Source organism: Microcella sp. (genome assembly GCF_046296455.1).
GTDB lineage: Bacteria > Actinomycetota > Actinomycetes > Actinomycetales > Microbacteriaceae > Microcella.
Genome location: NZ_JBKBLF010000003.1, coordinates 1 through 109820, shown reverse-complemented (window position 1 = coordinate 109820; position 109820 = coordinate 1). Strand labels below are relative to the sequence as shown.

Sequence of the window (109820 nt, the reverse complement as noted above, 5' to 3'; positions counted from 1 at the left end):
TCCATCATCCGGTCGGCCAGGATGTACCAGCCTGTGACGAAATCGAGGAACCCCGATTGCGGGTACCCGTTGGCTACAGCCTTCAGCTCTGCTTTCTGGCCTCTATCCATGGTCCGCGAACCCAGGAAGGGCGGGTTGCCGAAGATGAAGTTGAGCTCGTGAGCGTCGATGACGCTTGACCAGTCGGTGGTCAGCGCATTCGCGTTCACAATATGAGCACCCTCGGTGAGCGGCAGCCGGGAGTAGTCGTGGCCAATCCTTTGGGCCGCTTCGGTGTTCATCTGGTGGTCCGTGAGCCACATTGCCGTACGTGCAATCTGTGCCGGGAACTCGTCGATCTCGATGCCGTAGAACTGCTCGACCCGTACTCGGAAATCGGTCGCGAGGAACACCATCGTTGAGTGGTTCGCTTTTGCCTCCAGGACCTTCATCTCGAGGCGTCGCAGCTCGCGGTAGGCGACGATCAGAAAGTTTCCGGATCCGCACGCCGGGTCCAGGAAGTTGAGTGCCGCGATCTTGTCGTGGAACGCGGCCAGCCGGGCAGCGCTTTGCTGTGATCGGCGAGCTTGCTCGAACTCGGCGTAGAGGTCATCCAGAAACAGCGGCTTGATGACCCGGAGGATGTTCTCCTCGCTCGTGTAGTGCGCACCAAGGTCGTGTCGTGCGTCGCCATCCATCACCCCTTGGAACATGGCGCCGAAAATTGCGGGGGAGACCTTGCGCCAGTCCGGCTGGGAGGCGAGCAGAAGCGCAAAACGCATGTTTGCGTCGAAGTCGGGCGCTGCGGTCACCTCCGCGAAGAGTCCGCCATTCACGTACGGGAAGCGCGCCAAGTCTTCGTCGATGTTCTTTGACCGTTGGGCTTGCGGCGTGTTCAGCACTTCGAACAGCTTCGATAACCGCGGGCCCACGTCTGTGCCGTCCTCAGAGGTCCTATTGCGCACGTAGTCGCGGAACTGCTTCGGCTCGAAGATGCCGGCGTCTTCAGAGAAGAGACAGAACACCAGCCGCACGAGGAACAACTCGAGCTTGTGACCGACGTAGCCGGCAGTCTCGAGTGCGTTGTGAAGTTCAGCCATTCGCTCCGCGGCCTGCCTGTTGACCGGCGATGCTTCCTCGGCCTTGGTGCTCTGTTGCTCAATGAGTGGGCCAAAGAGCCTTACATGCTTAGGGAGATCCTCCAGCGTGAATTCCGTGACGGCTCGGGTGTCGAGGTCGACGTGCTGGAACGATGCGAAATCGGACAACACGACAGCCTGCGGGAGGTCGTGGTCGTCGAGCCCGTCGAGGTACTCGAACGCCTGGGTTCGCGCGACGTTCAAGTCGCGGCCGGCCGACTTCTGCTCGGCCAGCAGGCGGCCCGGGAGGAACATGTCGATGAAGCCTCGACGTCCACCGTCGAGCTTGACGGCGTATTCAAAGTAGCCGCCGGCGCGGCGCCTGTTGATGCCGAAGACTTCGAGGAAAGCCGCCCAGAAAGACTGGCTTTCGCCCTTCTCATACGTTTCGCCGGCCCAATCGTCAGCGAAGGCCGCAGCGCGCGCCTGAATCTCGTTCCATGCCAATCTCGCCACAGGCTCACTTTATGGCGGTGAGACGCCATTCCTTGCCTTGAGCGCAAGGATCTCGTATTTGAGTCAGGGCAGGACGGCCACGTCAGCCCACGACTCTGGATATTGTCACTAGTGGTTCACGGTCGGCCGCCTGAGTTGACTTGGACGTCATGAACATCAGATGCGCGCAGTCGGTTAATTGGGCGACGGACGGTCGTTGAGTTCGCGCGGCGACCTGGGGCGGACGCTCCGTCGGAAATGCGCACGATTGGCTTTGCTTCAGGCATAGGCATGCTGGCGAAAGTGGGGTGATCTGGGTGTGCCGCAACCCAGTCCACTGACGCGTCAAGTACCAAGGAGTTGTGCTCTGCCGCTGCCGCCGAGGCTTCTTCCCCGCACATGCGCACAGAGCTAGCATCCCAACACTGCCCTGTAGGCCCGAAGGCCAGGACCGTGGTCGGCGAAACCGCAAGCAGGATCTCGTCAGCCGTCGCAAACCCCACACCCCGATTGCTTTGCAGCTGGATGATGTCCCGTGGATCGATACCCGGGCCGCTTACGTTGGGTAGACCCTCCGGATCAATGGACGGAAGCGGCAGATCGGCCGACATGACGACAGGCTCATCTCCGATGAACAGCAGCGGCTGGTCAAGGTAAACGACTACAAGTGGCCTCGGGGCCAAGTACTCATGAGCCTGTTGAGAGAGCGGTCCGAACATGCGCAAGTGATCATTTGGGTGGGGGACGATGTCGAGAGTTTCGATGTCGTCAGGCGTGAGCCGCCCTTGATTCACCAGCTTCATGCCGTAGTCGTTGACGATCTCCATAGTCCGCCGAACCCTCATTCCACGGACGTACTGCATGCTCACGAAGGTGTCGATCACGAACCGTTCTTGAGCAGTGAAAGGTCTTTGCTTCACGAACGCACGAGCCTCAATCCGTTCGCGGAGGATGGTCGCCATGGCGCCTTCCACCTCACTCAAAATCGCTTCAAGTCGCCCGTCCAGTACTTCGTTGGTCGTCACGGCAGTGTAAAAATCGCGAACTGCGAGGTCCCCGATGTTCCGAACGGAACTGACGCCCGTCGATCGATTTCGAACGCGGATGCGGCCCTTCGCATTAGCGAACCTTGCCAAAAGGACTTTCGGGACAATGTGGTGGCGATCACCGACTGCAGCACCCGGTTGCAAGCTACTCATCCAGCGGTGGGCGGCCTGTTCAGCGGCGGCTGGCGAGGAGGACAGATCCCAGAGGTTGTGCACCCTTCATTTTTGCGTGTCGTGCCGACATCGCCGTTGGGGTACCCATCTTCACGCGCTCTACGTAGTTCGTACGCTTCGGCACTTCGCGATAAGCGAGTGCTCAACCGGATTCGGTGGTGACGCTCCCGTTGGGTGATCGGCCTGGCACACGAGTAGCGCCTCAAGTGCGAGGACGGTGCGATCGTCACTCGTAGATCGCTAGCCTTCTCGATGCCGATCCGGGCGTGGGTCGCGGTCACGCTCGCCACACGCGACTTGGTGGCCTTGGCCTCGATCAGGATGGCCAGTTCGGGTCAACCAATGCAGGCTACTGAAGGAATTCAGTGTCCGTGAGTAAGACTTTGCCGCCGATGATCGAGTAGCTGATCTGTTGGGTGGAAGAACGGTCCAAGTCGTCACTCCTACCAAGATTCGCGATGATGTTTGCATTGTCCGGCTCGATAGCGCCACTACTGAAGAAGTTGTCCACGACCTTTTCCTTCACGTTGACAACTGCTCCGTTTCCGTTCGAGGTAATCACTTCGACACCCGTGAACGAAAAGATGGTCCGAACAGTCACCTCCTTCATCCGAAGGTTCTGCAAGTCCGCTGACGCCAAAGTGTTGAGTTGGATAGCCCGAAGACCTTCCAAACGAACCGCGGTGTATCCGGACTCTAGGTGGACGCCGTACTTGTCAACGAAGTAGGCCTCGAAGTCGAGACCCTGGTTGGTCACAGAGTTCAGCTCGCCGACCGTCGCGCCTGCGTTGACCTGAAGGTTGTAGTTCTCGTAGGTGCGTCGCACGACCTCTTCCCAGTTGATCGAGCCGTCGCCATTTGAGACGGACTCCACCGAGATCTCAGTGAGAGCCTTCAACTCGCTCGGCTCTAGCTCGCGCATCTCCTCCAGGGTTACGGGAAGGTTCAGTGCGTCAAGCAGGTCGGGTTCGGTGATCGTCGGCGATGCGGCTGGGCTGTCCGTCGCTGCAACTGTAGTTGGCGCGCTGGTGGAGCATCCCGCGAGGGCAACAACGCATAGCACGCCCAGCAGAGCACTGTTGCGGACCGCAGCCTCGAGGCGCAATCGAATGGTCAGTGAGTGGTTCATCGTTCTCCATCCGTGACGCACGAGCTTCGACAGGGTTAACCACTGGACTCTCCCTGCTCAGCGAGAACTTGAATCAAAATATCAAGCGTTTGGTCACCGCAGCGTGACGATCCGGGCACCAGGACTACAAGAGAGAACCATCGCGCAGGCCGCGGTCTCTCGTCCTCTGCTCGCCCGCGAAGCTGAGGTAAGTGGAGCAATGCAAAAGCTGACATGAGGGCGAATGTCGGGTCTGCCGATGACCCGCTGACATTCGACCCGGGTTCTCTGTCTCGCGCTGCCCCAGGGTGCCGGCTCGTCATCGATAGCGCACTCTTGATCATTCGCCAGCGAAGGGCTCACCCCGCAGTACGTGAGACCGCGCAACGTGACAACGCGAAGGGACCCCATGAATCCCGCAGACTGGTGATGGCACCACCGTGGGGTCGCAGTCGCGGGCTGCGGAAGTGAACTCAGATTGCACGTGGATTGCACGAGTCCAACGAGAACTACAAGGGCCTGACCAAACTCGCGTTTGATCAGGCCCTTTCGCGCGCCCGAAGGGACTCGAACCCCTAACCTTCTGATCCGTAGTCAGATGCTCTATCCATTGAGCTACGGGCGCATGCCGCGCTGAGCGCGAACCGAACAAGCCTAGCAGTCGAGGACTGCGGCTCGTTCCGCGGAGACGGCGGGATTTGAACCCGCGGTCCCCTTGCGGGGACTCCACCTTAGCAGGGTGGTGCACTAGGCCGAACTATGCGACGTCTCCTAGCAGAGCGGTTCCACTATACCGGCCGCTCCCGGTGCCCGAGCACCCGCTAGTTCGAGACTGAGCAGGTGTAGTCGGCCGCCGACTGACCCTGCACGCCCGACAGCACGTCGGCGGGCTTCTCGGGCTCGACCGGCTCGAGCGTCGGTTCAACCTCGGGCTCGATCTTGCCGTTCTTGGGCGGAACGGTCTCGGTCGGCGTCGGAGTGGGTGTCGGCTCGCCGCTCGGGGCGTTGGGGTTCGTGGTCGACCCGATGCCCGTGTTGCCAGCCTCGAGACGGAACCGCTCGTCGGCGCGGATGCGGGCGAAGAGCGCGTCGGCCGCCGACTGAATCGGCTGCACCTTGCCCGCGTAGACGCCCGTGCCGCCCGTGCGGCCCGGGAACTGCACGAAGACGATGTTCTCGGTGGGGATGTTGCGCAGTGCCTGCGCCATCGACACCATCGTGTCGAGGCTCGCGAGGCTGCGCGTGAGCTTCATCGACGACGTGGCCACCTGGGCGAGACCGTAGAGCTTCGTGAAGTCGGTCAGCACGCCCTCGTTCTGCACCTTGCGCACGAGCGACGACATGTAGACCTGCTGCGAGCTGATGCGGCCGAGGTCGCTGCCGTCGCCGACGCCGTAGCGCGTGCGCAGGAATGCGAGGGCCTGCCCACCCGACAGAGTGTGCGTGCCCGCGCTCGTCAGGTTGAGCCCCGTGTAGCGGTCGCGGATCGGTGCGTCGATGCAGACGTCGACACCGCCGACCGCCGTGGCCATCTGCGCCACGCCGTTGAACGAGATCGTGCCGGCGTAGGGCACGTCGAGCCCCGTGAGCGCCTCGATCGTGAGCACGACGCAGTTGAGCCCGCCGTACGAGTAGGCGACGTTGAGGGGCTGGGCCGACATCGCGAATGAGGCGCCATCGCCGTCGGGGTCGGGGCACGAGGGAATGGGCACGACGAGGTCGCGGGGGAAGCTGACCGCAACGGCCGACTTCTGGTCTTCGGCGACGTGCACGAGGATGTTCACGTCGTTGAGGGTCGCGCCGCCGCGATCGTCGCGATCGGCCTGACCCTCGGCGTTGTCGACGCCGACGATGAGCACGTTGAAGCCGCCCTCCCACTCGCCGACGGTGGGGATGATGCGCTCTTCTTCACCCTCGAGCACCTCGAGCTCGACGACGTCGATGTTCGCGTTGATCTGAGCCACCGTGATGGCCGCGACCGACACGGTGCTGACGAGCACCACGGCGGTCGACGCGGCGACAACCGCCAGGAGCGTCTTCCAGGCGCGCGAACGGCCGAGCCGTCCGTGGCGCACGGGAGCCGTCGGCAGCGATCGGATGCCGCGATCGCGCACGGGTTCGCTCATGATGTTCCCCTCGGGAGCACGGTGGGCCTGACTCGAGCGGAGGGCGTGGGATTCGAACCCACGAGACATTGCTGCCCACCAGTTTTCAAGACTGGCTCCATCGGCCGCTCGGACAGCCCTCCTTGGATATCAGTCTTCCATGCTAACCGACGCACCCTCAGAAGCACCGTTCCGGACGCCTATGCATCTCCTCCGCATCCGTACCACGACGGGCGGCACGCAGCGTCACACGGTTGCGAGCGCCTGCGCGAGACCGTCCTCGGTGTCGCGCGCGGTGACCTCTGACGCCGCCGCGACGACCTCCGCCGGCGCCTGCCCCATCGCGATGCCGCGACCGCCGTGCGCGACCGCCCAGCCCAGCATCTCGATGTCGTTGCGGCCGTCGCCCACGGTCACGACGTGCTCGCCCGCGATGCCCAGGGCATCCCGAACCCGCTCGAGGGCCGTCGACTTGTTGACGCCGTCGGGCGCGATGTCGAGCCAAGCCGTCCAGCCCACGTTGTAGCTCACCTGGTGCAGGCCCATGAGCTCGACGGCGGCGAGGAACTCCTCCATCGCGTGGCCGGGCGAGATGACGACGACGCGCGTCGCGGGCTCGCGGCACAGCTGCTCGAACGGCACCTCGTGGCTCACCGCGCCGAGCGCCCCGTCAGGAAACCAGCCGGTGTAGCGGTAGACGCCCGTCTCGTCTTCGACGGCGTAGTTCGCGTGGGTCAGATGCGGCCGGATGCTCGTGAGCACCGCCGTCGGATCGAACGTCTCGACGTGGTGGCGCCGGTAGCCTGTGGGGGCATCCGGGTCGCGCTTGAGCAGGATCGCGCCGTTCGAGGCCACGACGTAGGCAGGGGTGATGTCGAGCCGGTCGAGCACGGGCAGGGTCATGGCGACCGAGCGGCCCGTTGCGAGCATGACCTCGTGGCCCGCGTCGCGCAGGCGGTGCACCTGCTCGAGCGCGGCGTCGGGCAGCGTGCCGTCTTCGTGCAGCACCGTGCCGTCGATGTCGAGCGCGATGAGCTTGCGGTCGGTCACGAGGCCACCTCGAGCACCTCGAGGCCGCGCAGGTACGGGCGCAGCGGTTCGGGCACGACGACCGAGCCGTCGGCGCGCTGGTGCGTTTCGAGCAGCGCCACGAGCCAGCGGGTCGTCGCGAGGGTGCCGTTGAGCGTCGCGACCGGGCTCGTCTTGCCGCCCTCGCCGCGGAACCGCGTCTCGAGGCGGCGAGCCTGGAACGTCGTGCAGTTGCTCGTGCTCGTGAGCTCGCGGTACGCGCCCTGCGTCGGCACCCAGGCCTCGACGTCGTACTTGCGCGCGGCGCTCGAGCCGAGATCGCCGGCCGCGGTGTCGATGACGCGATAGGCGAGACCGAGTGAGCGCAGCATCCCCTCTTGCAGAGCCAAGAGCCGCTCGTGCTCGGCTTCGGCGTCGGCCGGGTCGATGTAGCTGAACATCTCGAGCTTCTGAAACTGGTGAACGCGGATGATGCCGCGAGTGTCTTTGCCGTAGCTGCCGGCCTCGCGCCGGTAGCACGTCGACCAGCCGGCGTAGCGCAGCGGGCCGGCACTCACGTCGACAATCTCATCGGCGTGGTAGCCGGCGAGCGCGACCTCGCTCGTGCCCGTCAGGTAGAGCTCGTCGTCGGGCAGGTAGTAGATCTCGTCGGCGTGCGCTCCGAGAAAGCCCGTGCCGCTCATGACCTCGGGCTTGACTAGCGTCGGCGTGATGAGCGGGGTGAACCCCGCGTCGAGCGCGGTGTCGAGCGCGTAGTTCATGAGCGCGAGCTCGAGCCGTGCACCGACGCCCTTGAGAAAGTAGAAGCGCGAGCCCGAGACCTTCACGCCCCGCTCCATGTCGATCGCGTCGAGCACCTCGCCGAGCGCGAGGTGGTCGCGCGGCTCGAAGTCGAACGAGGGCTTCTCGCCCACCTCGCGCAGCGTGACGAAGTCGGTCTCGCCACCCGACGGCACGCCCTCGATGATGACGTTCGGGATGCTCCCCGCGACCTGCACGAACCGCGCCTCGGCCTCGCCGGCCACGGCCTGAGCCGCCTTGACGTCGGCGGCGAGCTGCTGGGCCTGCGCCACGAGCGCGGCCTTCTCGTCTTTCGGAGCCGCCGCCACCAGCTTGCCGAAGGCGTTCTGCTCGGCGCGCAGCGCCTCGAACGCGGTGATGGCGTCGCGCCGCGCGCGATCAGCGGCGATGGCCTCGTCGACGAGGTCGACACTCGCCCCGCGCGCCTGCTGCGAGCGTCGGACGAGGTCGGAGTTGTCGCGCAGCAGCTGGGGGTCGATCACGCCTCTAGTCTGGCACGCGCGGGTTAACGGCAACCCCCCACCCGTGCATGGAGTGATGCTCTACTCTGACCGCATGAGCACCCCCGGCGCCGCGGCTGACCGCCCTCGCGTTGCCGTGATTGTGAACCCGGTCAAGGTCGATCTCGAGGCCCTGCAGGCGGCCATCGCGGCGGCCGAGCAGCAGGCCGGCTGGGCGCCCTCGCTGTGGCTCGAGACGAGCGTCGACGATCCGGGGCAGGGCCGCGCGCGCGAGGCGATCGCCGCCCGCGTGACCGCGGTGCTCACGGCCGGAGGCGACGGCACGGTGCGGGCTGTCGCCGAGGGGATGCTCGATTCGGGCATCCCGATGGTGCTGATCCCCTCCGGCACCGGCAACCTGCTCGCCCGCAACCTGAACCTGCCGCTCGGGCGGCTCGCCGACGCGCTCGACATCGCGGTCTCGGGCGTCGACCACGCGATCGACGTCGGCGTCGCCGAGCTGACGCGCGACGACGGCAGCGTCGAGCGCCACGCATTCGTCGTGATGGTCGGCATCGGCCTTGACGCCAAGATGATCGCCGCGACCAACCCCGAGCTCAAGAAGCGCGTCGGCTGGCTCGCCTACGTCGAGGCGACCGCACGCATCGTGCGCGACGTCGACGCGGTTCGCCTGCGGTACACGCTCGACGGCTCACCCGAGCGCTCGACGACGATCCACACGCTGCTCATCGGCAACTGCGGCGCCCTGCCCGGCGGCGTGCTCATCTTGCCCGACGCGCAGATCGACGACGGGCTGCTCGACGTCGTGGCGATGCGGCCCAAGAACCTGTGGGGCTGGATGCGCGTGAGCTACGCCGTGGTCTGGGAGAACGGCGTGCTGCAGAAGAGCAAGGTGGGCAAGCGCATCCTCGCCGCCGACAAGCGTGTGCGCGCCCTGCGCTACTTCCAGGGCCGCCGCATGACGCTCGCCTTCGAGCGCCCCGAAGAGTTCGAGATCGACGGCGAGGAGATGGGTCTGGTCACCCGGCTCGCGGTGCGGGTCGCCCCCGCCTCGCTCATCGTGCGGGTGCCGCGCGACTAGTCGTCACCCAGCGTGTGCATGAATTCGGAGCGTTCGACGTAGATCGAAGTGAGAGGCAAGCGCCTCTGATCACGAAGAGAACAGGACCCATCATGACCACTCAGCCTCGCAACCGCCGCCGTGGCATCATCGCGGCCGGCATCACGACGGGCGTTGTCGCGCTCACGCTCGGCGGCATCGGTGTCGGCATGGCCCAGGCCGGTGTCGAACTGCCGTTCGGTCCCGCCATCGGCTCGGGCGGAACGTTCGACCTCAACGGCAACCCGGTTCCCGAGTCAGAACTGCAAACCGAACTGGGTGAGCTCGAGTATTCGGGCGAGGTCTCGGTTGACAACATTCCGGCGGGCGAGTCGGTGCTCGAAGGCTCGTTCGACGAGTAACACCTCACCGCCGTCGCCATCGCCATCGCCATCATGAGAACGCACGATCGCTCACGCTCGGAGTTCGAGCGGTTCTTTGCGACTCACAAGGATGCCTGCTTTCGCGCCCTCTGCGCCACCGTCTCCCCCCTCGACGAAGCCGACGACCTCACGTCAGAAGGTTTTGCTCGAGCGTGGGAGCGGTGGCCTGAGGTGCGCCACCACCCGTCTCCAGCGGCGTGGGTTGTACGCACCGCGCTCAACCTTCACCGCGACCGCTGGCGTCGCGAGGGCAATCCACGACGCCACCTATTTCTCGTGCCCGTCGAACACCACGACCGCGAGTCACTCGTCGACCCGGCACTGCTCGCCGCCCTTCGGGCGTTACCCGAGCAACAACGTGCCGTCATCGTTCACCGCGTGCTGCTCGACCTGTCGACCGAACAAACAGCGATCGAACTGGGCATCGCCGCGGGAACCGTCGGCACCCACCTCAAGCGCGCGCTCAGTGCGCTGCGCACTCACCTTGACGACCAGTCCACCGCCACGGAGGCCGCATCATGACCGATCCCGACGACCTGACCGACGACGACGTCGCTCGGTTGAGCAGTGCCCTTCGCGCGCAATTGCAGCCCTTGCAGCACACGCGGCCCACTCCGGCGACGGATGCTGTGGCCGACGATCTTGCGCGGCGCCGCATCCGTCGCCTGCGCGCCGGGACAATCGCGGTCATCGCTGCCGTGTCGGCGGGTGCCCTCGCGGTGTCACTCACGGTGGGAACGCCGGGCGACGCGGCCTGGGCGGCCGACCCGGCACCCGTGACCGACGAGCTTGTTGACGACGTGTCGAGTGCGTGCGCGGCCGCGCTGAGCCCGGGATCACTCGAGCAGTCAGGCTCGGCCACCGCGACAGACACCCCCACCGTTGAGAGCATCGGCACGGCACCTGAGCCGACCGACGACATGCTCGCGCCGCCGACCGAGCTTCCTGACCTCGTGGCGATCGACGTGCGGGGTGACGGCGGTTTCGCCGTGTTCTCCACCGGCGACATCGGCGCACTGTCGACCTCGGTGTTCTGCGTCGTGTCGCTCGATGGCGAAACGTCGGTGACATCGCTCTCGAGTGAGGTCGGGCCGGCAACGCCGGGCTCGGCGGGCGTGAGCTTCGCATCGGGAACGACGATCGCTGGCCAGCCGGGCTCGTCAACCGTGACCGGTTCTCTCGTCGACGGAGCACGCTCGGTCGAGGTCGTCATCGACGGTTTGCCGACCGCACGGGCATCGATCGTCGACTCGCGGTATGCGATCTGGTGGCCGAGCACGACCAGCGCGCTCGTGCGTCAGCTCGACGCTGCCGGTCAGGTGCTCGCCGAAACCCCCGTGGGCTGACGCGCCTAGCGCGTGTCGGGCTCGCCGCACAGAATCGCGCGCAACCAGTCGCGCGCGTCGGTGAAGACCTCGTCGCCGTACTGCGAGACCACCTCGATCTGGCGCGCATCCGCCCGGGGGTACGAGCCGAGGAAGATGACGTTGGGGCTGAAACGCCGCAGGCCGAGCAGGGCGTCGGCGACGCGCTCGTCGTGCACGTGGCCGTCGAGGTCGATGACGAAGCGGTAGCGGCCGAGCGCGTCGCCGATGGGCCGCGACTCGATGAGGCTCATGTTGACGCCGCGCGTGGCGAACTGCTCGAGCATTTCGAGCAGGCGGCCGGGGGCGTCGTCGGGCAGCTCGGCGATGATGCTCGTCTTGTCGGCGCCCGTGCGCGCGGGCAGCTCGCGGCTGCGGCTCACGAGCACGAAGCGGGTCACCGCGTTCGCGTTGTCGCCGATGAGGTCGCCGAGCACGACCAGGTCGTGGTGCTCGGTGATGCCGGGCGGGGCGACGGCGGCCTGCGCGGGCGAGCCCGGCTCGAGCAACGAGGTCGCCGCGGCGACGTTCGAGGCGGCGGGGATGTGCCCGTGGGTCGGCAGCGTGCGCTCGAGCCAGCCGCGGCACTGGGCGTAGGCCACGGGATGCGCAGCCACGACCCGCACGTCATCGAGCGCCACCCCCGGCCGGGCCACGAGCACGAAGTTGACGGCGACCAGGTACTCGCCCACGATGCGCAGGCCCGGGATCGTCGCGAGCGCATCCTGGGTCGCACTGACCCCGCCCTCGACCGAGTTCTCGACCGCGATCATGGCGCCCACGCTTCGGCCGGTCACGACATCGTCGAGGGCCTCGCCGACGTTGCTGACGCTGCGCCACTCGGCGCCCGCGGCCTCGGGCACCTGACCGAGTGCCTGCCAGGTGAAGGTGCCGGCCGGGCCCAGGTAGCTGTACACCGGGGTCGGGGCGGGCTGGGTCGTCATGCTGGGCAGTCTATTGCCGAGCATCCACGCACCCCCTCGAGGGCCGCCGGTGGTTGGATGGGCGCATGAGTCGCGCCGCCACCCCCGCCCTGCCCGCCGACCTCGTCGACCTGAGCGCGCTGCTCGCGGCCTACGCCGACCGGGTGCCCGATCTCGACGATCCGGCGCAGCGCGTCGTCTTCGGCACGAGCGGCCACCGCGGCTCGAGCCTCGACGGCGCCTTCACCGACACGCACATCGCCGCCATCACGCAGGCGATCGTCGAGTACCGCGCGACGCAGGGCACGACCGGGCCCGTCTTCGTCGGCGCCGACACGCACGCGCTGAGCGCACCCGCGATGCAGACGGCCCTCGAGGTGCTCGCCGCGAACGGCGTCACGGCGCTCATCGACGCCCACGACGACTACGTGCCGACCCCCGCCCTGAGCCACGCGATCATCCGGTACAACCGCGATGCCGCCGCGAAGGCCGACGGCATCGTCATCACCCCGAGCCACAACCCGCCGCGCGACGGCGGCTTCAAGTACAACCCGCCGCACGGCGGCCCGGCCGACAGCGACGCCACGGGGTGGATCGCCGACCGCGCCAACGCGCTCATCGCCGAGGGCAACCGCGGCGTGAGGCGGCAGGCCACGCTGCTCACCGAGCCCTACGACTACCGACTGCACTATGTCGCCGACCTCGGCAGCATCCTCGACCTCGAGGCCGTGCGCGGCAGCGGCCTGCGCATCGGCGCCGACCCGCTCGGCGGCGCGAGCGTCAACTACTGGGCGCTTATCGCCGAGCACTACGGCCTCGACCTGACGGTCGTCAACCCGAGCGTCGACCCGCAGTGGGGCTTCATGACGCTCGACTGGGACGAGAAGATCCGCATGGATCCCTCGAGCCCGAGCGCAATGGCGAGCGTGGTCGCGCGCCGGCACGACTTCGACCTGCTGACGGGCAACGACGCCGACGCCGACCGCCACGGCATCGTCACGCCCGACGGCGGGCTCATGAACCCCAACCACTACCTCGCGGTCGCGATCAAGTATCTCTACACGCACCGCCCCGACTGGCGCCCCGATGCCGCCATCGGCAAGACGCTCGTGTCGTCGACCATGATCGACCACGTCGCGGCGAGCCTCGGCCGGCGGCTCTGGGAGGTTCCGGTCGGCTTCAAGTGGTTCGTGCCGGGCCTCATCGACGGCTCGGTCGCGTTCGGCGGCGAAGAGAGCGCGGGGGCGAGCTTCGTGCGCCGCGACGGCAGCGCGTGGACGACCGACAAAGACGGCGTGCTGCTCGCCCTGCTCGCCGCCGAGATCACGGCCGTCTCCGGGTCGACGCCGTCTCAGCTCTACACCGGCCTCACCGAGCGCTTCGGCGCGCCCGTCTACGAGCGGGTGGATGCTCCGGCCAGCCCCGCGCAGAAGGCGGCGCTCAGCAGGCTCGACGGCGCGGCTATCACGGCCACTGAGCTCGCGGGCGACCCCATCACCGCGCGGCTCAGCACCGCGCCCGGCAACGGCGCGGGCATCGGCGGCGTCAAGGTCGTCACCGAGCGCGCCTGGTTCGCCGCGCGGCCGAGCGGCACGGAGGACGTGTACAAGATCTACGCCGAGTCGTTCGCGGGCGAGGATCACCTGCGCCTCGTGCAGCAGGAGGCGAAGGCGATCGTGGATGGTGCGCTTGCCTGATACGACCAACACCGCCGCCGCCGACCGCGCTGCGCTGTTCGCGCGCTGGGACGCGATCACGCCCGAGCAGCTGCATGCCGCCGGCAGCATGAAGTGGAGCCTGTTCCCCGGCACGATCGGCGCCTGGGTCGCCGAGAGCGATCTCGGCACCGCGCCGGCGATCACGCGCGCCCTGCACGAGGCCGTCGATGCGGGCCAGCTCGGGTACCTGCCCCGCCCGGTCGCGGCCGAGATGGGGCGCGCGACGGCCGAATGGATGCGCGACCGGTTCGCGTGGTCGATCGACGCCGCGCGCATCCACGCCCTGCCCGACGTCATCACGGGACTCGTGGTCGCGATGGAGCACTACTCGCGACCGGGCTCGGCGGTCATCGTGCCGACACCGGCATACATGCCGTTCCTCACCGTGCCGGGCATGCACGGGCGCGCGGCGATCGAGGTGCCCATGGCGACGAACGGGGGCCGCGCCGTGCTCGACCTCGAGGCGATCGAGCGCGAGCTCGCCGCGGGTGCCGGGCTCGTCGTGCTGTGCAACCCGCTCAACCCGGGCGGGCGCGTGTTCGAGCGCGCAGAGCTGCAGGCACTCTCCGAGGTCGTCGAACGGCACGGCGCGCGGGTGTTCGCCGACGAGGTGCACGCGCCGATCGTGTTCGGCGCCGCGCAGCATGTTGCGTATGCGAGCGTCAGCCCCGCGGCATCCATGCACAGCATCACCGTCACGAGCGCCTCGAAGGCCTGGAACCTGCCTGGGCTCAAGGCCGCGCAGCTGATCCTGACCAACGACGCCGACGCCGAGCTGTGGGCGGGGCTCGGCCCCTTCGCGAGCCACGGCGCGAGCACGCTCGGCGTCATCGCCAACACGGTCGCCTACCGCGAGGGTCGCGAGTGGCTCGACGCCACGGTCGCGTACTATGACGCGAACCGACGGCTGCTGGCCGACCTGCTCGCCGAGCGACTTCCCGAGGTCGGCTACACGCCGCCCGAGGGCAGCTACATCGCGTGGCTCGACGTCTCGCCCCTCGGCCTGGGCGACGACGCGGCCGACACGCTGCGGCGCAGAGCGAAACTGTCGGTCACCGACGGCCGTGCGTGCGGCGCCGTGGGGGCGGGCCACATCCGGCTCATCCTCGCCACGCCGCGCCCGATCCTCGAGCAGATCGTCGACCGGCTGGCCGCCGCGGCGCACGGCTGATCGCGGCCGCGCACGTCACGGCGATCAGCGGGCGGCGCCGAACCTCTCGGTCGCGAACGACCTGAAGGCCTCGAGCGACTTCTCGGTCTCGCGCGGGAAGCTTCGGCCGAAGAGCAGCCCGACGACGCGCATGAACCCCGTGAAACGGAAGACGTTGCGCTGCTCGATGATCGTCGCGCCCGCTTTCGTCGGGGTGAATCGGTTCTCGCAGAGATTGTGCACGCCCGGCACCTCGTAGACGACGTTCCACTGCTCGGGCAGGGCGCCGTGCTCGACCGTCTCGGTCATCACCATGGTGCCCCGACGCCCGCGACGAAACGTGAGGCGCGAACGCGCGCCGGTCGTCGGCGGTTGCCCCTCGAGCACCTCCACCGAGAGCAACGGTGGTTGCCACTCGTGCCAGGTGGATGCGTCGGCGAAGAGTGCCGCGACTTCGTCACGACCGCCGATGACCCGGATGCTGCGTGTGTACTCCATGCGCGAACGCTAGACCTCTGCCACGACGACGGGCAAGAGCTCGACGGTCAACCGCCGTAGTCGGGGGCGGCCGGAAGGCCGAAGAACTCTTCGAGCGTCGGGATGCCCGTCTCGTGCAGCTCGGCCGCGAGCTCGAGCCCCACGTACCGGTAGTGCCACGGCTCGTAGTCGTAGCCCGTGACGGGTGTGCCCCCCTGCGGATAGCGCAGGTGGAACCCGAACCGCCACGCGTTCTCGGCCAACCATCGGCCGTGCGCCGTGTCGCCGAAACAGGGGTCGAACGCGCACGACGCCGGGATCGATCCGATGTCGATCGAGAGCCCCGTCTGGTGCTCGCTGTGACCGGGTTGTGCGCTGCGACGGTTGGCGTAGTCCTGCCCGCGGCTCGCGACGATGTCGTTGTAGACCCGCACCTGCGTCGAGTAGCTGCGATATGTGCTGAGCGATTGCAGCCGCAGCCCGGCTTCTGCCTCAGCCGCGGCGAAGAGCTTCTCCGCGGCGGCCGCAGCGGCAGCTCGCAAGAAGGGCTCGTTCGTGTACGGCACGTCGACGCGCACGAGGTCGGCGGGCGCGTACGTCTCGGGCTGCAGCGGCCGCCGCTTGTTGGCCACAACCCACACTGAGTCGGCCGCATCGATCGAGCGCTTCGCCCGGTCGAAGGTCGGGGTCGGCGTCGGCGTGGGGGTGGGCGTGGGCGTCGCCGTGGGACTCGGCGGGGGCGTCGATGCCCCCACCGGCGGTACCGGCTCTCGCGGCACGGAGCAGCCGCTCAGCAGCGCCAGTGCGAGCCCTGCGGCCAAGGCCGCCGCGCCCCGGCGGCGGGCGAGGGCACGAGTGGTTGACGACACGCATCGAGCCTAGTCCGAGGCGTGCTCACGCCTGGAGCGAGCCTCGGTCGAGCATCCATCACACGACCATGCCGCACAAGACCAGCCTTCTGACCAGCCATTTCATGCCGATCTGGAACAGGCGTTGACATTGCAGACGCGACCTGCGTAGTGTTCCACGCATCGTGAGAGCGCTCTCACGCTCACGGCATGAGAGCGCTCTCACCTCCACCCACGCACACAAAGGAGTGACCGTGAAACTTTCACGACGCAGCACTGCGGCCGGCGCCATCGCCGGTGCCGCCGCATTCGCCCTCATCGCCTCGGGCTGCGCCAGCTCGACCGACCCCGGTGCCGAGGGTGGTGACATCACCCTCACGGTCGCCACGTTCAACGACTTCGGCTACACCGACGAGATGTTCGCGCAGTACGAGGCCGAGAACCCCGGCGTCACGATCGTGCACAACCGCGCCGCCACCTCGAACGACGCGCGCGACAACTTCTTCACCAAGCTCGGCGCGGGCAGCGGCCTCGCCGACATCGAGGCCGTCGAGGTCGACTGGTTCGCCGAGATGATGCAGTACAGCGACAAGCTCGCCGACCTGAGCGACCCCGAGCTCGCCGACCGCTGGGTCGACTGGAAGACCGCTGCGGCGACGGATGCGAACGGCCGCCTGGTCGCGTACGGCACCGACATCGGCCCCGAGGCAGTCTGCTACCGCGCCGACCTGTTCGAGGCCGCCGGCCTGCCGACCGACCGCGACGAGGTCGCGGCGCTGCTCGAGGGCGACTGGGACACCTACTACGAGGTCGGCCAGCAGTACGTCGACGCGACCGGCGAGGCATGGTTCGACTCGGCCGGCGCCACCTACCAGGGTGTCGTCAACCAGATCGAGTACGCCTACGAAGAGGCCGACGGCACGGTCATCGCCACCACGAACCCCGAGGTCGAAGCGGCATTCACCTCGGTGCTCGAGGCCAGCTCGACCCTCTCTGCGAACCTCAGCCAGTGGAGCGACGACTGGTTCGCGGGCCTCTCGAACGGTGCCTTCGCCACGATGCTCTGCCCCGGCTGGATGCTCGGCGTCATCTCGGGCAACGCTCCTGACGTCACCGGCTGGGACGTCGCCAACGTCTTCCCCGGCGGCGGCGGCAACTGGGGCGGTTCGTACCTGACCGTTCCCGCCCAGGGCGCGAACATCGAGGCCGCGACGAAGCTCGCCGCGTGGCTCACCGCTCCCGAGCAGCAGCTCTCGGCGTTCGCCGCGGCCGGCACCTTCCCGAGCCAGGTCGAGGCCTACGAGTCGGAGGAGCTGCGCAGCGCCACGAACGAGTACTTCAACGACGCTCCCGTCGGCGAGATCCTCATCGAGCGCTCGCAGGCGATCGGCGTCGCGCCCTTCAAGAGCGTGAAGTACTTCCCGATCAACGACGCGCTGCAGAAGGCGCTGACCCGCGTCGACGTGGATGCCTCGCAGAGCATCCAAGAGTCGTGGGATCAGTTCGTCGCTGACGTGACGGCCCTCGGCTAAGCCCCACCCCTGCACCCCGGGGCCGCTCGCCTCCACCATGGCGAGCGGCCCCGGGCACACCCCTCGATGACCAACGGCGCTCACAGGAGAACAGCCATGCTGACCACCGCTACCGGGCTCTCGGCCCCGATCCAGAAGAAGCAGCGCTCGGTGCGCCGCATCGCCTTCTCGCAGACGCTCTCGCGGTGGGACGTCAAGATTTCGCCCTACCTGTACATCTCGCCCTTCTTCATCCTCTTCGCCATCACGGGCCTCTTCCCCCTCGTCTACACGGCGTGGGTCTCGGTGCACGAATGGAATCTCATCGGCGGGCAGGGCGACTTCGTCGGTCTCGACAACTTCGCCTTCGTGCTCTCGCAGCCGCCCTTCTGGATCGCTCTGCGAAACACCTTCTCGATCTTCCTCATCTCGGCCGTGCCGCAGATCGCCTTCGCCCTGCTGATCGCCGCCGTGCTCGACCGCAACCTGCGGGCCAAGACCTTCTGGCGCATGGGCGTGCTGCTGCCCTATGTGGTGGCCCCCGTCGCCGTCACCCTCATCTTCAGCAACATGTTCGGCGACCAATACGGGCTCATCAACAACCTCCTCGGCGACCTGGGCATCGACCCCATCGGCTGGCACTCCGACGTGCTGCCGAGCCACATCGCGATCGCCACGATGGTCAACTTCCGCTGGACGGGCTACACCGCCCTCATCCTGCTCGCGGCCATGCAGGCGATCCCCCGCGACTACTACGAGGCCGCGATGATCGACGGCGCCGGCATCGTGCGCCAGTTCTTCTCCATCACCATCCCGCAGCTGCGCCCGACCCTCATCTTCGTCATCGTCACCTCGACGATCGGCGGCCTGCAGATCTTCGACGAGCCGCGCCTCTACGACTCGGTCGGCCAGGGCGGCGCGAGCAGCCAGTGGATGACGATCACCATTTACCTCTACAACCTCGGCTGGGGGCAGCTGAACTTCGGCCGTGCCGCGGCCGTCGCCTGGCTGCTCTTTCTCATCATCATCATCGTGGGGCTGCTCAACGTGGCCATCACCCGTTCGATTGCGAAGGCATCATGACCGGCACCGGACTGCTCGAGCGACGCCGCAGCCCGCGACGCCGCGGCCTCGAGAACGGGCAGCGGCCCGGCTGGAAGGCCTACGGGTTCCTCACCGCCGTCATGCTCGGCTCGATGTTCCCGATCTACTGGTCGTTCCTCATCGGCTCGGGCGATGCGTCGACCATCAACCAGCAAGACATCGTCTGGTGGCCGGGCGGCAACTTCCTCACCAACGCAGCGGCCGTGCTCGAAGCCGACAGCGTCAACTTCTGGCGCGCGATCGGCAACTCGATCATCGTCTCGACCGTGGTCTCGGCATCGGTCGTGCTGTTCTCGACGCTCGCCGGGTTCGCCTTCGCCAAGCTGCGGTTCCGCGGCCGCAACGGGCTGCTCATCTTCGTCATCGCCACCATGGCCGTGCCGACCCAGCTCGGCGTCGTGCCCCTCTTCATCGCCATGAGCCAGCTGCAGCTCGCCGGCACGCTCTGGGCGGTCATCCTGCCCGCCGTCGTGAGCGCCTTCGGCGTGTTCTGGATGACGCAGTACCTCGCGCAAGCGCTGCCCTACGAGCTCATCGAGGCCGCGCGCGTCGACGGTGCGAGCATGATCCGCACCTTCTGGTCGGTGGCCCTGCCCGCCGCGCGCCCCGCCGCGGCGATGCTCGCGCTCTTCATCTTCATCGCGACGTGGACGAACTTCTTCTGGCCCTTCATCGTGCTCGACCGCCAGAACCCGACGCTGCCCGTGGCGCTCTCGCTGCTGCAGAGCAACTACTTCGTCGACTACTCGGTCGTGATGGCCGGGGTTATCCTGAGCACGATCCCACTGTTGATCTTGTTCGTCGTCGCCGGCCGTCACCTCGTGAGCGGCATCATGCAGGGAGCCATTAAGGGATGACCGCCCACACCTCCGCGTCGGTCTCGACGCACGCTTCGCCGCGCCCGATTCCGGCCGACTTTCGGCTCGGCGTCGCTACCGCCGCCTACCAGATCGAGGGTGCGACGCACCGCGACGGCCGCGCCGACTCGATCTGGGACGCGTTCTGCCGGGTGCCCGGCGCCGTCGTCGGCGGCGAGAGCGGCGAGCGCGCGTGCGAGCACTACGACCGCTACCGCGACGACGTCGCGCTCATGCGCGACCTCGGCGTGCAGGTCTATCGCTTCAGCACCTCGTGGGCGCGCGTGCAGCCCGATGGCCGCACCGCCAACGCCGCGGGGCTCGACTTCTACAGCCGGCTCGTCGACGAGCTGCTCGGCGCGGGCATCACGCCCTGGCTCACGCTCTACCACTGGGACCTGCCGCAGGCGCTGCAGGATGCAGGGGGCTGGCCCGCGCGCGACACCGCGCTGCGCTTCGCCGACTACGCCGCCGACGTGCACAGCGCGCTGGGCGATCGCATCCAGAACTGGACGACACTCAACGAGCCCTGGTGCTCGGCGTTCCTCGGTTATCTCAGCGGCGAGCATGCGCCGGGCATCCAGCAGCCGCAGGCCTCGCTCGACGCCGCGCACCACCTGCTGCTCGGGCACGGCCTCGCGACGCAGCGGCTGCGCGAGCTCGGCCCCGAGCTGAGCCTGGGTATCACCCTCAACATGACCGTGGCCGACCCGGTCGACGCCGCTGACGCGGCCGATGTCGACGCCGCGCGGCGCATCGACGCGCAGCACAACCGGCTGTTTCTCGACCCGATCTTTCGCGGCGCGTACCCGGCCGACCTGCTCGCCGACCTGGATGCGCGGGGGCTGCAGCTGCCCGTGGTCGACGGCGACCTCGCGGCGATCGCGACCCCCATCGACGCGCTGGGCATCAACTACTACCACGGTGAGGCGGTCAGTGCCCGCCCGCCCGCCGACGCCCCCCTGTCGAGCGCTGCGCCCTCTGAGCGGCCCAAGCTCTCGCCATTCCCCGCGGGCGACGGAATCTTCGCCCACCCGCGCGGCCTGCCCGTCACCGCCATGGACTGGGAGGTGCAGCCCGAGGGGCTCACCCGTCTACTCGTGCGCATCGATGACGAGTATGCGCGGCCCGCGGGCGTCACGCTCTACGTCACCGAGAACGGCGCCGCGTACACAGACGAGGTGGGTGCCGACGGTGCGGTCGACGACGCCGAGCGGGCCGAGTTCGTGCGGCTGCACCTCGACGCCATCCTCGATGCGATCGATCAGGGCGTGAACGTCAAGGGCTATTTCTACTGGTCGCTCATGGACAACTTCGAGTGGGCGTGGGGCTACGACAAGCGCTTCGGCCTCGTACGCGTCGACTACGACACCCAGGTGCGCACCGTGAAAGCGAGTGGCGAGCTCTACCGGTCGATCATCGCGGCGCGCAGCGTGCCGCCGAGCGCTGGCTAGGATTCAGCCATGACGGCGGAGGGTGCGAGCACACGCGTCGCCCCGACGCTCGAGATGGTGGCCGAGCGGGCCGGGGTGTCGCGCGCGACGGTGTCGCGCGTCGTGAACGGCTCGCCGCGCGTCAGCGACGACACGATCGCCGCCGTCACCGCGGCCATCGCCGAGCTGCGCTACACGCCCAATCGCGCGGCGCGCTCGCTCGCCAACCGTCGCTCGATGGCGATCGCCCTCGTGATTCCCGAAGACACCACCCGGTTCTTCGGCGACCCCTACTTCGCCGCCATCGTCAAGGGCATCTCGAACGTGCTCGACGACACCGGCTACGTGCTCAACCTGCACCTCGCGAGCACGACGGGCGCATTCGACAAGACCATCGCCTACCTGCTCGGGGGCAACGTCGACGGCGCCCTCGTCGTCTCGCACCACTCCGACGACCACGTGCTCGCCGAGCTGGGCGCGAGCATCCCCGTGGTCTTCGGCGGCCGCCCGCTCGACCGCGAGACCACCGCGAGCTACTACGTCGACGTCGACAACCCCGAGGCGGCCGCCGACGGCACGCGGTACCTCATCGCGCAGGGGCGACGCCGCATCGGCACCGTCGCGGGGCCCGACGACATGCCCGCCGGCATCGACCGATTGGCGGGGTGGCGGTCGGCCCTCATGGATGCGGGGCTCGAGGCCGACGCGGTGGCCCGCGGCGATTTCACGCTCGCCGGTGGGGTTCGCGCCGCGCGCGAGCTGCTCGATGCCCACCCCGACCTCGACGCGATCTTCGTGGCGAGCGACCTCATGGCGATGGGCGTCATCACGGTGCTGCGCGAGCGCGGCATCGCGGTTCCCGAGCAGATCGCGGTGGTCGGCTTCGACGACTCCCCTGCCGCGCTCGCGAGCGAGATCCCGCTCACGACCGTGCGGCAGCCCTCCGTCGAGCAGGGCGAGCGCATGGCGCGCGTGCTGCTCGACCTGCTCGATGGCGTGCCGACGCGGCGCCAGCACCTCATGCCGACCGAGGTGATCGTGCGCGCGAGCGCCTGAGCCCGCCCGCTGGTGCGCGCGGTAGGGTGCCGAGCATGAGCCTGACCGTGCACCACGAGCCCGACGCCGAGCGCTACGCCGCCTACGAGGGCGACGAACTGCAGGGCTGGATCGTCTACGACCGGGTCGGCACGACCGTGCGGCTGCTGCACGCCGAGGTGCCGCCCCTCATGCGCAACAAGGGGGTCGGCGGCGAGGTCGCCCGCGCGATCCTCGACGAGCTGCGGCAGTCGACGACCGACCGCGTGCAGCCCGTGTGCGGCTTCGTCGTCATGTGGATGCGCCGGCACCCCGAATACGCCGACCTCACGACGCGCTAGCACCTAGAGACGGATGGTGCCCCGATAGCCGTCGCCGGCATCCGGATCGCCCTCGGTCTGGATGACGCCGAGATCGCCGTCGCCGGGGATCGTCGCGGGCGCGGGCAGGGTCGTCTGCCGGTCGAGCTCGATCGAGGCCTCGTGCCGCGTGGGGTTGAAGACCTCGTCGCCGATGCCAACGAGCCCGCCACCCGATCCACCGCGGCGACCGTCGCCGCGCAGGTCGATCCACCCGGCCCGCTGCGCGATCGCGCCGAGCGCCATCACCGCGGCGCCGAGCAGCGCCCACCCCCACCAGTCCATGACGTCAGTCTACTGGGCCGTTGCAGAGTAATTCTCAGTCGCGCAGCGGCAGCACGATCGGGCGATCGGATGCCCCCAGGCGGTGGATCTGCACGTCGAGCCCGTAGACCCGCCCGACGCGATCGGCCGTCATGACCTCCGCCGGGGTTCCGACGGCGTCGATCCGGCCGTGGTCGAGCAGCGCGATGCGGTCGGCGTAGGCGCCCGCGAGCGAGAGGTCGTGCACGACGACGACGACCGCGCGGCCGTTCGCGGCGAGCGCGCGGGCGAGGCGCATGACCTCCTCCTGGTGCCGCAGGTCGAGCGCCGCGGTGGGCTCATCGAGGAACACGATCGGGGTCGACTGGGCGAGCACGCGCGCGAGCGAGACGCGCGCCTGCTCGCCACCGCTCAGGCTCGTGAACCGGCGCCCGAGCAGGTGCGCGATGTCGGTGGCCTCGATCGCCTCGGTGACGGCGCGCTCGTCGTCGGCGAGCTCGGCCGTGCGCACCCAGGGGCTGCGGCCCATCTGCACGATCTCGAGCACTCGGAACGGGAAGCTCACGGCGTTGGCCTGCGAGAGCACGGCGCGGCGGCGTGCGAGCTCGAGCGGACGGTAGGCGCTGACGGCCCGGCCGAGCAGCTCGACGGTTCCGTCGCTCGGGCGCAGATCGCCGCTCAGGACCGAGAGCAGGGTCGACTTGCCCGCGCCGTTGGGCCCGACGAGCGCGAGCACCTCGCCGGCCGCGACGTCGAGGTCGATCGCGCTCAGAATCTCACGCTCGTCGCGGCGCACGTGCACCTTGCGCGCGGCGATCACCGGCGCCGCGCTCATGCCCAGCCCCCGCTGCGTCGGCGCTGCCGGTAGAGCAGCCAGAAGAAGAAGGGCCCGCCCACGAGCGAGGTCAGCATGCCGATGGGCAGCTCGGCTCCGGCGACGAGGGTGCGCGTGAGCAGGTCGGCGACCACGAGCAGAGCGCCGCCGCCCACGGCGCTCGCCAGAATGAGGCCGCGGTGCGCGGGCCCGATGATCATGCGGATGAGGTGCGGCACGACGAGACCGACGAAAGCGATGATGCCCGTGAAGGCGACGGCCGCGCCGGTGAGCAGGGCGACGAGCACGATCGAGACGATACGCAGCCGCTCGACGTCGACGCCGAGGTGACGGGCGCTGCGCTCGCCGAGCGCGAGCAGGTCGTAGCGCCGGGCGAGGCCGAGCGCGAGCGCGATGCCGAGCACGGCGACCACGGCGACGAGCGCCACCTGATCCCAGCGCGAGCCGCCGAGCGAGCCGAGCTGCCAGAACACGATCTGCTCACGGCTGGCGGTGTCAGCGACGAAGAGCACGAAGGCGATGCCGGCTTGCGCGATCGCGTTAACGGCGATGCCCGTCAGCAGCAGGGTGACGACCTCGGTGCGTCCTCCCGCGCGGGCCACGGCGTAGACGAGCAGGGTCGCGAGCAGGCCTCCGACGAAGGCGAAGAGCGCCACCCCCGGCCCGCCGAGAACCGAGGCGCCGATCGTGATCGCGGTCGCGGCACCGAGCGCGGCCCCCGACGAGACGCCGACGACGCCCGGCTCGGCGAGCGGGTTGCCGAAGACGGCCTGCATGACGGCCCCGGCGACGGCGAGCGCCGCGCCGACCGCGAGGCCCATGACGATGCGCGGAAACCGCACGACCCAGAGCGTGCTCTCGACGATCGGGTCGGTGGGCGCCCAGCCGGTGTCGATGCCGATCGCCCGCAGCAATGAGCCCGCCACCTCGGTGGGCGTGATCGGCAGCTGCCCCGTGATCGCCGACAGCACGACGCCGCCGACGAGCACGCCGGCGAGCAGCAAGACGAGGGCGAGGGCCCGGATGCGCGGGCTCACGGAACGCGGTGCAGCCAGTCGTGCGTCGAGAACTTCTCGGCCACGAGCGCGTTCGCACGATCGAGCTCGGCCGCGGTGATGGCGCTCTCACTCAGGCCGTACTGCGCCTCGAAGGTGGCCACGAGGCGATCGATGATGGCGTCGCGCGAGAGCCCCGTCTGCGACTTGAGTGGGTCGACCCGCTTGTTGGCGCTCTTGATGCCCTTGTCGCTGAGCTTCTCGCGCCCGATGCGCAGCACCTCGACCATGCGGTCGCCATCCATGTCGTAGGCCATCGTCACGTGGTGCAGCACGGCCCCGGTGCCGAGCCGCTTCTGGGCCGCGCCGCCGATCTTGCCGCTCGGGCTCGCGATGTCGTTGAGGGGCTGGTAGCTGGCCTCGATGCCGAGGCCGCGCAGCGCCGTGATGACCCACTCGTCGAGGAAGGCGTACGACTCGGCGAAGCTCATGCCCTGCACGAGCGCGGTCGGGGCGTAGAGCGAGTAGGTGATGGCCGAGGCGGGCTCGATGAACATCGCGCCCCCACCCGAGATGCGGCGCACGATCTCGAAGCCGTACGTCGAGGCGTTCTCGAGGTCGACCTCGTTGCGCACGCTCTGGAACGAGCCGATCACGACGGCGGGGCTCGTCCACTCCCAGATGCGCAGGGTGGGGCCGCGGCGGCCGTCGCCCACCTCTTCGGCGAGCACCTGGTCCATGGCCATCTGCTGCAAGGGGGCCAGCGCGGGCCCGCGTAGCAGCTGCCAGTCGTAGTCGGCGAAGGCCGTGGCGCTCGCGACCGCCCGGCGCACGGTCGTCGCGACGGCCTCGGGGCTGAACCCCAGCAGCACGGCGCCGTCGGGCAGGGCATCCCGCACCGCGGTCGTCAGGGCGGCGGCGTCGGTGTCGGCGGGCAGGCCGAGCACGGCGGCCTCGATCGCGGGCACGACCTCGTCGGGCTCGACGAAGAAGTCGCCCGCCAAGCGGAAGGCGCTGATGCGGTCCTCGGCCACTTCGAGGTCGACGACGACGAGCTTGCCGCCGGGCACCTTGTATTCGCCGTGTCTCGCGTCGCCGTGCATGGGCCCAGCCTATTCGGCCGTGGCGAGCGGGCGGGCGGGGTCGGCCGCGTACTGCGACCACGATCCGGGGTAGAGGCGCCCCGGGGCGAAGCCGAGGTGCTCGAGCACGAGCAGCGTGTGGCACGCGGTGACTCCTGAACCGCAGTAGCTGATGACCGGCCGCCGGTCGGCGCCGAGCGCCGCCAGGCGGTCGCGCAGGGTCGGGGTGTCGAGCAGCGTGCCATCGGCGGCGACGTTGTCGCGGCACGAGAAGCTCTCGGCGCCGGGGATATGACCCGCGCGCGCATCCACCGGCTCGGTCTCGCCGCGGTAGCGGTCGAGCGTGCGGGCATCGAGCACGAGCGCGCTGCCGTCGGCGGCGGCCTGCTGGGTCTCGTCGATCGACGCGAGCGCGGCATCCGGCCACGGGCGTGCGGTGAAGGATGCCGGGCGCATGTCGACCGCGCCGCTCTCGAGCGCCTGCCCCGGGTGGGCGCGCAGCCACGCGTCGAGACCGCCGTCGAGCACGGCGGCCTCGTGCCCGAGGGTGCGGAGCATCCAGACCAGGCGCGCGGCGATGACTCCCCCGGCGTCGTCGTACACGACCACCGTCGAGCCGTCGCCGATGCCCGACTCGGCCATGCCGCGCGCGAAGACAGCGGGCTCGGGCAGGGGGTGGCGACCCGCGGCGGGCGACGGTGCTGCGGCGAGCCACATGTCGAGGTTGACGAAGACCGCGCCGGGTAGGTGGCCGCGCGCGTGCGCCTCGGCGCCGGAGCGGCCGTCGAGGTACCAGCGGCTGTCGACGATGACGAGGTCGGCGCGACGGTCGGTGGCGAGCAGCCGGTCGAGTTCGGCCACGGCGAGGAACGGCGCGATCATGCCGATAAGCGTAGGGTGCGGGCATGGATCCGATCGCGCTCGACCTCGACGTCTTGGCTGACCACCTGCTCGCCCAGGCGGCCGAGAACCCGCAGCGGCGCGCGGCGCAGCGCATCGACCTCGACCATCAGCAGCTGCGCATGACGGCGATCGGCTTCGACACCGGCGGCGAGCTGCCCGAGCATCGCAACCCGGGCGAGGCGGTGCTGCAGGTCATGCGCGGGCGCATCCGCCTGAGCGACGCGACCCGCACGATCGACGTCGCGGCGGGCACGGTCGCGCGCATCCCCGACGGCGTTCACCGCGTCGAGGCGCTCGAGCCCAGCGTGATGCTGCTGACCGCGCTACCGCTGCCCGGTCGCGACGAGCACGCGTCGGCTGAATCCCGCCGCGCGTAAACCGGGGCGCGCCGTCCGTGAGCCGGGGCGCGCCGCGAATCCTGCACACCGCGCCATGCTCCCCGCTCACCGCCCGTCGCACCCCGCTCACCACACGTCGCACCGCGCGCCCCGCACCCCGCACCCCGCACCCCGCACCCCGCACCCCGAGGACACTCCCGAATTGAAGGAGTCCGACGAGCACAGTCGACTGAAGTTCCTTATATTCGGGAGTCTCGCGGGCGCACTCCGACAAAGGCTCGAGAGAGCACGAGCACGAGCGCGGGCACCAGGCGGGCGGGCAGGCGGGCGGGCGGGCGGGCAGGCGGGCGGGCGGTCGGGCGGCCAGACCTACGTGATGGGAAACAGGCGATCGTCGATCCAGGCGATGAGGTCGGCACGCACCTCGGCCTGGTTGGTCTCGTTGAAGACCTCGTGGCGAGCGCCCGGGTAGACGACGAGCTCGACATCGGCGAGGTCGCCCCGGCGAAGATACGCATCGGCGAGCTTCTTCGCGCTCTTCTCGCCGCCGAGCGGGTCATCGTCGCCCACCATGATGAGCAGCGGCACGGGCGGCTGCACGCGCTTCGGCCGGCCGAAGAGGCGCAGGCCGTCGGCGAGGCCGAAGAGCTTGAGGATCTTGGCGTCGGTCGTGAGCGGGTCGTCGACGAAGGCGCGCGCGACCGCGGGGTCGCGGCTCAGCCACTCGGCACCGGTGTCGCCGAGGTGCTTGTGGCGCGCGTTGAGGTCGCCGCCGTTCATGTCGGTCGGCGTGCGCAGGGCCGTGCCCGTCAGCACGACCGCGCTCCACGGGTGGGCACCCTGGTTGAGCAGGTTCTGCACCATGAGCGAGCCCCACGAGTGGCCGAGCATGACGAACGGCAGGCCGGGGTGCGCGGTCTGCGCAAGCCCGGTGAGATCGAGCAGGTTCTGCTGGGTGGCCCGAAGACCGCCGACGCCGAGCCGGCCGATCTGGGCGAGATCGCCCTTCCAGTACTCGACACCCGTCTGGCCGTGGCCGCGGTGGTCGTCGGCGTAGACGGCGTAGCCCGCCTCGACGAGCGCCTGGGCGAGCAGCTCGTAGCGCAGGGCGTGCTCGCCGACCCCGTGCGCGAGCTGCACGACGCCCTTCGGCTTGCCGGGCATCCACACGTAGTAGTGCACGACGACGCCGTGACTGTCGGTGAAGGTGCGGTGCTGGCGCTCGGCGGTGAACTTCGGCATGGGGGCCTCCTGCCGAGAATCCTAGGTGCGGTCGCGGCGTGCGCGAGCATCCCGAATGTGATTAGCAAGGGTAATGAGTTAGGCTAACGAGGTGACGCACCACGAGACCGACCCCGAAGAAGAACTGCGCGTGCTCATTCAGAAGGTGGCGCGCCGCATCCGCGCCGAACGGGCGAGCGAAGGCATCAGCGACAGCCAGCTCGGCGTGCTCTGGCAGCTCGCGAGCGAAGGCCGCTGCACGCCCGGCGGCCTGGCGGCCGCCGAGAAGGTCAGCGCCCCCAGCATGAACCGCACGCTCAACGCCCTCGAGGCCAGCGGGCTCGTGCAGCGCGCTCCGAGCGACGACGACGCCCGCAGCGTCTGGGTGACCATCACGCCCGCGGGCGAGCAGGTCATCGCCGAGACGCGGCGGCTGCGGCAGCAGTGGTTCCACGCCCAACTCGCGGGCCTCAGCCCCGGGCAGCGCAGCGCGCTCGAGGAGGTGCGGCCGATCCTGCGACGGCTGGCCGACGCGTGAGTGCGATGTTCCGATCGCTCAGCGCCGTCAACTACCGCATCTGGTTCATCGGGGCCCTGATCTCGAACGTCGGCGCGTGGATGCAGCGCACCGCACAAGACTGGTTCGTTCTCACCGAGCTCACCGACAACGACGCCGCTGCCGTCGGCGTGACGATGGCCCTGCAGTTCGGCCCCGCGCTCGTCATCGGGCCGCTCGCGGGCATCATCGCCGACCGCATGCCCGGTCGACGCCTGCTCGCCATCACGCAGATCGCCCAGGCCCTCCTGGCCCTCGCGCTCGGCCTCATCATCGTGCTCGGCATCGCCGAGCTCTGGATGGTCTACCTGCTCGCCCTCGGGCTCGGCATCGCGACCGCCGTCGACGCCCCCGCACGCCAGACCTTCGTCGGCGAGCTCGTCGGAACGCGCGACCTGCCCAACGCCGTCGCCCTCAACTCGGCCTCGTTCAACACCGCGCGCCTCATCGGCCCCGCCGCGGCCGGACTGCTGACCGTGCTCGTCGGAGCGGGCTGGGTGATTCTGATCAACGTGCTGACCTTCGCCGCGATGCTCGTCGCGCTCGGCCTGCTGCGCGAGGCAGAGCTGCAGCCGATGCAGAAGACCAGTCGGGGGCGCGGGCAGCTGCGGGCGGGCATCCAGTACGTGGCACGACGAGCCGACCTCGTCGTCGTCTTCACGATGGTCTTTCTCGTCGGCACCTTCGGCTTCAACTTCGCGATCTTCACGGCGACGATGGCGCGCGTCGAGTTCGGGCGCGACGCCGCCGAGTTCGGGCTGCTCTCGTCGATCCTCGCGATCGGCTCGGTCGCCGGCGCCCTGCTCTCGGCGAGGCGCGAGCGCCCCCGCCTGCGCGTCATCGTGCTCGCCGCGATCGGCTTCGCCGGGTCGATGGTGGTGGCGGCCCTCATGCCGACGATCGAACTGTTCGCCCTCGCGCTCATCCCGGTCGGATTCTTCGCCCTCACCATGATCACGAGCGCCAACGCCTACGTGCAGACGACCACGCGGTCGAGCATCCGCGGTCGCGTGATGGCCCTGTACCTGACGATCTTCATGGGCGGCACGCCCGTCGGCGCCCCCGTGCTCGGTCTCGTCGCCAACGAGTTCGGCGCCCGCTGGGCCATGGGCGTCGGCGCGCTCGCCGGGCTGCTCGCGGCGGTGGCCGCCGTGCTCTGGATGCGCGCTCGCCACAATCTGCGCATCCGCCGCCACCCGGCCGACGACCCGTGGTGGCGCCTGCGCGTGCGCTACGACGGCGACGACTTCGAACGCCGCATGCGCGACCTCGAAACGGCGACGCAAGAGATCGCGATCATCGAGGCCGAGGCCCGCAAGAGCTGATGCTGATCACACCTCCCCTGCCAAGGCGCCATAGCCGTCGTCGCAGGGAGGTCGCTACTACACGCTTGCGACGCGGCGACGCAGCGACTGGTCGGCCTCTTCGACCCGCCTCTTCATTTCTTCCGCCATGGCCGCAATCTCCGAGTCGTTCGCTGCCCGATCAGCTTTCTCGTTGACCGCTTCGCGAACGATCGCGTTCACAGGCATGCCGGTCACGAGACTCAGGGCTTGAAGCGTTTCGTACTCTTCCTGGGTGAAACGGATCGACAGAACACGAGACATGAAATCTCCTGGTGAGTGTATTTGGGCCATGACGACGCACGCTCAAAGTCTTGAGGGATCGGCAAAGCCGTCGCCCGAGTTGAAGCGACTGTGTGAATGTATCGCGTCACACTCAACTACGCAACTACTTGCCACCATGTGTGGTCGATGCTAGGTTTTGTCCCCCCCTGACAACTGGGTTTGGCCGCGCTGCAGGGCGCTGACCATCGGAGAAGTGATGAAGAACTTTGCTCGATACCCGTTCGAGTCATCGGAACCAGAGCGACTTGCGTACACCCTCGCGCACGCCGCGTTCGCCGCAGTTCGCTCCCTCGAGATCATCGAGACGTTCGGTTTCGACATCCGAGAAGCAGAGGCGCAGGCTCATCAGATCAGAACTCCTCGCAATTCTCGAGAAGTTGATCTCGCACTACAACGACTCCGAAGTAGGGAACGGGCACGCTCCTCTGGCTTCGTCAACGCAGGTCTAGCAGCCGACGCCACCCTTCCGGCCGACGCACAGGGCGAGACACAGATCGGCTTTGATGTCGCAGCGATGGCAGCGATGATGCAAGTCGCCAACATGCACGGAATTCCAGTTCTCGGCGAGGAAGACGAGTACCGCGAACACGGAGACGAAGCCGTGAGGCTCAGGGCGGGACGTATTCGATCCTTGGTGCAGAACGACCTTGCTTTCGCCATCACGGACCCTCTCGACGGATCTAACCAAGCCGCAGGAATGAGCCAGAGATCAGGATGGGGCTCGTGCGCGCTCGTACGCACGCCGGGTTTGCCGAAGATGAGCGCCGCAGTAATTCTCGGGGACGGTCGCAGTTACGTCAGCGGAGAGGGGGGCGTGTGGATGAGTGAGGCGAGTGATCCCGATCGCACGCCTGTGTCCTACTTCATCACACCGAAACTCTACGACCCGGGTTTTGAGCGCCCTCACTTCATCTTGCCGGCGAGCAAGAACACGTTGGTTGCCCGAACCCACAAGATCATGGAAGGAACAGACTCGGTCAAATGGATCTCGCCGCTGGGAGGAAATCCGGGAATTCTCGCCGGGATGCTGGGGGGCCAAGCTGTTGCGGCGATGCAGCCGACTGCGTTCGCGTGGGACCACATGGCGGCATTCATTCTCGCGAGTGCGGGATTCACGGTCATGAATTCGGACTCCGACGACAGTCTCTCGGCTCAAGAAGTAAGTGACATGCTTCTTCTGGACCTCGCTTCGGGCCGGAAGACGGGGACCATGTACATCGGACGCACACGGGAACTGACGTTGCAGATCAAGAACGCCGACGGGACTGCGCGCAGAAACAGTCTGAAGGAACGCTAGGCACGAAAGGTGTTTCGAGGCCCGTGAGGCTCGCCGGAAGTCAAGGCACCCAGATTCGAGATGCGTTTCGCGGGGTCATTGCGAAAGGTCGCCAGGTGCATCGTGCTGTGATCTCCGCCAGGACGATCGGGCTCAGGCCTCGCGCGTGATCTCGACCGTGACGAAGAGCTTCGAGCTCGACGGGCCCGCGTAGACGCCGCGCAGGGGCGGCACGTCGCGGTAGTCGCGACCGCGGCCGACGATGACGTGACGGTCGCGGATCTCGAGCATGTTGGTGGGGTCGAAGCCGTGCCAGGCGCCGTCGAACCACTCGACCCAGGCGTGCGACTCGCCCGCGATCGTCTCGCCGATCTGCGGCTCGCGCGAGGGGTGCAGGTAGCCGCTGACGTAGCGGGCGGGAATGCCGATCGTGCGCAGGGCGCCGAGGGCCAGGTGCGTGATGTCTTGGCACACGCCCTTCTTGTGCGCCCAGGCCTCGGCCGCCGTGGTGTGCACGCCCGTGATGCCCGACATGTACTGCACCTCGTCGTAGATCCACGCGCAGATCTCGCGCGCGGCGGCCTCGGGGTCGGCGGCCGCGGCGGCGAACTCGCGCGCCCGCTCGGCCACCTCGTCGGGCGGGGCCGTGAGCTTCGTCTGCACGGTGTTCTCGACCGAGCCGACCGACTGCTCGACCGCCACGGCGAGGTCGGCCCAGCTGATCGAGCCCTCGGTCGAGCCGCGGGGGCGCAGCTCGACGACGCTGTCGGCCGTGAGCGACAGCTCGTGGTGCTGGTCGAGCTGCTCGAACGCGGCGACGCGCGTGCCGAAGTAGTCGACGTAGTGGTGCTGCGACGAGGTGGGGCTGATGGCGAGGTGCGAGTGCAGCACGACCTGCCCGTCAGAGCTCGCCGGCAGCATGCGCGCCTCGTTGTACGACGCCGTGACGTTGCCCTTGTAGTGGTAGCCCGTGACGTGCCGGATTCTCAAGCGGTTCATGTCTTCTCCGCCACCCAGCTCGGTGCCGCGTTGGTCGGGAAGTAGCGGTGGCGCACGGCCTCGCTCGTGGCGCTCGTGGCGAGCTGCACCGCGTCCATGTGCCGCTGCAGGTCATCGAGGATGTCGGCGATGGGCCGGTACTCGAGCTCGCTGCGGATCTGCCCGAGCTGGCGCAGCGCCTGATCGCCGATGCCCGCGCGGTCGCTGCGCGGCTCGATGTCGCGCAGGCTCTGCTCGGCACGCGTCACCGCGAAGAGGATCGAGCGCGGGAACAGCCGGTCGAGCAGCAGGAACTCGGCGGCGTTCTTGGCGCTCGGCACGCCGCGGTAGGTGCGCAGGTAGGCCTCGTAGGCGCCGACGCTGCGCAGAATGGTCGTCCACGAGGGGCCGCTCGCCTCGGTGAGCGAGCGCGTCGCAAGCAGGCGCGCCGTCATGTCGGCGCGCTCGAGCGACCGGCCGAGCGTGAAGAAGCTGTAGGCCTCGTCGCGGCTCGTCGCCGACTCGACGATGCCCACGGCGAGCGCCGAGCGCTCGCGCACCCAGCCGAAGAACTCGTGCACCTTCTCGGGCGCCACCTTGCGAGGCATGCGCGCGCGCGTGGTGTTGAGAACCTCCCACAGCTCGGTGCTCACGACCTCGCGCGCACGGCGGGCGTTCTCGCGCGCGGCACCGAGCGAGTACGCGATCGAGGCGGGATGCGAGCGGTCGACCGCGAGAATGGCGAGCACGTCGGCGCGCGTGAGGGCGTGGTCGGGCTCGACGTCGCTGCCCATGACGCTCAGCAGCGATCGGCAGGCGGTGTCTTCATCGATCCACGGATCCTCCAGCAACAGCTGCAGGTGCACATCGAGAATGCGCGCTGTTCCATCGCTGCGCTCGACATAGCGCCCGATCCAGAACAGGCTCTCGGCGATCCGACTCAGCATCACTCGACCCCCCTCGAGACTGCGGGAGCGCCATTGCTCTGCTGTTGTTGCTCTTGCTGCGCCCGACGCGGGTCGTCTTGCGGGTTGTGGTCGACCTCGTGCGCGACGCCCTCGGTGATGATCGGGATCGACTGCGTGACGGTGGCCTGCTCGGCGACGATGCCCTGCACGTCGTGGCTGTCGGCGACCATGGGCAGCTGACCCACGACCCACGTGTCTTTCGATCCGCCGCCCTGGCTCGAGTTGACGACGAGCTGCCCCTCGGGCAGGGCCACGCGCGTGAGCCCGCCCGGCAGCACCCACACCTCGCGGCCGTCGTTGACGGCGAAGGGGCGCAGGTCGGCGTGCCGCGGGCGCATGCCGTCGTCGACGAGGGTGGGGATGGTCGAGAGCTGCACCACCGGCTGCGCGATCCACCCGCGCGGGTCCTCCTGCAGGCGCATCCGCAGCTCATCAAGCTCGGCGGCGCTCGCGGCCGGACCGACGACGAGGCCCTTGCCGCCCGAGCCGTCGACGGGCTTGACGACGAGCTCGGGCAGGCGATCGAGCACCTCGACGAGCGAGTCGGGGTCTTCGAGCCGCCAGGTGTCGACGTTGGGGATGATCGGGTCTTCGTCGAGGAAGTACCGCGCGAGGTCGGGCAGGTAGGTGTAGACGAGCTTGTCGTCGGCCACGCCATTGCCGACCGCGTTGGTGATCGTGACGTTGCCGAGGCGCGCCGCGAGCATGAGGCCGGGCGTGCCGAGCATCGAGTCGGCGCGGAAGGTCAGCGGGTCGAGGAACTCGTCGTCGACGCGGCGGTAGATGACGTCGACGCGCTGCGGGCCGGCCGTCGTGCGCATGAAGACGCGGCCGCCCGAGCAGTAGAGGTCGCGACCCTCGACGAGCTCGACGCCCATGAGCCGCGCAAGCAGCGTGTGCTCGAAGTAGGCCGAGTTGTAGACGCCGGGCGTGAGCACGACGACCGTCGGGTCGTCGACGCCCGAGGGAGCGGATGCCCGCAGCGCGTCGAGCAGCCGCGTCGGGTAGTCGCCGACGGGGCGCACGCGCATCGACACGAAGAGCTCGGGCAGCGTCTGCGCCATCACCCGGCGGTTCGAGATGACGTAGCTCACGCCGCTCGGCACCCGCACGTTGTCTTCGAGCACGCGCCAGGTGCCGTGCTCGTCGCGGATGAGGTCGATGCCCGACACCTGGATGCGCACGCCGTTGGCACTCTCGATGCCCGCGGCCGAGCGGTGGTAGTGGCTCGAGCTCGACACGAGCCGCGCGGGGATCACGCCGTCGGCGATGCAGCGCTGCGGGCCGTAGATGTCGGTGAGGAAGGCCTCGAGCACGCGCACGCGCTGGGCGACCCCGGCCTCGAGGTGGCTCCACTCGGCGCGCTCGATGACGCGCGGCACCGCATCCAGCGGGAACGGGCGCTCTTCGCCGGCGAAGTCGAAGGTGACGCCCTGCGCGAGGTAGCTCGAGGCGAGGGCTTCGGTGCGGCCGCGCAGCTCGTCTTGCGACATCTGCGCGAGGGCCGCGTGGATCTGCCGGTACGGCATGCGCACGGTCGAGTCGGGTGCGAACATCTCGTCGAAGGCGACGGCCGAACCCGACCGGGCGGCAGTCGCCGTGTACCCGTCGAAGAGGTCGGCCATGACGCGAGCCTAGCCCCGGCGTGTTGCGGCGATGTTTCGGTGGATGCGCGCCGCGCGTCGCCGCATCGTCAGGCCTCGCCGCTCGCGAGCTGGCGCTCGAACCGTTCGACGTCGGCACGGTGGCACAGCTCGGTGGCCTCGGTCGTCGCGGTCGCCGCGCCGGCCGCGACGCCCGCGCGGAACGCCGCCGCGAGCTCGTGGCCCTGCGCCAGCCGCAGCACCATCGCGCCGAGAAAGCTGTCGCCCGCACCGACCGTCGACCGCACGGTGATGGGCGGCGAGGCGAGGCGCTGGACGCCATCGGCCGTGACGAGCACGGCGCCGTCGCCGCCGAGCGTGAGGGCAACGATCTCGACCCGGCCGCGGCCGACGAGCTCGCGGGCGGCCTCGACCTTCTCGTCGATCGTGAGGGTCGGCGCCCCGACGAGCTCGCCGAGTTCGCGCCCCGAGGGCTTGACGAGAAACACGCCCTCGGCGACCGCTTCGGCGAGCGCCGCACCCGAGGCGTCGACCACGCAGCGCACTCCGAGCTCGCGGGCGCGACGCGCGACGCGCGCGTAGAAGTCATCGGGCATCTCGGGGGCGAGCGAACCGCTCGGCACGACGTAGCCGCCGAGGTGCATCGCCGCCTCGGTGGCGCGCAGGCACTGCGCCCACTCGTCGCCGGTGAGGCGCGGACCCTGCAGCACGAAGCGGTACTGCTTGCCGGTCGAGGTCTCGTCGATCGTGATGTTCTCGCGCGTCGGGCCGGCGATCGCGATCGCCCGCCCGATGAGCCCCTCGTCTTCGAGCAGCTGCCGGTAGGCCTGACCCGTCGCCCCGCCGACGGCGTAGATGGCGGTGGAGTGCCCACCGAGCCGCTCGATCACGCGGCTGACATTCACGCCCCCGCCGCCCGCATTCACTCGACTCGGGCCGCAGCGCATCTTGTGCTCGGCGACGAGGGTCTCGGTGGACGTGCTGACGTCGAGCGCCGGGTTGACGGTGAGCGTGACGATGGGCGCCGGGTGGGCGGCGGATGCTGCGGAGCTGGTCGCCATGCCCCCAGGCTAGTGAGCGACGCGCGCGAACGCGGCGGCGTACGCGGCGCGCACGTGCGGCTGCGCGGGATGCTCGACCGCCGCATGCAGCGCGAGCGGCCACTCGGCGCTCACGCCGAGCAGCTCCGCCGCCTGGCGCGCGGCCCCGCGGGCGACGTACTCCCCCGGCTCGGGCACGACGACCGGGAGGCCAAGCACGGCCGCGGCGATCGCGGGCACCGCACGCGACCGCGCCGCGCCGCCGACGAGCAGCAGGCGCCGAGGCTGCAGGCCGTGGCGCGCGATGGCGTCGAGTCCGTCGGCGAGGCCGCACAGCATCCCTTCGATCGCGGCGCGGGCCAGGTTCTCTCGCGTGGTGGAAGCGAGGGTCAAGCCGCTGAGCGTGGCGGTCGCGTCGGGAAGGTTGGGCGTGCGCTCGCCCTCGAAGTACGGCAGCAGCACGACGCCGCCCGCACCGGGCTCGGCCGCGAGGGCGAGGTCGGCGAGCCCGTCGTGGTCGACGCCGAGCAGCGCGGCCACGGCGTCGAGCACGCGCGCGGCGTTGAGCGTGGCGACGAGCGGCAGGAAGGCGCCCGCGGCGTCGGCGAAGCCGGCGACGGCGCCCGAGTCGTCGACGACGGGCTCGGGGCTCACGGCGAAGACGGTTCCGCTCGTGCCGATCGAGATGACGACGTCGCCCGGGCCGGCCCCGAGTCCGAGCGCGGCCGCAGCGTTGTCGCCCGCGCCCGGGCCGACGAGCACGCCCACGCGCGATCCCCGCAATTCAGGAGTCTCGGCGTCGATCGTCGTCGACTCGCCGGTCTCGAGCACGCGCGGCAGCACGACCGGGGCCGGGTCTCCTGAATTGTGGAGACCGGTCGATGCGGGCGTGGATGCTCGGCTCGGGTCGGCCTCGCGCGCCGGGCGGCCGAGCGCGAGCGCGAAGAGCTCGAGGTCGTAGGCGTTCGTCGCGGGCGACCAGTAGCCCGTGCCGCTCGCGTCGGAGCGGTCGGTGACGAGCTGCTCGAGCAAGGGGCCGAGCGGGCTCTCGCCGGCGGGCCCGTAGCCGCGCAGCCGCCAGGTGAGCCAATCGTGGGGCAGGGCGACGGCCGCGATGCTGGGCACGAGCTCAGGCTCGTGGTCGCGCATCCACCGCAGTTTCGTCGCGGTGAACGAGGCGACGGGCACGAGGCCGGTGCGCGCGGCGTACTCGGCCGCGCCCACCTCGGCCACGAGGTCGGCGGCGGCGCCCTCTGATCGGGTGTCGTTCCAGAGCAGGGCGTCGCGCACGACGCGGCCCTCGGCGTCGAGCGCCACGAGCCCGTGCTGCTGGCCGCCGACCGCGATCGCGGCGACGTCGGCGAGACCGCCCGCCTGATCGACGGCCGCGACGAACGCCGCCCACCAGGCGGCGGGGTCGACCGTCGTGCCCTCGGGATGCGGAGCGCGCCCCTCGCGCACGGTCGCCCCCGTCGCGGCGTCGACGATCACGACCTTGCAGCTCTGCGTCGAGGTGTCGACGCCGGCGACGAGGGTCATCGCAAGCGTCACGGCTAGCGGGCGCCCATGAGGTGCTCGGTCGCGAGCTGCTGCAGGTGCACGAAGCCGAAGCCCTTGCCGTTGAAGTACGAGCCGGCGTCGAAGCTCTCGAACGCGCTCGCGTCGGCGAGCAGGTCGTCGATGCTCTCGCCCGCGCCGAGCGTGGGCTGCGCGAGCTCGTCGACCCGGGCCGCGGCGAGCGCCGCCTGCACCTCGGGGTCGGCGCGGAAGGCCGCGGCGCGCTCCTTGAGAAGCAGGTAGGTGCGCATGTTGGCGACGGCCGAGGCCCAGACCCCGTTCTCGTCTTCGGTGCGCGAGGGCTTGTAGTCGAAGTGGCGCGGGCCGTCGTACGCACGACCGCCGCCGGGGGCGCCGTTCTCAAGCAGGTCGACAAGCGAGAAGGCGTTGTGCAGGTCGCCGTGGCCGAAGACGAGGTCTTGGTCGTACTTGATGCCGCGCTGGCCGTTGAGGTCGATGTGGAAGAGCTTGCCGGCCTCGAGCGCCTGCGCGATGCCGGCCGTGAAGTTGAGGCCCGCCATCTGCTCGTGCCCGACCTCGGGGTTGAGGCCGACGAGCTCGGGGTGCTCGAGCGTCTCGATGAACGCCATGGCGTGGCCGAGAGTCGGAAGCAAGATATCGCCGCGCGGCTCGTTGGGCTTCGGCTCGATCGCGAAGCGGATGCCGTAGCCCTTGTCGGTCACGTACTGGGTGAGGATGTTGACGGCCTCGCGGTAGCGCGCGATCGCCGAGCGCACGTCTTTCGCGGCGTCGTACTCGGCGCCCTCGCGGCCGCCCCACATGACGAAGGTGTGCGCACCGAGCTCGGCCGCGAGGTCGAGGTTGCGCAGCACCTTGCGCAGCGCGAAGCGGCGCACAGCGCGGTCGTTCGAGGTGAAGCCGCCGTCTTTGAACACGGGCGCGCTGAACAGGTTGGTCGTGATCATGGGCACCTTCAGGCCCGTGGATGCCGTGGCCGCGATGAGCCGATCGATCTGGGTGCGCCGCTCGGCGTCCGTCGAGCCGAACGCGAAGAGGTCGTCGTCGTGCAGCGTGAGGCCGTAGGCCCCCAGCTCGGTGAGCTTCTCGACGACGTGCACGACGTCGAGCGGGGCACGGGTGGGCCCGCCGAAGGGGTCGGCACCGTTGTAGCCGACGGTCCAGAGCCCGAAGGTGAAGTGGTCGGCGGGGGTCGGCGTCGTTGCCATGGTGTCTCCTTGATCGAGAGCGCGCGACATCGGCGCCCCCTCCACCGTATCCGCCGGCGCCCGCGTCACCGCCGTGTTCGTCAGACGGCGACGCCGCGCGAGGCGAGGTCGCCGAGCAGCGCCTGCCGCAGCTCATCGTCGACCGGCTCGGCCATGGCGCCGATCGCATCGCGCACCGACTCGACCCGGGTCGAGCCGATGACCGGCCAGTAGCCGGGCAGCACGTCGAGCACGGCGGCGAGCGTCAGGCGGTGCACCGAGGCCGCGCGCTGCGTCGCTAGCGCGGCGACGTGCGGAACGCGCGTGGCGAGGGGCGCGGCGCGGGGGCCGCCGAACGGCGCGTAGCCGAAGAAGTCGATGCCGGCATCGCGGCAGTGCCGGTACTCGGCGAAGCCGTCGACGCCCAGGCCGAGGCGGTTCTGCACCGCATCGATCGGCGCGACCGCGAGCGCGCGGTCGATGAGCTCGGTCGACGCGTTCGACAGCCCGACGGCGCGCGCGAGCCCCTCCTCCCGCAGCGCGGCGAGCGTCGCCACCGACTCCTCGAGGTCGTCGACGCGGTCGGCGCGGTGCAGCAGCAGGAGGTCGAGGGGGCCGCCGAGCAGCTCGACGCTGCGCGCGGCGTCGGCGCGCATCCGGTCGACGCCGCCGTCGGAGTGCCAGGCCGATGCTCCCGCCCGGTAGTGTCCGGCCTTCGTGATGATCGGAAGCCCCGGGCGCCGTTCGCGGCCCTCGGCGGCGAGCCGCTCGCCCACGCCGTCGTCGTCGACGCGCGCGTAGGCCCGCGCCGTGTCGAGCGCGAGCACGCCGGCGTCGACGGCCGCCGCGATCACGGTGCGCGCGTTGTCGTCGGTCGCGCCTTCGTTGAGCACGAGGGCGGCGATGCCGAGCACGACGCCGGGTCGATCGAGCACGGGGGTCACGGTGCACCCCCGGCGATCGATGCGCGGAGCCCCGTCGATCCACTCATGTCTCTGAGCGTAGGGGGCGCGGCGGGCGAACGTCAGCCGCGCGGCTCGAATCGCTGCGGCGACGAGACCTGCGCGACGAGCTCGCGCAGCTGCTCGAGCGAGCCGCCGAGCCCGAGGGCGCGCGCCTGCACGAGCACGTTGCCGAGCGCCGTGGCCTCGACGGGTCCGGCGAGCACGGGCAGTCCGGAGCGATCGGCGGTCAGCTGGCAGAGCAGGCTGTTGAGCGCACCGCCGCCGACGATGTGGATGACCCCCACCTCGCGATCGGCCAGCAGCCGCGCGTCGCGCACGGCCCCGGCGAACGCCGCCGCGAGGCTCTCGAGGATGCAGCGCGCCATCGCGGCGCGGGTCACCGGCACGGCATCGCCGTTCTCGACGAGGGCCGCGGCGATGCGACCGGGCATGTCGCCGGGCGCCATGAAGCGCTCGTCGGAGGCGTCGAAGATCGGCACAGGCTCCGTCACCGCGGCCGCGTCGACGAGCAGGCGGCTGAGGTCGACGGGGCCCGACTCGGCCTCCCACGACCGGATGGTCTCGCTCAACAGCCACAGCCCCATGACGTTGTGCAGGAACCGCACGCGGCCGTCGACGCCGGCCTCGTTCGTGAAGTTGGCTTCGCGGCTGGCGTCGGTGATCACGGGATGCTCGAGCTCGAGCCCGACGAGCCCCCAGGTGCCGCAGCTGATGTAGGCGGCATCGGGCCGCGTCATGGGCACACCGACCACGGCCGAGGCCGTGTCGTGGGATCCGACGGCCGTGACGCGCACCCCCTCGGGTGCGGCGAGGTCGGCGGCCATCGCGGGCGTCAGCGGCCCGAGGTCGCCGCCGGGGCGCACGAGCTCGGGGAAGAGCCGGCGCGGCAGCCCGACCCGCTCGATGAGCGCGTCGTTCCACTCGCCCGTGCGCGGGTCGACCAGCGCCGTCGTCGAGGCGTTGGTCGCCTCGGCGACCGAGCGGCCTGTGAGCCAGTGCACGACGAGGTCGGGGATGAGCAGGAAGCGGTCGGCCGCGGCGAGCGCGTCGCCCTCGGCCGCGAGCTGGAAGACCGTGTTGAACGAGAGGTGCTGGAGCCCGGAGGCGGCATAGAGCTCGTCGGGCGGCACAACGGCGTGCACGGCGGCCACCCCGCGCGCGGTGCGGTCGTCGCGGTAGTGGAAGGGGGTGCCGAGCATCCGATCGCCCGCCATGAGCGCGTAGTCGACTGCCCACGAGTCGACGCCGATGCTCGAGATGAGCGGGTCGTCGGCGAAAGCCCGGCGCAGCCCCGCCATGATGTGCTCGCGCAGCGCCTCGATGTCCCAGTGCAGCCCGCCCGCCCGCTTCACCGGACCGTTCGGGAAGCGCGCGACCTCGACGAGCTCGAGCTGGTCGGGCCCGATGACGGCCCGCATGACCCGGCCGCTCGTAGCGCCCAGATCGATCGCGGCGACGTGGATGCTCATGGCGGCTACCGCAGGAACGCCGCGGCGACGCCCGCGTCGACGGGGATGTGGAGGCCGGTCGTGTGCGAGAGGTCGGGGCCCGTGAGCACCGCGACGGCGTTGGCCACGTGCTCGGGCAGCACCTCGCGCTTGAGGATCGTGCGCTGAGCGTAGAACTTGCCGAGGTCGTCTTCGGCCACGCCGTAGGTCGCGGCGCGATTGGCGCCCCACCCGGAGGCGAAGATGCCCGAGCCGCGCACGACGCCGTCGGGGTTGATGCCGTTGACCTTCACGCCGTGCTCGCCGAGCTCGACCGCGAGCAGCCGCACCTGGTGCGCCTGGTCGGCCTTCGTCGCCGAGTAGGCGATGTTGTTGGGGCCCGCGAACACCGAGTTCTTGCTCGAGATGTAGATGACGTCGCCGCCCATCCTCTGCTCGATGAGCACGCGCGCGGCCGTCTTCGCCACGAGGAAGGAGCCCTTGGCCATGACGTCGTGCTGCAGGTCCCAGTCGGCCTCGGTCGTCTCGAGCAGCGGCTTGCTGAGCGACAGCCCGGCGTTGTTGACGACGATGTCGATGCCGCCGAACGCGAGCACGGCATCCTGGATGCCCCGCTCGATCTGCGCCTGATCGGTCACGTCGACCTGCACGCCGATCGCGACATCGGCCGAGCCGAGCTCGGCCGCGGCCGCCTGCGCCTTGGCGAGGTCGAGGTCGGCGATGACGACGCACGCGCCCTCGGCCGCGAGCCGCGTCGCGATCGCCTTGCCGATGCCGCTCGCGGCGCCCGTGACGAAGGCGACCCGCGTGGCGTGGCTCTTGGGGCTCGGCATGCGCTGCAGCTTGGCTTCTTCGAGCGCCCAGTACTCGATGCGGAACTTCTCGGCATCGCTGATGGGCGTGTAGGTGCTCACCGATTCGGCGCCGCGCATGACGGTGATCGCATTGAGGTAGAACTCGCCCGCCACGCGGGCGGTCTGCTTGTTCGCCCCGAAGCTGAACATGCCCACACCCGGCACGAGCACGATGAGCGGGTCGGCCCCGCGCATGGCCGGCGACTCGGGGGTCGCGTGCGCCTCGTAGTACGCGGTGTAGTCGGCGCGGTACGCCTCGTGCAGTGCTCTCAGGCGCTGGATGCTCGCCTCGACGCTCGCCCCGGCCGGCAGGTCGAGCAGCATCGGCTTGACCTTCGTGCGCAAGAAGTGGTCGGGGCAGCTCGTGCCCAGAGCCGCGAGCGCCGGGGCCTTCGCCGAGGCGATGAAGTCGAGCACGCGGGCGTCGTCGGTGAAGTGGCCGACCATCGGCCGGTCGTGGCTCGCGAGTCCGCGGATCGTCGGCGCGAGCGCGGCGGCCTTCGCGCGGCGTTCCTCGGCCGGCAGCGCCCCGTACCCTCTGCGCTCCCGGCCGAAGGGAGCCTTCTTGCCTTTCGCGTCGAGGTAGGCCTGCGCGGTGTCGATGATCCACCGGCTGTTCTTCTCGCACTGCGCGCTCGAGTCGGCCCACGCCGTGATGCCGTGCCCGCCGAGGATGCAGCCGATCGCCTGCGGGTTCGCGGCCTTGATCGCGGCGATGTCGAGCCCGAGCTGGAACCCCGGTCGGCGCCACGGCACCCACACGACCTTCTCGCCGAAGATCTTCTTCGTAAGCGTCTCGCCGTCTTTCGACGTGGCGATGGCGATGCCGGCGTCGGGGTGCAGGTGGTCGACGTGGGCCGCATCAACGAGGCCGTGCATGGCGGTGTCGATGCTGGGGGCCGCGCCGCCCGTGCCGTGCAGGCAGTAGTCGAAGGCCGCGACCATCTCGTCCTCACGGTCGAGGCCGGGGTAGACGTCGACGAGGGCGCGCATGCGGTCGAGGCGCAGCACAGCCAGGCCGTGCTCGGTGAGCGTGCCGAGGTCGCCGCCCGAGCCCTTGACCCACAGCAGCTCGATGGGCTCGCCCGTGACGGGGTCGGTCTCGGTGCCCTTGGCCGAGGTGTTGCCGCCCGCGTAGTTGGTGATGCGGGGGTCGGCTCCCAGACGGTTGCTGCGGGCGATGAGTGCTGCCGGTGTGCTGACCATGATCGCTCTCGTGTTAGAAGTTGTTACTTTTTGCAAACAGTAACAGCGTCATCGAATCTCGACAAGGTCGCGGAAGGGGTCGAGCCGCTCATCGGCCGGGTCGAGGTCGGTGACGAGCACATCGACGGCGCTCCAGGCCAGCGCGAGCACGAGCGCCTGCTGGCCGAGCTTCGACGAGTCGGCGAGCACGACGGATGCGCGGGCGCCCGCGGAGAGCACCTGCTTGACGGCGGCCTCCTCGAGCGAGACCTCCATGGTCCCGATGGCCGCGTCGACGGCGCTCGCGGAGGTGAAGAACCGGTCGACCGCGAACCCGCGTGCGGTCTGCTCGGCGGTCGGGCCGACGAGGCTGCCCGTGCGCTCCTCGAGCTCGCCGCCGATCAGCACGGCGCGCACTCCCGAGCGGGCGCGGGCGATCGCGGCGTTGTCGATCGAGTTGGTCACGACGAGCAGCCGCTGCGGGCGCAGCATGGCCAGCAGCGCGCCGCTCGTCGTCGAGGCATCGAAGGCCGCGGCTCCGTCATCCGGAACCAGGGGCAGCGCCTTGCGGGCGATCGCCGCCTTGGCCGACGCGCGCGTCGCGGCGCGCTCGCCGAACGCCCGCGGTCGCACGGGGGCGACGGCACCCCCGCGCACCCGGCGCACGACGCCCTCCGCATCGAGCTGCTGGATGTCGCGGCGCACGGTCATGACCGAGACGCCGAGCTCATCGGCCGCGGGGTCGAGCTGCACGACGCCGTCGCGCTCGAGGATCTCGAGCAGCTGCGCTCGGCGGCGGGCGGGCAGGGGGGCGACCATGACTCACAGGGTACGCAGTGGGGCGTGGCGAAAATGTTGCGCGTCACATCTTGACACGCCCCGTTCACCCGGGTTAGGTTCACTGAATCAAGCGGTGGTTCAATGAACCAGATCCCGAATCCCCGTGAGAACTGCCCCGCACCAGTCGTGCGGACCAGGCGATGGCGCCGAACTCGGGCGCCCGATCAATGAGGGAAGCCATGAGCAAGGCGGGACCGTACGAGGGAGTCACCTCCACCGAGGCGAGCATCGAGCGAGCGATGGAGGCCGGCGGCGGCATCCTGCGCCTCGCGCCCGCCTGGGTGCCCCGCTCGTTCTGCACGCCCGGCAAGCGGCTGCGCCTGCACCCCGACGACTACTTCCCGCTCGGCAAAGACCGCGGCGGCATCGACGAGCGCTGGTTCTCGAGCGCCATTCGCGCTGAGAACGGCCCCCTCACCGACCCGTTCGAAGGGTTGAGCCTCGTCGTCGGCCCCGATGGCGAGATCATCCCCTTCGACGAGTTCATCGCCCACACCAAGGGCGCGGCGATCGGCGGCCTCTTCGACGAGTACGGCACGTGGCCGATGTACTCGAAGTTCTTCGACAACCAGTTCCCCCTCCCCTTCCACCTGCACCAGAAGGACGAGCACGCGGCCCTCGTCGGCAAGCGCGGCAAGCCCGAGGCCTACTACTTCCCGCCGCAGCTCAACAACCACGGCGGCGAGTTCCCGTACACCTTCTTCGGGTTCCACCCCGAGACCACCCGCCAGCAGGTGCTCGACAAGCTGCAGGGATTCCTCCGCGGCGGTGACAACCGCATCACCGAGCTCTCGACCGCGTACCGCATCACGCCCGGCACCGGTTGGGACGTGCCGCCGGGCGTGCTGCACGCGCCCGCGAGCATGTGCACCTACGAGCCGCAGTCGGCGAGCGACGTCTTCGCCATGACCGAGTCGTGGTCGAACAACCGCGAGGTGCCCGACGAGCTGCTCTGGAAGGACATCCCCGCCGACCGCGTCGGCGACCTCGAGTTCGTGCTCGAGATCATGGACTGGGAGCGCAACGTCGACCCCGAGTTCTGGAGCCACCGCTTCACGGCGCCCCTCGAGACCGGCGCGAGCATCGCCTCGGGCGACGACCGCTATATCGAACGGTGGATCACCTACCGCTCGACCGCCTTCAGCGCGAAGGAGCTGACCGTGCGCCCCGGGGGCGAGGTCACGATCGCCGAGAGCGACGCCTACGGCTTCATCGCCGTCGACGGCCACGGCGACATCAACGGCCTCCCCGTCGCGGCCCTCTCGTCGATCCGCTACGGCCAGCTCTCGCACGACGAGTACTTCGTCACGGCCTCGGCCGCGCAGGCGGGCGTGCGCGTGCGCAACACCTCGTCGAGCGCCGACCTCGTGCTGCTCAAGCACTTCGGCCCCGGCAACAGCGAGCTCGCGGCCGACGCCGGCCCCGTCGCAGGAGAGCGTGCATGACCTCGACTCCCGAGCTCTTCGGTCGACCGCGCGGCGAGGCCGAGCGGCGCATCGGCGCGCTCGATCAGCTCGCGCGCATCGACCGGTTCGTCGACGACGACGGCTCGGGCAGAGGCGCGCGCCGGCTGCGCCTCGTGACGGGCGGCGGGCTCGAAGTCGAGCTGCACCCCGATCGAGCGCTCGACCTCGGCCAGGTCACCTACCGCGGCATCCCCCTGGCCTGGATCTCGCCCGTCGGCATGTCGACGCCCGCCCTCGCCGAGTCGCGCGGGGGGCAGTGGCTGCGCTCGTTCGGCGGTGGGCTGCTCGCGACCTGCGGGCTCGACACCTTCGGTCCCCCGACCGTCGACGACGGCGTCGAGTACCCGCAGCACGGCCGCGTCGGCGTGACGCCCGCGACCCTCACCCGCACCGAGATCGTCGGCGACGAGCTCGTCGTCGCCGGCACGGTTCGCCAGGCCGCGGTGTTCGCTGAGAACCTCCTCCTGCAGCGCACATGGTCGGCCGATGTCGGCGGCTCGACGCTGCGGCTGCACGACACCGTGCGCAACGAGGGCCTGACCGATGCCGGCCACATGGTGCTCTACCACGTCAACATCGGCTGGCCGCTGCTCGACGAGTCGGCGACCCTCGAGGTCGAGTCGCGCGAGGTGACGCCCCGTGATGCGGATGCGCGCTCGGGCGCAGGCCGGTGGCACCAGATCGAGCCGCCGCAGGAGGGCTTCCGCGAGCAGGTGTTCGGCCACGACTTCCGCGACCACGGCATCGTCACCGTGGCGATCGACAACCCGGCGCTCGACCTGCGCCTCGAGATCGCTTTCGACTCCGCCACCCTCCCGGCGATGCACCAGTGGAAGATGAGCGGCGAGGGCCACTACGTCATGGGGCTCGAACCGGTCAACGTCAACACCTTCGCCGGGCGCGCGGGCGCGACGGCCGCAGGCGTGCTGCCCGTGCTGCGTCGCGGCCGCGACGTGTCGTACTCGCTCGAGCTGCGACTCGGATCCTCGCGACTCGGGGGTGGACGATGACGCCTTCGTCGGCTCTGCGCATGACCGGCATCTCGAAGTCGTTCCCGGGCATCCGCGCGCTCTCCGAGGTCGACCTCGATGTCGCCGCCGGCGAGGTGCACGCGGTCGTCGGCGAGAACGGCGCCGGCAAGTCGACGCTCATGAAGGTGCTCGCGGGCGTCTACCAGCCCGACGAGGGCACGATCGAGCTCGAGGGCGCCGCCGTGCGCCTGGCCGACCCGATCGAGGCCCGCCGCCGCGGCATCGGCATGGTGTACCAAGAGCTCAACCTCGTGCCCGACCTCACCGTGGCCGAGAACATCCTGCTCGGCTCGACGCCCTCCCGGCTCGGCATCGTCGACCGCCGCGCGCTGCGCGAGCAGGCCCGCGCGGTGCTCGACGAGCTCGATGCGCGCATCCACACCGACGACCTCGTCGGCTCGCTCACCGTCAGCCAGCAGCAGATCGTCGAGATCGCCAAGGTCTACGCCGCCCGACCGAAGATCGTCGTGCTCGACGAGCCCACGTCGTCGCTCAGCGAGCACGAGACGCAGGCGCTGTTCCGCATCATCGGGCGGATGACCGACGCGGGTATCGCCGTCATCTACATCTCGCACCGCCTGCGCGAGGTGCTCGACATCTCGCAGCGCGTGACGGTGCTGCGCGACGGCCGCCTCGTCGAGACCCGGTCGACGAGCGGCATCAGCGCGGCAGAGATGATCCGGCTCATGGTCGGGCGCGACCTCACCGAGGTCTTCCCCAAGACCGAGGTCGAGATCGGCGACGTCGTGCTCGACGTGCGCGGCCTCACGCGGTCGGGCGAGTTCGACGACATCAGCCTCACCGTTCGCTCGGGAGAGATCCTCGGGCTCGCCGGACTCGTCGGGGCCGGCCGCACCGAGGTCGCGCGGGCGATCTTCGGTCTCGACGATGCCGACGCGGGCACGATCGAGGTCGACGGCACGGCCGTGCGCATCCGCGGCCCGCGCGACGCCGTGCGGGCCGGCATCGCCTACGTGCCCGAAGACCGCAAGCGCGACGGCATCGTGCCGCAGCTGTCGATCAAGGACAACATCTCGCTCTCGGTGCTCGACCGCGTCTCGGTCGGCGGATGGATCAGGCCCGGCGCCGAGCGGGCGCTCGCCCGGCAGAAGGCGGAGGAGCTCTCGGTGTCGCCCCCCGCGATCGCCCCGCGCATCGACACGCTGTCGGGCGGCAATCAGCAGAAGGTCGTCTTCGCCAAGTGGCTCGCCACGGGTCCGCGCGTGCTCATCCTCGACGAGCCCACCCGGGGCGTCGACGTCGGTGCGAAGGCCGACATCCACACGATCATCGGCGAGCTCGCGGCGCAGGGCACCGCGATCATCCTCATCTCGAGCGAGCTGCCCGAGGTGCTCGCCGTGAGCGATCGCATCGTGGTGCTGCACGAGGGGCGCATCGCCGCCGAACTGCCGCGCGGCGCCGCCGAGCACGAGGTCATGCACGCTGCGACCGGGGAGGTCTCATCATGAGCGCACTCGCGCCCCCGCCCACGCGCACGGTCGAGCGCGGGCTGTTCAGCACCTACGGAGCCCGACTCGGACTGCCGGCCGGCATCGTCGTGACGATGATCGTCGGCTCGCTCCTGAGCGACCGGTTCCTCACGCTGCAGAACCTCACGAACGTGCTCATCAACATGTCGATCGTCGGCATCATCGTCGTCGGCATGACCTTCGTGTTCGTGACGCGGGGCCTCGCCGATCTCTCGGTGCCGGCGACGGTCGCGGTCGGCGGGTTGCTCGTGCTCGGGCTGCAGCCGAGCATCGGTACGGTCCCGGCGGCGCTCGTGGGCGTGCTCGCCGCGGCCATCGCCGGAGCGGTCAACGGGTGGCTGGTGGGCTACGCCGGCCTCAACCCGGTGATCACGACGCTCGCGAGCGGCACGATCGTGCTCGGCATCGCCCAGGTCTTCGTCGGCGGCGTCATCGTCTACGGCAGCGACCCCGAAGCGCAGGCGTTCCTCACCGGCCGGGTGTTCGGGGTCGTGCCCGTGATCGTCCTCATCTTCCTCGCGATCGTGGCGGCCGGCCACCTCGTGCTCAGCCGCACCGTCATCGGGCGCTGGTCGTACGCGGTCGGCAGCAACCCGCTCGCCACGCAGGCGAGCGCGGTGCCCGTGAAGCGGGTGCGGGCCTTCGCGTTCCTTTTGACCGGCACGCTCGCCGGACTCAGCGGGGTGCTGCTCGGCATCACGCTGCAGACCGCGCGCCCCGGCATCGGCATGGGGTACGAGTTCGACGCCATCACCGCGGTCGTCGTCGGCGGCGTGAGCCTGCTGGGCGGTTCGGGCACGGTGCTCTACGCGTTCGGGGGCCTGCTCTTCGTGCAGCTGCTCACCAACATCATGGTGCTGCAGGGGGTCGCGACCGAGCCGCAGGGCCTCGTCAAGGGAGCGCTCATCGCGGGCGCCGTGGCGATCGATGTCGCACTGCGCAAGCGGGGAGGACGGGAATGAGCACGTCGCGCCACATCCTCGACAGCGAGGTCTTCCACGCGCTCGTGCGCAACCGGGTGGTGATCATCCTCGCCGCCACGCTCATCCTCGGGGCGACGCTCGTTCCGGGCTTCCTCGACTTCCGCACGGCGAGCCTGGGCCTCGACCGCATGGCCACGCTCGGACTGCTCGCCATCGGTCTCACCGTCGTCCTCATCGCGGGGCAGCTCGACCTGTCGGGGGGCGCGATCCTCGCGCTCTCGGGCATCGCCACCATCGGGCTGCAGGAGTCGCTCGGCCAGATCCCCGCCGCGTTCGTCGGACTCGGTGTCGGCGTCGCCGCCGGCGCCGTCAACGGCTTCCTCGTCGTCGTGCTGCGCATCAACTCGCTCGTGGCGACGCTCGCGTCGATGCTGTTCTTCCGAGCGCTGTGCCACCTCATCACCGAGTCGCGGCCGGTCAGCGGCATCGACCCGCTGTTCGGGCTCGTCGTCTCGCGACCCATCGCGGGCACGTTCACAGGTCGCACCCTGCTGTTCTTCGCGCTCATCATCCTGCTGCACCTGTGGCTGACGCGCTCGGTCGCGGGCCGCCAGCTGTTCGCGGTCGGCAGCAATCCGGCGAGCGCCGAGGCCAGCGGCATCCGCTCGCGCGCCTACCTCTTCGGGGCGTTCGTCTTCAGCGGCACGATGGCGGGCGTCGCCGGGGTCATCCAGAGCCTCAGCGTCAACACGGGCTCGCCGGTCTTCGGCGAGAGCATCGTGCTCGTCGCCATTGCCGCCGTCGTGATCGGCGGCACCCGACTCGAGGGCGGGCGCGGTTCGGCCCTCGGCACCCTCGGCGGGCTGCTGACCATCGCGGCGCTCACGACCGCGATGGAGTACCAGAGCGTTCCCGCGTACCTGCAGGACATCGTGACCGGTGTGATCCTCCTGCTCCTGATCCTGCTCGACCGCACCGTGTCGGGCAGCCAACGCCGTGATGTCACGCTCGCCGCACTGTGGCGACGAGCGCGGTCCTCGCGGTCTTCCCGAAAGAACGAAAGGACCCCTGCACCATGAGAAAACGAATCTCCCTGGTCGGCTCCGCCGCCGCGGTGGCCGCAGTCGGACTCGTCCTGTCCGGTTGCGCCGCTCCCGCCCCCGCTGACGACGGCGCCGCCGCCGACAGCCCGGTCGAGATCTGCTACGTCACCGCGGCCGAGGCGCACCCCTACGTCACCCCGGCGAACGAGGCGTTCGACGCCGCGGCCGCCGAGGCGGGCGCGACCGTCACCCGTCTGTCGCAGGAGTTCGATGTGCAGACCGGCACCGAGCAGCTCACCACGTGCGTCGGGCGCAACCCCGACGGCATCGTGCTCTGGCCGCTCGACCCGCAGGCCTACATCCCCGGCCTGATCGCGGCCCAGGACGCCGGCATCCCGGTCGTGCTCATCAACTCGCCGATGGACGACGAGGCCCTGCCCTACGTCACCTCGTTCACCGGTCCGGACGTCTACGAGGAGGGCGTGCTCTCCGCCGACGCCCTCAACGAGGCGCTCGGCGGCGAGGGCAACGTCGTCATCATCGCGGGTCAGGCCGGCAACGGCACGACCATCGGCCGCACCGACGGGTTCACCGAGCGACTGACCGAGCTCGGCTCGGGCATCGAGGTGCTGCAGGTCGTCAACGCCGACTTCGACCAGCAGAAGGCGCTCGAGGCGAGCCGCGACCTGATCACGCGCTTCGGCGATGACATCGACGGCGTCTACGCCAACGACGACACCATGGCGCGCGGCTTCATCGACGCCTGGGCCGAGTCGGGCCGCAGCCTCGACGAGATCCCGCCGATCGTCGGCATCAACGGCCAGAAGGACGCGTTCGAGTCGATCAAGGCGGGGCAGTTCTTCGCCACGATCGTGCAGTCGCCCGTCGAGGACGGCAAGCTCGCCCTCAACACGATCGTCGCCGCCGCCCGCGGCGAGGCCGTCGAGGCGCGCATCGGCATCCCGCTCACGGTCGTGACGATCGACAACGTGAACGACGTCGAGCCCGCGTTCTAGACCACCGCGGTTCAGCACGACCAACGACGTCGGGGCCCCAACAGTAGACGAGGAGCGGGCCCGACGTGCGTGCCCGCCAACCCCCCCGCGCGCACCCGGCCCCGCGCCGGCGCACACCCGCCCCCCCAACTCCGGCCGGAGGACGACGTGGTTCGCCGTCGGGATGGTCTTGGTCGTGCGGGCCAGGAGGTCCATGATCATGTCGACCGCCGTGCGCCCGAGGCCGAAGCGGGGCTGGCTCACGGTCGTGAGGGGGACGCTCGAGACCGACGCCCATTCGAGATCGTCGTAGCCGACGATCGCGATGTCGTCGGGGATGCGCACCCCGTCGCGCAGCAGCTGCTGCTCGAGGCCCAGGGCGAGCATGTCGTTGGCGCAGAAGACCGCCGTCGGCCGCCGCGCCGGCAGCCGCTCGGCGAGCCGGCGAGCGGCGGACCGGCCCGCCTCGATCGTCCACGAGTCCGCTTCGATGAGCTCGAACTCGACGCCCGGCGAGGCGTCGACGACGCTCCGCGCACCCGCGAGACGCGTGCGCACCTTGGGGCTCTGCTCGGGGTGGCCGAGGAAGGCGATGCGGCGGTGGCCCTCGCCGACGAGGTGGCGCGCGCCGAGGCGCCCGCCCTCGAAGTCGTCGACGACGACCGACCAGCAGTCGCGGTCGTCGCCCACGCGGTCGACGAAGACCATCGGCACCCCGCGGTCGCGCAGCATCTCGAGTCGGGGGCTGCGCTCGTCGACGGGGGCGATGATGATGCCCTGCACGCGCGACTGCACGAGCAGGTCGAGGTTCTGCTGCTCGCGCACGGGGTCGTAGCCGCTGTTGCAAAACACCACCCCGACGCCGAGCTCTTTGCAGCGCTCCTCCGCCCCGAGCGCCACGTCGACGAAGAAGGGGTTGTCGAGGTTCGCGATCGCGAGCCCGAGCGTACGCACGCGGCCGGGCCGGAACTGCCGGGCGCCCTGGTCGGGCACGAAATCGAGCTCGCGGATGGCGGCGAGCACGCGCTCCCGCGTCTCCTCCCGCACGTACGACGGGCGGTTCAGAACGTTGCTGACCGTGCCGGCAGAGACCTGGGCGAGGCGCGCGACATCGCGGATGGTCGCCATGCGCACCCCCTTCATCGACCGTTCAATGAACCAGCCTACTCCGGGTCGAACGCGCCTCCGATACATCGCGGGATGACACCGCGGGCCTCGTCGCCGAGGGGCACCGCGTCGAGCATCCAGACGTCATACGGGCGTTCGAGCAGATCGGCGTTGAGCTCGTTGAGGCGTGCGAGCGGGGTGCCCGCGGCGTGCGCATCGAGGTCAGCGCGGGTGGTCCAGCGCTCGACCATCACGACCGTATCGCCGCCCTGTTCGAGGTGTGCCGCGTAGAGCTCGCACCCCGCTTCGTCATGCACGAGCGGAGAGACCTCGCGAAACGACTCGATGACCTGCGGGCCTTTGCCGGGCTTCGCGGTCAGCACCGCGACGACGATAAGGGACACCGATCACACCTGGCGGAAATCGATACCGAGCAGGCTCGCAGCGGCCTTGTAGTCGTCGGCGCGGTGCCCGATCGATAGCGACCAGTGGTGGCCGATGCCCGTCGCACTCCACTCGTCGACCCACTCGCCAGGATCACGGCCGAAGTCGACCCGGCTCGTGGTGTTGCCGATCGCCAGCAACGGACCCGGCACCACGGTGCCCTCCGAGGCGATGAAGGCCAGACCGCCGTCACGATCCTGCCCCAGGCCGAGTAGCGTCACCGGGCCCTGCTGCACGTCGAACTCGACGCTCACCCCCCAGCCGCGCTTGCCATGGAAGACGCCGAGTCCGCGCAGGAGCGGGTCGCGCGAGCTGACGGCGAGGTGGGCCGGCCCATCGTGCCCCATCTCGACGACGCCGTCGTCAAAATTGAGCGCCTGGATCTCACAGAACGAGCCTCCGGCACCGACGACTTGGGTGGCGAGCTGCGCCACGGTCGTGCGCAGCTCGTACTCGCCGGTCGCGGGGATGCCGCGGGCGGTGAGCAGGGAGGCTCCGAGGATCATGCCGGCACCGAGGCGCTCGTGCTGCTCGCCGTCGAGGCCGCGGTGATAGTAGGCGAGGCTGTCGAGCTCGAAGTCGTCGACCAGTCGGTCCAGACCGACCGACACCTGCGCACCCCAGGCGAAATCGTCGTCGACGACGGTGTCGTCGAGCGTGAAGATCTCGCGGGCGAGCTCCATGCGGGCTCGCGTCTCCGCCTCGGTGACTTTCTCGACCCGCACGCGCAGGTCGTCGAACTCGAGAACCTCGATGTGCGACCCGAACGTCACCGGGAGGAGCGTGAGATCGGTCGAGACATCGAGCATGCCGGGGTACACGTGACCCATGAGTCCGTGGCGGGCGTGACGGAGGGTCGCCCGCACGTGCGCGGCGTTGATCCACTGCTCGATGCGGCGCCAGGCCGGCTCGTGCGCCAAGTGGCCTGAGACCGAGCGGAACGGGATGCCCGCACGGCGGAAGACGTTGCCGACCTCGGGAACCGAGCACTGCCCGCAGTAGGCGAGCCAGGCCCCGGTGTCGAAGTTCGCGTGGTCCATCTTCTCCGACGGTTGCAGATCGATCACGAGCACGGGCGTGTTCGAGCGCTGCGCGATCGGGAGCACCATCGACGACGTCAGATACGTCGTCAGGAACATGACGATCAGATCGCAGTCGGCGGCCCGCAGCTTCTCAGCCGCGACCGCACCCTCCTGTGCATCCGAGATGAAGCCGACATCGACGACGTCGGCATCCATCGCCTGAAATCGAGCGGAGACGACTCGGGCGCTCTCCTGCAGCTGCGGCAGCAGCGTTGGGAACTGGGGCCAGTAGGTGCCCAGGCCGCCGGCGACGAGCCCGATCCGGGTCTTCCGTCGCACCTTCGGTGTCAGTACCGTCGAGATCTCGGTCATCACGCTCCCCATCCTGCTTGTGTGCCGCCGACCCGTTCGGCGACGATCCGGTCACGGTAGCCGCTCGCGGCGTAAGCGGCCATCGGGTCGGCCGGCAGGCCCCGCGACTCGCGCCAGGCGGCGAGGTCGGGGCGGACATCCGTGTAGAAGGCATCCATGAGGACGCTGTTCGCCGCGAGCACGTCGTTGGCGCGCTGGGCTGCATCGAGGGCGTCGCGATCGATCAGCAGAGCGCGCGCGGTCATCTCCTGCACGTTGAGCACGCTGCGGATCTGGCCGGGGATTTTCTCCTCGATGTTGTGGCACTGGTCGAGCATGAAGCCGACGTCGCTACCGTCGTCGTACGCTCCGCCGCGCACGACTTCGACCATGATGCGGAAAAGCTGGAACGGGTCGGCGGCACCGACGATGAGGTCGTCATCGGCGTAGAAGCGCGAGTTGAAGTCGAACGAGCCGAGTTTGCCGAGGCGCTGCAGCTGCATGACGATGAACTCGATGTTCGTGCCCGGAGCGTGGTGGCCCGTGTCGAGGCAGACCATCGCGCGATCCCCGAGGCCGGCGACCTGGGCGTAGGCGGTTCCCCAGTCGGGAACATCGGTGTGGTAGAACGCCGGCTCGAAGAACTTGTATTCGAGCACGAGGCGCTGCTCGTCGCCGAGGCGCTCGTAGATCGCGGCGAGGCTCTCGGCGAGGGCGTCCTGACGCCGCCGCATGTCATCCTGCCCGGGGTAGTTCGTTCCGTCGGCGAGCCAGATCTTGAGGTCGCGCGAGCCCGTCTGGTGCATGACGTCGATGCACGCGAAGTGGTGATCGATCGCGCGCTGGCGGGCGACCGGGTCGCTCGCGGCGAGCGAGCCGAACTTGTACTCCTCGTCCTGGAAGGTGTTCGAGTTAATCGTGCCGAGTGCGACACCATGCTCCTCGGCGTGAGCGCGCAGGGCCGTGTAGTCGTCCACCGCGTCCCACGGTATGTGCAGCGCGACGGTCGGGGCGAGGCCCGTGTGCGCGTGCACCTGGGCCGCATCCGCGATCTTCTCGAAGGGGTCGCGCGGGGTGCCGGGCGTGCCGAAGACGCGGAAGCGCGTGCCCGAGTTGCCGAAGGCCCACGAGGGCAGCTCGATGGCTTGGCGCTCGAGGTGCGGCGCAATCTGAGCGAAGCGGGGAGTCATGGGGTCGTCTTTCGATCGGAGGTGTCTGTCAGAGCCGCGAGCTGTGTCTCCAGCTGGAAGACGAGAGGAAGGGTGCGCATACTCTCGTCAGGTCGGCCCTGCAGTTCGACGAAGTACGGGGCCATCTCGGCCTGCCAGCGGGCGTTGACCTCGGTCTGTGACATCGCCGTCTGCGCGGCTGCGAAGTCGTCGGTCTCGAGATACCCGATGAGGAGTCCGTCATCGTCGAGGAAGAGCGAGTAGTTGTGCCAGCCGGTCGCCGAGAGGGCTTCGAGCATCTCAGGCCAGACGGCCTCGTGGCGCTCGCGGTACTCGTCGAGCCGATCGGGGCGCACCTGCAGGATGAAGCACACCCGCGTGCGGTCGGTGGTCATGAGCGGCTCCGGTGGCAGAGAGGGAAAGGGTCGAGTGGTGGCGGGGGCCGAGCCGGGGCCCGGCCCCCGCACCGGATAGCGACTAGAAGGAGATGTACTCGTACTGGTCGATGTTCTCGGCGTTGAACTCGAGCAGCTCGCCGACGATGATCAGGCCGTCCGGTCCGATCGTGTAGGTGCCGAGCTTGCCGGCCTCGAAGGTCTCGCCCTCAGCACCGGTGATGGTGCCGTCGAGCAGGGCCTTGCCCGCGTACGCCGCCAGGTAACCGACCTCGGACGGGTCCCACAGCGCGAAGCCCTCGACGGTGCCGTCGAGCAGGTACTCCTTCATCTGGCCCGGGAGACCGAGACCGACGAGCGCGACCTGGCCCTTGTACTCCGACGTCGAGAGGTAGCGAGCCGTCGCCGCGATGCCGACCGTCGTGGGCGAGATGATGCCCGCGAGGTTGGGGTACGACTGCAGCAGGCCCTGGGCCTCCTGGAACGACTTGGTGTCGTCGTCGTCACCATAGACGGTGGCCACGAGGTCCCACTCGTACTCGGGGTTCGCCTCGATCTCGGCGATCATGGCCTCGATCCACGCATTCTGGTTGGGCGCTGCGGCGGTGGCCGACAGGATGGCGATCTCGCCGGTGCCACCGATCTGGTCGAACAGCTGCTTCAGCTGACCAGCGGCCACGAGCTCGACCGACACCTGGTTGATGAAGATGTCGCGGCACTCGACGGCCGAGTCGGAGTCGAAGGTGATGATCTTCGCTCCGCCAGCGCGAGCGTCTTCGAGCGCGGGGCAGACAGCGTTCGGGTCGTTGGGCGACACGGCAATGATCTGCGTTCCGTTCTGGACCTCGGTCTGGATGAACGGGATCTGGCTGTCGGCACCGGCATCGAGCGGAGCGGCCTCGTTGTACACGAAGCCAAGCTCCTCCGCCGCCTCCTTCGCGCCCGAGAGCTCGAGCGTGATGTAGGGGTTGTTGAGGTTCTTCGGGATGAACGTGATGGTGGCACCCTCGCTCGAACCCTCGCCCTCTCCGGCAGGGGCCTCAGTAGCGCAGCCAGTCAGGGCGAGTGCGGCGACGGTGCTCGCCGCGGCGAACGTGAGCAGGCGGCGACGAACGCCCCCGCGGTGATTGCGAAGCAACTCCATTGTCATTCCTTCTCTTGGTGGGCGGTCGTCGAGAGTTCGACGCCGTGATCTCCCCGGGCGGTGCCCTGGGGAAGCGAGCGGCGGCTGCGGGTCGAGGCGCGTCGGCGGCGAACCGCATCGACGACGCTCGGCGCGACCACCGAGATGATGAGCAGGGTGCCGGTGATGATGATGAGCACCACTTCAGGCACACGCTGCAAGCGGAGCGCGTAGTTGATGACGCTGATGATGAGCACGCCGGTGATCGCGCCGACGACCGTTCCACGGCCGCCGAAGATCGAGACGCCGCCCAGGAGCACCGCGGCAATAACCGTCAGTTCTAGCCCGGTAGCACTGTCGCTGCGGGCGCTGTAGTAGAGCGCCCAGTAGACGCCCACGAGCGCCGAGACGAATCCGCTGGCGACGAAGAGCCAGAACTTCGAGCGTGCGACCTTGATGCCCACGAAGGTGGCGGCGTCTTTCGAGTAGCCGAGCGCATACAGCCCTCGACCGAACGGTGTGAGGTGCAGCACTACTGAGAACATGATCACGAAGGCGAGCACGATGAGGATCACCGCGGGGATGCCGGTAGCGCCAAGCTTCAGGTTGATGAACTGGGCGAACTCCGGCGGGTACGAGCTGCTCGAGACCGAGTTGTCGCCGATGAACACGAGGGTCAGGCCTCGATAGAGCGCGAGCGTGCCGATCGTGACCGCGAGAGAGGGGAGGCCGAGGAAGGCGATGAGCACGCCGTTGAGCACTCCCCCGAGCGTGCCGACGACCACGGCCGCGCCCGCCGCCGGTAGGAACTCCCAGCCAGCGAGGGTGAGCGACCCGATCGTCGCCGTGCTCATACCGACGATGCTCGCCACGGAGAGGTCGATCTCGCCGGTGATGATGATGAGCGTCATCGGCAAGGCGATCATGAGGATCGGCACGGCGTTGAGCAGCAGGTACCCGACCGTGACCGGGCCCGCGAATCGCGGGAGCGCCAGGCTCGCGATCAGGATGATCAGCAGCAGCACCCCGACGAGCACCGCATCACGGCTGCGCAGCCAGGTGATGACGGGATGGGCACGGCGCGGCATGGCGGTCGAGGTCTCAGTCATTGCGGGCCTCACTCACGCGAAGTCGACGAGCGGTGCGGATGCTCGCGAGGCGGTCGATAATGATGGCGGCCAGGATCAGGACGCCCACGACCGCTTGCTGCCAGAACTTGTCGACCCGCAGCGCGGTCAGCGAGCTGGTGATCGTCGTGAGCAGGAGCGCGCCGATCGCGGCCCCGACCACAGTGCCCGATCCGCCGAAGATGGCGACCCCGCCGACCACCGCGGCCGCCACGACATCGAGCTCGATGCCGGTCCCCGTGGTCGCGCCGACGGAGCTGAAGCGTGACGCGTAGAGCACCCCACCCAGGCCTGCGAGCCCGCCGTTGATCAGAAAGGCGGTGAAGACCCGCCGCCGCACTGGGATGCCGAACAGGGTCGCCGCCGTGGGGTCGGAGCCGATGGCGTAGAAGTCGCGGCCCGACCGGGTGCCGCAGAGCACGATGGCCAGGATCACCAGAACCACGAGCGCGATGAGCGTGATGACCGGGAAGCCGAAGACGGTATCGACCGAGAGGTTCCCGAACTCCTCGGGACGGTCTCCCGAGAAGTACTCGCGCCCACCGGCCCAGGCGTTGTTGATGCCCCGGTAGACGTAGAGCGTGCCGAGCGTGATGACTAGTGCTGGCACGCCGGCCAGGGTGACGAGGAGACCGTTGATGGCTCCAAGCAGGGTTCCGAGCAGGATCCCGGCGAGGAAGACCAGCGGGATCGGGATTCCGGGCACGGCCGCGAACAGCGTGCCCGTCAGGAAGCCGGAGAGCCCGAGGATCGAGCCGACCGAGAGGTCGACGTTGCGGGTGATGATGACGATCGCCTGCCCGACCGCCAGGATCAGAACGATCGTGGCGTTGAGCAGCAGGTCTTTCGTGCTTTGGGGCGTCAGGAATCGCGGGTTGATGAGCGCCGTGATGATGACGAGAACGACGAGGGCGACCGCGACGGGCAGCTCGCGAAGTCGGAGCACTCCGCGCAAGCGGTCGCCGAACGGTCGGCGCTGGTCGTGCGCAGCGGCGGTCATCGTGCGTCCTCTCCCACGGCCGTCGCGGCGCGCATCACGGATTCGGGGGTGGCGTCGGCCCGATCGAGCTGCGCGGTGATGGCTCCTTCGCGCACGACGATCACGCGGTCGGCCATGCCGAGCACCTCGGGCAGCTCGGAGGAGATCATGATGATCGCGATGCCCCGACCCGCGAGATCAGACAGGAGCCGGTGAACCTCGGCCTTGGTACCGATATCGATTCCCCGGGTCGGTTCGTCGACGATCAGCAGTCGCGGTTCTGTGGCCAGCCACTTCGCGAGCACGACCTTCTGCTGGTTGCCGCCCGAGAGGGTCGAGACCTCGGCGTCGAGCGAGCCCTTGACCTGCAAACGCCTCGTCCACCTCGCGGCCTCGCGGTGCTCTCGGGCGCCGCTGATGATGCCGAGACGCGCGAGCACGTGGCGCAGCGTCAGCGTCGCGTTGCGTGCGACCGAGAGATCCATCACGAGGCCCTGCTTGCGGCGGTCTTCCGGCACGAAGGCGATTCCGGCATCGATCGCCGCCATGGGGTCTCCGGGGCGCAAGGGAGCTCCGAGCAGTTCGACACGCCCCGAGTCGTAGCGGTCGATGCCGAAGACGGCACGAGCGATCTCGGTACGGCCCGCTCCCACGAGGCCGGAGAAGGCGACGATCTCGCCGGCACGAACCTCGAAGCTCACGTCGCGGAAGACTCCCGCGCTCTGCAGGTCGGTCACCCGCAGCACCACCTCGCCGATCGGCGCGGCGACCTTCGGGAAGAGCTGCGCGATGTCGCGGCCCACCATCTCGCGGACGATGGCGTCGACCGTGGTCTCCCCCGTCGCGTGGGTGGCAATGTACTGGCCGTCGCGCATGACCGTGATGCGGTCGCATAGCGAGAACACCTCGTCGAAGCGGTGGGAGATGAAGAGGATCGCCGCGCCCTGGTCGCGCAGGCTGCGCGCGACCGTGAACAGCCGCTCGACCTCGACACCCGAGAGCGCCGCGGTGGGCTCATCCATGATCAGCACCCGAGCATCCATGGAGATGGCCTTCGCGATCTCGATGATCTGCTGGTCGGCGATCGAGAGGCCCTCTGCGAGCCGATCGGGATCGATCGGCACACCGAGCTGCGCAAAGAGCTGGCGCGACTGGAGGCGCATAGCCGCTCGATCGATGAGACCGAACCGGCCGCGAGGCTGGCGCCCGACGAAGATGTTCTCCGCAACGGTGAGATCGGGGAAGAGCGTGGGCTCCTGATAGATCACGGCGACGCCGGCATCTTTCGCCTGCGCAGTGGTGTGGAAGTCGACCGGGGACCCGCCGAGCCGGTACTCGCCGCGGTCGGGACGGTACAGGCCGGCGATGATCTTCACGAGCGTCGACTTACCCGCGCCGTTCTCGCCGACGAGGGCATGGATGGAGCCGGAGTCGAGGCGGAGCTCGCCGTCGCTGAGGGCGACCACGGCGCCGAAAGACTTGGCGACCGCGGTGAGCTCGAGCGCAGGCGCTGCCGGCTCGGTGTTCGTCGTCACTGACGTGCTCCCAACGTAAAACGTTTCATTAGGTTGAGAGGACGATACAGAGATACGGACAACTCGTCAAATGAAACGAATCACAATCCGGTAAACCCGGCCTAGACTGACCTCGTGATTAAGGGGTCGCCGGCGAGCATGCGCGATGTCGCCGAGCGTGCCGGGGTGTCGATCGGCACGGTCTCGAACGTGCTGAACCGCCCCAACAAGGTCTCGAGCGAGACAGCGCGCAAGGTGCTCGCGGTGATCGACGAGCTGGGGTTCGTTCGCAACGATGCCGCCCGGCAGCTGCGGGCCGGCAGCAGTCGGGCCATCGGACTCATCGTGCTCGACGTGCGCAACCCCTTCTTCAGCGAACTCGCGATCGGCGCCGAGGACGGCGCGCGCGAAGCGGGGTACGCGATCATCCTCGGAAACAGCGATGAGAAGACCGACCGCGAAGCCGGCTATCTCGACCTGTTCGAAGAGCAGCGCATGCGGGGTGTGCTCATCACGCCGTTCGGCGACGTCGAGACGCGACTGCGGCGCCTGCGAGAACGGGGTATTCCCGCGGTACTCGTGGACCGAACGTCGAGCTCGGGCGATGTGAGCTCGGTGTCGGTCGATGACGTGGCGGGCGGGCGGCTCGCCGGTGAGCACCTCGTCGCGAGCGGCCGCCGGCGCATCGCCTTCCTCGGAGGGCCCCTCAGCATCCGTCAGGTGCAGGATCGACTGCTCGGCCTGCAGCAGGTGGCGCAGCAGCATGACGACGTTCGGGTCGAGATCATCACGGGCGCGAGCCTTAGCATCCTCGAGGGCCGGCGGCTCGGCGAGCAGCTCGCGGCCCGCGCCCCGGGAGATCGCCCCGACGCCGTTTTCGCGGCGAACGACCTCATGGCGATCGGGGCGCTGCAGGCCTTCGTCATGCTCGGGACCATGAGGGTGCCCGATGACATCGCGATCGTCGGGTACGACGACATCGACTTCGCGCGGGGTGCCGTCGTGCCCCTGTCATCGGTGCGGCAGCCGGCGGCGCTGATCGGCCGCACCGCCGTGGAGATGCTGCTGGCGGAAGCGGACGAGGGCGCCGACCCGGGTCGTCAGGTCGTGTTCACGCCCGAGCTCATCGTGCGGGCGAGCAGCGCCGGTCGAACCGGGTAGCCGCGGCCGCGTCGCGAGGAGGCCCGGGCGAGAGACTCGTGTACTTGTATAACAATCTGCTACTGTCGCCGTCATGAGCAGTGACGCCCTCGCCGTGACCCGCGTGCCTGATGCGGTGTACGAGGCGCTGCGCGAGAGCATCCTGAGCCAGCGCGAAGCGCCCGGATCCGCCGTGACCGAGCAGGCCATCGCCGATCGCTTCGGGGTCGCACGGCCGACGGCCAAAGTCGCACTCGAGCGCCTCGTGGCCGAGGGGCTGCTGCGGCGCGAGGCGCACAAGACCGCGCGCGTGCCCGAGTTGAGCCGCGACGACATCGTCGACCTCTACGCCAATCGCGCCATCGTCGAAGAGGCCGCGCTGCGCACGCTCGCCGCCGACGGCGTCGTGCCGATCGCGGCCATCGCGGCGCAGCGGATGCTCGTCGACGCCGCTTCGGATGCCTCCACCGCTGACCGCTCGGGCCCGTTGGCCCGCGCCGACATCGCCTTCCACCGCGCTCTCGTCGAGGCGCAGCGCTCCCCCCGGCTCGCGCGCCTGCACGCCCTGCTCATGGGCGAGATCGAGCTGTGCACCGGGCAGGTGCAGGCGCACCGGCTGCTCGCTCTCGACGACGTCGTCGCCCAGCACCAGGGCATCCTCGACGCCGTCGCGGCCGGCGACCCCGAGCGCGCGGGCACCCTGACCCGCGCCCACATCGAGGGCGCGCGCGATCGCCTGCTCGCCCGCTACGACTCCCGCGGGTCACAAATCACGGAACGTCAGCCCGAGAAGTCCCCCTAACCCACGTCGCGATGCCGCGCGGCCCCCGAAACTCCGTGATTTGTGACACGACCGACCTGAGAACGAGGAAACCCCAATGGTGAAACGCCGCTTCCCCCGCCCGAAAGAGCTCGCGCCGCTCATGCGGTTCAAGACGCCCGAGCTCAACGGCAAGAAGCGCCGCCTGCAGGGCGCGCTGACGATCGCCGACCTGCGCGCCATCGCCCAGCGCCGCACCCCGAAGGCGCCCTTCGACTACACCGAGGGCGCGGCCGAGGGCGAGCTGAGCCTCGCCCGGGCGCGGCAGGCGTTCAGCGACATCGAGTTCCACCCCGCGATCCTGCGCGACGTGAGCCAGGTCGACACCGGCTGGGAGGTGCTCGGCGAGCGCGTCGCGCTGCCCTTCGGCATTGCGCCCACCGGCTTCACGCGCATGATGCACACCGAGGGCGAGGTGGCGGGGGCCTCCGCGGCGGCCGCGGCGGGCATCCCGTTCTCGCTGTCGACCATGGGAACGACGAGCATCGAGGATGTTCGAGCAGCGGCGCCCGATGGCCGCAACTGGTTCCAGCTCTACATGTGGAAAGATCGCGAGCGCTCGATGCAGCTCGTCGAGCGCGCGGCGGCCGCGGGCTTCGACACGCTGCTCGTCACGGTCGATGTGCCCGTCGCCGGCGCGCGCCTGCGCGACAAGCGCAACGGCTTCTCGATCCCGCCCGCGCTCACGGTCGGCACGATCGTCAACGCGATCCCGCGCCCGTGGTGGTGGTGGGACTTCCTGACCACCGAGCCGCTCGCCTTCGCGAGCCTCTCGAGCTGGAACGGCACCGTCGGCGAACTGCTCGACGCGATGTTCGACCCCACGGTCACCTACGACGACCTGAAGTGGATCAAGGAGCAGTGGCCCGGCAAGCTCGTCGTCAAGGGCGTGCAGACTGTCGACGACGCGAAGCGCCTCACGAGCCTCGGCGTCGACGGCATCACCCTCTCGAACCACGGCGGTCGGCAGCTCGACCGCGCGCCGATCCCGTTCCACCTGCTGCCCGAGGTCGTGCGCGAGGTCGGAAAGGACACCGAGGTGCACCTCGACACGGGCATCATGTCGGGCGCCGACATCGTGGCGAGCATCGCGCTCGGCGCGCGCTTCACGCTCATCGGACGCGCCTACCTCTACGGCCTCATGGCCGGTGGGCGCGAGGGCGTCGACCGCGCAATCGAGATCCTCCGCGGCGAGATCACCCGCACGATGAAGTTGCTCGGCGTGCGCTCGCTCGACGAGCTCGAGCCGCACCACGTGACGCAGCTGCAGCGGCTCATTCCGCGCGGCTGAGCGTCACCCACCGGGCCGGGCCCCGTCGCGACGCTGTGGTGGTCGCCGCGGCGGGGCCCTCGTAGACTCGCGCCCATGGAACGCACCGGTGCCGACGTCGACGCCTTCCTCGCCGGGCTCCCGGATGCTCAGCGCGACGACATGGTCGCGCTTGACGCCCTCGTCCGCACGCACCTGGGCTCTCACGAGCGCGAGCTCTGGGAGGGCGTGTTCTGGGGCGGCACCGAGCAGAAGATCATCGGCTACGCGCGCATCGAGCAGCCGCGGCCGAAGGGTCCGCCCGTCGAGTGGTTCCTCGTCGGGCTCGCCGCCCAGCAGAAGCACCTGAGCCTCTACGTCAACGCCGTCGCCGATGGCGCCTACCTGACGAAGAAGTACGCCGGTCGGCTCGGCAAGGCAAAGGTCGGCGCCGCCGCGGTAACGATCACCGACCTCGCCACGGTCGACCTCGCCGAGCTCGAGGCGATGATCGCCGAGGCGTTCGCGACGCTCGACGCGGGCTGATCCGAGCTGTTCACCCCAGCAGCGCTGGTGCGAGCGTCACGACCGTGACGCCGTGCACGACGGCGATGAGCAGGTTCGAGATGACGACGGGGTTGCGCAGGGCATCCTGCACCAGCACCGCCGTCAGCACCTTGTAGACGATCTGCGCGGCGAACAGCGCGATCGCGGCGGCCTCCACGGCGACCGAGAGCCCGACCGTCGCGACGACCGCGAGCAGGGCGATCGAGGCGGTGAGGATCGCGATATAGATCGCGAGCAGGATGTCGCGCGCCGGCGTGCGCTCGCCCCAGGCCCGCACGATCTAAGGCGCGCGAGCCGCGAGCGAGCCGATGACCGGCACGAGAACGACGATGTTGAGCAGCAGCGAGACGAGCAGCACGGCCTCAGGCCCCCTGCGGGTGCCGCTGATCGGTCGCCGAGACGAACGGTGCGATCGCCTCGTCGAGCCACGTCATGAGCTCGCGCTGCCGCTCGGGCTCGTAAGTGACCTGCTCGGCCCAGGTGAGCACGCCGATCTCGATGTAGGCGTCGTTGAGGTCGGCGAAGGTGTCGCCGAGCGCGAGCTCGACGGCGTGCCGCCCGGTGATGCGCGCGGTCGTCGCCTTGGGGTGCAGGGCCATGACGGGCATGATCCAGCGCCACACCCAGTAGCGGAACGCCGACATGTCGCGCACGAGGCCCGTGCGCACGGTGAGGCCGGGGTCGTAGGTGTTGAGGCGTCGCCCCGTGGCGGCGAGGCGCTCGGCCCAGACGTGCGCGGCGGTCACGAGGGCGAGCTTGCTCGAGGCGTAGGCGATGCCGCCGCGCTCGCGGCCCTTTGCCTCAGTGGGGGCCTCGGCCGGGTCGGCCGTCGCGAGCAGCTCGGGCGCCTGCCACTGCGGATCGGGAATGAGGTTGAACGACTGCTTCTTGCCGCGGTGCGTCGACGAGCCCATGACGACGACGTGGCCGTCGGCGGCGAGCAGCGGCGCGAGCCCCGTCACGAGCAGGTGCTGCGCGATGACGTTGATGGTGAAGGTGCGCTCGTGGCCCTGCGCGCCGAGCGTCGCGCGCGACATGAACTGCGTGCCGGCGTTGAGCAGGGCGGCGTCGAGGGGCGCGATCGTGCCGGCATCGATGAGCGCGCGCACCTCGGCGAGCGCCTCCTGCACCGACGACAGGTCGGCGAGGTCGACGCTCACGCCGTGGGCGGTGAGGCCCGCGGTGCGCGCCTGGTCGAGCGCAGCATCCAGTGCCGTCGCATTGCGGGCGAGCAGGACGAGGTGGGGGCGGGCCGGGTGCCGCAGCAGAGCGCGCAGCATGCCGACGCCGATGCCGCTCGTCGGCCCCGTGAGGAGCACGGTGGGATGAGTGATGTCATGAACTGTCATACCGCCAGGCTAGGTGATGTCATCATGTGACACAAGAGTAGGATCGACGGCATGCCCCGCTGGCCTGAGGACTCGCGCACGCGGCTCGTCGACGCCGCGATGAGCCTGTTCGGCGAGCACGGCTACGCGGCGACGACGGTCGACGAGATCGCGGCCCGCGCGGGCGTGACGGCGCGCACCTTCTTCCGGCACTTCGGCGATAAAGAAGAGGTGCTCTTCTCCGAGGACGACTCCCTGATGCCGCACCTCATCGCGACGATCGCCGAGCCGACCGGGCCCGTCGCCGCCGAGGCGCTCATGAGCCGCGCGCTCTCGTCGCTCGCCGAGGTCATGCAGCCCGCGCGCGACCAGCTGCGCGCCCGCCAGCGCATCATCGACACCGAAGTCTCGCTCGCCGGCCGCGAGCTCGCCAAGCAGGCGCGCTGGCAGCGGGGCGTCACGACCACGCTCATCGACCGCGGCTTCGCCGACGAGCACGCCGAGGTGCTCTCGGCGATCGGCTTCGCCATTTTCGTGCGCGAGCTGCACGCCTGGCTGGCCGACGACGACGGCCCCGACCTCGCGCACCGGGTGCGGGATGCCCTGCCGCGCGTGCGCACCGTGCTCGACGTCGTCAGCTCGCGCTGAGGGCCGCCCGGCGCTCGCCCGCGGTGAATCGGCTCAGCGCGGCGCGATGACGGTCTGCCGCTGCTCGCCGAGGCCGTCGATGCCGAGCGTCATCACGTCGCCGACTGCCAAGTAGGTCGGCGGCGTCATGCCGAGCCCGACCCCGGGCGGGGTACCCGTGTTGATGAGGTCGCCGGGCTCGAGCACGAGGAACTGGCTCAGGTAGTGCACGATCACGAAAGGGTCGAAGATCATCGTCGCCGTCGAGCCGGTCTGCCGCCGCTGCCCGTTGACGTCGAGCCACATGCCCAGCTGCATCACGTCGTCGAGCTCGTCGGGGGTCGCGAGCCACGGCCCGGCCGGGTTGAACGTCTCGGCCGACTTGCCCTTCGCCCACTGCCCGCCGCGCTCGATCTGGAACGCCCGCTCGCTCACGTCGTTCACGACGACGTAGCCGGCGATGTGGTCCTTCGCCTGCTCGGGGTTGTCGAGATAGCTCGCACGCGCGCCGATCACGATGCCGAGCTCGACCTCCCAGTCGAGCTTCGTCGCACCGCGCGGCATGCGCACGTCGTCGTGCGGCCCCACGAGCGTGTTGGGGCTCTTCGTGAACAGGATCGGCTCGTCGGGCACAGCCATGCCCGACTCGGCCGCGTGGTCGGAGTAATTGAGCCCGATGCACAAGATCTGGTGCGGGCGGGCGATCGGGGCGCCAACCCTCTCGCCGACGAATGGATGCACGGCGCCGGCCGCGATGCGCTGCGCGACGACCTGCTCGAGGCCGAGCATCCCGCCCCCCGTCGCCGTCTCACCGAAGAAGCGCTCGTCGAAGTCGGGCGTGAGGTCGCTGACGTCGACGTAGTGGGTGTCGTCGACGCGCACGACGGGCTTCTCGTGGCCCGCGGGGCCGAGGCGCATGAGCTTCATCGCAGTGCCTTCCATTCCGAAGTTGTGGAAGCGGGGCCGGATCGCGCGCGGCTCCCCTTCCGAAGTTGTGGAAGCGGATCAGTAGGTGGCGCGGCCACCGCTGAGGTCGTAGACGGCGCCCGTCGAGAAGCTCAACCGATCGGAGGTCAAGAACGCCACGAGCTCGGCGAACTCGTCGGGTCGGCCGACGCGCTTCATCGGGATGAGGTCGGTGATGTACTGCAACACCGCCGGGTCGGTCTTCGCGTTCATGGGGGTGTCGATCACGGCGGGCGCGATGACGTTGACGAGCACGCCGGTCTGCGCCAGCTCTTTGCCGACCGACTTGGTCAGAGCGATGACCGCGCCTTTCGTCGCCGAGTAGGCGGCGAGGTTGGGGTTGCCGTCTTTGCCCGCCATCGACGCGACGTTGACGATGCGGCCCCAGCCGGCCGCCACCATGCCGGGCGCGAACGCGCGGATCGTCGCGACGGTGCCCATGACGTTGACGTCGACCGTGCGACGCCACTCGTCGGCGGTCGTCTCGATGAGCGGTTTGTTCGGCCCGACGATTCCCGCGCAGTTGACGAGGATGTCGACGGGCCCGACCGCCGCGGCCACTGCCGCCACGGCCGCGTCGTCGCTGATGTCGAGCTGGTGGTCGGCGCCCGGCGCCATATCGAGCGTGATGACGCGGATGCCGTCGGCCGCGAGGCGCTCGGCCGTCGCGGCACCGAGGCCGCTCAGCCCTCCGGTGACGATCGCGGTGCGGGTCATGCGTTAGATCATACCTAAAGCGGGCATCCATGCGACGACCGCGTCGTAGGCTCGAACAATGCAGTACTGCATCTTCACCGAGCCCCAGCAGGGCGCCACGTACGACACGATCGTCGCCCACGCGCAGCGCGCCGAGGCCCTCGGCTTCCACGCCTGGTTCCGCAGCGACCACTACCTCGTCATGGGCGACGGCGACGGCCTTCCCGGCCCCACCGACGCCTGGACGACCCTCGCCGCGCTCGCCCGCGAGACGAGCACGATCCGCCTCGGCACGCTCGTCAGTTCGGCCACACACCGGCACCCGGGAATCCTCGCCGTGCAGGTGGCGCAGGTCGATCAGATGTCGGGCGGCCGCGCCGAGTTCGGGCTCGGCACCGGCTGGTACGCGCGCGAGCACGAAGCCTTCGGCATCCCCTTCCCCGACAAGCGGTTCGGCATGCTCGAAGAGCAGCTCGCCATCGTGACCGGCTACTGGGCCACCCCCGACGGCGCCACCTACTCATTCGAAGGCAACCACTACCGGCTCGTCGACGTGCCCGCGCTGCCGAAGATCGTGCAAGAGCGCATGCCCGTCATCGCCGGCGGCGGCGGACCGCGCAAGACGCCCCAGCTGGCCGCGCGCTACGCGACCGAGTTCAACATCGGCTTCCGCACCCTCGAGGGCTTCGCCGAGGTACTCGCGAATGTGCGCGCGATCTGCGTTGAGGAGGAGCGTGACCCGGCCACACTGCAATATTCGGCCGCCTGGCCCACCGTCGTCGGTCGCGACGCCGCCGAGATCGCGCGGCGCTGCGCCGCCGTCGGCATCGACCCCGAGTCGGACCACGGCGAGCGCCTCGTCGGCACCCCCGCCGAGGTCGTCGACCGCATCGGCGCGCTTCGCGAGCTCGGCGTCGACCGCCTCTATCTGCAGACGGTCGACATGACCGACCTCGAGCACCTCGACGTCATCGCGGCCGACGTGCTGCCGCAGCTGAGCTGACCCGACCGACCCTGACCGGAGCATCCATGACCGCCACCACCGCGTTCGGCACCGCCGCCGACTGGACCCGCCGCCACGTCGAGGCCGGCCGCCTGCCCGTCGCCGTGCTCGGTATCGTCGACCTCGACGGCGTCGTCGATGTCGCCGCGTTCGGCACCGACCCGGTCAGCGGGCGCACCGCCCACGTCGACGACCGCTTCGCCCTCTACTCGGTCACCAAACCGCTCGTCGCCCTCACCGCGATGCGCGCCGTCGAGCGCGGACTGCTCACCACCGAGACCCCATTGCGGGATGCTCTGCCGGGCTTCGTCAGCCCCGAGGTCACCCTCGCCCACCTCGCAAGCCACACCTCCGGGGTCGCCGAGCTGACGCTCGAGGGCGGCGGCTCGACGAGCACCCACGGCGGTGCCACGACGCTGCGCGAGGGCATCGAGCGCGCCCCGCTCGAGTTCGCCCCCGGCACGGCGCGGCGCTACACCAACCTCACCTGGGCCGGCGTGACCGCGCTCGTCGAGCACGCCACGGGCCGCGCGTTCGAGAGCGAGTTCGGCGACCTCGCCGCGGCGATTGGCGCCGAGGGCCTCTCGTTCGACACCGACGACGTGCACCACGTGCACGGCGCCGAGCGCTACGGGCACGACGTCGACGGCCTGCGCGCGCTGCGGCACCCCGCCGCCGGTGCCGCCGCCCGCGCGAGCGACCTGCTCGCCCTGGGCCGCTCGCTCATCATGGGCGATGACGCCGTCGTGCACCGCGTGACGCTCGAAGCCATGCTGCGCCCGCGCACGAGCGGCCTGCCGGTCATCGACCCGAACCGCACGCGGCACCCGGAGGACTTCGGCATCGGCTTCAACCTGCCCTACCGGCCGAGCCTGCTCGACCACAGCACCTACGGCCACGAGGGCTGGTGCCGCTCGCAATTCTGGGTGTCGCGGCACACCGGCCGCTGCGTCGTGCTGCTCAGCAACCGCCTCGACACCACCGAGCCCGATGTCGGCGTCGACATCGACGAGCTGCTGAACGCCACCTTCACCGGCCGATGAGCGACCCTCGCCCGCACATCATCGTGCTGCCCGGAGGCGGCTACGCCTTCCGCGCCGCGCACGAGGGCGAACCCGTCGCCGCGTGGCTGCGCTCGCTCGGCCTCGAGTCGAGCGTGCTCGCGTACCCCGTGAAAACGCGCCACCCCGGCCCGATCGACGCGCTGCGGATGCGCACCGACGAACTGCGTGCCGCCGGCGTCGAGCGGCTCGGAGTGCTGGGCTTCTCGGCCGGCGGCCACCTCGCCGGTCACGGCGCCGCGCTCGGCCTCGTCGACCTGGCGGTGCTCTGCTACCCGGTCGCCTCGATGCTCACACCCACGCACGGGGGCTCGCGGCGCGAGCTGCTCGGGCGCTGGGCGACCCCGTGGGCGCGCGCCGCGACCTCGGTCGAGCGCCTCGTGACGCCGAGCATGCCCCCGACCTTCGTGTGGCACACGGCGGAGGACGAGTCGGTGCCGCTCGAGCATCCGTATCGGCTGGTGCAGGCGCTCGCCCGCCACGACGTGCCGCACGCGCTGCACGTGTACCCGCGTGGCCGCCACGGGCTCGGTCTCGTCGCGGGAATCGAGGGCGGCGACCACGCCGGTATCGCCGCGCACTGGACGCGCGACTGCGAAGAGTGGCTGCGCGAGCTCGGCTGGGTCGACTGAGCCGCGCGCTGCCGGGGCTTTCGCCTCACGCGGCGCGCTGCGGCACCTGCTCGATCGACGTGTAGACCGGGATGCCCCGCTCGCGCGCGATGCGCACATCCTCGTCGGCCCCCGCCGACTGCCCTGGCAACCGCAGAACGGCGTCGCAGTGCTGCAGCAGGCGCTCGGCGGTCGGATACAGCACCTCGCTCGCGAGCGGCGAGAACACGTCGGCTCCGGCGCTATCGAGCACGGGCAGCGCGACCCACTCGCCGATCATGGGCACGTGGCCCTTCGCGAACAGCGGCCAGGCGGCCGCTTCGAGCCGTCGCAGGTTGGCCGCCATGAGAGCGGGGTCGTCGCCCGTGCCCGAGCGGTACGGGCCGGCGATGAGGATGAGCAGGGGTCGGTCGGTGGCGATCGTCATGAACACGATGTAACATGAATAAACGCGATTAAACAAGATGACTAGGCCGAGGAGGCCCGATGCTCGCCGCCGAACGCCGCGACTTCTTGCTCGAGCGGCTGCAGCGCGATGGGGCGATCATCGCCAAGCAGGTCGCGGCCGAGCTCGGGCTCGCCGAAGACAGCATTCGCAAAGACCTGCGCGAGCTCGCGGCCGAGGGCCTGCTGCAGCGGGTCTACGGCGGCGCGCTGCCCGTCTCGCCCGCCCTCGCCGACTACACCGCCCGGCAGTCGATCGCTCCCGAGAACAAGCGGCGGGTGGCGCGCGCGGCCGCGGCGCTCATCCGCGAGGGCTCGACCGTACTCATCGACGGGGGCTCGACCGCGCTCGCGCTCGCGCACGCCCTGCCGCCGGGGCTGCGCGCGACGATCGTGACGCACAGCCCGACGGTCGCGGCGGCGCTGGCGCAGCATCCATCGGCCGACGTGATCATGCTCGGCGGGCGCATCTTCAAGCACTCCGTCGTGGCGACGGGGGCCGCGCTCGTCGAGGCCGCGTCGCGCGTGCGCGCCGACCAGTTCTTCATGGGCGTGACGGGCGTGCACGATGAGGGCGGACTCACCACCGGCGACCTCGACGAAGCCGCGGTCAAGCGCGCGCTCGCCGACCGCGCCGCCGACGTGTTCGTGCTCGCGAGCCGTGAGAAAGTCGGCGCGGCGTCGGCCTTCGACGTGCTCGCCTTCGACGAGATCGCGGGCGTCATCACCGACGCCGAGCCCGACCACCCCGTGCTGCAGCGCCTCGCGCAGCGCGGGGTCACGATCATCGCGGCCTGAGGCCCCGACTCAGCCCGCTCAGTCGGCGGGGGCGACGACGGAGCCCCGCACGCGCTCGGCGAGCCAGCGCAACGCGTCGTCGGCGCCGTGGTGCTCGGCCGCGAGCGACGAGATGTGGCTCTCGCCGTCGAGCCGCCAGTGCTCGGCGCCCCGGATGTGATGGGCCAGCCACCCCGAGTGGCTCGCGGGCACGACGTGGTCGTCGGCCCCGTGCGCGAGCAGCACGGGCGCGACGATCGCGTCCAGGTCGACGCCCCACGGCGTGACGTAGGCGACATCGTCGTCGATGAGGGCATCGATCCCCGAGGCCATGCCCGCCGCGGCGACCTCGCCGAGCCAGCCCCACTCTCCGCTGAGCGCTGCCCAGTCGTCGGCCGTGAAGTCGATCGGGGCGTCGGCGTGCTGCTGCTCGTGCGCCCGCTTGCCCTCCCTGCCCGCCGCCGCGGCGCGCAGCGAGGCGTGGCTCGTCGGCCCCAGACCTGCGAACCAGTCGAGGCCGACGGCGTCGAAGGGTGCGAGGCCGCCGAGGCCGACGGCGGCGATCACGCGTGCGGGCTGCACAGCCGCGCACGCGAGCGCGTGGGGCCCGCCGCCCGAGTGCCCCACCACGGCGAAGCGCTCGAGGTCGAGCGCATCGGCGAGCGCCATCGCGTCACGCGCGACGCTTGCGACCGTGCGGCCGGGGTGCGGGCTCGACCCGCCGTAGCCCGGGCGGTCGAACGACACCCAGCGCAGGCCGAGCTCCTCGGCGAGCTCGAGCAGCGGCCGCGGCGGGGCACCCGTGTTGGGCGTGCCGTGGTGCCACATGACGGCCACGCCGTCGCCGTCGCACTCGTATCCGTGCAGCGTGCGCCCGTCGGGCAGGGTGAGGTCGAACTCGTGCACGGTCACGGCAGCGGCCCCAGCAGGTCGGCGGCGACGGTCGCGTGCACGGCCTCGGTGTCGCTCGGGTGGTAGATGCCCGCGAGCACGTCGCGCTGCAGCCGGCTCAGCTCGCTGGTGGCGCGATAGGCGCCACCGCCCGCCACGCGCATCGCCTGGTCGACGACGTGCCGCGCGGTCTCGACGCTGCGGTGCTTGAGGCCCGCCAGGTCGCGGAACCACCGCGCACCCCGATCCACACCCTGGTCGCGATCGCGGGCGACCGCCCGCAGTTGCGGGGCCAGCGCGTCGAGGGCGAGCGCGGCATCCGCGATGCGCCAGCGCAGGTCGGGGTCGTGCGCCTGCGGCGAACCGCCCGCGCGCAGGCTCGTGCGGCGCTCGGCGCTCTCGACGGCCAGCTCGAGCGCGCGATCGGCGATGCCGGCGTAGACGCTCGCGATGAGGGTGTGAAAGTTGGCCGCGATCGCGAGCGTGAACGCATCGCCGCTCGGCCCGACCGGCAGCACGCGCGCCACGTGCTCGTCGCGCACGACGGCGCCCTCGAGGCGGGTCGTGTGGCTCTGCGTCGCGCGCATGCCGAGGGTGTTCCAGTCGGGCGTGATCGTGACGCCCGCAGCCTCGCCGCCAGACTCGCGCGTCAGGAAGCCGTGCACGATGCTCGGCTCCGACCCGTCGGCGGGGTCGTGCCGGCCGAGCACGCCGAGCCGCGTCCACGCGGGTGAGAGGGTCGTGAAGATCTTCGTGCCCGTGAACGCCCACCCGCTCTCGGCGCGCTCGACCCGCGTGAGCGAATCGCTCATGACCCGGTCGTTGCCGGCCTCGCTGATGGCGAAGGCGAAGAGCTCGCCGCGCTCGGCGTCGTCGAGCACCCACTGCAGGCTCGCGTCGCCGGTGGCGAGAAGGTCGCGCGCCACGCCCATCCACACGAGGTGCATCGTCAGGCCCAGCGCGGTGGCGGGCGCATGGGCGGCGAGAAGTCTCTGATCGTCGGATGCGGCGCTCAAGCCCCGGGGCGCCAGATAGCCCGCGGCGCGCAGCTCGTCGAGATCCTCGGCGAAGAACGCGTTGCGCTCGTCGTAGCCCGGAGCGCGCTCGCGAATGCGCTGCAGCAGGTCGGGGGTCAGCGCACTCGGGTCGGGCATGCCCCCCACGCTACCCGCGCCTCCCCAGCGTCACCCCGGGCGAGTAGCATCCGCGCATGGCATTCATCGAAGCCTCCGGGCTCGTCAAGACCTACAGCCCCAAGGGCGCGCCCGTCGTGCGCGCGCTCGACGGCCTCGACCTCGAGGTGCCGCAGGGCACCGTCACCGCGCTGCTCGGGCCCAACGGCGCCGGCAAGACCACGACCGTCAAGGTGCTGACCACGCTGATCTCGCCCGACTCCGGTCGCGCGGTGATCGACGGCGTCGACGTGCTCGCCGACCCCCAGGCCGTGCGACGCATGATCGGGGCGAGCGGGCAGTACGCCGCCGTCGACGAGAACCTCACGGGTCTCGAGAACCTCATGATGGTCGGCCGGCTCTACCACCTCGGCGCGAAGGTGGCGCGGCAGCGGGCGAGCGAACTCATCGAGCTGTTCGATCTCGTCGAGTCCCAGAACCGCCCGGTCAAGGGCTACTCGGGCGGCATGCGCCGGCGCATCGACCTCGCGGGCGCGCTCGTCATCAAGCCGCCCGTGCTCTTTCTCGACGAGCCCACGACGGGCCTCGATCCGCGCAGCCGCATCGGCCTGTGGGACGTCATCGAGCGCCTCGTCTCCGACGGCACCACCGTGCTGCTGACGACGCAGTACCTCGAAGAGGCCGACCGCCTGGCCGACTCGATCTCGGTCATCGACAACGGCCGGGTCATCGCGCGCGGCACCGCCGACGAGCTCAAGGCCTCGGTCGGCGGGCAGCGGGTCGCCCTCACCGTCGTCGACGAGAGCGACGGGGATGCTGTGCGCAGCCTGCTCGCGAGCCATGGCACGGGCGAGCCCGTCGTCACGGGTGGGCGCACCTGGGTGGTGCCGGTCGACGACGGCCCCTCGGCCCTCGCGGCGATCATGGCCGCGGCATCGGCGGCGGGCATCGCGCTGCACGATGCGGGCATGCGGCGTCCGACCCTCGATGATGTGTTCCTGCAACTGACCGGCCACGTGGCCGACGAGACCGACGAGACCACGGAGAGTGCGGCATGAGCGCCCTGACTGATCGGGCCGCGACCTCGAGCGCGGCATCCCGAACCCTGCAGCCGGTGCCCGGCACCGCGGTCTCGCGCTTTCTCAGCGACGGCTGGGTGACGACGTGGCGCAACCTCATGAAGATCATCCGGGTGCCCGAGATCCTGCTGTTCAGCCTGATTCAGCCGATCATGTTCGTGCTGCTGTTCACCTACGTGTTCGGGGCCGCGATCGACATTCCCGGCGACGGCTACACGTCGTTCTTGATGGCGGGCATCTTCGCGCAGACGGTCGTGTTCGGCTCGACCTACTCGGGCTCGGCGATGGCGCAAGACCTCAAAGACGGCATCATCGACCGGTTCCGCACGCTGCCCATGAGCGGCGCGGCCGTGCTCGTCGGGCGCACGAACGGCGACCTCGCCATCAACGCGCTCTCGATGATCGTGATGATGCTCACCGGTCTCGCCGTCGGCTGGCGCGTCAACACATCGCCGCTCGAATTTCTCGCCGGTGTCGCCCTGCTGCTGCTGTTCGCCTACGCGTTCTCGTGGGTCATGGCGTTCCTCGGCATGGCGGTGAAGAGTCCCGAGATCATCAACAACGCCTCGTTCCTCATCCTCTTCCCGCTGACCTTCATCTCGAACGCCTTCGTGCCGAGCGAGAACCTGCCCACGCCGCTGCGCATCTTCGCCGAGTGGAACCCCGTCTCGGCCCTCGTGCAGTCGGCGCGCGAGCTCTTCGGCAACGTGCCGCCCGGCACCGTCGTCGGCGACGCCTGGCCCGCGCAGAACCCCATCGCGACGGTGCTCATCGGCGTCGCGGTGCTGCTGCTCGTGTTCGTGCCGCTGTCGATCCGCAAGTTCGCGACGCTCTCGCGCTGATCGCGCGCGCCCTCCTGCCCCAGATCTGGGGCAAAAGGGCGCATCGTGGTCGTGCTTGCGCCGTTTTGGCCCAGATCTGGGAGAAAACTGCAGGCTACGAGAGAGCGTCGGCGAGGGCGCGGATGCCCCGCTCGACCTCGGCGAAGCTCGTGCTGAGCGGCGAGAGGCCGATGCGCACGCCGCTCGGGTGACGGAAGTCGGGGATGATGCCCTGCGCCCACAGCCGCTCGACCGCGACCGCGGAGTTCGGGTGGTCGATCGTGAGGTGGCTGCCGCGGCGGGCGGCTTCGCGCGGAGTGCTCACGGTCGCCGCCGGGATGAGCGTGTCGACGAGCTCGATCGCATAGCAGGCCAGCGCGATCGACTTCTCGCGGATCGCCGCGATGGTGGCGACCTCGATGAGCGACAGCATCTCGCCGAGCGCCACCATCGTCAGAATGGGCGGGGTGCCGCTCACGAGCGAGCCGATGCCGGGCGCGGGCGTGTAGCCCTCGGTCATCGAGAAGGGTGCGGCCGCGCCGAGCCAGCCGGGGATCGGATTGCGCAGGGTGTCGTGGTGCCGCGCGGCGACGTAGGCCCAGGCCGGGGCGCCCGGGCCGCCGTTCAAGTACTTGTACGAGCAGCCCACGGCGTAGTCGACTCCCCAGGCGTCGAACTCGAGGGGAACAGACCCGACGGCGTGCGAGCAATCCCAGATGACGAGGGCGCCCGCGGCCTGCACGGTCGCCGTGACCGCCGGCATGTCGGCCCACCACGCGCTGCGGTAGGCCACCCCGCTGAAGAGCGCGGCGATGGTGCGCGGGCCCACGACCTGGGCGGCGAGCTCGGGGGTGATGCCGGCGTCGAGCGGAGCATCCACCCACCGCACCGTCAGCCCGTGATCGTCGGCAAGGCGCTCGATGATGAACCGGTCGGTGGGGAACTCGTCGCGCAGGATGACGAGCTCGTCGCGGTCCAGGTCGACCGTCTGCTGTGTGGCGATCGCGGCCCGCAGCAGCTTGAAGATGAGCACGCTCGTCGAGTCGGCGACGATCGTCTGACCGGATGCTGCGCCGAGGCACGCCGCCCCGATGCGGTCGCCCAGCTCGGCCGGGCGGGTGAGCCACAGCTCGTCCCAGCCGCGGATGAGTCGCCCGGCCCACTGCGTGCGCACGAAGTCGTCGAGGGCGGTGGGAACGCTCGCCACGGGGCGCCCGAGCGAGTTGCCGTCGAGGTAGGCCACGAGGTCGTCGCCCGGCACGAAGTGCGCCGTGTACGCGGCGAGCGGGTCGGCGGCGTCGAGCACGGCCGCCCTGGCGCGCAGTTCAGCAGGGTTCGCGGGCTTCGGGGCGTCGGCGTCGCTCATGCCGCGAGCCTAGCCGCGGGCCCGCCTAGGCCGCGGCGAACGCGAGCCCAGGGCGCTGCACCGCGAGCCGCACGTCGTCGCCCACCTCGGGCAGCTCGAGCGCGGCCATGCGCAGCAGCACGGAGGGGCCGTCGACGAGGTCGGCGGTGATCATGGCGTCGTGGCCCGCGTACGAGATGCTCGCGACGCGTGCATCGGCGCCGGCGGCGGCCTGGGCGAGCAGGTCGGGGCGCGGCACGATCCACTCGGGGCGCAGCATGAGCCGCACGGTGTCGCCGTCGGCGGGCGTGAAGCCCACGGCGCTCGCCTCGACCGAGCCGAGCGCGCACAGCACGCGGCCGCCGCGCCACTGGCCGGGCAGCTCGACGACGTCGCCGACGAACGAGGCGACCCAGTCGCTCGCGGGCTGCTGGTAGATCTCTTCCGGCGTGCCGAACTGCTCGAGGTGCCCGTCGCGCAGCACGGCGACGCGGTCGGCGAGCGTCAGCGCCTCCTCCTGGTCGTGGGTGACGAGCAGCGAGGTGGTGCCCTGGTCGCGCAGCAGCTCGGCGACCTCGCGGCGCAGCCCCGTGCGCAGCTGGGTGTCGAGCGCGGCGAAGGGCTCGTCGAGCAGCAGCAGGTCGGGTCGCGGGGCAAGCGCGCGGGCGAGGGCGACGCGCTGCGCCTGCCCGCCCGAGAGCTGGTTGGGGGCGCGGCCCGTGAGGTCGCCGAGGCCGACGAGCTGCGCGAGCTCGGCGATCCGCGCCGCGCGCGTCGAGGGGGCGGCGTGACCCGTGCCCGCGACTTCCACAACTTCGGAGTGGAAGGAGCCCGACCGGCGTCGGGCACCGCGACCGCGCGGCACCGCGAAGCCGATGTTCTCGCCGACCGAGAGGTGCGGGAAGAGCGAGGCCTCCTGCGGCACCCATCCCACTCCGCGCTTCTCGGGCGCGACCGTGCGGCCGGGGCGCGAGATCTCGCGATCGCCGATCGTGATCGACCCCTTCTGCACGGGCAGCAGCCCCGCGATCGAGAGCAGCAGGGTGGTCTTGCCGCAGCCCGAGGGCCCGAGCACGGCGACGAGCTCGCCGCTGCGGATGCTGAGCGAGACGTCGTCGATCGCGAACGTCGACCCGTGGGTCACGCTCACACCGTCGACGACGAGGTCGCTCACAACTCCTCCTTGGCTGAACTGCGCACGCCCGACAGGATCACGGCGGGCACCGCCGCGACGAGCACGAGCAGCGCCGCGTAGGGCGCCGCCGCGCCGAACTCAAACACGACCGTACGGTTCCAGAGCTCGGTCGCGAGCGTCTGCACCCCGGTCGGGCGCAGCAGCAGCGTCGCCGGCAATTCTTTCATGGTCGCGATGGCGACCAGCAGGGCGCCGATGCCGACGCTCGGCAGCGCGAGCGGCACCGTCACGCGCCACCAGGCCTGCACCGGCGACATGCCGAGCGTGCGGGCGACGGCGACGAGCCGCGGCGGCACGTCGCCGAGGCCCGCGCGCATCGTGCCGATCGCCTTCGGCATGAACAGCACGGCATAGGCGAAGACGAGCACGGCGATGCTCTGGTACAGCGCGGGCACGACCGCGAGCGAGAAGAACACGAGCGAGAGGCCCACGACGATGCCGGGCAGCGCGTGCCCGAGGTAGCCGACCGACTCGATCGCGGTCACGAGCCGGCCGCGGTAGCGGGCGGCGAGCGCCGCGATCGGCAGCGCGAGCAGCACGGCGAGCAGGGCCGCGGCGATGGCGACCCCCACCGTCGAGCCGACCGCTTCGAGCAGCCGGGGCACGTCGATCTCGCGCAGGGTGGCCGCCTCGAGCAGGCGCGAGAGCAGCCCCAGCAGCGGCACGCCCACGCCGATGAGTGGAGCGACGGCGACGACGGGCAGCAGCGCGACGAGCATCCCGCGGCCGACCGTTCGGGGCGCGACGGCGCGAGCGGCCGCGCGCGGCAGTTGGCGGCGCGCGGCGCGCTCGCCCGCCACGACGACGAGCGCGAGCACGACGAGCAGCAGCGCGAGCGTCGCCGCCTGCGCGCGGTCGAAGCTCGCCGAGTAGGCGGCGTTGATGCCCCACGTCAGGGTCGGAAACCGCATCATCGCCACGAGCCCGAAGTCGCTCAGCGCGTAGAGCGCCACGAGCAGCGAGCCCGCGATCGCGGCGGGTCGCACGCTCGGCCACGTCGCGACGAGGAACGCGCGCAGCGGCCCGCGGCCCAGCGTGCGCGCAACGCCCTCGAGGTCTCCGGATGCTCCGCGCAAGGCAGCCGCCACCGGCAGCGTCACATACGGAACCGTCACCGCCGTCAGCAGCAGCCAGCTCGGCACGAACCCATTGAGACCGGGGATCACCACGAGCCACCCGTATCCCGCGAGGTACGACGGCACCGCGAGCGGCAGGGCCGAGATCAGCAGCCACGTGCGCGCGAAGGGCACCCGCACGCGCGTGAGCACGAACGCGACGGCGGTGCCGAGCACGAGCGCGGTCGCCGTCGTGGCCGCAGCGAGGCCGAGCGAGTTGGCGGCGTACTCGAGCACGCGGCCGCGCGCGAGCGTCTCGACGATCGCGGCGAGCCCCGACTCGGTCGCGCGCACGAACAGGTACACGAGCGGGATCGCCGCGGCCGCCGCGGCCACGAGCGCGGCGGCGAGCAGCCCGAGCGGCGGCCGGCCGCGCCCCGCGGCACGCGACGAGGCCGCGGGGGTGATCCGGGCATCCGGACCCCCCTCGGCGGTCGTCGTGCGCGCGGGCGCGATCGTCATGGTTCTAGTGCATCACGGTTCTGCTGGTGGTGGGCAGGGACGGAAGTCCCCGAGCCGCGCTAGATCAGCCCGGCGTCGGCGAGCAGCTGCTGCGTGGCCGCGAGGTCGTCGAGGTCACTCAGGTCGAGCTCGGGGTTGAGCAGGCTCTCGAGGCTCGGCAGCCCGGCCGGCGCGTCGACGCCCGGCAGCAGCGGGTACTCGAAGGTCTGCTCGACGAAGTAGGTCTGCGCCTCGAGCGAGACGAGGTAGCGCACGAACTCGAGCGCGTCGGCGTCGGTCGCGGCGCCGTTCAGGATGCCCGCTCCGGTCACGTTGACGATCGAGCCCGCGTCGCCGGCCTCGAGAAACTTCAGCTGCGCGCGCATGTTCTCGGCGCCGACCTCGGCGGCCTGGCCGTACCAGTAGTAGTGGTTGATGAGCCCGACCTCGAGCACGCCCTCGTCGACGGCCGAGAGGATGGCGCTGTTGCCCTCGAAGATCTGGGGACTGTTGCCGGCGAGCGCCGAGACCCACTCGGCCGCGTCGTCTTCACCGTCGAGCACGCGCAGGGCGGTGACGAACGACTGGAAGCTCGCGTTGCCGGGGGCGACGCCCACGCGGCCGTTCCACTCGGAGTCGACGTAGTCGTCGATGTCGTCGGGCAGCTCGTCGGCGGTGAAGCGCTCGCCGTCGAAGACGACGACGCGCGCGCGGCCCGTGACGCCGACCCAGCTGCCGTCGGTCGAGGTGAAGCCCGCGGGCACCGCGTCGGTCACATCGGCGGGCAGGGTCGTGAAGAGCCCGGCCTGGCTGAGGGCGCCGAGCGCGCCGGCATCCTGCGAGAGAAAGACGTCGGCGGGGCTCGCGTCGCCTTCTTCGAGCAGCAGCGCGCCGAGCTCGGCGGTGTTGCCGTAGCGCACCTCGACCTCGATGCCCGTCTCGGCCTCGAACTGGTCGATGAGCGGCTGCACGAGCTCTTCGTCGCGACCCGAGTAGAGCGTGAAGGCGCCGTCGGCGGTGGGCTCGGTGGGCTGCTCGGTGTCGACCGGGGCGGCGCAGCCAGCGAGCAGCAGGCCGGTGGCGGCGAGGGCGGTGAGCGAGAGGGGTGCGGTGACGCGCATAAGAGGGGATGCTCCAGAGGAGTAGAGAGGACGGAAACCGGCGGCGGCTGCCGAACAGCGACCGCGCCGTCGGTAAGGTTAGCCTTACTTTACCTCGCCCGCCACTCAGGATGCTGAGCGCGAGCCGAGCGCTACGCTCACGGTCATGGATGCCATCGACTACCGCATCATCGACCAGCTGCGCCAGAACGCCCGCGCGGGCTACGGCGACATCGGCGATGTGGTGGGGCTCTCAGCCTCGGCCGTCAAGCGCCGCGTCGATCGGCTCGTGGCCGACGGCGTGATCCGCTCGTTCACCGTGCAGGTCGACCCCGCGGTCGACGGCATGGCGGTCGAGGCCTACGTCGAGCTGTTCTGCCGCGGTACGGTCGCGCCCGACGAGCTGCGGCGCATCCTCTCGGCCGTGCCCGAGGTCGTCGACGCGGGCACCGTGACGGGCGACGCCGACGCGATCGTCCACATCCGCTCGCGCGACATCGCCTCGCTCGAAGACGCCCTCGAGCGCGTGCGCGTCGCCCCCAACGTCGACCACACGCGCAGCGCGATCATCCTCACGCGCCTGATCGACCGCCGCAACCAGTAGTCGCGGCGGCCGATCAAGGCGGCGTGCAGGGCTGTCAGGCGGCGGCGAACTCGCGCACGGGCTCCTGCGTCAGCGGTTGCTCGCGCTCGACGAGGAACCGCGTGTAGGCAGGCACCGTCAGGAAGGTCGGGAAATCCTCCTGCAGCGTCACCGTGCGGAACACCTCTTCGGCCTCGACCAGCTTGTGGCCCTCGGGGCGGGGCAGCTGCGCGAGAACGTCGGCGAGCATCCCCTCGACCAGTTCACGGGTGATGGGCTCGCCCTCGACCGTGCCGTGGTCGTGGTGCATCCATTGCCAGAGCTGCGAGCGGCTGATCTCGGCCGTCGCGGCGTCTTCCATGAGGTTGTCGATCGCCGCGGCGCCCACACCGCGCAGCCACGACTCGAGGTAGCGCACCGTGATCGACACGTTCGCACGCACGCCCGCGAGGGTGACCTCGCCGCCCGCGGAGCGGATGTCGAGCAGGTCGCGCGCCGTCACGTGCACGTCGTCGCGCTGCCGGTCGAGCTGGTTCGGGCGGTCGGCGAGCACCGCGTCGAACTCGGCGCGCGCCGTCGGGATGAGATCGGGATGCGCGACCCACGAGCCGTCGAAGCCGTCGCGGGCCTCGCGGCGCTTGTCGGCGGCCACCCGCTCGAGCGCCCGCTCGGTCACCTCGGGGCTGCGGCGGTTCGGGATGAACGCGCTCATGCCGCCGATCGCGTGCGCGCCGCGCTTGTGCGCCGTCTTGACGAGCAGCTCGGTGTACGCGCGCATGAACGGCAGGGTCATGAGGATGCGGTCGCGATCGGGCAGCACGAACCACTGGCCCCGACCGCGGTAGTTCTTGATGATCGAGAAGACGTAGTCCCAGCGCCCCGCGTTGAGCCCCGCGCAGTGGTCGCGCAGCTCGTAGAGGATCTCCTCCATCTCGAACGCGGCCGGGAAGGTCTCGATGAGCACCGTCGCGCGGATGGTGCCGTGCGGCAGCCCGAGCTCGGCCTCGGTGAAGGTGAACACATCGTTCCAGAGACGCGCTTCGCGGTGGTTCTCGATCTTCGGCAGGTAGAAGTACGGGCCCCTGCCGCGCAGGATGAGCTCGCGCGCGTTGTGGAAGACGTACAGCCCGAAGTCGACGAGGCTCGCGCTCGCGGCGTAGGTGCGGCCGCTGCGGTCGGTGTGCTCGAGGTGCTTCTCGACGAGGTGCCAGCCGCGCGGGCGCATCACGATCGTCGGGGTGCGCTCGGCGGTGACGCGGTACTGCTTGCCCTCGGGAGAGGTGTATTCGAGCTCGTCGCGGATCGCATCCTTGAGCGAGAGTTGCCCCTCGATGATGTTGCCCCACGTCGGGCTCGTCGCGTCTTCCAGGTCGGCGAGCCACACGTTGGCGCGCGAGTTGAGCGCGTTGATCGTCATCTTCGGGTCGCAGGGGCCGGTGATCTCGACGCGACGGTCGACGAGACCGGGGCCGGCGCCGGCGACGCGCCACTCCGCATCCTCTCGAATGGATGCCGTCTCAGGCAGAAAGCGCAGGTCGCGGCCGTTGCCGAGGTCGTAGCGCAGCTGCATGCGCTCGGCGAGCAGCTCGTGGCGGCGGCCGGCGAACCGGTGCTGCAGCTGCTCGACGAAGGCCAGGGCATCCGGCGTCAGGATCTCGTCGTAGCGCGGCCGCATCGGGCCGGCGATGGTCAGTGATGCAGTGGTCAGATTGTTCATGATCGTCTCCGTGTGTCTCGATCGGTCGGCTTAGTGGAACTGCTCGGACTCGGTGGAGCCGACGAGGGCCAGGGTCGCGCTCTCGGGGTTTAGAGCCGTGGCGATGAGGTCGAAGTAGCCGGTGCCCACTTCGCGCTGGTGCTTGGTGGCGGTGTAGCCGTGGGCCTCGGAGGCGAACTCGGCCTCTTGCAGCTCGACGTAGGCGCTCATCTGGCGGTCGCGGTAGCCGCTTGCGAGCTCGAACATCGAGTGGTTGAGCGAGTGGAAGCCCGCGAGGGTGATGAACTGGAACGCGTAGCCCATGGCCGACAGCTCGCGCTGGAATTTGGCGATGGTGTCGTCGTCGAGGTGGCGCTTCCAGTTGAACGACGGCGAGCAGTTGTACGCGAGCTTCTTGCCGGGGAATTCTTTGTGGATGCTCTCGGCGAAGGTGCGCGCGAGCTCGAGGTCGGGCTCGCTCGACTCGACCCAGAGCATGTCGGCGTACTCGGCGTAGGCGTGCCCGCGCGCGAGCACCGGACCGATGCCGGGCTCGACCTCGTAGAAGCCCTCGGCCGTGCGGCCGCCGGTGAGGAAGGGCTTGTCGCGGTCATCCACGTCGCTCGTGATGAGGTTGGCGGCGAGCGAGTCGGTGCGCGCGATCACGATGGTGGGCACGTCGGCGACGTCGGCCGCGAGGCGCGCGGCGTTGAGAGTGCGGATGTGCTGGCTCGTCGGCACGAGCACCTTGCCGCCCATGTGGCCGCACTTCTTCTCGCTCGCGAGCTGGTCCTCCCAGTGCACACCCGCCGCGCCGGCCTCGATCATGCCGTGCATGAGCTCGTAGGCGTTGAGCGGGCCGCCGAAGCCGGCCTCGGCGTCGGCGACGATGGGGGCCATCCAGTCGCGGCCGTCGTGCTCGATCTGGCCGGCGCGCAGCAGCGCGTTGTTGATGCGGCGCACGACGGCGGGCACCGAGTTGGCCGGGTAGAGGCTCTGGTCGGGGTAGGTCTGGCCCGAGAGGTTGGCGTCGGCGGCGACCTGCCAGCCGCTCAAGTAGATGGCCTTGAGACCGGCGCGCACCTGCTGCACGGCCTGGTTGCCGGTGAGGGCGCCGAGGGCGTAGGTCCACTCCTCGGGGTTGCCCGTGTTGGCCTGGATCTGCTGCCACAGCTTCTCGGCGCCGCGGCGGGCGAGCGTGCGCTCTTCGCGCACGGGGCCGCGCAGCGCGACGACGTCGTCTGCGGTGTAGTCGCGGCGCACGCCGTTCCAGCGCGCGTCGGTCTTCCAGCGGGTCTCGAGCTCGGCGGCGGTCTCGGTCTGGTCGCCCGGGCGGGTCGGCTGGTGCTGCGTCATGAGGTGCTCCTGAAGGTCGGTGGTTCGAGGTCGTGTCAGCCACACTGGGCGAAGAACGCCCCCCTCGACCGAGACTTCTTGACTGAAATACCCGCAGATTTCAGTTGCGCCGAAAAGTTCGGGCTGTCAGGCTCTCGACATGCTCGATTCCCCGCTCGCCCGCACCCATGCTGATGAGGTGATCGACGCCCTGACCCTCGGCCAGCGCCTGCGCGCGCTGCGCACCGCTGCGGGGCTGACCCTCGCCGAGGTCGCCGAGGCCGTCGGCATCGCCACCTCGCACTTGAGCGTGCTCGAAAACGGCAAGCGCGAGGCCAAGCTCAGCGAGCTGCAGGCGATCGCGCGGGCGGTGGGCGCGAGCCTCGACGAGCTGCTGAGTGCGGCACCCCTCACGGGACGCGCGGCACTCGAGGTCGAGCTCGCACGGGTGCAGGCCGGTCCGCTGTTCGCGAGTCTGGGCATCCCGCCCCTGCCCCTGCGCAAGAGCCTCAGCGACGAGGCGATCGCCACGGTGCTCGCCCTGCACGCCGAGCTGCAACGCGTGCACAGCGAGCGCGCCGCGACGCCCGAAGAGGCCCGGCGCGCCAACACCGAGCTGCGGCGCACGATGCGCGCCCGCGGCAACTACTTCGGCGAGCTCGAGAAGCAGGCCGCCGACCTGCTGAAGGCCGTCGGGCACGAGGGCGGCCCGCTCTCTCAGCGCCTCGCCGCCGAGCTCGCCGCGCACCTCGGCTTCACGCTGCACTACGTCGGCGACCTGCCCGCCTCGACCCGCTCGGTCACCGACCTCGAGCACGGCCGCATCTACCTGCCCGTGCAGACGGCTCCGGGGCGGGATGCTCGCACGACGCTCCTCCAAGCGCTCGCGGGCCACGTGCTCGGGCGATCGGAGCCGCGCGACTACGCCGAGTTCTTGACGCAGCGCGTCGAGACGAACTACCTCGCCGCCGCGCTGCTCATCCCCGAGGCCGATGCCGTGGCCTTCCTGCAGCGCGCGAAGCAGCGCCGCGAGCTCGCGGTGGAGGACCTGCGTGACGCCTTCGCCGTCTCGTACGAGACGGCCGCCCACCGGTTCACCAACCTCGCGACCGAGCACCTCGAGATTCCCGTGCACTTCTTGAAGGTCAGCTCGCAGGGCGTGCTCGCGAAGGCCTACGAGAACGACAGCGTGCAGTTTCCGACCGACGCGCTCGGTGCGGTCGAGGGGCAGCTCGTGTGCCGCAAGTGGTCGGCGCGCCAGGTGTTCGACGAGCCCGACCGCTTCAGCCCGTACCACCAGTACACCGACAAGCCCACGGGCACCTACTGGTGCACCTCGCGCATCGAGGCCGGAGCCGGGGGCGACTTCTCGATCTCGGTGGGCACGCCCTTCGCGCACGTCAAGTGGTTCCGCGGGCGCGAGACCGACCGACGCGGGGCGTCGACCTGCCCCTCGCCGGAGTGCTGCCGCCGGGCGCCCGCCGACCTCGCGGCGCGGTGGTCGGGGCGCGCGCGGCCGCAAGCGCGCATCCATGCCAGCCTGCTGGCGACGCTGCCCACCGAGTCGTTCCCCGGCGTCGACCAGACCGAGGTGCTCGGCTTTCTCGAACGGCACGCGCCGACCCCCTGACCCGGGGCGCTTTTCGCAACTCATGCTGAACGGCCCGATGTGCGTCAGTACGGCAGCACATCGCGACCCTCAGCCTGAGTTGCGAACAGCGCGCGCGGATACGCTCGGCGCATGAGGTTCACGATCGACGCGAGTGCGGCGACGCCGCCGTTCGAGCAGCTGCGCGTGCAGGTGCGCGACGCGGTCGCGGCCGGAGAGCTCGTCGCGGGCGCCAAGCTGCCGACCGTGCGCGCGCTCGCCGAGCAGCTGGGGCTCGCCGTCAACACCGTCGCCCGCGCCTACCGCGAGCTCGAGACCGATCGCGTGATCGAGACCCGCGGTCGAGCCGGATCGTTCGTCGCGCCGCAGGGCGATGCCGGGCGGCAGCAGGCCCAGCTCGCCGCACGCGCGTTCGTCGACCAGGCTCGGCGGCTCGGGCTCGACGACGCGGCCGCGCTCGACCTGGTGCGCGCGGCCCAGCGCGGCTGAGCCTTTGATCTACAGCTCGAGCTCGGCCATCGCCGGGAACGGGTTGCCGAAGCGGTGCGCCGTGATCGACACGGCCTGCTCGCGCAGGAACGGCAGCAGCTCGACGCGGCCCGCGGCCGTCACGGCTCCCGACCAGATCGCGACGTCGGGGTCACCCTCGAGCGCATGGTGCAGCGCGCGCGCGACCTCCGCACCGTTCGGCGCGATGACGCGGATGCGCGCGGGGCGCACCTCGCGCATCCGCTCGCTGAAGCGCGCATCCGTCTCGATCCCGATCGAGGCCGCACGCAGCGCCGAGACGCCGGTGTCGAGCAGCGCGAGCAGGCTCGCCGGCAGCGGCACCGCGCTGCTGATGTCGAGGCGCGACCCGGCGCGCGCGGCTGCGAGCAGCACGCGCACGACGTCGGCCATCGCGGCGCCCTCGGCCGCCCGAACGGTGACCGGCGTGCGGCGGTACCGGAGGAGGTTGCGCTCCACGATGGAGCCGGCCGAGGATCCGAGCCGGCTGTCGTCGCGCGCCACGCCGAACTCGTCCTGCCACGCGCGCTGGTCGCTCAGCGCGCCCGCGCGGGCGGCGTCGAAGCCGGTGAAGTCGAGGCCCGGCTGGCTCGCCTCGAGCACCTCGCGCACTCCCTCGTCGAGTCCGCGCAGGCTCAGGTTCTCTTTCGGGCTGCGCGGCACGGGCGCGAACGACCCGAAGCCCATGACGTACGAGGGCCCGCCGGCCTTGGTTGATCCACCGACGCTCGAGCGCTTCCAGCCGCCGAAGGGCTGCCGCCGCACGATCGCGCCCGTGATGCCGCGGTTCACATAGAGGTTGCCGGCCTCGACGTGGTCGAGCCAGTACTCCACCTCGTCAGCGTCGAGCGAGTGCAGCCCGGCGGTGAGCCCGAACGCGGTGGCGTTCTGCAGGTCGAGCGCCTCGTCGAGGTCGCGCGCGCGCATGAGGCCCAGCACGGGGCCGAAGAACTCGGTGGTGTGCACGGCGCTGCCCGCCGCGACGCCGCGACGCACGCCGGGGCTCCACAGCTCGCCCGAGGCGTCGAGCGCCCGCGGTTCGACGAGCCACTGCTCGCCCTCGTCGAGCGTCGTGAGCGCCCGCAGCAGCTTTGCCGAAGCGCGTTCGATGAGCGGCCCGACGACCGTGGTCGGCTCGAGGGCGCGACCGACGCGCAGCGTGCGCACGGCATCCACGAGCTGGCGCTCGAAGCGCTCCGATGTGGCGACCGAGCCGACGAGGATCGCGAGCGACGCGGCCGAGCATTTCTGCCCGGCATGGCCGAACGCTGACTTCACGAGGTCGGCGACGGCGAGGTCGATGTCGGCGCTCGGCGTGATGACGATGGCGTTCTTGCCGCTCGTCTCGGCGAGCAGCGGCAGGTCGGCCCGCCACGAGCGGAACAACTCGGCCGTCTGCCACGCCCCCGTCAGCACGAGCCGGTCGACGGCCGGGTGCGCGATGAGCGCTTGCCCCACCTCGTTCTCGGGAACGTCGATGAAGCGCAGCACGTCGCGCGGCACCCCCGCGTCCCACAGCGCGTCGACCATGACGGCCGCGCTGCGGCGGGTCTGCGGCGCGGGCTTGATGATGACGGCGCTGCCCGCGGCGAGCGCCGCGAGCACGCCCCCGGCGGGGATGGCGACGGGAAAGTTCCAGGGCGGCGCGACGACGGTCAGGCGCACGGGCGCGAAGGTCGCGTCGTCGATACGCGCGAGGTCGCGCGCGCTCTCGGCGTAGTAGTGCGCGAAGTCGATGGCCTCGCTCACCTCGGGGTCGCCCTCGGCGAGCGCCTTGCCGGCCTCGGCCGCCATCACCTCGAGCAGGTCGGCGCGGCGGGCGGCGAGCATGCGCCCCGCCTGATGCAGGATGCCCGCACGGTCATCGACCGACCGCGCAGCCCACCCGGCCGCGGCCTGCCGGGTCTCGGCGACGATGCGTTCGATCGCGGCGACCGAAGCGACGCGGCTCACCTCGACGAGCGAGACGCCGCGGGTCGTCGTGGCGGCCCGCTCGAGGATCGCGCGGGCCCACGCGCGGTTGCCCGGCAGCGCGACGTCGGTGTCGGCGGCGTTCGTGAAGCCCGTGCGCACGCCGCCCGGCTCGGGCAGCGGGGCGGGCTCGTCGAGGGGTCGCTCGTCGAGCCGGTTCTGCACGCGGTGCGGTGCGGGCGCGGCGGGTGACGCCTGGAAGGCCGCGAGCGAGTCGCGGAACCGCTGCTCCTCCCGCGCGAAGATGGCCGCGTCGCGCGAGAGCTCGAAGACCCCGGAGAGGAAGTTCTCGGTGCTCGCGTTCTCTTCCAGCCGGCGGATCAGGTAGCTGATGGCCGACTCGAAGTCGCGCGGGTGCACGACGGGCGTGTACAGCAGCAGGTGCCCGACGGTCCGGCGCACGGCCTCGGCCTGGTCGGGCGCCATGCCGAGCAGCATCTCGACCTCGACGCGGTCACTCACTCCGCGCGCCTTAGCGAGCAGCCATGCCCACGCGATGTCGAACAGGTTGTGGCCGGCGAGGCCGATGCGCACCGCATCCACTCGATCGGGGCGCAGGGCGGCCTCGAGCACGCGCTTGTAGTTGGCGTCGCTGTCGCGTTTGCTGGGCAGCACGGCGACGGGCCAGTCGTGGAGCGCAGCATCCACTCGCTCCATGGCGAGGTTGGCGCCCTTGACGACGCGCACCTTGATGCCCGCGCCGCCCGCCGCTCGGCGCTGCTGCGCCCACAGCGTGAGCCGGTCGAGCGCGGGCAGCGCCTCGGGCAGGTAGGCCTGCAGCACGATGCCGGCCTCGTACCCGCGCAGCGAGGGCCGGTCGAGCAGCCGTTGGAAGACCTCGATCGTGAGGTCGAGGTCGCGGAACTCCTCCATGTCGAGGTTGAGGAAGGCCGGATTGACGCCGAGCGCCGCCGTGTCGTAGAGGGGCACGAGCCGCTCGACGACGCGCTCGACGGTCTCGTCGAAGGCCCACATGCTCAGCTGGCTGACGACGGCCGAGACCTTGACCGAGACGTAGTCGACGTCGGGCCGCTTGACGAGCTCGGTGATGCCCGCGAGGCGCCGGTCGGCCTCGCCGTCGCCGAGCACGGCCTCGCCGAGCAGGTTGATGTTGAGCCGGTCACCCTCGCCCTGCAGGCGGTCAAGCGTGCGCCCGAGGCGGGTCGGGGTCGCATCGACGACGAGGTGCCCGACCATGCCGCGCAGCACGCGCCGCGCGATCGGCACGATCGGCCAGGGCAGCAGGCGCGCGAGGGGGCCGCCGATAGCGATGAGCACGCGCAGCGGCCACGGCAGAAAGCTCGGGATGCGGTGCGCGAGCTGCTCGAGATTGCGCGCCGCGACGCCGAGGTCGTCGGGTCGCGCCACCCGGTCGACGAAACCGATCGCGAACTCGAGCCCTACGTCGTCCTGCAGCAGCCCCGCGAGTCGGGCCGCGCCGGCATCGGTCGGAGCGCCCTCGGTCTGCCGCAGCCACTGCCGCACGAGGCCGACGGCGGCATCGGCGTCGGGCTGCTCGAGAGTCGTCACGCCTCTATCCTCCCCCTCGACGGCGCGCCCCGTCGCCCCTGTGACCAAATGAAGGAACGCGCGGCTCACCGACGGGCTCACGCGCAACGTGATGGGGCCAGCGGGTTCTGACTCCTTCATTTGGCATCGGGCGGCCCGGCTACGCTGGCGCCATGGGCACGAAGCGCGACGTTGTCATTATCGGCGGAGGCCACAACGGCCTCACCGCCGCCGCCTACCTGGCTCAGGCCGGCCTCGACGTGCAGGTGCTCGAGCGCCTCGACGTGCTCGGCGGCGCCGCGATCTCGGCCGAGGCCTTCGCCGGCGTGGATGCGCGCCTGAGCCGCTACAGCTACCTCGTCAGCCTGCTGCCGCAGCGCATCATCGACGACCTCGGGTTGCAGATCGAGCTCGCGCCGCGCCGCTACAGCTCGTACACCCCCGCCCCCGGAGCCGACCACGGCCTGCTCGTGGACAACCATGACCCGCTCGCGACCGCGGCGAGCTTCGCGGCGCTCGGCGCCGAGGACGACGCGCTCGCGTGGGCGCAGTTCTACGAGGGCACGCAGCACCTCGCCCGCGCGCTCTTCCCGACCGTGACCGACCCGCTGCTGACGCGCGCTGAGGCCCGGGCGGCGGTGGTCGCCTCGGCCGAGACGGCCGGAATCGACGGCGCCGCGCTGTGGGATTCCCTCATCGAGCAGCCCGTCGGCCGCACGATCGCCGACACCTTCGCGAACGACCTCGTGCGCGGCGTCGTCTACACCGACGCGCTCATCGGCACCTTCGCGCCGAACGACGACGAGACGCTGCTCGCCAACCGCTGCTTTCTGTACCACGTCATCGGCGGGGGCACGGGCGACTGGAACGTTCCCGTCGGCGGCATGGGCGCCGTGTCGGGCGAGCTCGAGCGGGCCGCGCGGCTCGCGGGCGCGACCCTCACGACGGGGGCCGAGGTCACCGCGCTTACCTCCGACACCAGCGCCGGCAACGGCGACAGGCAACACTGTGTGCGCTGGATCGACGCCGCGGGCGCCGAGCACGAGACGACCGCCGAGCACGTGCTCGTCAACTGCTCGCCGCACGAGCTCGCGCGGCTGCTCGCGGCGGGCGACGAGGGCGCAGCATCCACGACCGACGGCGGCGCCGCACCGCCCGCCGAGGGCGCCCAGGTGAAGGTCAACCTGCTGCTGCGCCGCCTGCCGCGCCTGCGCGACGCGAGCGTCGACCCGGCCGCGGCCTTCGGCGGCACCTTTCACATCAACGAAACCTTCAGCCAGCTGCAGCGCGCCTACGACGAGGCCGCGAGCGGACAGGTGCCGAGCGTCATTCCCGCCGAGATCTACTGCCACTCGCTGACCGACCCGAGCATTCTGGGCCCCGAGCTGCGCGCGAGGGGCGCGCACACCCTCACGGTCTTCGCGCTGCACGTGCCCGACCGCCTGCTGACCGAGGCGAACAACGAGGCGATGCGCGCGACCCTGCAGCGCGCCGTGCTCGACTCGCTCGACTCGGTGCTCGCCGAGCCCATCGAGAGCCTGCTGCTGACCGACGCGAACGGCGAGCCGTGCGTCGAGACCAAGACGACGCGCGACCTCGAGCACGTGCTGCGGCTGCCGGGCGGCAGCATCTTTCACGGCGACCTCGCGTGGCCGTGGGCAGAGGATGACGAGCCGCTCGACACCCCCGCCCGCCGCTGGGGCGTCGACACCGGCCTGCCCGGCGTGCTGCTGTGCGGCTCGGGCGCGCGCCGCGGCGGCGCCGTGAGCGGCATCGCGGGCCACAACGCCGCGATGGCGGTGCTCGAGTCGCGATGACACCATCGGGCCGGCGGGCGCGCTCCGGGTTCGGGATGCTCGCCGCGAGCATCGCCCTCGTGCTGAGCGCGTGCACCGCGAGCGCACCGGCCGCACCGCCCGAGTCCGCGCCGCCCGCGACCACCGACCCCGCCGCCGCCCGGTTCGCCCTGCCGTCGGAGGGCCGCATCGACTACCAGCTCGGCGGGGCCTCGACGCCCGCGCCCGGCGTGACGATCGTGGTGCGCGACGCGACCGAGCGGCCCGCGCCGGGCCTCGCGAGCATCTGCTACCTCAACGGCTTTCAGACCCAGCCGGGCGAGCTCGACGACTGGCTCGCCACGGCGCCCGACGCCGTGCTGCGCGATGCCGCGGGCGACCCGGTCATCGACCCGAACTGGCCCGACGAGGCCCTGCTCGACCCGCGCACGCCCGAGGCCCGCACGGCGATCGTCGACCGGCTCGGCCCGCTCATCGACGGCTGTGCCGCCGCGGGCTTCGTGGCCGTCGAGTTCGACAACCTCGACAGCTACACCCGCGCGGGCGGCGCGCTGACGGCCGACGACGCCCTCGCGCTCGCGACCCTGCTCGTCGACCGCGCGCACGCCGCGGGGCTCGCGGCCGGGCAGAAGAACGCGCTCGAGCTCGGCGCGCGCGGGCGCGACGAGGCCGGCTTCGACTTCGCCGTGCTCGAGGAGTGCGACCGCTGGGCCGAGTGCGCGCTCGCCACCGCGGTGTACGGCGAGCAGGTGCTGAACATCGAGTACGCCGACGACCTGCGCGGCTCATGGGCCGACGTCTGCGCGCGCGGCGAGGTGCCCGCGCTCACGGTGCTGCGCGACCGGATGCTCGCACCCCCCTCGAGCCCCGACCACGTGCTCGACCACTGCGTGTAGAAGACGAGGAGCCGCTCGACACCCCCGCCCGCCGCTGGGGCGTCGACACCGGCCTGCCCGGCGTGCTGCTGTGCGGCTCGGGCGCGCGCCGCGGCGGCGTTAGCGGCATCGCGAGCCACAACGCCGCGATGGAGGTGCTCGAGTTGCGATGACCTCACTACTGAAACGCGGTCGACTCGCGGTGAAGGTAGGCGGCTCAACGCCGTAGAGTAAGACGAACTCTCACATTTCAAAGGAGGCCCGGACGCATGAACTTGGCAGTGGACCCGCTGACCCTAATCCTTCTCCTGTTGTTGATCGTCGGAATCGTCTTCTTGGCACGCGCGATCATCAGAGTACGACGGCGCCAAGCGAGTCAGGAACCCTGGACGCCCGCTGAGGACGCGCCTCTGAACACTCTTGCAGTGGTTGCTCTCGTCCTGGCATTTGTGGCAACTATTCCCTCGATCATTTGCGGACACATTGCGCTCCGCCAGGTGGAACTCAAGAAAGAAAAGGGGCGAGGCCTCGCGCTAGCTGCCCTCTGGATCAGCTATTCCGTCACAGTGCTCGTGTTGATCGTGACCCCAATCGTCTTCTTCTATGCCACTCGCGGCGCCTAAGGCATAAGGAACTTGGCACGTGTGCCAACGGCCCTTCCTTGCGCCTGGGCCACGTCGTTCCTCCACCATAAGGTGAGCGTGTGACACGACTGTCTTGGAACGAGATCCGCGCCCGCGCCGCCCGCTTCGCTGAGGAGTGGGAGGGCGAGACGTACGAGAAGGGCGAGAGCCAGTCTTTCTGGGCCGACTTCCTCGATGTGTTCGGCATCAACCGCCGACGCGCCGGAGGGTACTTCGAGTACGCCGTGAAGCTCGGTGGTGGGCGTCGTGGCTACATCGACATGTTCCTTCCGGGGCGGCTTCTCGCTGAGCAGAAGTCGGGTGGTCGTGACCTGAATGCTGCACGCGGGCAAGCCTTCGAGTACCTCGATGGTCTTGACGATCACGACCTCCCACAGGCGGTTGTCCTCTCAGATTTCGCAACGTTCCAGCACGTCGATCTCGATACGAGACAGGTCGTGGAGTTCCGACTCGAGGAGCTGCCGGACTACGTGCGGCTGTTCGCACCGTTGGTCGACGAGCAGGCCACCTCGATCGAGGAGACCTCGCCCGTCAACCGTCAGGCGGCGGAGCGCATGGCTGAGCTTCACAACCGTCTCGAAGCTGCCGGCTACATCGGCCACAAGCTCGAGCTTTTCCTCGTCCGATTGGTTTTCTGCCTCTTCGCAGAGGACGCCGGGATCTTCGAACCGAAACAGTTCCGCGACTACATCCGCAATCGCACCGCGGAAGACGGAACCGACACCGGTCTGCGGCTCACCAAGCTCTTCGAGGTACTCAACACGGCTCCCTCGGAGCGCTCTGATCTGCTCGATGACGACCTCACGGCCTTCCCCTACGTCAACGGTGGGCTTTTCGCCGAGAGCACGCCCGCTCCCGACTTCGACGCCAATCTGCGCCTCGCGCTACTGTTGGCATCGCAGCCCGACTGGCACAAGGTCTCGCCGGCCATCTTCGGCGCGATGTTCCAAGGGGTGATGGACGGCAACGACCGCCACGATCTCGGAGCCCACTACACAAGCGAGGAGAACATCCTCCGCGTCATCAAGCCGCTCGTCCTCGATGACCTCTACGCCGAGTTCGAGAAGGCCCGTGCGTCGAAGAACAGCGCCCAGTTGCTGGATGCGTTCCACGACAAGCTGGCGAATCTGATCTTCCTCGACCCCGCGTGCGGTTCGGGCAACTTCCTGATCGTCGCGTACCGCGAACTTCGTCGACTCGAGCTGAAGGTCATCGAGGCCAAGGCGAAGCATTCGACGATCGTTGTTCTCGAATCAGACCTGCGAGTTCGTGTCGAGCAGTTCTACGGCATCGAGATCGACGAGTTTCCGGTGCAGATCGCGAGAACGGCCATGTGGCTCACCGATCACCAAATGAACATTGAGGCCGGCCGGAAGATCGGGCACGAGTACTCCCGCCTGCCGCTAACCGAGGGCGCCCACATCGTGCACGCGAACGCGCTCACCACCGACTGGTCGAGCGTCGTCAGGCCGGAGGACCTCGACTTCATCTTCGGCAACCCGCCCTTCCTCGGGTCTCGCACGATGGACAAGGGTCAGAAGGCCGACCTGCGGGCCGTCGCCAGGGGCTTCTCCCAGGCAGGGTTCCTCGACTTCGTCACCGGGTGGTACATCCTGGCGGACCGCATGATGACCCAGAACCCAGCCATCGAGGCGGCGTTCGTGTCGACGAACTCGATCAGCCAGGGAGAACAGCCCGGCATCCTGTGGCCGAAGCTGTATGCGAATGGCAACCACATCACCTTCGCCCACCGAACCTTCCGATGGATGAACGCGGCCCGCGGTGTTGCAGCCGTGCACTGCGTCATCGTCGGCTTCGCCAGAACGCCTCGCACACCCGCGATGGTTTTCGACTACCCCGACATCGCCGGCGAGCCTGTACTCGATCTCGTCGAGTCCATCAGTCCGTACCTAATCGCGGGTGGCGAGTTCGTCGTCTCGAATCGTCAGGAGCAGATCAGCGGCGCGCCCGCCATGGCGTTCGGGAACATGCCTGCTGATGGGGGAAATCTCATCCTGAGCCGCTCAGAGCGTGATGCCCTGCTCGCTTCTGAGCCCACCGCAGCGGAGTGGGTGCTCCCGTACATCGGCGCGAAGGAATTTCTACAGGGCGGCGAGCGATGGACTCTGTGGTTGAAGGGCGTAACTCCTGCGCAATTGCGATCGATGCCCACTGTCGCCGCCCGGGTCGCCGCGAATCGGCAGGAACGCCTCAAGTCCGCCCGCCCGCAGCTTGCGGACGTGGCGCACCTGTTCGCGCAGATCACGCAGTCTCCCGATCAACCCGTCCTAGTGATCCCTCGCGTGTCATCTGAACGGCGCGAATACGTCCCGATGGCCTTCTTCGAACCCGGGCACGTCGTCGCTGACTCATGCCTTGCTGTGGAGGCAGGCACCCACGAACTCTTCGCACTCTTGACGAGCCGGATGCATATGGACTGGCTTCGATTGGTCGGCGGCCGACTCAAGAGCGATCTCCGATACTCCAAGGATGTTGTGTACAACAACTTCGTCCTTCCGCAGCTCGATGACGGTCAACGTTCGACGCTCGCCGATCTGGGCCGCGCGATCATGGACGCGCGCGCCCTTTACCCCGATTCGACACTGGCTGACCTCTACGACACCACGACGATGCCCGCCGAACTGCGCAAGGCGCACAGCGCGAACGACGACTACGTCGACCGGCTCTACCACCCCGAAGGGTTCACCTCCCCCGACGAGCGCGTGGCCCTGCTCTTGGAGCTCGTCAAGGCGAAGGACCCCGCCGGGTGAGATTCGCCTTCGTCGACGAGTCCTATTCGCGGGACCGGTACTTCGTCGGCGCATACGTCGTCCATGACGATCAACTCGCGATCGTCAAGAACGCGGTCAGGAACGCCCTTGGATACGCGAAAGGCTTCGGGATCGGGTCTGATGCTGAACTGCACGGCTACGAGATCATGTCGGGGAAGAACGACTGGTCCCTTCTGCGGGGCAAAACACGAGCCGCGATTTCGATCTACCGCAATGCCCTGGCGGAGATCGCAAGCGTTCCCGGGGCTCGCGCCTTTGTAGAAGGGGTCGACATACCTCGACTCAATGCCCGCTACCGCTATCCGCAAGCTCCTCACCAGATCGCCCTGCGACACCTTCTTGAGAAGTTGAACGACTACGCATCCCGAGTGGGCGACCGCGTGCTGGTCATCGCCGATGAGGTTCCCGACCAGCAAGCGCATGCCATGAGAATGGCGAGCTACCAGTCGCTGACCACTGGCGGGTACAAGCCCAGCAAGCTCTCTCGGATCGAGTTTCCGATCACCTTCGGCAAGTCGGCCGAGTCCCCGGGAATCCAGTGCGCCGACATGATCGTCTATCTCCACCGTCGAATCGACGCCAATGAGCATCTCGATGAGCGAGCGGCCAACACCGCTCGCGACCTGTGGACCGTCGTGAAACCCCTTCGCCCTGTTGTTCGCCGGTGGGATCCGTAGAGGGGAGCGTTGCTTGGCGGTTTCACCGCGTTAAGCACTGAAGCCCCGCAAGCGGGGCTTCAGGCGAACAACGCCCCGGAAACCGGTTCGTCGTGTCCCCAGTCTACCGAAGAGCAGAGCAACTGTCACGGGTCGAGGAGCCGCTGGGGACAACCGAGCGACTGGCTCACAGCTCGAGGGCGACCGCCACCACGAGCATGACGGCCACGAGGGCTGTCGCGCCGAGCACGACGACGGTGCGCAGCATGAGCATCCACGGGTCGCGATCGGCCACCTGCGAGGGCTTGACGCGCGGGGTCGTCGCGCCGACGACGATCGCGAACCCGGCGATGACGGCCCCGACGACAGCGACGCCGGGCTCGCCGAGCTGGGTCGCGGTCACGGCGGCGACGAGCGCGAGCAGGGCGGAGTGCATCGCCGTGCGCTGCCACGAGAGGCTCGTGCGATCGACGGGCGCGCGGCGGGCATCCGGCAGCGTGGTCATGCTCAGCGGGCCAGCTCGATCGCCTGGAAGGCGGTGAGCGCGGCGAGCAGCAGGCCCACTGCGACGACGCCCGCGACGACCCACGGCAGCACCGAGGGTTCGGGGATCGGTTCGCGCAGCCGCAGCGCGCGCTCGGTGCGGCGCCACGAGACGAGGGCCCACACGCCGAGCGCCGCGCCGCCGAGGCTCGCAAGGCCCGCGATGACGAGGATGACGAGCGGCAGCTCGCCGAAGCTCGAGAGGGTCGCGAGCGCGACACCGCCCGCGATGAGGGTCATGCCCGTGCGGATCCACGACAGGGCCGTGCGCTCGTTCGCGAGCGAAGCCTGCACCTCGGGCTCGTCGCCCACGCCGTAGACGCTGCGGGGTCGTCGATCGTCGTCCGTCATGCGTCGACGCTACCCCTGGTCACTCCCACACGCTCGGCGCGGGCTCGCGGCGCGAGGGCAGCGCGGCGTTGCCGCTCCACTCGGCGAGCCAGGCGGGCAGCGGGTGGTTCTGCGGGTCCATGCCGAACAGTTCGGCGAGCTCGGGGATGGGCACGATGCCGCCCGACTTCTTGAGGAACCGCGCCTTGATGACAGCCCGGGCGACGATCTCGCCGCCGCGCACGAAGCGCTGCTCGACGTAGGCGGCGATGTCATCGATGCCGACGATGCGGCTCTCGAGCTCGTACGTCTGCCATAGCTCGAGCGAGCGGCGGTAGGTGATGGTCGAGCTCACGATGACGGGGTAGTAGCCGCGCGCGGTGAGCTCGCCCCACACCCCCGACCGCACCATGAGGTCGATGCGGCCGAGATCCATGAGCGAGAGGTAGACGCCGTTGTTCATGTGGCGCTGCAGGTCGAGGTCGTTGGGCAGCACGCGAAACCGCACCGAGCCGACGTCGGTGGGCGCGAGGGGCGTGGCGCGGCGCGCACGCCACAGCACCCAGAGAAAGCGCAGCAGTTTGTTCACGCCGCCACGCTAGAGCGCTCAGCGCCCGCGGTGGTCTTCGATCGTGGCCTTCGCACCGAAGCGGGGCGCCTCGACACCGAGCGAGGTGATGAGTCGCACAACCCGGTGCCGGTGACCCGCATAGGGCGCGAGCAGGTCGAGCATGCCCGCGTCGTCGACGCGGTCGCCCGTGAACCACGTGCCGATGACGTGCGGCAGGTGCGCGTCGCCCACGCTGAGGGTGTCGGGGTCGCCGTGCGAGCGCTGCAGCACCTCGGCCGCCGTCCACTCCCCCACACCCGGGATCGACCGCAGCGCCGCGACCGCCGCCGGCCCACCGCGGCCGAGGGCGAGCGTGCGCTCGAGCGCGGGCGCCACGGCGGCGACGCGGCGAATGGTCGCCATGCGCTGCGGGCCCACGCCCGCGCGATGCCAATCGTGGTCCGGGATGCTGCGCCACCCCACCCCGTCGGGCATGACCATGAGCCCCGCGGGTACGGGGCCGGGCGCCGCCGCGCCGTGCTGCCGCACGAGCTGCCGCCACGCGCGCCGCGCCTCGACCCCCGTCACCTTCTGCTCGAGCACGGCCGGCACGGCCGCCTCGAGCACCAGGTGGGATCGGGTGAGCCGAAGTCCGCGCGTGCGTCGGCGCACCCGCTGCAGCGCCGCGGCCGCGGCGTCGCCCTCGGCTGTGCGGCGCGCGAGCAGGGCGTCGAGCCCGCTCCAGTCGTCGCCCTCGCCGAGCAGCTCGGGCGCGTGCGCGAGGCTCCACGCGGCGCCGGGGCCCCACGCCGAGACGAGCAGCCGCCGCGCCGCGGTCGGCGGGCCGTCGAGCACGCGCAGCCGCAGCGAGGCGAGGCCCTCGGGCGTTCGCTGCGCGCGCCAGAGCTCGCGCCACGCATCCGACCCCTCGGCGGTGTGCTGGGTGGGGTCGCCGCGGCCGCGGCGCAAGAAGGCGAGGGTGGCGCCGAGGTCGAGCGGCTCGGGCGGGGCGAGCTCGCGCTCCGCATCCGGCATCATCTCGACCACGCGCTCAGCGTACGGGCGCCCCCTGACCATGCAGAACGGCGGGGAGGCCGCTCGTGATGAGCGCCCTCCCCGCCGTCGCGGACTGTCGTGACGTGTGCCTTACGGGCACTCGTACGTGACGCCGTTGACCTCCCAGACACCCGAGCCGAGCTCGGCGCAGACCTGGGCGAGACCGCCGAAGAGCGCCGCGCCGCCAGCGACGAGGCTGATGACCACGATGATGCCGATCACGAGGCCGACGAAGCCGACGATGATGCCGGCGAGAGCGAAGCCGTTCTTCTGGCCCGCCTTCTTCGACTGGTTGAGGCCGACGAAGCCAACGATGATGCCGATCAGGTGCAGGCCGATGATCGACAGCACGAGAGCGACGATTCCCATCGTCTTGCCGGGGTTGACGGGCGCGGCGGGAGCGCCGCTGTAGGCGGGTGCGGGGGGAGGGGCGTCGGTCATTCTGACTCCTGCGGGGTGGGGGGCCGAGATGGCCCCGTTCGCTCGAATCGTAGTGCCCCGAGGTGTCGTCGCGGCAGAGGGAATCGGGGCGATTCAGGCAGAGGGCGCGACGAGCCGAAGGGCGACCGAGCTCGAGGCCGCGCGGCCGCGCAGCCGGCCCATCGCCCGAATGGCGGCGTACTGCACGCCGTACTTCTCGCTGAGGGCGGCATCGAGCTGCGCGCGCGTGGCCACATCGTCGTGCACGCTCGCGACGGCCTCGACGACGGGGGCGCCGTCGAGCGGGCGCCCGACGCGGTCGCAGGCCTGCAGCGTGACGCGCGGAGTGTGGCGGATTCTCTTGACCTTGCCCGCGTCGGCGCCCGTCGTCACGAGCAGCGCCTCGTCGTGGCGCGCCACCCACACGGGCGTCGCGACGGCGACCCCCGAGCGGCGGGTGGTGGTGAGCAGCACGTACTGCTCGTCGGCGAGCGCGACGACGGGGTCGGTCATGAGTCCTCCAGCGGGGGCGGGGTGCGGCGTTCACGATAGCGCCGGGCCCCGGGCGCACGCCGAGAGCCCGCCCGTTTTCGCGCCGCCCGCCGCGACGGGCCATGATGGAACCCATGCGCATCGGAATGCTCACCTCCGGCGGAGACGCCCCCGGCCTCAACGCGGTCATCCGCGGGGCCGTGCTCACCGGCACGACCGTGCACGGCCACGAGTTCGTCGGCTTCACCGACGGCTGGAAGGGTCTTGTCGAGAACACGACAACGCCGCTCACGCGGCACGAGGTGAAGGGCATCTCGAAGCAGGGCGGCACGATCCTCGGCACGAGCCGCACGAACCCCTTCGAGGGCCGCGGTGGCGTCGACCGCATCAACGAGGTCTTCGCCGAGAACCGCCTCGACGCGCTCATCGCGATCGGCGGCGAGGGAACGCTCGCGGCGGCGAAACGACTGACAGATGCGGGCATCCACATCGTCGGCGTGCCGAAGACCGTCGACAACGACCTCGACGCCACCGACTACACCTTCGGTTTCGACACGGCCGTGCAGATCGCCACCGAGGCCATGGACCGCCTGCGCACGACGGGCGACGCCCACAACCGCTGCATGGTCGCCGAGGTCATGGGTCGCCACGTGGGCTGGATCGCCCTGCACTCGGGCATGGCCGCGGGTGCCCACGCCATCCTCATTCCCGAGCAGAACACCTCGATGGACCAGTTGTGCGCGTGGGTGCAGAGCGCCTACGACCGCGGGCGCGCTCCGCTCGTCGTCGTGGCCGAAGGCTTCACGCTCGATGGCGCCGACGAGCCGCACTCCGAGCGCGGGCTCGACGCCTTCGGGCGCCCCCGGCTCGGCGGCATCGGCGAGATGATCGCCCCCATGATCGAAGAGCGCACGGGCATCGAGACGCGCGCGACGACGCTCGGCCACATTCAGCGCGGCGGCACCCCGAGCGCCTTCGACCGCGTGCTCGCCACGCGCCTGGGCATGGCGGCGATCTCGGCCGTCGACGACGCGCGCTGGGGCGAGATGGTGTCGCTGCGCGGCACCGAGATCGTGCGCGTGCCGTTCGAGGCCGCGCTCGGAAAGCTCAAGACCGTGCCGCAGGCGCGCTACGACGAGGCCGCCCTGCTCTTCGGCTGAGCCCTCGCCTCCGGCGTCGCCCGCGGCCTAGGCTGGCGGGCATGACGCGCGGCTGGCAGATCACGCTCGACGAGGCCAGCCCGCGGGTCGCCCTGATCGAGCTCGACGCCGCAGCCCTCACGCCCGGCGCCGACGAGCGCGGCGATGTCGAGGTCGCGGTCGCCTATTCGGGTCTCAACTTCAAAGACGCACTCGCCTTCGCGGGCAACCCCGGGGTCGTGCGCCGCTCGCCCCTCGTTCCTGGTATCGACGTCGTGGGCACCGTGACGGCGTCGACCGACGCGCGCTGGGCGCCGGGCGATCGCGTGCTGCTCAACGGCGCGGGCGCGGGCGAGACGCGCCCCGGGGGCCTCGCCGAGCGCGCGCTGCTCGACGGCGGCACGCTCGTGGCCACGCCGGCCGGGTTCACGGATGCCCAGGCCGCCGGCATCGGAACCGCGGGCTTCACGGCCATGCTCGCCGTGCTCGCCCTCGAGCGCCACGGCATCACCGAGGGCGACGTGCTCGTGACGGGCGCGAGCGGTGGACTCGGATCGTTCGCGATCGCCCTGCTCGCGCGCGCGGGTTTCACGGCCACGGCCGCGACGGGGCGCCCCGAGAACGCGGCGCGGCTGCGCGAGCTCGGCGCCGCGAGCATCATCGACCGCGCCGAGCTCGACCGCCCCTCCCGGGCGCTCGAGTCGCAGCGCTGGTCTGCCGTCATCGACGCCGTGGGCGGGCAGCCGCTCGCGACGGCGCTGAGCCAGCTGCGCCAGGACGGCGCGGCGGTGTCGTGCGGCAACGCGGCATCGCCCGCGCTCAGCAGCACCGTGATGCCCTTCATCCTGCGCGGAGCCGCGCTGCTCGGCGTCAACTCGACGCTCACGCCGCTCGCGCGGCGCGAGCACGCGTGGGCGCGGCTCGCGCGCGACCTCGACCCGGCCGTGGTCGACGCCACGACCCGCATCGTCGCGCTCGAGCACGCCGCCGAACAGGCGGCCGAGGTGCTCGCCGGCCGAGTGGTCGGGCGGCTCGCGGTGCGCGTCGGCGCGAGCACCGCATCCACCACCACCGCGACCGAGACGGAGCCTGCATGACCGCCCTCACCCTCATCGGCCTCGTGCTCGCCGGCATGGCGGCGACGCTGCACACGGCGTTCTTCGTGCTCGAGAGCGTGCTGTTTCGGCTGCCGTTCGGCCGCCGGCTGTTCGGGGTGCGCGCCGAGCAGGACTCGCCGCCGCTGCGCCTCTTCGCCGTCAACCAGGGCCTCTACAACCTGGGGCTCGCGATCGTCGTCTTCGTCGGCATCGTGCTCGTCGCGATCGATGCCGATTCGGTCGCGGGCGTCGCCGTCGTCGTCTCGGGATGCGCGGTCATGGTTCTCGCGGGGGTCGCGCTCGCACTCACGGCGCCGCCGCGCATGATCCCCATCGCGCTCGCGCAGGGGCTGCCCCCGCTGCTCGCGATCGGGGCGCTGCTCGCGGGGCGCTAGGGAACGACGGGCGGCGCGCTGTCGTCGGGGTTCATGGCGTACTCGGCGAGGGCGCGCACGAGGGCCGCGGTCGAGCGCTCGTCGGCGATGCGGTGCACGGTGAGCCCCGCGGCACGCGCGTCGAAGGCCGTACGCGGACCGATGCACACCACGACGGTGCCGGCGGGCAGCGGGGCGAACTGCTCGGCGATCTGACGCGCGACGCTGCCCGAGCTGACGATGAGTGCCCGGATGCGCCCCGCCGCGACGTCGGCGACGACCGCCGCGGGCGCGGCGACGCCGACCGTGCGGTAGGCGCTCACGAACTGGGCGTCGATGCCGCGCTCGGCGAGCCCGCTCACGAGGGTGGGCTCGGCGATCTCGCTCTGCGGCACGAGCACAGCGCCCTGCGCGGCCGTGCCGGGCCACTCGCGCACGAGCCCGCGCGCCGAGTGGTCGCTCGGCACGAAGTCGACCGAGTAGCCCGCCAGCTGCAGGGCGTGCGCCGTGGTCTCGCCGACCGCGGCGATGCGCGTCGTCGCGGGAACCCGCACGTCGTGGCCGACGAGCACGTCGACGGTGGTGGCGCTCGTTACGACCAGCCAGCCGTAGCCGCCCGCCTGCAGGCGCTCGAGCGCGGCCGCGAGCTGCTCGGGCTGCTCGGTGCCGGCGAAGTTGATGAGGGGCGCGATGACGGGTGCGGCGCCGAGAGCGCGCAGCTGCGCGGCGACGCCGTCGCCCCACTTGCCGCCGCGCGGAACGAGAACCGTCCAGTCGAGCAGGGGCTTGATGACGGGCAGCGCGCCCGTGGGGGTGCGCTCGACCGTCACGTCGCGCAGGGAGGAGAACATCTCCTCCATGATGACCCCGCCCGCGCGAGAGTCATAATCGAGGGGATGCTCAGTCGTCGCTGAAGATCGCCCAGGCGACGAGGCCCACGACGACGACGGTGGCGGCGGTCGCCCCGATGATCCACGGCACGGGGTTCGCCTGGTACGAGCTCTTGACGCGCTCGGTGAGCTCGCCCGCCTGCTTCTTCACATCGAGCTTCTCGTCGATCGCGTCGAGCGTCTGCTCGAGGCGGGCACGGGTGGCGGCGACGGTGCTCGAGACGGTGTCGCTCATGAGGCTCCTCGCTTTCTGAGTCCGCGCAGCACGCGAACATCTTCTTTGACGCTGTCGATGGTCTGGGTGGGCGTCGGCGGCACGCCGTGCTTGAGCTGGGCGACGCCGATCGCGGCGGCGAGGCCCGCGAGCAGCAGCAGGGCCGCGCCGACGATGAGCGCGGCGGCCCACGCGGGCAGCACGAGGGCGAGCGCGAGCACTCCGGCGGCCGTCAGCACGAGGGTCGCGAAGAACGCGAAGACCCCCGCGGTGACGAGAAAGCCCGCTCCGATGCCGGCGGCCTTGAGCTTGCCGACGATCTCGGCCTTCAGGGCCGCGATCTCGGCCTCGATGAGCTCGCGAATGAGGCCGGGGATGTCGGCGATCAGCTGGAAGAGGCCGCGGCGCTCGCGCGGCGTGGCCGAAGCGGGCCCGGTCATGACGAGGCGGCGGGCTTCTTCGCGGCGGTCGTCGACTTCGTGGCGGCAGGCTTGGCGGCCGCGGGCTTCGTGGCGGCAGGCTTCTTGGCACCGCGCCCCGTCACCTGATCGACGACCTTCTTGGCGCCGTCAGAGACGAACTCGGCGACCTCGGGAGCCTTCTCTTTCACGAAGTCTTCGACCTGGTCGACGCGGTGCTGCACGCGCGGGTCGTTCCAGAAGCCCTTCGCGGCGTTCTTGAGCTGCTCGTAGCGCTCGCGACCGGCGCGGGTGCCGAGCACGTAGCCGACGGCGAGGCCGGCGGCGAACAGGATCTTGCCTCTCATGACGCACTCCTCACGCTGCCCGACCGTGGCGGATCGGCCGCGGCAACTCCCCCAGCGTAGTGTGCCCCGCCCGGCTGAGGTCGAGTGATGCGGAGGGGATTCCCAGGGGCAGGGCCGTGGTGCTACCCTCACCCGACCGTGCATACTTAGGTAATGCTTACCTTACCTGGCGCCGAGACGGCGGCAGCCGTCTACCCCGCCTACCGGCCCTACGGCGTCACCGTGCAGCGGCTGCTGCCGCTCAGTCCACACCTCGTGCGCGTCACCGTAACGGGCGACGACCTGGCCGTGTTCGGCACGCGCGGCCTCGACCAGCGCATCAAACTCGTGCTGCCCTTCGACGACGGCACCCTGTGCGACCTCGGCGAGCACGACGACGCTGCCGTGCGGGCGGGCGACTGGTACGCGCGCTGGCGGGCGCTGCCGGATGCTCGCCGCAACCCCTTCCGCACCTACACGGTGCGCGCCATCCGCCCCGAGCGCCGGCAGCTCGACATCGACATGGTGCTGCACGAGCCGACCCCGGGGGTGGATGACGGCCCGGCCGCGCGGTGGCTGCGGCGGGCATCCATCGGCGATCGCCTCATCGTCGTCGGGCCCGACGCCCGCACGGCCGACCCTTCGATCGGCTGCGACTGGCGCCCGGGTGCCGCGCGGCACGTGCTGCTCGTGGGTGATGAGACCGCGGCCCCTGCCATCTGCTCGATTATCGAGTCGCTCGACCCCGGCGTGACGGCGCAGGCCTTCATCGAGGTGCAGTCGAGCGCCGACGTGCAGAACGTCGTGCCGCGCGGGCGCTCGCGCATCGCCTGGCTCGCGCGCGACGCCGGGTGCGAGACCGCCCACGGGTTCGAGGCGATCGCCCCGCACGGCGAGCTGCTCACGCGCGCCGTGCAGCGCTGGCTGCCGCGGCACATGCGCGAGCTCGCCTCGGTCGTGCGCGCGACGCCCGATGCACTCGACGACGTCGACGTCGACTCTGCGCTGCTCTGGGATTCGCCCCTCGACCCCGAGTCAGGCGACTTCTACGCCTGGATCGCGGGCGAGGCGGCCATGGTCAAGCAGCTGCGCCGGCACCTCGTGAGCGAGCTCGGCATCGCCCGCACGAACGTGGCCTTCATGGGCTACTGGCGGCGCGGGCGCAGCGAAGCCCAGTGACGCGGCGGCCGCTCGGCGCCGTCGCCCTCGTGACCGTGCTGGTGCTCGCCGTCGGCGCGAGCCTGGCGCTCGGCGCGCGGGGCATCGACCTCGGCACGGTGCTGACAGCCGTGCTGCGTCCGAACGATCCCGGCCTCGACGCGGTCGACCTCGTCGTCGTGCGCGAGCTGCGGGTGCCCCGCACCGTCATCGGCCTGCTCGCGGGCGCGGGGCTCGGCATCGCCGGCGGCATCATGCAGGGGGTCACCCGCAACCCGATCGCCGACCCGGGGCTGCTCGGCGTCACGGCGGGTGCGGCGTTCGCGGTCGTGCTCGGCATCGCGGTGCTCGGCGCGACCGAGCCGGGCGCGTACGCGGCGCTCGCTCTCGTGGGCGCGCTCGGCGCCTCGGCGCTCATCGCCGCCCTGGCCGCCCGGCCGCGCATCGCCGACGCTCCCGTGCTGCTCGTGGTCGCGGGCTCGGCCGTGACGGCCGCCCTCACCTCGGCGACCTCGCTCGTGCTGCTGAGCGACCCCGAGACCCTCGACCGCTACCGCTTCTGGACGGTCGGCGCGCTCACCGCCCGCGGCCTCGACGAGGCGCTCGCCCTCGCACCGCTGCTCGTCGCGGGCCTCGTCGTGGCGCTGCTAGTCGCCCGGTCGCTCGACGCGCTCGCGCTCGGCGACGACGTCGCGCGCGGGCTCGGGTTCCGGCTCGGTCGCACGCGCGCGCTGAGCCTGCTCGGCATCGTGCTGCTCGCCGGCACGTCCACGGCCCTCGCGGGCCCCCTCGTATTCGTGGGCCTCGTGGGGGCCCACCTCGCGCGCTGGCTCGTGGGCCCGCGGCACGGCGCGCTGCTGCCGCTCGCCGGGGTGGCCGGCGCGGCGCTCGTGCTCGTCGCCGACGTGCTGGGGCGCCTCGTGGCCCCGCCCGGAGAGATCGAGGCCGGCATCGTCGTCGCCGTGCTCGGGGCCCCCGTGCTCATCGCGCTCGTGCGCTCGCGGGCGGGGGCCGCGCTGTGAGCGGCCCCGCGCTCGCCCACCGCGAGGCCATCGGGTTGCTCGTCGCGCGTCGCGCCCGCGACCGCCGTCGCGGCCGCATCGTCGACGCGGGACTGCTGCTGCTGATCGGTGCGCTCGGGATGCTCGCGCTCGGTCTCGGCGCCGTCGCACTGTCGGCGACCGAGGTCGTCGCCGCGCTGCTCGGACTCGAGGGCGCCCCGGGTGCCGCGTTCATCGTGCAGGAGGTGCGGCTGCCGCGCCTCGTGCTCGCGCTGCTCGTGGGGGCCGCACTGGGCCTGGCCGGAGCCCTGCTGCAGTCGGTCGTGCGCAACCCTCTCGCGAGCCCCGACATCGTCGGAATCGCGCAGGGCGCGAGCGCCGCGGGGGTGCTCGTCATCGTGACGGGAGCGAGCGGCGCCGCCGTCACGGGCGCGGCGATCCTGGGCGCGCTGCTCGCCGCAACACTCGCCTTCGCGCTCGGGGGGCGCGGCGCGAGCGGGGCGCGCTTCGTGGTCGTGGGCGTCGCGATCGCCTTCCTCGCCAACGGCGTGCTCGGCTACGCCCTCACGCGCGCGGCGCTCGTCGACGCGGGCAGCGCCTACTTCTGGCTCGTGGGCTCGGTCGGGTCGCCTTCGTGGGCCGACATCGCCCTCGTCGGCGGCGTGCTGGCAGGGGGTGCCGCGCTGCTGCTCGGCGGGCGGCGCCTGCTCGAGGTGCAGGCATTCGATGACACGACGGCGCGAGCGCTCGGCGCGCATCCCGTCGCCGTGCGCGTCTGCGCGATCATCGTGACGAGCGCGCTCACGGCCGTGGCCGTCGGCGCCGCCGGACCGATCGCCTTCGTCGCCTTCGCCTCGGGGCCGATCGCTCGCGGCCTGCGCGGGCGCGGCCCCGCCCTCGGCACGGCCGCGCTCGTCGGCGCCGCCGCGGTGCTCGGCTCTGACCTCATCGCCCAGCACGCGATCCCCTCGACCTTCCAGCCCCCCGTCGGCCTCGTCACGGGCGCGCTCGGCTCGCTCGTGCTGCTGGTGCTGCTCGTGCGGGGCGACCGACGACCGGAGTCCCGCGCATGACCGACCCGAACCTCACCCCGACCCCGCGGCTGCGCGCCGACGGGGTGCACCTCGCGTACGGCGACCGCGTGGTCGTGCACGGCGTCGACCTGGCGATCGCGCCCGGGCGCCTGACGGCCCTCGTCGGTGCGAACGCGAGCGGCAAGTCGACGCTGCTGCGCGCGCTCGCGGGGCTCATCGCGCCGCGCGCCGGGCGCGTGCTGCTCGACGACGACGACCTCGCGCGCCTGCCGCGACGGCGCCTCGCACGCACGATCGGCATCTTGCCGCAATCGCCGATCGCACCCGAGGGCATCCGCGTGGGCGACCTCGTGGCGCGCGGTCGGTACCCGCACCACGGGCTGTTCCGCGGGCACCGCAGCGACGACGACGCGGTCGTCGCGCGAGCGCTCGCGGCCACCGATGCGCTCGCGCTCGTCGACCGCCCGATCGACGAGCTCAGCGGCGGCCAGCGGCAGCGCGTGTGGATCGCCATGGCGCTCGCCCAGCAGCCGCGCATCCTGCTGCTCGACGAGCCCACGAGCGCGCTCGACGTGGCCCACCAGGTCGAGGTGCTCGACGTGCTGCGCGCCGAGGCCGCGCTCGGTATAACCGTCGTGATCGTGCTGCACGACCTGACGCTCGCGGCGCGCTACGCCGACGAGCTCGTCGTGCTCGCGGGCGGGCGGGTCGTCGCGCAGGGCGCGCCGAGCGCGGTGCTGACGGCCGAGACCGTGCACACCGCGTTCGGCGTCGAGGCGCGCATTCTCATCGACCCCGACACGGATCGCCCGGTCGTGCTGCCGCGGGCGGGGTCTCGAGGCCGCGTTAAGTTAGGTTAGGCTAACCTTACTGTTGGGCGACCTCGCCCGAGCATCCCGCCCGCACCGAACCGCAAGGAGCCCCCTCGTGACACCGCTTCGCAGCGCCGCCCTCATCGCCGCGCTCGCCCTCACCGCCCTCACCGGATGCGCCGCCACCGCGCCCGAGACCGCCGAGTCGGCCGCAACCGACGGGGCGTTCCCCGTCACCATCGAGCACGCCTTCGGCGAAACCGTCATCCCCGAGCAGCCCGAGCGCGTCGCCACGTGGGGCTGGAGCACCGCCGACGCCGTCATCGCGCTCGGCGTGACGCCCGTGGCCATGCCGTTCCAGGCCTACGGCGGCGACGAGCAGGGCGTGCTGCCGTGGGTGCGCGAGGCGCTCGACGAGTCGGGGGCCGCGACCCCGATCATCCTCACCAACACCGGGGAGGACATCCCGTATGAGGAGATCGCCGCCGCCGCGCCCGACGTGATTCTCGCCCAGTACAGCGGCATCACGCAGGAGCAGTACGACACCCTCAGCGCGATCGCCCCGACTGTCGCCTACCCCGACCAGCCGTGGACGACGCCGTGGCGCGACGTCATCAGCATCACCGGCACCGCCCTCGGACTCGAGGCCGAGGCCGATGCGGTGCTCGCGGGCATCGACGCCGAGCTCGCCGAGGCCGCCGCAGCGCACCCCGAGTTCGCCGGACTCACGCTCGCGACCGCGTGGGACGTCGGCGGGGTGTTCTACGTCTACGCCGACGAAGACCCGCGCGTCGAGTTCATGCTCGACCTCGGCTTCGTCAACGCCCCCGCGGTCGACGCGCTCGACACCGATGAATCGCCGTTCTACTTCACGCTCAGCTACGAGCGCGTCACCGAGCTCGAGAGCGACGTGCTCGTCGTCTACGGCAACAGCGACGACGAGGTGCGCGCCGTGACCGAGGGCGGTTACGCGCAGGCGCTGCCCGCGATCGAGCAGGGCGCGGTTGCCGAGCTCGTGGGCGTCGAGTTCATCGCCGCCGTCTCGCCGCCGAGCGCGCTCTCGCTCACGTGGGGACTCGACGAGGTCGTGGCGCAGCTCGCCGAGGCGGTCGCCGCCCGCGGTTAGGGGCGCGCCGCCGCCGCGGCGGCGCGGGCTGCGGGCC

At 70.4% G+C, this 109820-nt stretch carries 107 protein-coding genes, 3 tRNA genes and 1 pseudogene (1 of these 111 running past the window's edge); 49 read left to right on the top strand and 62 right to left on the bottom strand.

What is annotated here, in order from left to right; genetic code table 11:
• The 9 genes from ACK4HH_RS02900 to serS form a co-directional block, all read right to left on the bottom strand.
• Positions 1–1574, bottom strand: partial view of a class I SAM-dependent DNA methyltransferase gene (locus tag ACK4HH_RS02900; protein WP_409648144.1) — the 5' portion only. Its footprint begins 1180 nt before the window's first position; 1574 of the gene's 2754 nt are visible here — the first part of the coding sequence; it begins with the start codon at positions 1572–1574; the stop codon falls past the left edge of the window.
• Positions 1575–1690: 116 nt separating this feature from the next.
• Positions 1691–2752 carry a DUF4238 domain-containing protein gene (locus ACK4HH_RS02895; protein ID WP_409648203.1) on the bottom strand — a complete coding sequence of 354 codons (1062 nt, stop codon included), beginning with the start codon at positions 2750–2752 and terminating at the stop codon, positions 1691–1693.
• 370 nt (positions 2753–3122) lie between these two features.
• Complete coding sequence (locus ACK4HH_RS02890; RefSeq protein WP_409648142.1) at positions 3123–3902, bottom strand: hypothetical protein; 780 nt, start codon at positions 3900–3902, stop codon at positions 3123–3125.
• A gap of 531 nt (positions 3903–4433) precedes the next feature.
• A tRNA-Arg gene (locus ACK4HH_RS02885) sits at positions 4434–4506 on the bottom strand.
• Between the two features lie 58 nt (positions 4507–4564).
• Positions 4565–4653: transfer RNA gene (locus tag ACK4HH_RS02880), tRNA-Ser, on the bottom strand.
• A 49-nt stretch (positions 4654–4702) separates the two neighbouring features.
• Positions 4703–6007 carry an LCP family protein gene (locus ACK4HH_RS02875; protein ID WP_409648141.1) on the bottom strand — a complete coding sequence of 435 codons (1305 nt, stop codon included), beginning with the start codon at positions 6005–6007 and terminating at the stop codon, positions 4703–4705.
• A 37-nt stretch (positions 6008–6044) separates the two neighbouring features.
• Positions 6045–6129: transfer RNA gene (locus tag ACK4HH_RS02870), tRNA-Ser, on the bottom strand.
• Between the two features lie 103 nt (positions 6130–6232).
• Positions 6233–7036 carry an HAD family hydrolase gene (locus ACK4HH_RS02865; protein ID WP_409648140.1) on the bottom strand — a complete coding sequence of 268 codons (804 nt, stop codon included), beginning with the start codon at positions 7034–7036 and terminating at the stop codon, positions 6233–6235.
• Complete coding sequence (gene serS, locus ACK4HH_RS02860) at positions 7033–8298, bottom strand: serine--tRNA ligase (RefSeq protein WP_409648139.1); 1266 nt, start codon at positions 8296–8298, stop codon at positions 7033–7035. Before serS ends, ACK4HH_RS02865 begins: the two co-directional genes overlap by 4 nt.
• A gap of 73 nt (positions 8299–8371) precedes the next feature.
• Between serS and ACK4HH_RS02855 the strand changes: the two genes are divergently transcribed.
• The 4 genes from ACK4HH_RS02855 to ACK4HH_RS02840 all read left to right on the top strand — a co-directional run bounded on the left by ACK4HH_RS02855 (position 8372) and on the right by ACK4HH_RS02840 (position 11105).
• Entirely contained in the window at positions 8372–9358 is a 987-nt protein-coding gene (locus ACK4HH_RS02855) for a diacylglycerol/lipid kinase family protein (RefSeq protein WP_409648138.1), read from the top strand.
• Between the two features lie 92 nt (positions 9359–9450).
• Positions 9451–9738, top strand: coding sequence for a hypothetical protein (locus ACK4HH_RS02850; protein WP_409648136.1), 288 nt, complete (start codon positions 9451–9453; stop codon positions 9736–9738).
• Positions 9739–9771: 33 nt separating this feature from the next.
• Complete coding sequence (locus tag ACK4HH_RS02845; protein WP_409648135.1) at positions 9772–10281, top strand: RNA polymerase sigma factor; 510 nt, start codon at positions 9772–9774, stop codon at positions 10279–10281.
• On the top strand, positions 10278–11105 hold the full coding sequence (locus ACK4HH_RS02840; RefSeq protein WP_409648134.1) for a hypothetical protein: 828 nt from the start codon (positions 10278–10280) through the stop codon (positions 11103–11105). The genes ACK4HH_RS02845 and ACK4HH_RS02840 overlap by 4 nt, the downstream gene beginning before the upstream one ends.
• Before the next feature lie 5 nt (positions 11106–11110).
• On the opposite strand, the gene pheA is transcribed toward ACK4HH_RS02840, so the two are convergent.
• Positions 11111–12067: a prephenate dehydratase gene (gene pheA / locus ACK4HH_RS02835; protein ID WP_409648133.1), complete on the bottom strand. Its 957-nt coding sequence runs from the start codon at positions 12065–12067 to the stop codon at positions 11111–11113.
• A gap of 65 nt (positions 12068–12132) precedes the next feature.
• On the opposite strand from pheA, the gene pgm reads away from it, so the two are divergent.
• Together pgm and ACK4HH_RS02825 are read left to right on the top strand one after the other, a co-directional pair.
• On the top strand, positions 12133–13743 hold the full coding sequence (pgm, locus tag ACK4HH_RS02830; RefSeq protein ID WP_409648132.1) for a phosphoglucomutase (alpha-D-glucose-1,6-bisphosphate-dependent): 1611 nt from the start codon (positions 12133–12135) through the stop codon (positions 13741–13743).
• Complete coding sequence (locus tag ACK4HH_RS02825) at positions 13727–14935, top strand: MalY/PatB family protein (RefSeq protein ID WP_409648131.1); 1209 nt, start codon at positions 13727–13729, stop codon at positions 14933–14935. The genes pgm and ACK4HH_RS02825 overlap by 17 nt, the downstream gene beginning before the upstream one ends.
• A gap of 24 nt (positions 14936–14959) precedes the next feature.
• Here the strand turns inward: ACK4HH_RS02825 and ACK4HH_RS02820 are convergent, their stop codons facing one another.
• Complete coding sequence (locus ACK4HH_RS02820) at positions 14960–15412, bottom strand: SRPBCC family protein (protein WP_409648130.1); 453 nt, start codon at positions 15410–15412, stop codon at positions 14960–14962.
• Positions 15413–15459: 47 nt separating this feature from the next.
• Entirely contained in the window at positions 15460–16260 is an 801-nt protein-coding gene (locus ACK4HH_RS02815) for a D-alanyl-D-alanine carboxypeptidase family protein (RefSeq protein WP_409648129.1), read from the bottom strand.
• Positions 16261–16487: 227 nt separating this feature from the next.
• On the opposite strand from ACK4HH_RS02815, the gene ACK4HH_RS02810 reads away from it, so the two are divergent.
• The 6 genes from ACK4HH_RS02810 to ACK4HH_RS02785 all read left to right on the top strand — a co-directional run bounded on the left by ACK4HH_RS02810 (position 16488) and on the right by ACK4HH_RS02785 (position 22520).
• The gene (locus tag ACK4HH_RS02810; RefSeq protein WP_409648127.1) at positions 16488–17771 is read left to right on the top strand and encodes an ABC transporter substrate-binding protein; all 1284 of its coding nucleotides are present in this window, start codon (positions 16488–16490) and stop codon (positions 17769–17771) included.
• A 96-nt stretch (positions 17772–17867) separates the two neighbouring features.
• Positions 17868–18833, top strand: a complete 966-nt coding sequence (locus ACK4HH_RS02805) for a carbohydrate ABC transporter permease (RefSeq protein WP_409648126.1) — start codon at positions 17868–17870, stop codon at positions 18831–18833.
• Positions 18830–19711, top strand: coding sequence for a carbohydrate ABC transporter permease (locus tag ACK4HH_RS02800; protein WP_409648125.1), 882 nt, complete (start codon positions 18830–18832; stop codon positions 19709–19711). Before ACK4HH_RS02805 ends, ACK4HH_RS02800 begins: the two co-directional genes overlap by 4 nt.
• Positions 19708–21165, top strand: a complete 1458-nt coding sequence (locus ACK4HH_RS02795) for a glycoside hydrolase family 1 protein (RefSeq protein WP_409648123.1) — start codon at positions 19708–19710, stop codon at positions 21163–21165. The genes ACK4HH_RS02800 and ACK4HH_RS02795 overlap by 4 nt, the downstream gene beginning before the upstream one ends.
• Before the next feature lie 9 nt (positions 21166–21174).
• On the top strand, positions 21175–22200 hold the full coding sequence (locus tag ACK4HH_RS02790) for a LacI family DNA-binding transcriptional regulator (protein WP_409648122.1): 1026 nt from the start codon (positions 21175–21177) through the stop codon (positions 22198–22200).
• A 35-nt stretch (positions 22201–22235) separates the two neighbouring features.
• Positions 22236–22520: a GNAT family N-acetyltransferase gene (locus tag ACK4HH_RS02785; protein WP_409648120.1), complete on the top strand. Its 285-nt coding sequence runs from the start codon at positions 22236–22238 to the stop codon at positions 22518–22520.
• A 3-nt stretch (positions 22521–22523) separates the two neighbouring features.
• Here ACK4HH_RS02785 and ACK4HH_RS02780 read toward each other — a convergent pair whose 3' ends face one another.
• The 5 genes from ACK4HH_RS02780 to ACK4HH_RS02760 are packed head-to-tail and all read right to left on the bottom strand — an operon-like array spanning position 22524 to position 26596.
• Positions 22524–22823 (bottom strand): hypothetical protein, encoded by a 300-nt coding sequence (locus ACK4HH_RS02780; RefSeq protein ID WP_409648119.1) that lies wholly within the window; start codon positions 22821–22823, stop codon positions 22524–22526.
• Between the two features lie 34 nt (positions 22824–22857).
• Entirely contained in the window at positions 22858–23637 is a 780-nt protein-coding gene (locus ACK4HH_RS02775; RefSeq protein WP_409648118.1) for a heme ABC transporter ATP-binding protein, read from the bottom strand.
• Positions 23634–24692, bottom strand: coding sequence for a FecCD family ABC transporter permease (locus ACK4HH_RS02770; protein ID WP_409648201.1), 1059 nt, complete (start codon positions 24690–24692; stop codon positions 23634–23636). Before ACK4HH_RS02770 ends, ACK4HH_RS02775 begins: the two co-directional genes overlap by 4 nt.
• A complete protein-coding gene (locus ACK4HH_RS02765; protein WP_409648117.1) occupies positions 24671–25735 on the bottom strand; it encodes a biotin/lipoate A/B protein ligase family protein in 1065 nt (354 codons plus the stop codon). The genes ACK4HH_RS02770 and ACK4HH_RS02765 overlap by 22 nt, the downstream gene beginning before the upstream one ends.
• A 9-nt stretch (positions 25736–25744) precedes the next feature.
• Positions 25745–26596, bottom strand: coding sequence for a sulfurtransferase (locus tag ACK4HH_RS02760; RefSeq protein ID WP_409648115.1), 852 nt, complete (start codon positions 26594–26596; stop codon positions 25745–25747).
• Positions 26597–26619: 23 nt separating this feature from the next.
• Between ACK4HH_RS02760 and ACK4HH_RS02755 the strand changes: the two genes are divergently transcribed.
• The gene (locus ACK4HH_RS02755; protein ID WP_409648114.1) at positions 26620–26994 is read left to right on the top strand and encodes a cupin domain-containing protein; all 375 of its coding nucleotides are present in this window, start codon (positions 26620–26622) and stop codon (positions 26992–26994) included.
• Positions 26995–27324: 330 nt separating this feature from the next.
• Here the strand turns inward: ACK4HH_RS02755 and ACK4HH_RS02750 are convergent, their stop codons facing one another.
• Entirely contained in the window at positions 27325–28197 is an 873-nt protein-coding gene (locus ACK4HH_RS02750; protein WP_409648113.1) for an alpha/beta fold hydrolase, read from the bottom strand.
• A gap of 91 nt (positions 28198–28288) precedes the next feature.
• Between ACK4HH_RS02750 and ACK4HH_RS02745 the strand changes: the two genes are divergently transcribed.
• Positions 28289–28714, top strand: a complete 426-nt coding sequence (locus ACK4HH_RS02745; protein WP_409648111.1) for a MarR family winged helix-turn-helix transcriptional regulator — start codon at positions 28289–28291, stop codon at positions 28712–28714.
• A 5-nt stretch (positions 28715–28719) separates the two neighbouring features.
• Entirely contained in the window at positions 28720–30057 is a 1338-nt protein-coding gene (locus ACK4HH_RS02740) for an MFS transporter (protein WP_409648109.1), read from the top strand.
• Between the two features lie 57 nt (positions 30058–30114).
• On the opposite strand, the gene ACK4HH_RS02735 is transcribed toward ACK4HH_RS02740, so the two are convergent.
• Entirely contained in the window at positions 30115–30339 is a 225-nt protein-coding gene (locus ACK4HH_RS02735) for a hypothetical protein (protein ID WP_409648108.1), read from the bottom strand.
• 214 nt (positions 30340–30553) lie between these two features.
• Here ACK4HH_RS02735 and ACK4HH_RS02730 point away from each other — a divergent pair, with 214 nt between their 5' ends.
• On the top strand, positions 30554–31657 hold the full coding sequence (locus ACK4HH_RS02730) for a hypothetical protein (protein ID WP_409648106.1): 1104 nt from the start codon (positions 30554–30556) through the stop codon (positions 31655–31657).
• Between the two features lie 132 nt (positions 31658–31789).
• On the opposite strand, the gene ACK4HH_RS02725 is transcribed toward ACK4HH_RS02730, so the two are convergent.
• The 10 genes from ACK4HH_RS02725 to ACK4HH_RS02680 all read right to left on the bottom strand — a co-directional run bounded on the left by ACK4HH_RS02725 (position 31790) and on the right by ACK4HH_RS02680 (position 44220).
• Positions 31790–32635, bottom strand: a complete 846-nt coding sequence (locus ACK4HH_RS02725) for a transglutaminase N-terminal domain-containing protein (RefSeq protein WP_409648105.1) — start codon at positions 32633–32635, stop codon at positions 31790–31792.
• Positions 32632–33561, bottom strand: a complete 930-nt coding sequence (locus ACK4HH_RS02720; RefSeq protein WP_409648199.1) for an alpha-E domain-containing protein — start codon at positions 33559–33561, stop codon at positions 32632–32634. The genes ACK4HH_RS02725 and ACK4HH_RS02720 overlap by 4 nt, the downstream gene beginning before the upstream one ends.
• The gene (locus tag ACK4HH_RS02715; protein WP_409648104.1) at positions 33561–35207 is read right to left on the bottom strand and encodes a circularly permuted type 2 ATP-grasp protein; all 1647 of its coding nucleotides are present in this window, start codon (positions 35205–35207) and stop codon (positions 33561–33563) included. Before ACK4HH_RS02715 ends, ACK4HH_RS02720 begins: the two co-directional genes overlap by 1 nt.
• 68 nt (positions 35208–35275) lie before the next feature.
• On the bottom strand, positions 35276–36247 hold the full coding sequence (locus ACK4HH_RS02710; protein WP_409648102.1) for a 1-phosphofructokinase family hexose kinase: 972 nt from the start codon (positions 36245–36247) through the stop codon (positions 35276–35278).
• Positions 36248–36256: 9 nt separating this feature from the next.
• Positions 36257–37765 (bottom strand): xylulokinase, encoded by a 1509-nt coding sequence (locus ACK4HH_RS02705; RefSeq protein ID WP_409648100.1) that lies wholly within the window; start codon positions 37763–37765, stop codon positions 36257–36259.
• A 14-nt stretch (positions 37766–37779) separates the two neighbouring features.
• A complete protein-coding gene (gene xylA / locus ACK4HH_RS02700; protein WP_409648099.1) occupies positions 37780–38970 on the bottom strand; it encodes a xylose isomerase in 1191 nt (396 codons plus the stop codon).
• 80 nt (positions 38971–39050) lie between these two features.
• Positions 39051–39884, bottom strand: a complete 834-nt coding sequence (locus tag ACK4HH_RS02695; protein WP_409648098.1) for an aldo/keto reductase — start codon at positions 39882–39884, stop codon at positions 39051–39053.
• Positions 39885–39973: 89 nt separating this feature from the next.
• Entirely contained in the window at positions 39974–41383 is a 1410-nt protein-coding gene (locus ACK4HH_RS02690) for a rhamnulokinase (RefSeq protein WP_409648097.1), read from the bottom strand.
• A 5-nt stretch (positions 41384–41388) separates the two neighbouring features.
• Positions 41389–43422 (bottom strand): bifunctional aldolase/short-chain dehydrogenase, encoded by a 2034-nt coding sequence (locus tag ACK4HH_RS02685; protein ID WP_409648096.1) that lies wholly within the window; start codon positions 43420–43422, stop codon positions 41389–41391.
• A gap of 48 nt (positions 43423–43470) precedes the next feature.
• Complete coding sequence (locus tag ACK4HH_RS02680; RefSeq protein ID WP_409648094.1) at positions 43471–44220, bottom strand: DeoR/GlpR family DNA-binding transcription regulator; 750 nt, start codon at positions 44218–44220, stop codon at positions 43471–43473.
• A gap of 200 nt (positions 44221–44420) precedes the next feature.
• On the opposite strand from ACK4HH_RS02680, the gene ACK4HH_RS02675 reads away from it, so the two are divergent.
• The 6 genes from ACK4HH_RS02675 to ACK4HH_RS02650 are packed head-to-tail and all read left to right on the top strand — an operon-like array spanning position 44421 to position 51210.
• The gene (locus ACK4HH_RS02675; protein WP_409648093.1) at positions 44421–45686 is read left to right on the top strand and encodes a hypothetical protein; all 1266 of its coding nucleotides are present in this window, start codon (positions 44421–44423) and stop codon (positions 45684–45686) included.
• Positions 45683–46717, top strand: a complete 1035-nt coding sequence (locus tag ACK4HH_RS02670; RefSeq protein WP_409648092.1) for an aldose 1-epimerase family protein — start codon at positions 45683–45685, stop codon at positions 46715–46717. The genes ACK4HH_RS02675 and ACK4HH_RS02670 overlap by 4 nt, the downstream gene beginning before the upstream one ends.
• A gap of 20 nt (positions 46718–46737) precedes the next feature.
• Entirely contained in the window at positions 46738–48207 is a 1470-nt protein-coding gene (locus tag ACK4HH_RS02665; protein WP_409648091.1) for a sugar ABC transporter ATP-binding protein, read from the top strand.
• The gene (locus ACK4HH_RS02660; protein ID WP_409648090.1) at positions 48204–49190 is read left to right on the top strand and encodes an ABC transporter permease; all 987 of its coding nucleotides are present in this window, start codon (positions 48204–48206) and stop codon (positions 49188–49190) included. Before ACK4HH_RS02665 ends, ACK4HH_RS02660 begins: the two co-directional genes overlap by 4 nt.
• Positions 49187–50230 (top strand): ABC transporter permease, encoded by a 1044-nt coding sequence (locus ACK4HH_RS02655; RefSeq protein ID WP_409648089.1) that lies wholly within the window; start codon positions 49187–49189, stop codon positions 50228–50230. Before ACK4HH_RS02660 ends, ACK4HH_RS02655 begins: the two co-directional genes overlap by 4 nt.
• A complete protein-coding gene (locus ACK4HH_RS02650) occupies positions 50227–51210 on the top strand; it encodes a sugar ABC transporter substrate-binding protein (protein WP_409648087.1) in 984 nt (327 codons plus the stop codon). The genes ACK4HH_RS02655 and ACK4HH_RS02650 overlap by 4 nt, the downstream gene beginning before the upstream one ends.
• Before the next feature lie 138 nt (positions 51211–51348).
• Here ACK4HH_RS02650 and ACK4HH_RS02645 read toward each other — a convergent pair.
• The 9 genes and pseudogenes from ACK4HH_RS02645 to ACK4HH_RS02605 form a co-directional block, all read right to left on the bottom strand.
• Positions 51349–52317 (bottom strand): annotated as a pseudogene (locus ACK4HH_RS02645) (LacI family DNA-binding transcriptional regulator); the annotation flags it as partial.
• 35 nt (positions 52318–52352) lie between these two features.
• Positions 52353–52700, bottom strand: coding sequence for a putative quinol monooxygenase (locus ACK4HH_RS02640; RefSeq protein WP_409648086.1), 348 nt, complete (start codon positions 52698–52700; stop codon positions 52353–52355).
• 3 nt (positions 52701–52703) lie between these two features.
• Complete coding sequence (locus tag ACK4HH_RS02635) at positions 52704–54134, bottom strand: arabinose isomerase (RefSeq protein WP_409648197.1); 1431 nt, start codon at positions 54132–54134, stop codon at positions 52704–52706.
• Entirely contained in the window at positions 54134–55303 is a 1170-nt protein-coding gene (gene rhaI, locus ACK4HH_RS02630; RefSeq protein ID WP_409648085.1) for an L-rhamnose isomerase, read from the bottom strand. Before rhaI ends, ACK4HH_RS02635 begins: the two co-directional genes overlap by 1 nt.
• Complete coding sequence (locus ACK4HH_RS02625) at positions 55300–55677, bottom strand: L-rhamnose mutarotase (protein WP_409648084.1); 378 nt, start codon at positions 55675–55677, stop codon at positions 55300–55302. Before ACK4HH_RS02625 ends, rhaI begins: the two co-directional genes overlap by 4 nt.
• A gap of 82 nt (positions 55678–55759) precedes the next feature.
• Positions 55760–56821 carry a rhamnose ABC transporter substrate-binding protein gene (locus tag ACK4HH_RS02620; protein ID WP_409648082.1) on the bottom strand — a complete coding sequence of 354 codons (1062 nt, stop codon included), beginning with the start codon at positions 56819–56821 and terminating at the stop codon, positions 55760–55762.
• A 2-nt stretch (positions 56822–56823) separates the two neighbouring features.
• Positions 56824–57909 (bottom strand): ABC transporter permease, encoded by a 1086-nt coding sequence (locus ACK4HH_RS02615; RefSeq protein WP_409648080.1) that lies wholly within the window; start codon positions 57907–57909, stop codon positions 56824–56826.
• Positions 57902–58927, bottom strand: a complete 1026-nt coding sequence (locus ACK4HH_RS02610) for an ABC transporter permease (RefSeq protein WP_409648079.1) — start codon at positions 58925–58927, stop codon at positions 57902–57904. The genes ACK4HH_RS02615 and ACK4HH_RS02610 overlap by 8 nt, the downstream gene beginning before the upstream one ends.
• Complete coding sequence (locus tag ACK4HH_RS02605) at positions 58924–60441, bottom strand: sugar ABC transporter ATP-binding protein (RefSeq protein WP_409648077.1); 1518 nt, start codon at positions 60439–60441, stop codon at positions 58924–58926. Before ACK4HH_RS02605 ends, ACK4HH_RS02610 begins: the two co-directional genes overlap by 4 nt.
• A 114-nt stretch (positions 60442–60555) precedes the next feature.
• Between ACK4HH_RS02605 and ACK4HH_RS02600 the strand changes: the two genes are divergently transcribed.
• The 4 genes from ACK4HH_RS02600 to ACK4HH_RS02585 all read left to right on the top strand — a co-directional run bounded on the left by ACK4HH_RS02600 (position 60556) and on the right by ACK4HH_RS02585 (position 64175).
• Positions 60556–61581: a LacI family DNA-binding transcriptional regulator gene (locus tag ACK4HH_RS02600; RefSeq protein ID WP_409648076.1), complete on the top strand. Its 1026-nt coding sequence runs from the start codon at positions 60556–60558 to the stop codon at positions 61579–61581.
• A 73-nt stretch (positions 61582–61654) separates the two neighbouring features.
• The gene (locus ACK4HH_RS02595; RefSeq protein WP_409648074.1) at positions 61655–62362 is read left to right on the top strand and encodes a GntR family transcriptional regulator; all 708 of its coding nucleotides are present in this window, start codon (positions 61655–61657) and stop codon (positions 62360–62362) included.
• A gap of 76 nt (positions 62363–62438) precedes the next feature.
• A complete protein-coding gene (locus ACK4HH_RS02590) occupies positions 62439–63671 on the top strand; it encodes an alpha-hydroxy-acid oxidizing protein (protein WP_409648072.1) in 1233 nt (410 codons plus the stop codon).
• 75 nt (positions 63672–63746) lie between these two features.
• A complete protein-coding gene (locus ACK4HH_RS02585; RefSeq protein ID WP_409648070.1) occupies positions 63747–64175 on the top strand; it encodes a hypothetical protein in 429 nt (142 codons plus the stop codon).
• Positions 64176–64185: 10 nt separating this feature from the next.
• Here ACK4HH_RS02585 and ACK4HH_RS02580 read toward each other — a convergent pair whose 3' ends face one another.
• The gene (locus tag ACK4HH_RS02580) at positions 64186–64473 is read right to left on the bottom strand and encodes a hypothetical protein (protein WP_409648068.1); all 288 of its coding nucleotides are present in this window, start codon (positions 64471–64473) and stop codon (positions 64186–64188) included.
• 85 nt (positions 64474–64558) lie between these two features.
• The gene (locus ACK4HH_RS02575) at positions 64559–65545 is read right to left on the bottom strand and encodes an SDR family NAD(P)-dependent oxidoreductase (protein ID WP_409648066.1); all 987 of its coding nucleotides are present in this window, start codon (positions 65543–65545) and stop codon (positions 64559–64561) included.
• A gap of 51 nt (positions 65546–65596) precedes the next feature.
• Between ACK4HH_RS02575 and ACK4HH_RS02570 the strand changes: the two genes are divergently transcribed.
• Positions 65597–66172 carry a TetR/AcrR family transcriptional regulator gene (locus tag ACK4HH_RS02570; protein ID WP_409648064.1) on the top strand — a complete coding sequence of 192 codons (576 nt, stop codon included), beginning with the start codon at positions 65597–65599 and terminating at the stop codon, positions 66170–66172.
• 33 nt (positions 66173–66205) lie between these two features.
• Here ACK4HH_RS02570 and ACK4HH_RS02565 read toward each other — a convergent pair whose 3' ends face one another.
• On the bottom strand, positions 66206–67078 hold the full coding sequence (locus ACK4HH_RS02565; protein WP_409648196.1) for a fumarylacetoacetate hydrolase family protein: 873 nt from the start codon (positions 67076–67078) through the stop codon (positions 66206–66208).
• 78 nt (positions 67079–67156) lie between these two features.
• Positions 67157–67834, bottom strand: a complete 678-nt coding sequence (locus tag ACK4HH_RS02560; protein WP_409648063.1) for an SDR family NAD(P)-dependent oxidoreductase — start codon at positions 67832–67834, stop codon at positions 67157–67159.
• A 58-nt stretch (positions 67835–67892) separates the two neighbouring features.
• Between ACK4HH_RS02560 and ACK4HH_RS02555 the strand changes: the two genes are divergently transcribed.
• Genes ACK4HH_RS02555 through ACK4HH_RS02545 form a run of 3 tightly spaced genes read left to right on the top strand, consistent with a single transcriptional unit; the run spans position 67893 to position 70509 of the window.
• Positions 67893–68816 (top strand): LLM class F420-dependent oxidoreductase, encoded by a 924-nt coding sequence (locus ACK4HH_RS02555; protein WP_409648061.1) that lies wholly within the window; start codon positions 67893–67895, stop codon positions 68814–68816.
• A gap of 26 nt (positions 68817–68842) precedes the next feature.
• The gene (locus ACK4HH_RS02550) at positions 68843–69859 is read left to right on the top strand and encodes a serine hydrolase domain-containing protein (RefSeq protein ID WP_409648059.1); all 1017 of its coding nucleotides are present in this window, start codon (positions 68843–68845) and stop codon (positions 69857–69859) included.
• Positions 69856–70509 carry an alpha/beta hydrolase gene (locus ACK4HH_RS02545; RefSeq protein WP_409648057.1) on the top strand — a complete coding sequence of 218 codons (654 nt, stop codon included), beginning with the start codon at positions 69856–69858 and terminating at the stop codon, positions 70507–70509. The genes ACK4HH_RS02550 and ACK4HH_RS02545 overlap by 4 nt, the downstream gene beginning before the upstream one ends.
• 25 nt (positions 70510–70534) lie before the next feature.
• Here ACK4HH_RS02545 and ACK4HH_RS02540 read toward each other — a convergent pair whose 3' ends face one another.
• Positions 70535–70915, bottom strand: coding sequence for a DUF4406 domain-containing protein (locus ACK4HH_RS02540; protein ID WP_409648055.1), 381 nt, complete (start codon positions 70913–70915; stop codon positions 70535–70537).
• A 59-nt stretch (positions 70916–70974) separates the two neighbouring features.
• Here ACK4HH_RS02540 and ACK4HH_RS02535 point away from each other — a divergent pair, with 59 nt between their 5' ends.
• On the top strand, positions 70975–71730 hold the full coding sequence (locus ACK4HH_RS02535; protein WP_409648053.1) for a DeoR/GlpR family DNA-binding transcription regulator: 756 nt from the start codon (positions 70975–70977) through the stop codon (positions 71728–71730).
• Between the two features lie 18 nt (positions 71731–71748).
• Here ACK4HH_RS02535 and ACK4HH_RS02530 read toward each other — a convergent pair whose 3' ends face one another.
• Both ACK4HH_RS02530 and ACK4HH_RS02525 read right to left on the bottom strand, forming a co-directional pair.
• Positions 71749–72621: an alpha/beta fold hydrolase gene (locus tag ACK4HH_RS02530; protein WP_409648052.1), complete on the bottom strand. Its 873-nt coding sequence runs from the start codon at positions 72619–72621 to the stop codon at positions 71749–71751.
• A complete protein-coding gene (locus tag ACK4HH_RS02525) occupies positions 72618–73754 on the bottom strand; it encodes an acyl-CoA dehydrogenase family protein (RefSeq protein ID WP_409648050.1) in 1137 nt (378 codons plus the stop codon). Before ACK4HH_RS02525 ends, ACK4HH_RS02530 begins: the two co-directional genes overlap by 4 nt.
• 56 nt (positions 73755–73810) lie before the next feature.
• Between ACK4HH_RS02525 and ACK4HH_RS02520 the strand changes: the two genes are divergently transcribed.
• The gene (locus ACK4HH_RS02520; RefSeq protein ID WP_409648048.1) at positions 73811–74791 is read left to right on the top strand and encodes an ATP-binding cassette domain-containing protein; all 981 of its coding nucleotides are present in this window, start codon (positions 73811–73813) and stop codon (positions 74789–74791) included.
• Positions 74788–75654: an ABC transporter permease gene (locus ACK4HH_RS02515; RefSeq protein WP_409648047.1), complete on the top strand. Its 867-nt coding sequence runs from the start codon at positions 74788–74790 to the stop codon at positions 75652–75654. The genes ACK4HH_RS02520 and ACK4HH_RS02515 overlap by 4 nt, the downstream gene beginning before the upstream one ends.
• 94 nt (positions 75655–75748) lie before the next feature.
• On the opposite strand, the gene ACK4HH_RS02510 is transcribed toward ACK4HH_RS02515, so the two are convergent.
• From ACK4HH_RS02510 to ACK4HH_RS02495, 4 genes are read right to left on the bottom strand one after another with little or no spacing between them, the layout of a single operon-like run.
• On the bottom strand, positions 75749–76999 hold the full coding sequence (locus ACK4HH_RS02510) for a kynureninase (RefSeq protein ID WP_409648045.1): 1251 nt from the start codon (positions 76997–76999) through the stop codon (positions 75749–75751).
• A gap of 25 nt (positions 77000–77024) precedes the next feature.
• Positions 77025–78152, bottom strand: a complete 1128-nt coding sequence (locus tag ACK4HH_RS02505) for an ABC transporter ATP-binding protein (RefSeq protein WP_409648043.1) — start codon at positions 78150–78152, stop codon at positions 77025–77027.
• Positions 78149–79750: an ABC transporter permease gene (locus ACK4HH_RS02500; protein WP_409648041.1), complete on the bottom strand. Its 1602-nt coding sequence runs from the start codon at positions 79748–79750 to the stop codon at positions 78149–78151. The genes ACK4HH_RS02505 and ACK4HH_RS02500 overlap by 4 nt, the downstream gene beginning before the upstream one ends.
• A gap of 59 nt (positions 79751–79809) precedes the next feature.
• Entirely contained in the window at positions 79810–80850 is a 1041-nt protein-coding gene (locus tag ACK4HH_RS02495) for an iron ABC transporter substrate-binding protein (RefSeq protein WP_409648039.1), read from the bottom strand.
• A 145-nt stretch (positions 80851–80995) separates the two neighbouring features.
• Between ACK4HH_RS02495 and ACK4HH_RS02490 the strand changes: the two genes are divergently transcribed.
• Complete coding sequence (locus tag ACK4HH_RS02490) at positions 80996–81433, top strand: Lrp/AsnC family transcriptional regulator (RefSeq protein WP_409648037.1); 438 nt, start codon at positions 80996–80998, stop codon at positions 81431–81433.
• Between the two features lie 34 nt (positions 81434–81467).
• Here the strand turns inward: ACK4HH_RS02490 and aceB are convergent, their stop codons facing one another.
• Entirely contained in the window at positions 81468–83129 is a 1662-nt protein-coding gene (aceB, locus tag ACK4HH_RS02485; protein WP_409648035.1) for a malate synthase A, read from the bottom strand.
• A gap of 30 nt (positions 83130–83159) precedes the next feature.
• Entirely contained in the window at positions 83160–84464 is a 1305-nt protein-coding gene (gene aceA, locus ACK4HH_RS02480; RefSeq protein ID WP_409648033.1) for an isocitrate lyase, read from the bottom strand.
• 139 nt (positions 84465–84603) lie between these two features.
• On the opposite strand from aceA, the gene ACK4HH_RS02475 reads away from it, so the two are divergent.
• Both ACK4HH_RS02475 and ACK4HH_RS02470 read left to right on the top strand, forming a co-directional pair.
• The gene (locus tag ACK4HH_RS02475) at positions 84604–86073 is read left to right on the top strand and encodes a helix-turn-helix domain-containing protein (RefSeq protein WP_409648031.1); all 1470 of its coding nucleotides are present in this window, start codon (positions 84604–84606) and stop codon (positions 86071–86073) included.
• 111 nt (positions 86074–86184) lie between these two features.
• The gene (locus ACK4HH_RS02470) at positions 86185–86541 is read left to right on the top strand and encodes a GntR family transcriptional regulator (protein WP_409648029.1); all 357 of its coding nucleotides are present in this window, start codon (positions 86185–86187) and stop codon (positions 86539–86541) included.
• 9 nt (positions 86542–86550) lie between these two features.
• On the opposite strand, the gene ACK4HH_RS02465 is transcribed toward ACK4HH_RS02470, so the two are convergent.
• Positions 86551–90060, bottom strand: a complete 3510-nt coding sequence (locus tag ACK4HH_RS02465; protein WP_409648028.1) for a proline dehydrogenase family protein — start codon at positions 90058–90060, stop codon at positions 86551–86553.
• Positions 90061–90212: 152 nt separating this feature from the next.
• On the opposite strand from ACK4HH_RS02465, the gene ACK4HH_RS02460 reads away from it, so the two are divergent.
• From ACK4HH_RS02460 to ACK4HH_RS02440, 5 genes are all read left to right on the top strand, one after another.
• Positions 90213–91856 carry a phytoene desaturase family protein gene (locus ACK4HH_RS02460; protein ID WP_409648027.1) on the top strand — a complete coding sequence of 548 codons (1644 nt, stop codon included), beginning with the start codon at positions 90213–90215 and terminating at the stop codon, positions 91854–91856.
• Positions 91853–92731, top strand: a complete 879-nt coding sequence (locus tag ACK4HH_RS02455; RefSeq protein ID WP_409648025.1) for an endo alpha-1,4 polygalactosaminidase — start codon at positions 91853–91855, stop codon at positions 92729–92731. The genes ACK4HH_RS02460 and ACK4HH_RS02455 overlap by 4 nt, the downstream gene beginning before the upstream one ends.
• A gap of 404 nt (positions 92732–93135) precedes the next feature.
• Complete coding sequence (locus tag ACK4HH_RS02450) at positions 93136–93333, top strand: DUF4190 domain-containing protein (protein WP_409648024.1); 198 nt, start codon at positions 93136–93138, stop codon at positions 93331–93333.
• Positions 93334–93413: 80 nt separating this feature from the next.
• Complete coding sequence (locus tag ACK4HH_RS02445) at positions 93414–96125, top strand: class I SAM-dependent DNA methyltransferase (protein WP_409648023.1); 2712 nt, start codon at positions 93414–93416, stop codon at positions 96123–96125.
• Entirely contained in the window at positions 96122–96823 is a 702-nt protein-coding gene (locus ACK4HH_RS02440; RefSeq protein WP_409648021.1) for a DUF3800 domain-containing protein, read from the top strand. The genes ACK4HH_RS02445 and ACK4HH_RS02440 overlap by 4 nt, the downstream gene beginning before the upstream one ends.
• A gap of 166 nt (positions 96824–96989) precedes the next feature.
• Here the strand turns inward: ACK4HH_RS02440 and ACK4HH_RS02435 are convergent, their stop codons facing one another.
• The 6 genes from ACK4HH_RS02435 to ACK4HH_RS02410 all read right to left on the bottom strand — a co-directional run bounded on the left by ACK4HH_RS02435 (position 96990) and on the right by ACK4HH_RS02410 (position 100214).
• Positions 96990–97307 (bottom strand): hypothetical protein, encoded by a 318-nt coding sequence (locus ACK4HH_RS02435; RefSeq protein WP_409648020.1) that lies wholly within the window; start codon positions 97305–97307, stop codon positions 96990–96992.
• Positions 97308–97309: 2 nt separating this feature from the next.
• Positions 97310–97696 (bottom strand): YidH family protein, encoded by a 387-nt coding sequence (locus ACK4HH_RS02430; protein ID WP_409648018.1) that lies wholly within the window; start codon positions 97694–97696, stop codon positions 97310–97312.
• Positions 97697–97715: 19 nt separating this feature from the next.
• Positions 97716–98264, bottom strand: coding sequence for an acyl-CoA thioesterase (locus ACK4HH_RS02425; protein WP_409648017.1), 549 nt, complete (start codon positions 98262–98264; stop codon positions 97716–97718).
• An 18-nt stretch (positions 98265–98282) separates the two neighbouring features.
• On the bottom strand, positions 98283–99263 hold the full coding sequence (locus ACK4HH_RS02420) for a DNA-3-methyladenine glycosylase family protein (RefSeq protein WP_409648195.1): 981 nt from the start codon (positions 99261–99263) through the stop codon (positions 98283–98285).
• Between the two features lie 108 nt (positions 99264–99371).
• Positions 99372–99722, bottom strand: coding sequence for a DUF4190 domain-containing protein (locus ACK4HH_RS02415; RefSeq protein ID WP_409648015.1), 351 nt, complete (start codon positions 99720–99722; stop codon positions 99372–99374).
• Between the two features lie 93 nt (positions 99723–99815).
• Positions 99816–100214 (bottom strand): PPOX class F420-dependent oxidoreductase, encoded by a 399-nt coding sequence (locus tag ACK4HH_RS02410; RefSeq protein ID WP_409648013.1) that lies wholly within the window; start codon positions 100212–100214, stop codon positions 99816–99818.
• A 113-nt stretch (positions 100215–100327) separates the two neighbouring features.
• On the opposite strand from ACK4HH_RS02410, the gene ACK4HH_RS02405 reads away from it, so the two are divergent.
• Genes ACK4HH_RS02405 through ACK4HH_RS02395 form a run of 3 tightly spaced genes read left to right on the top strand, consistent with a single transcriptional unit; the run spans position 100328 to position 102824 of the window.
• A complete protein-coding gene (locus ACK4HH_RS02405; protein WP_409648011.1) occupies positions 100328–101353 on the top strand; it encodes a 6-phosphofructokinase in 1026 nt (341 codons plus the stop codon).
• Between the two features lie 41 nt (positions 101354–101394).
• Positions 101395–102429 (top strand): acryloyl-CoA reductase, encoded by a 1035-nt coding sequence (locus tag ACK4HH_RS02400; protein ID WP_409648009.1) that lies wholly within the window; start codon positions 101395–101397, stop codon positions 102427–102429.
• Positions 102426–102824 (top strand): DUF1304 domain-containing protein, encoded by a 399-nt coding sequence (locus ACK4HH_RS02395; RefSeq protein ID WP_409648007.1) that lies wholly within the window; start codon positions 102426–102428, stop codon positions 102822–102824. Before ACK4HH_RS02400 ends, ACK4HH_RS02395 begins: the two co-directional genes overlap by 4 nt.
• Here ACK4HH_RS02395 and ACK4HH_RS02390 read toward each other — a convergent pair.
• Genes ACK4HH_RS02390 through ACK4HH_RS02375 form a run of 4 tightly spaced genes read right to left on the bottom strand, consistent with a single transcriptional unit; the run spans position 102821 to position 104673 of the window.
• Complete coding sequence (locus ACK4HH_RS02390) at positions 102821–103654, bottom strand: uroporphyrinogen-III synthase (RefSeq protein WP_409648005.1); 834 nt, start codon at positions 103652–103654, stop codon at positions 102821–102823. The two genes, ACK4HH_RS02395 and ACK4HH_RS02390, sit on opposite strands and share 4 nt — an antisense overlap.
• 49 nt (positions 103655–103703) lie before the next feature.
• On the bottom strand, positions 103704–103928 hold the full coding sequence (locus ACK4HH_RS02385) for a DUF3618 domain-containing protein (protein WP_409648003.1): 225 nt from the start codon (positions 103926–103928) through the stop codon (positions 103704–103706).
• The gene (locus ACK4HH_RS02380; RefSeq protein WP_409648001.1) at positions 103925–104347 is read right to left on the bottom strand and encodes a phage holin family protein; all 423 of its coding nucleotides are present in this window, start codon (positions 104345–104347) and stop codon (positions 103925–103927) included. Before ACK4HH_RS02380 ends, ACK4HH_RS02385 begins: the two co-directional genes overlap by 4 nt.
• A complete protein-coding gene (locus ACK4HH_RS02375) occupies positions 104344–104673 on the bottom strand; it encodes a YtxH domain-containing protein (RefSeq protein WP_409647999.1) in 330 nt (109 codons plus the stop codon). Before ACK4HH_RS02375 ends, ACK4HH_RS02380 begins: the two co-directional genes overlap by 4 nt.
• 153 nt (positions 104674–104826) lie before the next feature.
• Here ACK4HH_RS02375 and ACK4HH_RS02370 point away from each other — a divergent pair, with 153 nt between their 5' ends.
• From ACK4HH_RS02370 to ACK4HH_RS02350, 5 genes are all read left to right on the top strand, one after another.
• Positions 104827–105831: a siderophore-interacting protein gene (locus ACK4HH_RS02370; RefSeq protein WP_409647997.1), complete on the top strand. Its 1005-nt coding sequence runs from the start codon at positions 104827–104829 to the stop codon at positions 105829–105831.
• Positions 105828–106832, top strand: coding sequence for a FecCD family ABC transporter permease (locus ACK4HH_RS02365; RefSeq protein WP_409647995.1), 1005 nt, complete (start codon positions 105828–105830; stop codon positions 106830–106832). Before ACK4HH_RS02370 ends, ACK4HH_RS02365 begins: the two co-directional genes overlap by 4 nt.
• On the top strand, positions 106829–107884 hold the full coding sequence (locus ACK4HH_RS02360) for a FecCD family ABC transporter permease (protein ID WP_409647993.1): 1056 nt from the start codon (positions 106829–106831) through the stop codon (positions 107882–107884). Before ACK4HH_RS02365 ends, ACK4HH_RS02360 begins: the two co-directional genes overlap by 4 nt.
• Complete coding sequence (locus ACK4HH_RS02355) at positions 107881–108705, top strand: ABC transporter ATP-binding protein (RefSeq protein ID WP_409647991.1); 825 nt, start codon at positions 107881–107883, stop codon at positions 108703–108705. Before ACK4HH_RS02360 ends, ACK4HH_RS02355 begins: the two co-directional genes overlap by 4 nt.
• A gap of 67 nt (positions 108706–108772) precedes the next feature.
• Positions 108773–109783, top strand: coding sequence for an ABC transporter substrate-binding protein (locus ACK4HH_RS02350; RefSeq protein WP_409647989.1), 1011 nt, complete (start codon positions 108773–108775; stop codon positions 109781–109783).
• The last annotated feature ends 37 nt before the right edge of the window (positions 109784–109820 follow it).

What these genes read in the sequence shown, in the direction of transcription:
- ACK4HH_RS02895 (WP_409648203.1), bottom strand. Translation starts at nt 2,752, where the DNA reads ATGAGTAGCTTGCAACCGGGTGCTGCAGTCGGTGATCGCCACCACATT.
- ACK4HH_RS02890 (WP_409648142.1), bottom strand. Translation starts at nt 3,902, where the DNA reads ATGAACCACTCACTGACCATTCGATTGCGCCTCGAGGCTGCGGTCCGC.
- ACK4HH_RS02875 (WP_409648141.1), bottom strand. Translation starts at nt 6,007, where the DNA reads ATGAGCGAACCCGTGCGCGATCGCGGCATCCGATCGCTGCCGACGGCT.
- ACK4HH_RS02855 (WP_409648138.1), top strand. Translation starts at nt 8,372, where the DNA reads ATGAGCACCCCCGGCGCCGCGGCTGACCGCCCTCGCGTTGCCGTGATT.
- ACK4HH_RS02850 (WP_409648136.1), top strand. Translation starts at nt 9,451, where the DNA reads ATGACCACTCAGCCTCGCAACCGCCGCCGTGGCATCATCGCGGCCGGC.
- ACK4HH_RS02845 (WP_409648135.1), top strand. Translation starts at nt 9,772, where the DNA reads ATGAGAACGCACGATCGCTCACGCTCGGAGTTCGAGCGGTTCTTTGCG.
- ACK4HH_RS02840 (WP_409648134.1), top strand. Translation starts at nt 10,278, where the DNA reads ATGACCGATCCCGACGACCTGACCGACGACGACGTCGCTCGGTTGAGC.
- pheA (WP_409648133.1), bottom strand. Translation starts at nt 12,067, where the DNA reads ATGACGACCCAGCCCGCCCCGACCCCGGTGTACAGCTACCTGGGCCCG.
- pgm (WP_409648132.1), top strand. Translation starts at nt 12,133, where the DNA reads ATGAGTCGCGCCGCCACCCCCGCCCTGCCCGCCGACCTCGTCGACCTG.
- ACK4HH_RS02825 (WP_409648131.1), top strand. Translation starts at nt 13,727, where the DNA reads ATGGTGCGCTTGCCTGATACGACCAACACCGCCGCCGCCGACCGCGCT.
- ACK4HH_RS02820 (WP_409648130.1), bottom strand. Translation starts at nt 15,412, where the DNA reads ATGGAGTACACACGCAGCATCCGGGTCATCGGCGGTCGTGACGAAGTC.
- ACK4HH_RS02805 (WP_409648126.1), top strand. Translation starts at nt 17,868, where the DNA reads ATGCTGACCACCGCTACCGGGCTCTCGGCCCCGATCCAGAAGAAGCAG.
- ACK4HH_RS02800 (WP_409648125.1), top strand. Translation starts at nt 18,830, where the DNA reads ATGACCGGCACCGGACTGCTCGAGCGACGCCGCAGCCCGCGACGCCGC.
- ACK4HH_RS02795 (WP_409648123.1), top strand. Translation starts at nt 19,708, where the DNA reads ATGACCGCCCACACCTCCGCGTCGGTCTCGACGCACGCTTCGCCGCGC.
- ACK4HH_RS02790 (WP_409648122.1), top strand. Translation starts at nt 21,175, where the DNA reads ATGACGGCGGAGGGTGCGAGCACACGCGTCGCCCCGACGCTCGAGATG.
- ACK4HH_RS02785 (WP_409648120.1), top strand. Translation starts at nt 22,236, where the DNA reads ATGAGCCTGACCGTGCACCACGAGCCCGACGCCGAGCGCTACGCCGCC.
- ACK4HH_RS02780 (WP_409648119.1), bottom strand. Translation starts at nt 22,823, where the DNA reads ATGGACTGGTGGGGGTGGGCGCTGCTCGGCGCCGCGGTGATGGCGCTC.
- ACK4HH_RS02775 (WP_409648118.1), bottom strand. Translation starts at nt 23,637, where the DNA reads ATGAGCGCGGCGCCGGTGATCGCCGCGCGCAAGGTGCACGTGCGCCGC.
- ACK4HH_RS02765 (WP_409648117.1), bottom strand. Translation starts at nt 25,735, where the DNA reads ATGCACGGCGACGCGAGACACGGCGAATACAAGGTGCCCGGCGGCAAG.
- ACK4HH_RS02760 (WP_409648115.1), bottom strand. Translation starts at nt 26,596, where the DNA reads ATGATCGCGCCGTTCCTCGCCGTGGCCGAACTCGACCGGCTGCTCGCC.
- ACK4HH_RS02755 (WP_409648114.1), top strand. Translation starts at nt 26,620, where the DNA reads ATGGATCCGATCGCGCTCGACCTCGACGTCTTGGCTGACCACCTGCTC.
- ACK4HH_RS02750 (WP_409648113.1), bottom strand. Translation starts at nt 28,197, where the DNA reads ATGCCGAAGTTCACCGCCGAGCGCCAGCACCGCACCTTCACCGACAGT.
- ACK4HH_RS02740 (WP_409648109.1), top strand. Translation starts at nt 28,720, where the DNA reads ATGTTCCGATCGCTCAGCGCCGTCAACTACCGCATCTGGTTCATCGGG.
- ACK4HH_RS02735 (WP_409648108.1), bottom strand. Translation starts at nt 30,339, where the DNA reads ATGTCTCGTGTTCTGTCGATCCGTTTCACCCAGGAAGAGTACGAAACG.
- ACK4HH_RS02725 (WP_409648105.1), bottom strand. Translation starts at nt 32,635, where the DNA reads ATGAACCGCTTGAGAATCCGGCACGTCACGGGCTACCACTACAAGGGC.
- ACK4HH_RS02720 (WP_409648199.1), bottom strand. Translation starts at nt 33,561, where the DNA reads ATGCTGAGTCGGATCGCCGAGAGCCTGTTCTGGATCGGGCGCTATGTC.
- ACK4HH_RS02715 (WP_409648104.1), bottom strand. Translation starts at nt 35,207, where the DNA reads ATGGCCGACCTCTTCGACGGGTACACGGCGACTGCCGCCCGGTCGGGT.
- ACK4HH_RS02710 (WP_409648102.1), bottom strand. Translation starts at nt 36,247, where the DNA reads ATGGCGACCAGCTCCGCAGCATCCGCCGCCCACCCGGCGCCCATCGTC.
- ACK4HH_RS02705 (WP_409648100.1), bottom strand. Translation starts at nt 37,765, where the DNA reads ATGACCCTCGTCGCCGGCGTCGACACCTCGACGCAGAGCTGCAAGGTC.
- xylA (WP_409648099.1), bottom strand. Translation starts at nt 38,970, where the DNA reads ATGGCAACGACGCCGACCCCCGCCGACCACTTCACCTTCGGGCTCTGG.
- ACK4HH_RS02690 (WP_409648097.1), bottom strand. Translation starts at nt 41,383, where the DNA reads ATGAGCATCCACGTCGCCGCGATCGATCTGGGCGCTACGAGCGGCCGG.
- ACK4HH_RS02685 (WP_409648096.1), bottom strand. Translation starts at nt 43,422, where the DNA reads ATGGTCAGCACACCGGCAGCACTCATCGCCCGCAGCAACCGTCTGGGA.
- ACK4HH_RS02680 (WP_409648094.1), bottom strand. Translation starts at nt 44,220, where the DNA reads ATGGTCGCCCCCCTGCCCGCCCGCCGCCGAGCGCAGCTGCTCGAGATC.
- ACK4HH_RS02675 (WP_409648093.1), top strand. Translation starts at nt 44,421, where the DNA reads ATGAGCAAGGCGGGACCGTACGAGGGAGTCACCTCCACCGAGGCGAGC.
- ACK4HH_RS02670 (WP_409648092.1), top strand. Translation starts at nt 45,683, where the DNA reads ATGACCTCGACTCCCGAGCTCTTCGGTCGACCGCGCGGCGAGGCCGAG.
- ACK4HH_RS02665 (WP_409648091.1), top strand. Translation starts at nt 46,738, where the DNA reads ATGACCGGCATCTCGAAGTCGTTCCCGGGCATCCGCGCGCTCTCCGAG.
- ACK4HH_RS02660 (WP_409648090.1), top strand. Translation starts at nt 48,204, where the DNA reads ATGAGCGCACTCGCGCCCCCGCCCACGCGCACGGTCGAGCGCGGGCTG.
- ACK4HH_RS02655 (WP_409648089.1), top strand. Translation starts at nt 49,187, where the DNA reads ATGAGCACGTCGCGCCACATCCTCGACAGCGAGGTCTTCCACGCGCTC.
- ACK4HH_RS02650 (WP_409648087.1), top strand. Translation starts at nt 50,227, where the DNA reads ATGAGAAAACGAATCTCCCTGGTCGGCTCCGCCGCCGCGGTGGCCGCA.
- ACK4HH_RS02635 (WP_409648197.1), bottom strand. Translation starts at nt 54,134, where the DNA reads ATGACCGAGATCTCGACGGTACTGACACCGAAGGTGCGACGGAAGACC.
- rhaI (WP_409648085.1), bottom strand. Translation starts at nt 55,303, where the DNA reads ATGACTCCCCGCTTCGCTCAGATTGCGCCGCACCTCGAGCGCCAAGCC.
- ACK4HH_RS02625 (WP_409648084.1), bottom strand. Translation starts at nt 55,677, where the DNA reads ATGACCACCGACCGCACGCGGGTGTGCTTCATCCTGCAGGTGCGCCCC.
- ACK4HH_RS02620 (WP_409648082.1), bottom strand. Translation starts at nt 56,821, where the DNA reads ATGGAGTTGCTTCGCAATCACCGCGGGGGCGTTCGTCGCCGCCTGCTC.
- ACK4HH_RS02615 (WP_409648080.1), bottom strand. Translation starts at nt 57,909, where the DNA reads ATGACTGAGACCTCGACCGCCATGCCGCGCCGTGCCCATCCCGTCATC.
- ACK4HH_RS02610 (WP_409648079.1), bottom strand. Translation starts at nt 58,927, where the DNA reads ATGACCGCCGCTGCGCACGACCAGCGCCGACCGTTCGGCGACCGCTTG.
- ACK4HH_RS02595 (WP_409648074.1), top strand. Translation starts at nt 61,655, where the DNA reads ATGAGCAGTGACGCCCTCGCCGTGACCCGCGTGCCTGATGCGGTGTAC.
- ACK4HH_RS02590 (WP_409648072.1), top strand. Translation starts at nt 62,439, where the DNA reads ATGGTGAAACGCCGCTTCCCCCGCCCGAAAGAGCTCGCGCCGCTCATG.
- ACK4HH_RS02585 (WP_409648070.1), top strand. Translation starts at nt 63,747, where the DNA reads ATGGAACGCACCGGTGCCGACGTCGACGCCTTCCTCGCCGGGCTCCCG.
- ACK4HH_RS02575 (WP_409648066.1), bottom strand. Translation starts at nt 65,545, where the DNA reads ATGACAGTTCATGACATCACTCATCCCACCGTGCTCCTCACGGGGCCG.
- ACK4HH_RS02570 (WP_409648064.1), top strand. Translation starts at nt 65,597, where the DNA reads ATGCCCCGCTGGCCTGAGGACTCGCGCACGCGGCTCGTCGACGCCGCG.
- ACK4HH_RS02565 (WP_409648196.1), bottom strand. Translation starts at nt 67,078, where the DNA reads ATGAAGCTCATGCGCCTCGGCCCCGCGGGCCACGAGAAGCCCGTCGTG.
- ACK4HH_RS02560 (WP_409648063.1), bottom strand. Translation starts at nt 67,834, where the DNA reads ATGACCCGCACCGCGATCGTCACCGGAGGGCTGAGCGGCCTCGGTGCC.
- ACK4HH_RS02555 (WP_409648061.1), top strand. Translation starts at nt 67,893, where the DNA reads ATGCAGTACTGCATCTTCACCGAGCCCCAGCAGGGCGCCACGTACGAC.
- ACK4HH_RS02550 (WP_409648059.1), top strand. Translation starts at nt 68,843, where the DNA reads ATGACCGCCACCACCGCGTTCGGCACCGCCGCCGACTGGACCCGCCGC.
- ACK4HH_RS02545 (WP_409648057.1), top strand. Translation starts at nt 69,856, where the DNA reads ATGAGCGACCCTCGCCCGCACATCATCGTGCTGCCCGGAGGCGGCTAC.
- ACK4HH_RS02540 (WP_409648055.1), bottom strand. Translation starts at nt 70,915, where the DNA reads ATGACGATCGCCACCGACCGACCCCTGCTCATCCTCATCGCCGGCCCG.
- ACK4HH_RS02535 (WP_409648053.1), top strand. Translation starts at nt 70,975, where the DNA reads ATGCTCGCCGCCGAACGCCGCGACTTCTTGCTCGAGCGGCTGCAGCGC.
- ACK4HH_RS02525 (WP_409648050.1), bottom strand. Translation starts at nt 73,754, where the DNA reads ATGCCCGACCCGAGTGCGCTGACCCCCGACCTGCTGCAGCGCATTCGC.
- ACK4HH_RS02520 (WP_409648048.1), top strand. Translation starts at nt 73,811, where the DNA reads ATGGCATTCATCGAAGCCTCCGGGCTCGTCAAGACCTACAGCCCCAAG.
- ACK4HH_RS02515 (WP_409648047.1), top strand. Translation starts at nt 74,788, where the DNA reads ATGAGCGCCCTGACTGATCGGGCCGCGACCTCGAGCGCGGCATCCCGA.
- ACK4HH_RS02510 (WP_409648045.1), bottom strand. Translation starts at nt 76,999, where the DNA reads ATGAGCGACGCCGACGCCCCGAAGCCCGCGAACCCTGCTGAACTGCGC.
- ACK4HH_RS02500 (WP_409648041.1), bottom strand. Translation starts at nt 79,750, where the DNA reads ATGACGATCGCGCCCGCGCGCACGACGACCGCCGAGGGGGGTCCGGAT.
- ACK4HH_RS02495 (WP_409648039.1), bottom strand. Translation starts at nt 80,850, where the DNA reads ATGCGCGTCACCGCACCCCTCTCGCTCACCGCCCTCGCCGCCACCGGC.
- ACK4HH_RS02490 (WP_409648037.1), top strand. Translation starts at nt 80,996, where the DNA reads ATGGATGCCATCGACTACCGCATCATCGACCAGCTGCGCCAGAACGCC.
- aceB (WP_409648035.1), bottom strand. Translation starts at nt 83,129, where the DNA reads ATGAACAATCTGACCACTGCATCACTGACCATCGCCGGCCCGATGCGG.
- aceA (WP_409648033.1), bottom strand. Translation starts at nt 84,464, where the DNA reads ATGACGCAGCACCAGCCGACCCGCCCGGGCGACCAGACCGAGACCGCC.
- ACK4HH_RS02475 (WP_409648031.1), top strand. Translation starts at nt 84,604, where the DNA reads ATGCTCGATTCCCCGCTCGCCCGCACCCATGCTGATGAGGTGATCGAC.
- ACK4HH_RS02470 (WP_409648029.1), top strand. Translation starts at nt 86,185, where the DNA reads ATGAGGTTCACGATCGACGCGAGTGCGGCGACGCCGCCGTTCGAGCAG.
- ACK4HH_RS02460 (WP_409648027.1), top strand. Translation starts at nt 90,213, where the DNA reads ATGGGCACGAAGCGCGACGTTGTCATTATCGGCGGAGGCCACAACGGC.
- ACK4HH_RS02455 (WP_409648025.1), top strand. Translation starts at nt 91,853, where the DNA reads ATGACACCATCGGGCCGGCGGGCGCGCTCCGGGTTCGGGATGCTCGCC.
- ACK4HH_RS02435 (WP_409648020.1), bottom strand. Translation starts at nt 97,307, where the DNA reads ATGACCACGCTGCCGGATGCCCGCCGCGCGCCCGTCGATCGCACGAGC.
- ACK4HH_RS02430 (WP_409648018.1), bottom strand. Translation starts at nt 97,696, where the DNA reads ATGACGGACGACGATCGACGACCCCGCAGCGTCTACGGCGTGGGCGAC.
- ACK4HH_RS02420 (WP_409648195.1), bottom strand. Translation starts at nt 99,263, where the DNA reads ATGATGCCGGATGCGGAGCGCGAGCTCGCCCCGCCCGAGCCGCTCGAC.
- ACK4HH_RS02415 (WP_409648015.1), bottom strand. Translation starts at nt 99,722, where the DNA reads ATGACCGACGCCCCTCCCCCCGCACCCGCCTACAGCGGCGCTCCCGCC.
- ACK4HH_RS02410 (WP_409648013.1), bottom strand. Translation starts at nt 100,214, where the DNA reads ATGACCGACCCCGTCGTCGCGCTCGCCGACGAGCAGTACGTGCTGCTC.
- ACK4HH_RS02405 (WP_409648011.1), top strand. Translation starts at nt 100,328, where the DNA reads ATGCGCATCGGAATGCTCACCTCCGGCGGAGACGCCCCCGGCCTCAAC.
- ACK4HH_RS02400 (WP_409648009.1), top strand. Translation starts at nt 101,395, where the DNA reads ATGACGCGCGGCTGGCAGATCACGCTCGACGAGGCCAGCCCGCGGGTC.
- ACK4HH_RS02395 (WP_409648007.1), top strand. Translation starts at nt 102,426, where the DNA reads ATGACCGCCCTCACCCTCATCGGCCTCGTGCTCGCCGGCATGGCGGCG.
- ACK4HH_RS02390 (WP_409648005.1), bottom strand. Translation starts at nt 103,654, where the DNA reads ATGTTCTCCTCCCTGCGCGACGTGACGGTCGAGCGCACCCCCACGGGC.
- ACK4HH_RS02385 (WP_409648003.1), bottom strand. Translation starts at nt 103,928, where the DNA reads ATGAGCGACACCGTCTCGAGCACCGTCGCCGCCACCCGTGCCCGCCTC.
- ACK4HH_RS02380 (WP_409648001.1), bottom strand. Translation starts at nt 104,347, where the DNA reads ATGACCGGGCCCGCTTCGGCCACGCCGCGCGAGCGCCGCGGCCTCTTC.
- ACK4HH_RS02375 (WP_409647999.1), bottom strand. Translation starts at nt 104,673, where the DNA reads ATGAGAGGCAAGATCCTGTTCGCCGCCGGCCTCGCCGTCGGCTACGTG.
- ACK4HH_RS02370 (WP_409647997.1), top strand. Translation starts at nt 104,827, where the DNA reads ATGCTTACCTTACCTGGCGCCGAGACGGCGGCAGCCGTCTACCCCGCC.
- ACK4HH_RS02355 (WP_409647991.1), top strand. Translation starts at nt 107,881, where the DNA reads ATGACCGACCCGAACCTCACCCCGACCCCGCGGCTGCGCGCCGACGGG.